This window comes from Parageobacillus caldoxylosilyticus, assembly GCF_019272935.1.
Taxonomy (GTDB): Bacteria; Bacillota; Bacilli; order Bacillales; family Anoxybacillaceae; genus Saccharococcus; species Saccharococcus caldoxylosilyticus.
In genome coordinates, this window is sequence record NZ_CP040553.1 from 2,752,131 (window position 1) to 2,863,485 (window position 111,355).

General features: G+C 43.0%; 145 protein-coding genes and 1 pseudogene (2 of these 146 only partly in view). 120 read left to right on the forward strand and 26 right to left on the reverse strand.

Annotation, left to right across the window (positions count from 1 at the left end):
* The 7 genes from grpE to deoC all read left to right on the forward strand — a co-directional run.
* A protein-coding gene (gene grpE, locus BV455_RS13985) for a nucleotide exchange factor GrpE (protein WP_017435622.1) crosses the window boundary here: on the forward strand, nt 1–370 show its 3' portion. It extends 299 nt beyond the left edge of the window; only the last 370 of its 669 coding nucleotides appear in the window; its start codon lies off the left edge, out of view; the stop codon is at nt 368–370.
* Nucleotides 371–394: 24 nt separating this feature from the next.
* Nucleotides 395–2,221 carry a molecular chaperone DnaK gene (gene dnaK / locus BV455_RS13990; protein WP_017435623.1) on the forward strand — a complete coding sequence of 609 codons (1,827 nt, stop codon included), beginning with the start codon at nt 395–397 and terminating at the stop codon, nt 2,219–2,221.
* 146 nt (nt 2,222–2,367) lie between these two features.
* Nucleotides 2,368–3,510, forward strand: coding sequence for a molecular chaperone DnaJ (gene dnaJ / locus BV455_RS13995; protein ID WP_218687283.1), 1,143 nt, complete (start codon nt 2,368–2,370; stop codon nt 3,508–3,510).
* A gap of 5 nt (nt 3,511–3,515) precedes the next feature.
* Nucleotides 3,516–4,451, forward strand: coding sequence for a 50S ribosomal protein L11 methyltransferase (gene prmA / locus BV455_RS14000; protein ID WP_061579703.1), 936 nt, complete (start codon nt 3,516–3,518; stop codon nt 4,449–4,451).
* A gap of 18 nt (nt 4,452–4,469) precedes the next feature.
* Nucleotides 4,470–5,219, forward strand: a complete 750-nt coding sequence (locus tag BV455_RS14005) for a 16S rRNA (uracil(1498)-N(3))-methyltransferase (protein ID WP_017435626.1) — start codon at nt 4,470–4,472, stop codon at nt 5,217–5,219.
* A gap of 11 nt (nt 5,220–5,230) precedes the next feature.
* Nucleotides 5,231–6,586, forward strand: a complete 1,356-nt coding sequence (gene mtaB / locus BV455_RS14010) for a tRNA (N(6)-L-threonylcarbamoyladenosine(37)-C(2))-methylthiotransferase MtaB (protein ID WP_042406301.1) — start codon at nt 5,231–5,233, stop codon at nt 6,584–6,586.
* A 123-nt stretch (nt 6,587–6,709) separates the two neighbouring features.
* Nucleotides 6,710–7,381, forward strand: a complete 672-nt coding sequence (deoC, locus tag BV455_RS14015) for a deoxyribose-phosphate aldolase (protein WP_017435628.1) — start codon at nt 6,710–6,712, stop codon at nt 7,379–7,381.
* Here the strand turns inward: deoC and BV455_RS14020 are convergent.
* Complete coding sequence (locus BV455_RS14020) at nt 7,378–8,310, reverse strand: Na/Pi symporter (protein ID WP_042406296.1); 933 nt, start codon at nt 8,308–8,310, stop codon at nt 7,378–7,380. The two genes, deoC and BV455_RS14020, sit on opposite strands and share 4 nt — an antisense overlap.
* 153 nt (nt 8,311–8,463) lie before the next feature.
* On the opposite strand from BV455_RS14020, the gene rpsU reads away from it, so the two are divergent.
* The 21 genes from rpsU (at nt 8,464) to BV455_RS14125 (ending at nt 25,608) form a co-directional block, all read left to right on the forward strand.
* Complete coding sequence (rpsU, locus tag BV455_RS14025; protein ID WP_008879912.1) at nt 8,464–8,637, forward strand: 30S ribosomal protein S21; 174 nt, start codon at nt 8,464–8,466, stop codon at nt 8,635–8,637.
* A 14-nt stretch (nt 8,638–8,651) separates the two neighbouring features.
* Complete coding sequence (locus BV455_RS14030; RefSeq protein WP_042406293.1) at nt 8,652–9,107, forward strand: GatB/YqeY domain-containing protein; 456 nt, start codon at nt 8,652–8,654, stop codon at nt 9,105–9,107.
* Between the two features lie 100 nt (nt 9,108–9,207).
* On the forward strand, nt 9,208–9,492 hold the full coding sequence (yqfC, locus tag BV455_RS14035) for a sporulation protein YqfC (RefSeq protein ID WP_017435631.1): 285 nt from the start codon (nt 9,208–9,210) through the stop codon (nt 9,490–9,492).
* A 21-nt stretch (nt 9,493–9,513) separates the two neighbouring features.
* The gene (gene yqfD / locus BV455_RS14040) at nt 9,514–10,701 is read left to right on the forward strand and encodes a sporulation protein YqfD (RefSeq protein WP_061579649.1); all 1,188 of its coding nucleotides are present in this window, start codon (nt 9,514–9,516) and stop codon (nt 10,699–10,701) included.
* 2 nt (nt 10,702–10,703) lie between these two features.
* Nucleotides 10,704–11,666, forward strand: coding sequence for a PhoH family protein (locus BV455_RS14045; RefSeq protein ID WP_017435633.1), 963 nt, complete (start codon nt 10,704–10,706; stop codon nt 11,664–11,666).
* A 55-nt stretch (nt 11,667–11,721) separates the two neighbouring features.
* The gene (locus BV455_RS14050) at nt 11,722–13,827 is read left to right on the forward strand and encodes an HD family phosphohydrolase (RefSeq protein ID WP_061579650.1); all 2,106 of its coding nucleotides are present in this window, start codon (nt 11,722–11,724) and stop codon (nt 13,825–13,827) included.
* Nucleotides 13,824–14,294, forward strand: coding sequence for an rRNA maturation RNase YbeY (gene ybeY / locus BV455_RS14055; protein ID WP_017435635.1), 471 nt, complete (start codon nt 13,824–13,826; stop codon nt 14,292–14,294). Before BV455_RS14050 ends, ybeY begins: the two co-directional genes overlap by 4 nt.
* Before the next feature lie 2 nt (nt 14,295–14,296).
* Nucleotides 14,297–14,656: a diacylglycerol kinase family protein gene (locus tag BV455_RS14060; RefSeq protein WP_017435636.1), complete on the forward strand. Its 360-nt coding sequence runs from the start codon at nt 14,297–14,299 to the stop codon at nt 14,654–14,656.
* Nucleotides 14,657–14,771: 115 nt separating this feature from the next.
* Entirely contained in the window at nt 14,772–15,170 is a 399-nt protein-coding gene (locus tag BV455_RS14065) for a cytidine deaminase (protein WP_017435637.1), read from the forward strand.
* Nucleotides 15,163–16,071, forward strand: coding sequence for a GTPase Era (era, locus tag BV455_RS14070; RefSeq protein WP_017435638.1), 909 nt, complete (start codon nt 15,163–15,165; stop codon nt 16,069–16,071). Before BV455_RS14065 ends, era begins: the two co-directional genes overlap by 8 nt.
* A 97-nt stretch (nt 16,072–16,168) precedes the next feature.
* Complete coding sequence (locus BV455_RS14075; RefSeq protein WP_017435639.1) at nt 16,169–16,312, forward strand: YqzL family protein; 144 nt, start codon at nt 16,169–16,171, stop codon at nt 16,310–16,312.
* A gap of 29 nt (nt 16,313–16,341) precedes the next feature.
* Nucleotides 16,342–17,151: a DNA repair protein RecO gene (gene recO, locus BV455_RS14080; protein WP_017435640.1), complete on the forward strand. Its 810-nt coding sequence runs from the start codon at nt 16,342–16,344 to the stop codon at nt 17,149–17,151.
* A 237-nt stretch (nt 17,152–17,388) separates the two neighbouring features.
* Entirely contained in the window at nt 17,389–17,988 is a 600-nt protein-coding gene (locus tag BV455_RS14085) for a transcriptional regulator CcpN (RefSeq protein WP_042406275.1), read from the forward strand.
* Nucleotides 17,989–18,007: 19 nt separating this feature from the next.
* Nucleotides 18,008–18,808 (forward strand): pyruvate, water dikinase regulatory protein, encoded by an 801-nt coding sequence (locus BV455_RS14090; RefSeq protein ID WP_042406273.1) that lies wholly within the window; start codon nt 18,008–18,010, stop codon nt 18,806–18,808.
* A gap of 308 nt (nt 18,809–19,116) precedes the next feature.
* Nucleotides 19,117–19,566 (forward strand): YaiI/YqxD family protein, encoded by a 450-nt coding sequence (locus BV455_RS14095; protein WP_042406269.1) that lies wholly within the window; start codon nt 19,117–19,119, stop codon nt 19,564–19,566.
* 38 nt (nt 19,567–19,604) lie between these two features.
* Nucleotides 19,605–21,407 carry a DNA primase gene (dnaG, locus tag BV455_RS14100; protein ID WP_042406265.1) on the forward strand — a complete coding sequence of 601 codons (1,803 nt, stop codon included), beginning with the start codon at nt 19,605–19,607 and terminating at the stop codon, nt 21,405–21,407.
* 34 nt (nt 21,408–21,441) lie between these two features.
* Nucleotides 21,442–22,569, forward strand: a complete 1,128-nt coding sequence (gene rpoD, locus BV455_RS14105) for an RNA polymerase sigma factor RpoD (protein ID WP_017435645.1) — start codon at nt 21,442–21,444, stop codon at nt 22,567–22,569.
* 95 nt (nt 22,570–22,664) lie between these two features.
* The gene (locus BV455_RS14110; protein WP_042406262.1) at nt 22,665–23,204 is read left to right on the forward strand and encodes a hypothetical protein; all 540 of its coding nucleotides are present in this window, start codon (nt 22,665–22,667) and stop codon (nt 23,202–23,204) included.
* Nucleotides 23,205–23,340: 136 nt separating this feature from the next.
* Entirely contained in the window at nt 23,341–23,703 is a 363-nt protein-coding gene (gene cccA / locus BV455_RS14115; RefSeq protein ID WP_061579652.1) for a cytochrome c550, read from the forward strand.
* A gap of 82 nt (nt 23,704–23,785) precedes the next feature.
* Entirely contained in the window at nt 23,786–24,490 is a 705-nt protein-coding gene (locus BV455_RS14120) for a tRNA (adenine(22)-N(1))-methyltransferase (RefSeq protein WP_017435648.1), read from the forward strand.
* Nucleotides 24,487–25,608, forward strand: coding sequence for a Nif3-like dinuclear metal center hexameric protein (locus BV455_RS14125; protein WP_061579653.1), 1,122 nt, complete (start codon nt 24,487–24,489; stop codon nt 25,606–25,608). Before BV455_RS14120 ends, BV455_RS14125 begins: the two co-directional genes overlap by 4 nt.
* Before the next feature lie 41 nt (nt 25,609–25,649).
* On the opposite strand, the gene BV455_RS14130 is transcribed toward BV455_RS14125, so the two are convergent.
* Nucleotides 25,650–26,606, reverse strand: a complete 957-nt coding sequence (locus BV455_RS14130; RefSeq protein ID WP_017435650.1) for a 4-hydroxy-3-methylbut-2-enyl diphosphate reductase — start codon at nt 26,604–26,606, stop codon at nt 25,650–25,652.
* 90 nt (nt 26,607–26,696) lie between these two features.
* On the reverse strand, nt 26,697–27,080 hold the full coding sequence (locus tag BV455_RS14135) for a VrrA/YqfQ family protein (RefSeq protein ID WP_223845373.1): 384 nt from the start codon (nt 27,078–27,080) through the stop codon (nt 26,697–26,699).
* On the opposite strand from BV455_RS14135, the gene BV455_RS20975 reads away from it, so the two are divergent.
* The 3 genes from BV455_RS20975 (at nt 27,007) to BV455_RS14145 (ending at nt 29,649) form a co-directional block, all read left to right on the forward strand.
* On the forward strand, nt 27,007–27,228 hold the full coding sequence (locus BV455_RS20975; RefSeq protein WP_017435652.1) for a hypothetical protein: 222 nt from the start codon (nt 27,007–27,009) through the stop codon (nt 27,226–27,228). The genes BV455_RS14135 and BV455_RS20975 overlap by 74 nt on opposite strands.
* Before the next feature lie 190 nt (nt 27,229–27,418).
* Nucleotides 27,419–28,726 (forward strand): DEAD/DEAH box helicase, encoded by a 1,308-nt coding sequence (locus BV455_RS14140; RefSeq protein WP_017435653.1) that lies wholly within the window; start codon nt 27,419–27,421, stop codon nt 28,724–28,726.
* 26 nt (nt 28,727–28,752) lie between these two features.
* Nucleotides 28,753–29,649, forward strand: a complete 897-nt coding sequence (locus BV455_RS14145) for a deoxyribonuclease IV (protein WP_061579654.1) — start codon at nt 28,753–28,755, stop codon at nt 29,647–29,649.
* A gap of 21 nt (nt 29,650–29,670) precedes the next feature.
* Here the strand turns inward: BV455_RS14145 and BV455_RS14150 are convergent, their stop codons facing one another.
* Complete coding sequence (locus BV455_RS14150) at nt 29,671–29,931, reverse strand: DUF2624 domain-containing protein (protein ID WP_026078500.1); 261 nt, start codon at nt 29,929–29,931, stop codon at nt 29,671–29,673.
* A gap of 52 nt (nt 29,932–29,983) precedes the next feature.
* Here BV455_RS14150 and BV455_RS14155 point away from each other — a divergent pair, with 52 nt between their 5' ends.
* The 4 genes from BV455_RS14155 to BV455_RS14170 all read left to right on the forward strand — a co-directional run bounded on the left by BV455_RS14155 (nt 29,984) and on the right by BV455_RS14170 (nt 32,280).
* A complete protein-coding gene (locus BV455_RS14155; RefSeq protein ID WP_155835547.1) occupies nt 29,984–30,160 on the forward strand; it encodes a hypothetical protein in 177 nt (58 codons plus the stop codon).
* Between the two features lie 80 nt (nt 30,161–30,240).
* Entirely contained in the window at nt 30,241–30,999 is a 759-nt protein-coding gene (locus tag BV455_RS14160; protein WP_061579655.1) for a metal ABC transporter ATP-binding protein, read from the forward strand.
* A gap of 15 nt (nt 31,000–31,014) precedes the next feature.
* Nucleotides 31,015–31,848 carry a metal ABC transporter permease gene (locus BV455_RS14165; protein WP_017435069.1) on the forward strand — a complete coding sequence of 278 codons (834 nt, stop codon included), beginning with the start codon at nt 31,015–31,017 and terminating at the stop codon, nt 31,846–31,848.
* A 6-nt stretch (nt 31,849–31,854) separates the two neighbouring features.
* Entirely contained in the window at nt 31,855–32,280 is a 426-nt protein-coding gene (locus tag BV455_RS14170; RefSeq protein ID WP_042406244.1) for a zinc uptake transcriptional repressor Zur, read from the forward strand.
* 18 nt (nt 32,281–32,298) lie between these two features.
* Here the strand turns inward: BV455_RS14170 and BV455_RS14175 are convergent, their stop codons facing one another.
* Complete coding sequence (locus BV455_RS14175; RefSeq protein ID WP_017435071.1) at nt 32,299–32,865, reverse strand: nucleotidase; 567 nt, start codon at nt 32,863–32,865, stop codon at nt 32,299–32,301.
* 203 nt (nt 32,866–33,068) lie between these two features.
* Between BV455_RS14175 and BV455_RS14180 the strand changes: the two genes are divergently transcribed.
* Nucleotides 33,069–33,416 (forward strand): hypothetical protein, encoded by a 348-nt coding sequence (locus BV455_RS14180; protein WP_017435072.1) that lies wholly within the window; start codon nt 33,069–33,071, stop codon nt 33,414–33,416.
* A gap of 24 nt (nt 33,417–33,440) precedes the next feature.
* Here the strand turns inward: BV455_RS14180 and ispG are convergent, their stop codons facing one another.
* Both ispG and BV455_RS14190 read right to left on the reverse strand, forming a co-directional pair.
* Nucleotides 33,441–34,538, reverse strand: coding sequence for a flavodoxin-dependent (E)-4-hydroxy-3-methylbut-2-enyl-diphosphate synthase (gene ispG / locus BV455_RS14185; RefSeq protein ID WP_017435073.1), 1,098 nt, complete (start codon nt 34,536–34,538; stop codon nt 33,441–33,443).
* 210 nt (nt 34,539–34,748) lie between these two features.
* Nucleotides 34,749–35,078: a LysM peptidoglycan-binding domain-containing protein gene (locus tag BV455_RS14190; protein WP_017435074.1), complete on the reverse strand. Its 330-nt coding sequence runs from the start codon at nt 35,076–35,078 to the stop codon at nt 34,749–34,751.
* A 176-nt stretch (nt 35,079–35,254) separates the two neighbouring features.
* On the opposite strand from BV455_RS14190, the gene BV455_RS14195 reads away from it, so the two are divergent.
* From BV455_RS14195 to pstA, 3 genes are read left to right on the forward strand one after another with little or no spacing between them, the layout of a single operon-like run.
* The gene (locus BV455_RS14195; RefSeq protein WP_017435075.1) at nt 35,255–36,151 is read left to right on the forward strand and encodes a phosphate ABC transporter substrate-binding protein PstS family protein; all 897 of its coding nucleotides are present in this window, start codon (nt 35,255–35,257) and stop codon (nt 36,149–36,151) included.
* A gap of 60 nt (nt 36,152–36,211) precedes the next feature.
* Nucleotides 36,212–37,102, forward strand: a complete 891-nt coding sequence (gene pstC, locus BV455_RS14200; RefSeq protein WP_017435076.1) for a phosphate ABC transporter permease subunit PstC — start codon at nt 36,212–36,214, stop codon at nt 37,100–37,102.
* A gap of 1 nt (nt 37,103) precedes the next feature.
* Nucleotides 37,104–38,024: a phosphate ABC transporter permease PstA gene (pstA, locus tag BV455_RS14205; protein WP_042406238.1), complete on the forward strand. Its 921-nt coding sequence runs from the start codon at nt 37,104–37,106 to the stop codon at nt 38,022–38,024.
* Nucleotides 38,025–38,052: 28 nt separating this feature from the next.
* Here pstA and BV455_RS14210 read toward each other — a convergent pair whose 3' ends face one another.
* On the reverse strand, nt 38,053–38,829 hold the full coding sequence (locus BV455_RS14210) for a DUF1189 domain-containing protein (RefSeq protein ID WP_017435078.1): 777 nt from the start codon (nt 38,827–38,829) through the stop codon (nt 38,053–38,055).
* Between the two features lie 106 nt (nt 38,830–38,935).
* Nucleotides 38,936–39,259, reverse strand: coding sequence for a hypothetical protein (locus BV455_RS14215; protein ID WP_061579656.1), 324 nt, complete (start codon nt 39,257–39,259; stop codon nt 38,936–38,938).
* A 233-nt stretch (nt 39,260–39,492) separates the two neighbouring features.
* Here BV455_RS14215 and sodA point away from each other — a divergent pair, with 233 nt between their 5' ends.
* From sodA to pstB, 4 genes are all read left to right on the forward strand, one after another.
* Nucleotides 39,493–40,107 carry a superoxide dismutase SodA gene (gene sodA / locus BV455_RS14220; protein ID WP_017435080.1) on the forward strand — a complete coding sequence of 205 codons (615 nt, stop codon included), beginning with the start codon at nt 39,493–39,495 and terminating at the stop codon, nt 40,105–40,107.
* A 151-nt stretch (nt 40,108–40,258) separates the two neighbouring features.
* Nucleotides 40,259–41,545 (forward strand): MFS transporter, encoded by a 1,287-nt coding sequence (locus tag BV455_RS14225; RefSeq protein ID WP_017435081.1) that lies wholly within the window; start codon nt 40,259–40,261, stop codon nt 41,543–41,545.
* A gap of 94 nt (nt 41,546–41,639) precedes the next feature.
* On the forward strand, nt 41,640–43,775 hold the full coding sequence (locus BV455_RS14230; RefSeq protein WP_017435082.1) for a peptidoglycan D,D-transpeptidase FtsI family protein: 2,136 nt from the start codon (nt 41,640–41,642) through the stop codon (nt 43,773–43,775).
* A 218-nt stretch (nt 43,776–43,993) separates the two neighbouring features.
* Nucleotides 43,994–44,809 (forward strand): phosphate ABC transporter ATP-binding protein PstB, encoded by an 816-nt coding sequence (gene pstB, locus BV455_RS14235; RefSeq protein ID WP_017435083.1) that lies wholly within the window; start codon nt 43,994–43,996, stop codon nt 44,807–44,809.
* Nucleotides 44,810–44,837: 28 nt separating this feature from the next.
* Here pstB and BV455_RS14240 read toward each other — a convergent pair whose 3' ends face one another.
* The gene (locus BV455_RS14240; RefSeq protein WP_174407464.1) at nt 44,838–45,305 is read right to left on the reverse strand and encodes an endolytic transglycosylase MltG; all 468 of its coding nucleotides are present in this window, start codon (nt 45,303–45,305) and stop codon (nt 44,838–44,840) included.
* The gene (locus BV455_RS14245) at nt 45,302–45,658 is read right to left on the reverse strand and encodes a hypothetical protein (RefSeq protein ID WP_017435085.1); all 357 of its coding nucleotides are present in this window, start codon (nt 45,656–45,658) and stop codon (nt 45,302–45,304) included. Before BV455_RS14245 ends, BV455_RS14240 begins: the two co-directional genes overlap by 4 nt.
* A gap of 166 nt (nt 45,659–45,824) precedes the next feature.
* On the opposite strand from BV455_RS14245, the gene rpmG reads away from it, so the two are divergent.
* The 6 genes from rpmG to BV455_RS14275 all read left to right on the forward strand — a co-directional run bounded on the left by rpmG (nt 45,825) and on the right by BV455_RS14275 (nt 49,650).
* Nucleotides 45,825–45,974, forward strand: a complete 150-nt coding sequence (gene rpmG, locus BV455_RS14250; protein ID WP_071532933.1) for a 50S ribosomal protein L33 — start codon at nt 45,825–45,827, stop codon at nt 45,972–45,974.
* Nucleotides 45,975–46,055: 81 nt separating this feature from the next.
* Nucleotides 46,056–46,625 carry a 5-formyltetrahydrofolate cyclo-ligase gene (locus tag BV455_RS14255; protein WP_042406230.1) on the forward strand — a complete coding sequence of 190 codons (570 nt, stop codon included), beginning with the start codon at nt 46,056–46,058 and terminating at the stop codon, nt 46,623–46,625.
* On the forward strand, nt 46,618–47,391 hold the full coding sequence (locus tag BV455_RS14260; RefSeq protein WP_017435087.1) for a DUF92 domain-containing protein: 774 nt from the start codon (nt 46,618–46,620) through the stop codon (nt 47,389–47,391). The genes BV455_RS14255 and BV455_RS14260 overlap by 8 nt, the downstream gene beginning before the upstream one ends.
* A 156-nt stretch (nt 47,392–47,547) precedes the next feature.
* Nucleotides 47,548–47,724 carry a hypothetical protein gene (locus tag BV455_RS14265; protein ID WP_017435088.1) on the forward strand — a complete coding sequence of 59 codons (177 nt, stop codon included), beginning with the start codon at nt 47,548–47,550 and terminating at the stop codon, nt 47,722–47,724.
* Between the two features lie 10 nt (nt 47,725–47,734).
* Entirely contained in the window at nt 47,735–48,478 is a 744-nt protein-coding gene (locus BV455_RS14270; protein ID WP_042406227.1) for an HAD family hydrolase, read from the forward strand.
* Nucleotides 48,475–49,650, forward strand: coding sequence for a rhomboid family intramembrane serine protease (locus BV455_RS14275; RefSeq protein ID WP_042406225.1), 1,176 nt, complete (start codon nt 48,475–48,477; stop codon nt 49,648–49,650). The genes BV455_RS14270 and BV455_RS14275 overlap by 4 nt, the downstream gene beginning before the upstream one ends.
* Here BV455_RS14275 and BV455_RS14280 read toward each other — a convergent pair.
* Nucleotides 49,647–50,519 (reverse strand): hypothetical protein, encoded by an 873-nt coding sequence (locus BV455_RS14280; protein WP_017435091.1) that lies wholly within the window; start codon nt 50,517–50,519, stop codon nt 49,647–49,649. The two genes, BV455_RS14275 and BV455_RS14280, sit on opposite strands and share 4 nt — an antisense overlap.
* Before the next feature lie 129 nt (nt 50,520–50,648).
* On the opposite strand from BV455_RS14280, the gene BV455_RS14285 reads away from it, so the two are divergent.
* From BV455_RS14285 to BV455_RS14300, 4 genes are all read left to right on the forward strand, one after another.
* On the forward strand, nt 50,649–52,112 hold the full coding sequence (locus BV455_RS14285) for a spore germination protein (protein WP_017435092.1): 1,464 nt from the start codon (nt 50,649–50,651) through the stop codon (nt 52,110–52,112).
* 115 nt (nt 52,113–52,227) lie between these two features.
* Complete coding sequence (locus tag BV455_RS14290) at nt 52,228–52,440, forward strand: YqgQ family protein (protein WP_017435093.1); 213 nt, start codon at nt 52,228–52,230, stop codon at nt 52,438–52,440.
* A gap of 7 nt (nt 52,441–52,447) precedes the next feature.
* Nucleotides 52,448–53,404, forward strand: a complete 957-nt coding sequence (locus BV455_RS14295) for an ROK family glucokinase (RefSeq protein ID WP_218687284.1) — start codon at nt 52,448–52,450, stop codon at nt 53,402–53,404.
* A 126-nt stretch (nt 53,405–53,530) separates the two neighbouring features.
* Entirely contained in the window at nt 53,531–54,694 is a 1,164-nt protein-coding gene (locus BV455_RS14300; protein ID WP_218687285.1) for a M14 family metallopeptidase, read from the forward strand.
* A gap of 47 nt (nt 54,695–54,741) precedes the next feature.
* On the opposite strand, the gene BV455_RS14305 is transcribed toward BV455_RS14300, so the two are convergent.
* Nucleotides 54,742–54,918: a DUF2759 domain-containing protein gene (locus BV455_RS14305; RefSeq protein ID WP_017435096.1), complete on the reverse strand. Its 177-nt coding sequence runs from the start codon at nt 54,916–54,918 to the stop codon at nt 54,742–54,744.
* A gap of 446 nt (nt 54,919–55,364) precedes the next feature.
* On the opposite strand from BV455_RS14305, the gene BV455_RS14310 reads away from it, so the two are divergent.
* Together BV455_RS14310 and BV455_RS14315 are read left to right on the forward strand one after the other, a co-directional pair.
* A complete protein-coding gene (locus BV455_RS14310; protein ID WP_017435097.1) occupies nt 55,365–55,997 on the forward strand; it encodes an MBL fold metallo-hydrolase in 633 nt (210 codons plus the stop codon).
* A gap of 224 nt (nt 55,998–56,221) precedes the next feature.
* Nucleotides 56,222–57,358 carry a class I SAM-dependent methyltransferase gene (locus BV455_RS14315; protein ID WP_081160068.1) on the forward strand — a complete coding sequence of 379 codons (1,137 nt, stop codon included), beginning with the start codon at nt 56,222–56,224 and terminating at the stop codon, nt 57,356–57,358.
* A 47-nt stretch (nt 57,359–57,405) separates the two neighbouring features.
* On the opposite strand, the gene BV455_RS14320 is transcribed toward BV455_RS14315, so the two are convergent.
* Complete coding sequence (locus tag BV455_RS14320) at nt 57,406–57,648, reverse strand: DUF2626 domain-containing protein (RefSeq protein WP_017435099.1); 243 nt, start codon at nt 57,646–57,648, stop codon at nt 57,406–57,408.
* Between the two features lie 265 nt (nt 57,649–57,913).
* Nucleotides 57,914–58,609, reverse strand: a complete 696-nt coding sequence (locus BV455_RS14325) for a helix-turn-helix transcriptional regulator (protein WP_042406218.1) — start codon at nt 58,607–58,609, stop codon at nt 57,914–57,916.
* 201 nt (nt 58,610–58,810) lie between these two features.
* Between BV455_RS14325 and comGA the strand changes: the two genes are divergently transcribed.
* On the forward strand, nt 58,811–59,875 hold the full coding sequence (gene comGA, locus BV455_RS14330; RefSeq protein ID WP_017435101.1) for a competence type IV pilus ATPase ComGA: 1,065 nt from the start codon (nt 58,811–58,813) through the stop codon (nt 59,873–59,875).
* Nucleotides 59,872–60,903 (forward strand): competence type IV pilus assembly protein ComGB, encoded by a 1,032-nt coding sequence (gene comGB / locus BV455_RS14335; RefSeq protein WP_218687286.1) that lies wholly within the window; start codon nt 59,872–59,874, stop codon nt 60,901–60,903. The genes comGA and comGB overlap by 4 nt, the downstream gene beginning before the upstream one ends.
* A gap of 68 nt (nt 60,904–60,971) precedes the next feature.
* On the opposite strand, the gene BV455_RS14340 is transcribed toward comGB, so the two are convergent.
* Genes BV455_RS14340 through BV455_RS14350 form a run of 3 tightly spaced genes read right to left on the reverse strand, consistent with a single transcriptional unit; the run spans nt 60,972 to nt 63,433 of the window.
* Nucleotides 60,972–62,501 (reverse strand): recombinase family protein, encoded by a 1,530-nt coding sequence (locus BV455_RS14340; protein WP_218687287.1) that lies wholly within the window; start codon nt 62,499–62,501, stop codon nt 60,972–60,974.
* Between the two features lie 43 nt (nt 62,502–62,544).
* Nucleotides 62,545–62,976: an ImmA/IrrE family metallo-endopeptidase gene (locus tag BV455_RS14345; protein ID WP_218687288.1), complete on the reverse strand. Its 432-nt coding sequence runs from the start codon at nt 62,974–62,976 to the stop codon at nt 62,545–62,547.
* Between the two features lie 22 nt (nt 62,977–62,998).
* Nucleotides 62,999–63,433, reverse strand: coding sequence for a helix-turn-helix domain-containing protein (locus BV455_RS14350; protein WP_218687289.1), 435 nt, complete (start codon nt 63,431–63,433; stop codon nt 62,999–63,001).
* 233 nt (nt 63,434–63,666) lie between these two features.
* Between BV455_RS14350 and BV455_RS14355 the strand changes: the two genes are divergently transcribed.
* The 18 genes from BV455_RS14355 to BV455_RS14440 all read left to right on the forward strand — a co-directional run bounded on the left by BV455_RS14355 (nt 63,667) and on the right by BV455_RS14440 (nt 72,477).
* On the forward strand, nt 63,667–63,915 hold the full coding sequence (locus BV455_RS14355; RefSeq protein ID WP_218687290.1) for a helix-turn-helix domain-containing protein: 249 nt from the start codon (nt 63,667–63,669) through the stop codon (nt 63,913–63,915).
* A gap of 38 nt (nt 63,916–63,953) precedes the next feature.
* Nucleotides 63,954–64,151, forward strand: coding sequence for a hypothetical protein (locus BV455_RS14360; RefSeq protein ID WP_218687291.1), 198 nt, complete (start codon nt 63,954–63,956; stop codon nt 64,149–64,151).
* A 16-nt stretch (nt 64,152–64,167) separates the two neighbouring features.
* Nucleotides 64,168–64,350, forward strand: coding sequence for a hypothetical protein (locus BV455_RS14365; RefSeq protein ID WP_218687292.1), 183 nt, complete (start codon nt 64,168–64,170; stop codon nt 64,348–64,350).
* A 76-nt stretch (nt 64,351–64,426) separates the two neighbouring features.
* The gene (locus tag BV455_RS14370) at nt 64,427–65,173 is read left to right on the forward strand and encodes a Rha family transcriptional regulator (protein WP_218687293.1); all 747 of its coding nucleotides are present in this window, start codon (nt 64,427–64,429) and stop codon (nt 65,171–65,173) included.
* A complete protein-coding gene (locus BV455_RS14375; protein WP_218687294.1) occupies nt 65,170–65,442 on the forward strand; it encodes an AbrB/MazE/SpoVT family DNA-binding domain-containing protein in 273 nt (90 codons plus the stop codon). The genes BV455_RS14370 and BV455_RS14375 overlap by 4 nt, the downstream gene beginning before the upstream one ends.
* The gene (locus BV455_RS14380) at nt 65,439–65,705 is read left to right on the forward strand and encodes a hypothetical protein (RefSeq protein WP_218687295.1); all 267 of its coding nucleotides are present in this window, start codon (nt 65,439–65,441) and stop codon (nt 65,703–65,705) included. Before BV455_RS14375 ends, BV455_RS14380 begins: the two co-directional genes overlap by 4 nt.
* Before the next feature lie 379 nt (nt 65,706–66,084).
* Nucleotides 66,085–66,264: a hypothetical protein gene (locus BV455_RS14385; protein ID WP_218688049.1), complete on the forward strand. Its 180-nt coding sequence runs from the start codon at nt 66,085–66,087 to the stop codon at nt 66,262–66,264.
* 187 nt (nt 66,265–66,451) lie between these two features.
* Nucleotides 66,452–66,835, forward strand: coding sequence for a hypothetical protein (locus BV455_RS14390; protein WP_218687296.1), 384 nt, complete (start codon nt 66,452–66,454; stop codon nt 66,833–66,835).
* Entirely contained in the window at nt 66,825–67,016 is a 192-nt protein-coding gene (locus BV455_RS14395) for a YqaI family protein (protein ID WP_218687297.1), read from the forward strand. The genes BV455_RS14390 and BV455_RS14395 overlap by 11 nt, the downstream gene beginning before the upstream one ends.
* Before the next feature lie 134 nt (nt 67,017–67,150).
* Nucleotides 67,151–68,098, forward strand: coding sequence for a YqaJ viral recombinase family nuclease (locus BV455_RS14400; RefSeq protein ID WP_218687298.1), 948 nt, complete (start codon nt 67,151–67,153; stop codon nt 68,096–68,098).
* 12 nt (nt 68,099–68,110) lie between these two features.
* Nucleotides 68,111–68,944, forward strand: a complete 834-nt coding sequence (locus tag BV455_RS14405; protein ID WP_218687299.1) for a recombinase RecT — start codon at nt 68,111–68,113, stop codon at nt 68,942–68,944.
* Between the two features lie 170 nt (nt 68,945–69,114).
* Entirely contained in the window at nt 69,115–69,975 is an 861-nt protein-coding gene (locus BV455_RS14410; RefSeq protein ID WP_218687300.1) for a replication protein, read from the forward strand.
* A complete protein-coding gene (locus BV455_RS14415) occupies nt 69,917–70,759 on the forward strand; it encodes an ATP-binding protein (protein WP_218688050.1) in 843 nt (280 codons plus the stop codon). Before BV455_RS14410 ends, BV455_RS14415 begins: the two co-directional genes overlap by 59 nt.
* Nucleotides 70,760–70,764: 5 nt before the next feature.
* Nucleotides 70,765–70,953, forward strand: coding sequence for a hypothetical protein (locus tag BV455_RS14420; protein ID WP_218687301.1), 189 nt, complete (start codon nt 70,765–70,767; stop codon nt 70,951–70,953).
* Nucleotides 70,953–71,120, forward strand: a complete 168-nt coding sequence (locus BV455_RS14425; RefSeq protein ID WP_218687302.1) for a hypothetical protein — start codon at nt 70,953–70,955, stop codon at nt 71,118–71,120. Before BV455_RS14420 ends, BV455_RS14425 begins: the two co-directional genes overlap by 1 nt.
* On the forward strand, nt 71,117–71,536 hold the full coding sequence (locus tag BV455_RS14430; protein WP_218687303.1) for a RusA family crossover junction endodeoxyribonuclease: 420 nt from the start codon (nt 71,117–71,119) through the stop codon (nt 71,534–71,536). The genes BV455_RS14425 and BV455_RS14430 overlap by 4 nt, the downstream gene beginning before the upstream one ends.
* A gap of 88 nt (nt 71,537–71,624) precedes the next feature.
* Entirely contained in the window at nt 71,625–71,819 is a 195-nt protein-coding gene (locus tag BV455_RS14435) for an XtrA/YqaO family protein (RefSeq protein WP_218687304.1), read from the forward strand.
* A 70-nt stretch (nt 71,820–71,889) separates the two neighbouring features.
* A complete protein-coding gene (locus tag BV455_RS14440; protein WP_218687305.1) occupies nt 71,890–72,477 on the forward strand; it encodes a sce7726 family protein in 588 nt (195 codons plus the stop codon).
* On the opposite strand, the gene BV455_RS14445 is transcribed toward BV455_RS14440, so the two are convergent.
* Complete coding sequence (locus BV455_RS14445; protein ID WP_218687306.1) at nt 72,422–73,522, reverse strand: beta family protein; 1,101 nt, start codon at nt 73,520–73,522, stop codon at nt 72,422–72,424. The genes BV455_RS14440 and BV455_RS14445 overlap by 56 nt on opposite strands.
* A 176-nt stretch (nt 73,523–73,698) precedes the next feature.
* Between BV455_RS14445 and BV455_RS14450 the strand changes: the two genes are divergently transcribed.
* The 3 genes from BV455_RS14450 (at nt 73,699) to BV455_RS14460 (ending at nt 76,415) form a co-directional block, all read left to right on the forward strand.
* Entirely contained in the window at nt 73,699–74,136 is a 438-nt protein-coding gene (locus BV455_RS14450; RefSeq protein ID WP_218687307.1) for an ArpU family phage packaging/lysis transcriptional regulator, read from the forward strand.
* A gap of 101 nt (nt 74,137–74,237) precedes the next feature.
* The gene (locus BV455_RS14455) at nt 74,238–75,173 is read left to right on the forward strand and encodes a DNA-processing protein DprA (protein WP_218687308.1); all 936 of its coding nucleotides are present in this window, start codon (nt 74,238–74,240) and stop codon (nt 75,171–75,173) included.
* Complete coding sequence (locus BV455_RS14460) at nt 75,174–76,415, forward strand: ComF family protein (protein ID WP_218687309.1); 1,242 nt, start codon at nt 75,174–75,176, stop codon at nt 76,413–76,415.
* A gap of 184 nt (nt 76,416–76,599) precedes the next feature.
* On the opposite strand, the gene BV455_RS14465 is transcribed toward BV455_RS14460, so the two are convergent.
* Entirely contained in the window at nt 76,600–76,800 is a 201-nt protein-coding gene (locus BV455_RS14465) for a KTSC domain-containing protein (RefSeq protein ID WP_245005357.1), read from the reverse strand.
* 372 nt (nt 76,801–77,172) lie between these two features.
* Between BV455_RS14465 and BV455_RS14470 the strand changes: the two genes are divergently transcribed.
* The 38 genes and pseudogenes from BV455_RS14470 to BV455_RS20445 all read left to right on the forward strand — a co-directional run bounded on the left by BV455_RS14470 (nt 77,173) and on the right by BV455_RS20445 (nt 105,465).
* Nucleotides 77,173–77,406, forward strand: a complete 234-nt coding sequence (locus BV455_RS14470; protein ID WP_218687311.1) for a hypothetical protein — start codon at nt 77,173–77,175, stop codon at nt 77,404–77,406.
* Between the two features lie 841 nt (nt 77,407–78,247).
* Nucleotides 78,248–78,493: a hypothetical protein gene (locus tag BV455_RS14475; protein WP_218687312.1), complete on the forward strand. Its 246-nt coding sequence runs from the start codon at nt 78,248–78,250 to the stop codon at nt 78,491–78,493.
* 254 nt (nt 78,494–78,747) lie between these two features.
* A complete protein-coding gene (locus BV455_RS14480; RefSeq protein WP_042411001.1) occupies nt 78,748–79,914 on the forward strand; it encodes an IS256 family transposase in 1,167 nt (388 codons plus the stop codon).
* A gap of 401 nt (nt 79,915–80,315) precedes the next feature.
* Nucleotides 80,316–80,636 carry an ImmA/IrrE family metallo-endopeptidase gene (locus BV455_RS14485; protein ID WP_218687313.1) on the forward strand — a complete coding sequence of 107 codons (321 nt, stop codon included), beginning with the start codon at nt 80,316–80,318 and terminating at the stop codon, nt 80,634–80,636.
* Nucleotides 80,637–80,676: 40 nt separating this feature from the next.
* Nucleotides 80,677–80,874 carry a hypothetical protein gene (locus BV455_RS14490; protein ID WP_218687314.1) on the forward strand — a complete coding sequence of 66 codons (198 nt, stop codon included), beginning with the start codon at nt 80,677–80,679 and terminating at the stop codon, nt 80,872–80,874.
* Nucleotides 80,875–81,007: 133 nt separating this feature from the next.
* Nucleotides 81,008–81,895 (forward strand): terminase small subunit, encoded by an 888-nt coding sequence (locus BV455_RS14495; protein ID WP_218687315.1) that lies wholly within the window; start codon nt 81,008–81,010, stop codon nt 81,893–81,895.
* Nucleotides 81,882–83,165: a PBSX family phage terminase large subunit gene (locus BV455_RS14500; protein WP_218687316.1), complete on the forward strand. Its 1,284-nt coding sequence runs from the start codon at nt 81,882–81,884 to the stop codon at nt 83,163–83,165. The genes BV455_RS14495 and BV455_RS14500 overlap by 14 nt, the downstream gene beginning before the upstream one ends.
* 221 nt (nt 83,166–83,386) lie before the next feature.
* Nucleotides 83,387–83,581, forward strand: a complete 195-nt coding sequence (locus BV455_RS14505; RefSeq protein ID WP_218687317.1) for a hypothetical protein — start codon at nt 83,387–83,389, stop codon at nt 83,579–83,581.
* A gap of 47 nt (nt 83,582–83,628) precedes the next feature.
* Nucleotides 83,629–84,975 carry a phage portal protein gene (locus BV455_RS14510; protein ID WP_218687318.1) on the forward strand — a complete coding sequence of 449 codons (1,347 nt, stop codon included), beginning with the start codon at nt 83,629–83,631 and terminating at the stop codon, nt 84,973–84,975.
* Between the two features lie 82 nt (nt 84,976–85,057).
* Complete coding sequence (locus BV455_RS14515) at nt 85,058–85,234, forward strand: hypothetical protein (protein ID WP_218687319.1); 177 nt, start codon at nt 85,058–85,060, stop codon at nt 85,232–85,234.
* 141 nt (nt 85,235–85,375) lie between these two features.
* The gene (locus BV455_RS14520; protein ID WP_218687320.1) at nt 85,376–86,080 is read left to right on the forward strand and encodes a DUF4355 domain-containing protein; all 705 of its coding nucleotides are present in this window, start codon (nt 85,376–85,378) and stop codon (nt 86,078–86,080) included.
* A 16-nt stretch (nt 86,081–86,096) separates the two neighbouring features.
* Complete coding sequence (locus BV455_RS14525; RefSeq protein WP_218687321.1) at nt 86,097–87,203, forward strand: P22 phage major capsid protein family protein; 1,107 nt, start codon at nt 86,097–86,099, stop codon at nt 87,201–87,203.
* 41 nt (nt 87,204–87,244) lie between these two features.
* A complete protein-coding gene (locus BV455_RS14530) occupies nt 87,245–87,418 on the forward strand; it encodes a hypothetical protein (protein ID WP_218687322.1) in 174 nt (57 codons plus the stop codon).
* Nucleotides 87,415–88,317 (forward strand): phage minor head protein, encoded by a 903-nt coding sequence (locus BV455_RS14535; protein WP_218687323.1) that lies wholly within the window; start codon nt 87,415–87,417, stop codon nt 88,315–88,317. Before BV455_RS14530 ends, BV455_RS14535 begins: the two co-directional genes overlap by 4 nt.
* Nucleotides 88,314–88,535, forward strand: coding sequence for a hypothetical protein (locus tag BV455_RS14540; protein ID WP_218687324.1), 222 nt, complete (start codon nt 88,314–88,316; stop codon nt 88,533–88,535). The genes BV455_RS14535 and BV455_RS14540 overlap by 4 nt, the downstream gene beginning before the upstream one ends.
* Nucleotides 88,535–88,843 (forward strand): phage head-tail connector protein, encoded by a 309-nt coding sequence (locus tag BV455_RS14545; RefSeq protein ID WP_218687325.1) that lies wholly within the window; start codon nt 88,535–88,537, stop codon nt 88,841–88,843. The genes BV455_RS14540 and BV455_RS14545 overlap by 1 nt, the downstream gene beginning before the upstream one ends.
* Entirely contained in the window at nt 88,840–89,346 is a 507-nt protein-coding gene (locus BV455_RS14550; protein WP_218687326.1) for a hypothetical protein, read from the forward strand. The genes BV455_RS14545 and BV455_RS14550 overlap by 4 nt, the downstream gene beginning before the upstream one ends.
* A complete protein-coding gene (locus BV455_RS14555; RefSeq protein WP_218687327.1) occupies nt 89,347–89,691 on the forward strand; it encodes a hypothetical protein in 345 nt (114 codons plus the stop codon).
* A complete protein-coding gene (locus BV455_RS14560) occupies nt 89,688–90,167 on the forward strand; it encodes a phage neck terminator protein (protein WP_218687328.1) in 480 nt (159 codons plus the stop codon). Before BV455_RS14555 ends, BV455_RS14560 begins: the two co-directional genes overlap by 4 nt.
* Before the next feature lie 4 nt (nt 90,168–90,171).
* Nucleotides 90,172–91,185: a DUF3383 family protein gene (locus BV455_RS14565; RefSeq protein ID WP_218687329.1), complete on the forward strand. Its 1,014-nt coding sequence runs from the start codon at nt 90,172–90,174 to the stop codon at nt 91,183–91,185.
* A 13-nt stretch (nt 91,186–91,198) separates the two neighbouring features.
* A complete protein-coding gene (locus BV455_RS14570) occupies nt 91,199–91,594 on the forward strand; it encodes a phage structural protein (RefSeq protein ID WP_218687330.1) in 396 nt (131 codons plus the stop codon).
* 13 nt (nt 91,595–91,607) lie between these two features.
* The gene (locus BV455_RS14575) at nt 91,608–91,871 is read left to right on the forward strand and encodes a hypothetical protein (RefSeq protein ID WP_218687331.1); all 264 of its coding nucleotides are present in this window, start codon (nt 91,608–91,610) and stop codon (nt 91,869–91,871) included.
* A gap of 195 nt (nt 91,872–92,066) precedes the next feature.
* Nucleotides 92,067–95,270, forward strand: a complete 3,204-nt coding sequence (locus BV455_RS14580; RefSeq protein ID WP_218687332.1) for a transglycosylase SLT domain-containing protein — start codon at nt 92,067–92,069, stop codon at nt 95,268–95,270.
* Nucleotides 95,270–95,833 carry a LysM peptidoglycan-binding domain-containing protein gene (locus tag BV455_RS14585; RefSeq protein WP_218687333.1) on the forward strand — a complete coding sequence of 188 codons (564 nt, stop codon included), beginning with the start codon at nt 95,270–95,272 and terminating at the stop codon, nt 95,831–95,833. The genes BV455_RS14580 and BV455_RS14585 overlap by 1 nt, the downstream gene beginning before the upstream one ends.
* Before the next feature lie 15 nt (nt 95,834–95,848).
* Nucleotides 95,849–96,169, forward strand: coding sequence for a phage baseplate plug family protein (locus BV455_RS14590; protein WP_218687334.1), 321 nt, complete (start codon nt 95,849–95,851; stop codon nt 96,167–96,169).
* Entirely contained in the window at nt 96,162–96,980 is an 819-nt protein-coding gene (locus tag BV455_RS14595) for a phage protein (protein WP_245005282.1), read from the forward strand. Before BV455_RS14590 ends, BV455_RS14595 begins: the two co-directional genes overlap by 8 nt.
* Entirely contained in the window at nt 96,980–97,408 is a 429-nt protein-coding gene (locus BV455_RS14600) for a Gp138 family membrane-puncturing spike protein (RefSeq protein WP_218687335.1), read from the forward strand. Before BV455_RS14595 ends, BV455_RS14600 begins: the two co-directional genes overlap by 1 nt.
* Nucleotides 97,405–97,761 (forward strand): DUF2634 domain-containing protein, encoded by a 357-nt coding sequence (locus tag BV455_RS14605; RefSeq protein ID WP_218687336.1) that lies wholly within the window; start codon nt 97,405–97,407, stop codon nt 97,759–97,761. The genes BV455_RS14600 and BV455_RS14605 overlap by 4 nt, the downstream gene beginning before the upstream one ends.
* Entirely contained in the window at nt 97,751–98,926 is a 1,176-nt protein-coding gene (locus tag BV455_RS14610) for a baseplate J/gp47 family protein (protein ID WP_218687337.1), read from the forward strand. The genes BV455_RS14605 and BV455_RS14610 overlap by 11 nt, the downstream gene beginning before the upstream one ends.
* Complete coding sequence (locus BV455_RS14615) at nt 98,923–99,567, forward strand: DUF2612 domain-containing protein (RefSeq protein WP_218687338.1); 645 nt, start codon at nt 98,923–98,925, stop codon at nt 99,565–99,567. The genes BV455_RS14610 and BV455_RS14615 overlap by 4 nt, the downstream gene beginning before the upstream one ends.
* A 14-nt stretch (nt 99,568–99,581) precedes the next feature.
* Nucleotides 99,582–101,687, forward strand: a complete 2,106-nt coding sequence (locus BV455_RS14620) for a phage tail protein (RefSeq protein WP_218687339.1) — start codon at nt 99,582–99,584, stop codon at nt 101,685–101,687.
* Nucleotides 101,688–101,698: 11 nt separating this feature from the next.
* Complete coding sequence (locus tag BV455_RS14625) at nt 101,699–103,576, forward strand: sialidase family protein (RefSeq protein WP_218687340.1); 1,878 nt, start codon at nt 101,699–101,701, stop codon at nt 103,574–103,576.
* 11 nt (nt 103,577–103,587) lie between these two features.
* Nucleotides 103,588–104,031 (forward strand): hypothetical protein, encoded by a 444-nt coding sequence (locus tag BV455_RS14630; protein ID WP_245005283.1) that lies wholly within the window; start codon nt 103,588–103,590, stop codon nt 104,029–104,031.
* Nucleotides 104,032–104,033: 2 nt separating this feature from the next.
* Complete coding sequence (locus BV455_RS14635; protein ID WP_218687341.1) at nt 104,034–104,177, forward strand: XkdX family protein; 144 nt, start codon at nt 104,034–104,036, stop codon at nt 104,175–104,177.
* Nucleotides 104,178–104,260: 83 nt separating this feature from the next.
* Nucleotides 104,261–104,548 (forward strand): hypothetical protein, encoded by a 288-nt coding sequence (locus BV455_RS14640; RefSeq protein ID WP_218687342.1) that lies wholly within the window; start codon nt 104,261–104,263, stop codon nt 104,546–104,548.
* A 6-nt stretch (nt 104,549–104,554) separates the two neighbouring features.
* On the forward strand, nt 104,555–104,815 hold the full coding sequence (locus BV455_RS14645; protein ID WP_218687343.1) for a phage holin family protein: 261 nt from the start codon (nt 104,555–104,557) through the stop codon (nt 104,813–104,815).
* A gap of 5 nt (nt 104,816–104,820) precedes the next feature.
* Nucleotides 104,821–105,201 (forward strand): annotated as a pseudogene (locus BV455_RS20440) (M15 family metallopeptidase); the annotation flags it as partial.
* 69 nt (nt 105,202–105,270) lie between these two features.
* Nucleotides 105,271–105,465 carry a peptidoglycan-binding domain-containing protein gene (locus BV455_RS20445; protein ID WP_245005358.1) on the forward strand — a complete coding sequence of 65 codons (195 nt, stop codon included), beginning with the start codon at nt 105,271–105,273 and terminating at the stop codon, nt 105,463–105,465.
* A gap of 58 nt (nt 105,466–105,523) precedes the next feature.
* Here the strand turns inward: BV455_RS20445 and BV455_RS14655 are convergent, their stop codons facing one another.
* The 3 genes from BV455_RS14655 to BV455_RS14665 all read right to left on the reverse strand — a co-directional run bounded on the left by BV455_RS14655 (nt 105,524) and on the right by BV455_RS14665 (nt 107,117).
* On the reverse strand, nt 105,524–105,892 hold the full coding sequence (locus BV455_RS14655) for a helix-turn-helix domain-containing protein (RefSeq protein WP_218687345.1): 369 nt from the start codon (nt 105,890–105,892) through the stop codon (nt 105,524–105,526).
* Between the two features lie 167 nt (nt 105,893–106,059).
* Nucleotides 106,060–106,272: a DUF3006 domain-containing protein gene (locus BV455_RS14660; RefSeq protein WP_218687346.1), complete on the reverse strand. Its 213-nt coding sequence runs from the start codon at nt 106,270–106,272 to the stop codon at nt 106,060–106,062.
* Nucleotides 106,272–107,117 (reverse strand): ComEC/Rec2 family competence protein, encoded by an 846-nt coding sequence (locus BV455_RS14665; protein ID WP_218687347.1) that lies wholly within the window; start codon nt 107,115–107,117, stop codon nt 106,272–106,274. The genes BV455_RS14660 and BV455_RS14665 overlap by 1 nt, the downstream gene beginning before the upstream one ends.
* A 124-nt stretch (nt 107,118–107,241) precedes the next feature.
* Between BV455_RS14665 and BV455_RS14670 the strand changes: the two genes are divergently transcribed.
* Together BV455_RS14670 and BV455_RS14675 are read left to right on the forward strand one after the other, a co-directional pair.
* A complete protein-coding gene (locus BV455_RS14670) occupies nt 107,242–107,460 on the forward strand; it encodes a hypothetical protein (RefSeq protein ID WP_218687348.1) in 219 nt (72 codons plus the stop codon).
* 126 nt (nt 107,461–107,586) lie between these two features.
* Nucleotides 107,587–107,814: a WYL domain-containing protein gene (locus tag BV455_RS14675; RefSeq protein WP_218687349.1), complete on the forward strand. Its 228-nt coding sequence runs from the start codon at nt 107,587–107,589 to the stop codon at nt 107,812–107,814.
* A 233-nt stretch (nt 107,815–108,047) separates the two neighbouring features.
* On the opposite strand, the gene BV455_RS14680 is transcribed toward BV455_RS14675, so the two are convergent.
* The 3 genes from BV455_RS14680 to BV455_RS14690 form a co-directional block, all read right to left on the reverse strand.
* Nucleotides 108,048–109,253 (reverse strand): S8 family peptidase, encoded by a 1,206-nt coding sequence (locus BV455_RS14680; RefSeq protein WP_218687350.1) that lies wholly within the window; start codon nt 109,251–109,253, stop codon nt 108,048–108,050.
* 496 nt (nt 109,254–109,749) lie between these two features.
* Nucleotides 109,750–110,301: a DUF4352 domain-containing protein gene (locus BV455_RS14685; RefSeq protein WP_218687351.1), complete on the reverse strand. Its 552-nt coding sequence runs from the start codon at nt 110,299–110,301 to the stop codon at nt 109,750–109,752.
* 96 nt (nt 110,302–110,397) lie between these two features.
* Entirely contained in the window at nt 110,398–110,640 is a 243-nt protein-coding gene (locus BV455_RS14690; protein ID WP_245005284.1) for a helix-turn-helix transcriptional regulator, read from the reverse strand.
* Nucleotides 110,641–110,871: 231 nt separating this feature from the next.
* Here BV455_RS14690 and BV455_RS14695 point away from each other — a divergent pair, with 231 nt between their 5' ends.
* Both BV455_RS14695 and BV455_RS14700 read left to right on the forward strand, forming a co-directional pair.
* Nucleotides 110,872–111,249, forward strand: coding sequence for a hypothetical protein (locus tag BV455_RS14695; RefSeq protein ID WP_218687352.1), 378 nt, complete (start codon nt 110,872–110,874; stop codon nt 111,247–111,249).
* Nucleotides 111,246–111,355 carry the 5' portion of a hypothetical protein gene (locus tag BV455_RS14700; protein ID WP_218687353.1) on the forward strand. It continues 61 nt past the right edge of the window, so only the first 110 of its 171 coding nucleotides appear in the window; the start codon lies at nt 111,246–111,248; its stop codon lies beyond the right edge, outside the window. The genes BV455_RS14695 and BV455_RS14700 overlap by 4 nt, the downstream gene beginning before the upstream one ends.

Genomic DNA, 111,355 nt, shown 5'->3' on the forward strand with positions numbered 1-111,355 from the left:
CTTCCGTCGCCGCACGCGACAAGAAATGGAAGCAGCAGAAAAGTACCGCGCCCAAAGTTTGGTGAGCGATCTATTGCCGGCTTTGGACAACTTTGAGCGCGCGTTAAAAATAGAGACAGAAAACGAACAGGCGAAATCTATTTTACAAGGAATGGAAATGGTTTACCGCTCCCTATTAGACGCCTTAAAAAAAGAAGGGGTCGAGGCGATCGAAGCGGTTGGCAAACCGTTCGACCCGCATTTGCATCAGGCGGTGATGCAAGTAGAAGACAGCAACTATGAACCGAACACGGTCGTGGAAGAATTTCAAAAAGGCTATAAACTGAAAGACCGTGTCATTCGTCCAGCAATGGTAAAAGTAAGTCAGTAAATGAGTATTAGGAGGGTGATCGTAATGAGCAAAATTATCGGTATTGACTTAGGAACAACCAACTCCTGTGTTGCCGTATTAGAAGGCGGCGAGCCGAAGGTCATTCCAAATCCGGAAGGAAGCCGCACTACTCCTTCTGTTGTGGCGTTTAAAAACGGAGAACGTTTAGTCGGCGAAGTAGCGAAGCGACAAGCGATTACGAACCCAAATACCGTCATCTCCATTAAACGCCATATGGGAACGGACTATAAAGTAGAAATCGAAGGCAAAAAATATACGCCACAAGAAATTTCGGCAATTATTTTGCAATACTTAAAATCGTATGCAGAAGATTATTTGGGAGAACCGGTGACAAGAGCAGTCATTACCGTTCCGGCTTACTTTAACGATGCACAACGTCAAGCGACGAAAGATGCCGGACGCATTGCGGGTTTGCAAGTAGAACGCATCATTAACGAGCCAACGGCCGCCGCGCTTGCGTACGGTTTGGATAAAGAAGAAGATCAAACGATCCTCGTTTATGACTTGGGGGGCGGTACGTTTGACGTATCGATTCTTGAACTTGGAGACGGCGTGTTTGAAGTAAAAGCGACGGCCGGCGATAACCATCTTGGCGGGGACGACTTTGACCAAGTAATTATCGATTATTTAGTCGACCAATTTAAGCAGGAGCACGGCATCGACTTATCCAAAGATAAAATGGCGCTGCAACGGTTGAAAGACGCTGCCGAAAAAGCGAAAAAAGAACTTTCCGGCGTCATGCAAACGCAAATTTCCTTGCCGTTTATCAGCGCTAATGAAAGCGGCCCACTCCATTTAGAAACAACATTAACAAGAGCAAAATTTGAAGAGTTGTCCGCCCACCTTGTCGAACGTACGATGGGACCGGTTCGCCAAGCGTTGCAAGATGCGGGCTTGACACCGGCGGATATTGATAAAATCATTCTTGTCGGTGGTTCTACGCGTATCCCGGCTGTACAGGAAGCAATTAAACGCGAACTTGGAAAAGAGCCGCATAAAGGGGTCAACCCGGATGAAGTGGTAGCGATCGGCGCAGCGATCCAAGGCGGTGTGATCGCTGGCGAAGTAAAAGACGTCGTTCTTCTTGACGTTACTCCGCTGTCGCTTGGAATTGAAACGATGGGCGGCGTATTTACGAAATTAATTGAACGCAATACGACGATCCCGACAAGCAAATCACAAATTTTCACGACAGCAGCAGATAACCAGACAACGGTCGACATTCACGTGTTGCAAGGGGAGCGCCCAATGGCGGCCGATAACAAAACGCTTGGCCGTTTCCAATTGACGGATATTCCGCCGGCACCGCGTGGCGTACCGCAAATTGAGGTAACGTTTGATATCGATGCCAACGGCATTGTCCATGTCCGAGCCAAAGATTTGGGCACGAACAAAGAGCAATCGATTACCATTAAATCGTCATCCGGTCTTTCCGAAGAAGAAATTCAGCGCATGATTAAAGAGGCGGAAGAAAACGCTGAAGCGGACAGAAAACGGAAAGAAGCGGCCGAACTGCGCAACGAGGCCGACCACTTAATATTTACGACGGAGAAGACGTTAAAAGAAGTGGAAGGAAAAGTAGACGAAGCGGAAATGAAAAAAGCGCGTGAAGCAAAAGATGCGCTGAAAGCGGCGCTTGAGAAAAACGATCTCGATGAAATCCGCAAAAAGAAAGAAGCGCTGCAAGAAGCGGTGCAGCAGCTATCGATTAAGCTATACGAACAAGCAGCAAAGCAAGCGCAAAATCAGCAAACGGGAGCTGACGGCGCGACGAAGAAAGACGATAATGTAGTTGATGCAGAATTCGAAGAAGTAAAAGATGACAAATAATACATTGGTGAAAAAGTCAAAGTCAGGCCTGTCTTGGCTTTGACTTTTTTGCTAATAAGAAGATGACGGCTTAAATCTGTTGCAATCAAAAAGAGAGAAATGCTAAAATTATCTTCATGTGAGTGAATCGGGAGTGGATGATCATCATGGCGAAGCGAGATTATTATGAAATTCTCGGAGTCAGCAAAAATGCGACAAAAGAGGAGATTAAAAAAGCATATCGGAAGCTTTCGAAAAAGTATCATCCAGATGTGAATAAAGAGCCCGATGCGGCGGAAAAATTTAAAGAAATTAAAGAAGCCTACGAAGTGTTAAGCGATGACCAAAAGCGGGCCCATTACGATCAGTTTGGCCACGCCGATCCCAATCAAGGTTTCGGTGGCTTCCGCAGCGATGATTTTGATTTTGGCGGTTTTAGCGGCTTCGGCGGTTTTGAGGATATTTTCAACACCTTTTTTGGCGGCGGTCGCCGGCGTAATCCGAATGCTCCTAGAGCTGGAGCCGATTTGCAATATACGATGACATTGACATTTGAGGAAGCAGCATTTGGCAAAGAAACCGATATTGAAATTCCGCGCGAAGAAACATGCGACACTTGCCATGGCACCGGAGCAAAACCGGGTACAAAGCCGGAAACATGTCCGCATTGTCACGGGGCAGGACAAATCAGCACGGAGCAATACACCCCGTTTGGGCGCATCGTCAATCGCCGCACATGTCCATATTGCGGCGGAACAGGGAAATATATTAAGGAAAAATGTACGACATGCGGCGGCACCGGCCGCGTAAAACGACGGAAAAAAATCCATGTGAAAATCCCGGCCGGAATTGATGACGGACAACAATTGCGCGTTGCCGGCCAAGGAGAGCCGGGGATTAACGGAGGACCGCCGGGAGATTTATATATTATCTTTCATGTGGAACCGCATGAATTTTTTGAACGCGACGGCGATGATATTTATTGCGAAGTGCCGCTTACATTTGCACAGGCAGCGCTTGGGGATGAGATCGAAGTCCCGACTCTGCATGGAAAAGTGAAGTTAAAAATCCCGGCAGGCACGCAAACAGGAACGAGATTCCGCTTAAAAGGAAAAGGAGTGCCAAATGTGCGCGGCTACGGCTATGGCGACCAGCATGTTATCGTCCGCGTTGTGACGCCGACGAAGCTGACAGAAAAGCAAAAGCAATTGCTGCGTGAATTTGACCAATTGGGTGGTGCCAGCATGCACCATGAACCACATGACCGCTTTTTTGATAAGGTAAAAAAAGCGTTTAAAGGAGAATCATGAATTTTATGAAATGGTCAGAAATCAGCATCCATACGACGCACGAGGCAGTCGAGGCGATTTCGAATATTTTGCACGAAGCAGGGGCAGGAGGGGTCGTGATCGAAGACCCGTATGATTTAATAAAAGAAAGAGAAGATTGGTTTGGGGAAGTATATGAGCTGAATCCGGACGATTATCCGGAAGAAGGCGTCATTATTAAAGCGTACTTGCCGGTCAACAGCTTTCTCGGAGAAACGGTGGAAGAAATTAAACAGGCGATTAACAATTTATTATTGTACGATATTGATATTGGAAAAAATAAGATTACCATCAGCGAAGTAAATGAAGAGGAATGGGCAACCGCCTGGAAAAAATATTATAATCCTGTGAAAATATCAGAAAAATTTACGATTGTTCCGACGTGGGAAGTTTATGAGCCAGTGTCGAGCGACGAATTGATTATTGAATTGGACCCGGGCATGGCGTTTGGCACAGGAACCCACCCGACGACAGTCATGTGTATTCAGGCACTGGAGAAATATGTAAAGCCTGGGGATAAGGTCATTGATGTCGGCACTGGTTCCGGCATTTTAAGCATTGCCGCAGCAATGCTAGGCGCCAAATCCGTCCGCGCTCTTGACTTGGATCCAGTGGCCGTCGATAGTGCAAGGTTGAATGTCAAGCTAAATAAGGTGCAGCATATCGTGACTGTTTCGCAAAACAATCTGCTTGACCACATCGATGAACGGGCAAACATTATTGTTGCCAATATTTTGGCGGAAATTATTTTGCGCTTTGTTGATGACGCGTATCGCCTTCTTGAAAAAGACGGATATTTTATTACGTCTGGAATTATTCAGGCGAAGAAGCAGGAAGTAAAAGATGGTTTAACAGCGGCAGGATTTGTCATTGAGGAAACGTTAGTAATGGAAGATTGGGTGGCATTTATCGCCAAAAAATGATGAAAAGAAGGGATTGCGTTGCAGCGATATTTTGTTCCCGACAATCAACAGGCGAATGACCGGATTGCCATTGGCGGCGATGACTACCACCATATTGTCCGCGTGATGCGCATGGGAAAGGGAAGCAAATTGATTTGCGTCCTTTCGAACGGCAAAACGGCTCGGTGCGAAATTGAACAAATTACCAGTGAGAATGTAATAGCTCGTGTTGTAGAATGGATAGAAGAACAAACGGAACTGCCTATTCGCGTCTATATTGCCCATGGACTGCCGAAAGGAGATAAGCTGGAGCTTGTGATTCAGAAAGGAACGGAGCTCGGCGCTTTCGCTTTCCTTCCTTTTTTGGCGGCTCGTTCTGTTGTCAAGTGGGACGCAAAAAAGGCGGATAAAAAAATAGATCGATGGAAAAAAATCGCAAAAGAGGCGGCAGAGCAAGCTCATCGCAGCCAAATTCCCGATATACACGCTCCGCTAACGATCCATGAGCTGATCGAGTTTGCGAAAACGATGGATTGCCGAATGGTTGCCTATGAAGAAGAGGCGAAGCGCGGCAATCATCAAACGCTTGCTGCTATTTTTCAACAAATGAAGCGAGGCCAGTCTCTCCTTGCCGTGTTTGGACCAGAAGGAGGCTTTTCCGATGAAGAAGTTGACCTCCTGAGGCAGCATGGCTTTTTTTCCTGCAGCCTCGGCCCGCGGATTTTGCGGACCGAAACGGCGCCGCTTTATTTGTTAGCGGCTGCTTCGTACCAATTTGAACTACAGTGAGGTGAAAGCAAATGCCAACCGTTGCATTTCATACGCTTGGATGTAAAGTCAACCATTATGAAACGGAAGCGATTTGGCAATTGTTTAAAAAGGCAGGCTATGAACGGAAAGATTTTGAAAGCCGTGCTGACGTGTATGTCATCAATACTTGCACGGTAACGAACACAGGCGATAAAAAAAGCCGCCAAGTCATTCGCCGCGCCATTCGCCGGAATCCGGATGCGGTTGTGTGCGTGACGGGGTGCTACGCGCAAACGTCTCCGGCGGAAGTAATGGCGATTCCGGGGGTGGATATCGTCATCGGCACACAAGACCGCGGAAAAATTTTAGAATATGTGGAACAGTTTCAGCGTGAACGCCAGCCGATTAATGCCGTTCACAACATTATGAAAACACGCGTGTTCGAAGAAATGGACGTTCCGGAGTTTAGCGACCGGACGCGTGCCTCTTTAAAAATTCAAGAAGGATGCAATAACTTTTGCACCTTTTGTATCATTCCATGGGCGCGCGGATTAATGCGTTCCCGCGATCCGAAAGAAATCATCCGCCAGGCGCAGCAGCTAGTTAACGCCGGCTATAAAGAGATTGTTTTAACGGGCATCCATACAGGCGGTTATGGAACGGATATGAAAGACTATAACTTTGCGGCGTTGCTCCGCGATTTGGACGAGCAAGTTGTCGGTCTGAAACGGCTCCGCATCTCATCGATTGAAGCGAGCCAAATTACCGATGAAGTGATCGAAGTGCTGCGGCGTTCCGATAAGATCGTGCGCCATTTGCATATTCCGCTTCAATCGGGCTCCAATACCGTATTAAAACGGATGCGCCGCAAATATACAACCGAATTTTTTGCCGAGCGGCTAGCACGTTTGCGTGAAGTGTTCCCTGAACTGGCGATTACGTCAGACGTGATCGTCGGATTCCCAGGCGAAACGGAAGAAGAGTTTATGGAAACGTACAACTTTGTGCGCGAACAGCGCTTTTCCGAACTCCACGTTTTCCCGTATTCCAAACGGACAGGCACGCCGGCCGCGCGCATGCCAAATCAAGTGGATGAGGATGTGAAACACGATCGCGTCCGCCGTTTAATTGCGCTGTCTGATCAGCTGGCGAAAGAATATGCTTCGCAATTTGAAGGACAAGTGCTGGAAGTAATTCCGGAAGAACGGGACAAAGAAAATCCGGAAAGCGGTCTGTATATCGGCTACACCGATAACTATTTAAAAGTAAAATTCCCTGCTACTGAAGAAATGGTCGGTGAAATCGTTAAAGTAAAAATTAAAAAAGCCGGATATCCGTATAATGAAGGCGAATTTGTCCGCGTCGTGACGGACGACATCCCGCAATCCGTCAAATTAAGCTCATAACCCAGCTAGTACAGAGCTGGGTTTTTGTTTACTATAAAAATATGCTGTAGACTAGTTTTTTTTTGTTCAAAATGGTATGATGATAGAGGTCAGACCTCTATACATGAAAGGAGATTGATGAAGTTGGAAACAAATATTGCCAAAATGATTGACCATACCTTGTTGAAAGCGGATACAACAAAAAACGATATTGTAAAGCTGTGTGAAGAAGCAAAACGGTATGGATTTGCTTCCGTCTGCGTCAATCCGACATGGGTGGCAACCGCCGCCGAACTGTTAAAAGGCACGGATGTGAAAGTATGTACGGTAATCGGCTTTCCGCTCGGAGCCAATACGCCGGAAACAAAGGCGTTCGAAACGAAAAACGCGATTGAAAACGGGGCGGCGGAAGTCGATATGGTGATCAATATCGGCGCGCTGAAAGATGGAAACGATGAGCTTGTGGAACGCGATATTCGCGCCGTTGTCGAAGCGGCGAAGGGAAAAGCGCTTGTCAAAGTAATTATTGAAACATGTCTGCTTTCAGAAGAAGAAAAAGTGCGTGCTTGCCAGCTTGCGGTGAAAGCAGGCGCGGATTATGTCAAAACGTCGACCGGATTTTCTACCGGCGGTGCGACAGTCGAAGATGTGGCATTAATGCGCAAAACGGTCGGCCCGTCCATCGGGGTGAAAGCTTCCGGCGGCGTCCGTGACATACAAAGTGCAAACGCCATGATACAAGCAGGGGCGACGCGCATCGGCACAAGTTCGGGCGTAGCGATTATCGAAGGGAAAACAGCCCGCTCTGATTATTAAAAACGCCGGCCGTGGAAAAATAATATAGCCGCTTCGATCCAGCGGACAAATGGCAGCGCCGCCAACGAACAAATAACGTTAAACAGGACACTGACATGAGCCAGCTGCACATCCGGGGAATTGCTTAGCTTGCCAGCAACGAAAGCGAGCGGGTCAATAAAAAAATAAAAGATGATCACGCCGATGACATTAAACCATAAATGAGTATACGCCGTTAATTTTGCTTCATATGCGGAACCGATGCTGGCAAGGAGGCCGGTTATACATGTGCCGATATTCGCGCCAAGCAAAATGGCGATGCCGGCTGGCAATGTTAATAGATGTTCATTCAAAAACCCCATGGCGATGCCGATCATTGCCGCACTCGAATGAATAATGGCTGTAAAAATAATGCCGATCATGATTCCGGCAAGCGGGGAATTGTTCGTTTTTTTCAGCCACTCGTCAATGATCGGATAAGCGGCCAACGGTTTTGACAATTGGCTAAACCCGTTCATGGCAAAAAATAAAGAAGCGAGCCCGACCATAATCATTCCGATGCTATAGGCAGGACGGTAACGCCCAAAAAAGACGAGAATCGCGCCAACGAAAAGCAATGGAATGACGTTGTCGCCAACATGGAGTGTCATGATTTCTGTCGTGATGGTAGAGCCGATATTGCTTCCTAAAATAATGCCGATCGATTGCCGGAATGTAAGATAGCCGGTGGAGACGAGCCCAACTGTAATTACCATGACGGCAGAGCTGCTTTGCATAAGGGCAGTCGTCACCGTTCCGGTGAGAAATCCTTGCCATGGGGTGCCTGTAAAGCGTAATAGCCAGTGTTTTAGACGGTGTCCAGATAAAGTGTAAAATCCTGCTTTCATCATAAACATGCCAAGAAGAAAAATGCCAGTATAAACCGAAAACCAGATGAGCAATTGCACCACTTGTCCTTCCCCCTTTCATCCTATTTGTATGGGCAAGGAAGGTGAACAATGACAGTTTTTTTATTGACCTTTGGCGCAAGCATGTATTATAATTGACAAGTACACGCATAGTAACAAAATGTAATGGTTGTTGCTCGGAGGGAGGGAAGCAGGATGTCAAAAACCATCGTTCGAAAAAACGAATCTATTGACGACGCTCTTCGTCGCTTCAAACGTGCCGTTTCCAAAACGGGTACACTGCAAGAAGTAAGAAAGCGCGAATTTTATGAAAAGCCAAGCGTCAGACGGAAGAAAAAATCTGAAGCGGCTAGAAAGCGCAAGCATTAAAAGAGGGTGTATATATGAGTCTTCTCGATCGTTTAAATGACGACATGAAGCAGGCGATGAAAAGCAGAGAAAAAGAAAAACTCTCCGTTCTTCGCATGTTGAAAGCGGCGTTGCAAAACGAAGCGATTAAACTAGGGAAAAGCGAATTATCGGAAGACGAAGAGCTAACCGTTCTTTCTCGAGAATTAAAGCAGCGTAAAGACTCCCTCCAGGAATTCGAAAACGCAGGCCGTGCTGACCTTGTCGAAAAAACAAAGGTAGAATTGGAAATTGTTCAATCATATATGCCAAAACCACTCACAGAGGAAGAGCTCTTGGAAATTGTCAAACAGACGATTGCCGAAGTAGGAGCTTCCTCGAAAGCGGATATGGGGAAAGTGATGGGAGCGATCATGCCGAAAGTAAAAGGAAAAGCGGATGGCTCTCTCGTCAATAAACTTGTCCAACAACAACTTTCACAATCACGATGAACAGGGTGCTCCGTGTAGACGGGCGCCCTTTGTTTTTGCAAAACAGGTGCTATAACCCCTTTTCTTCTCATACATATGAGATGAAAGGGGGTTCTTTTTTATGGTGAAAAAGTGGCGCCAGAAGATGAAAAGATGGATTACCGATAAACTGGAGCTTCCCGCTGACATTGTGATGGACCTTCCCCGCATTACGATGGTTGGGCAAATACATATTTATATTGAAAATCACCGAGGGCTGTTGACGTTTAGCGATAAAGAACTGCGCCTTCTTTTGAAGCAAGGGCAGCTGCTTGTTCGCGGCGAAAAGTTTGTCATCAAAACGATTTTGCCAGAAGAAATTTTGTTGGAAGGGAAAATCAACCAAGTGATTTATATAGATGAATAACCATTCACGGGAGGAAATACGATGAAAAATCAATGGATGAACATACTGATTGGCAGCGTAAGGGTGAAAGCACAAGGAAAAGGTGTGGAACGTTTGCTGAACGCGTGTGTGCGCAACGATATTGTCATTTGGAATGTGAAAAAGCATAGCGACCATATTGTGACGTTTTTTATTAAGTTAAGCGATGTGAAGCGGTTGCGCATCGTCGCCCGCAGAAGCGAGTGCAAGCTTTATTTTGTCGGAAAAACAGGGTTTCCTTTTTTCTGCAAAAAAGCGTTGTCGAACACCGGGTTTTTGCTCGGAATATGTTTATTTTTCGTTATTGTTTTTTTACTTTCCAACATGATATGGGGGATTGAAATCAAAGGGGCAAAGCCGGAGACGGAATACCGGATTTGGAAAGAATTAAAAAGAATGGGGATAGAAAAAGGAGCGTTTCAATTTCTCGTTGATGATCCGGAAACGATTCAAAAGAAATTGACAGATCGCATCGATGCGATTACATGGGTTGGTGTAGAATGGGAAGGGACAACGCTTTATTTTCGGGTGGTGGAAAAAGAACAGCCTGAAGAGCCGAAAAAAATAGGGGCGCAGCATTTAGTGGCGAAAAAGAAGGCGATTATTACTGATATGTTTGTTGAAGAAGGACAGCCGCTTGTTTCCGTTCATGACCATGTTACAAAGGGGCAGCTGCTCGTGTCTGGAATTATCGGGAAAGAAGGGCAAACAAAATTAGTGCCGGCAAGGGGAAAAATTTTTGGCGAAACATGGTACAAGTCTACCGTTGTCCTGCCGCTTGATGCCACTTTTCGCGTCTTGACAGGAAAATATATGGAAAAACATTATATAAAAATAGGAAATATTTCTCTTCCAGTTTGGGGATGGGAAAAGCCGAAGTTTACCAATTATGAAATCAATGTACAAAAAAGGCCGTTTCGTTTTTGGAAATGGGACTTGCCCTTATATTATGAGCGCGTCATTTTCCGGGAAACAGAAGAAGTAAAGCGGAGTTATACGTGGGAAGAAGCGTTTGCAAAGGCAAAGGAACTTGCCCGCGAGGAATTAAAAGATAAACTGCCTGATGATGCTTCCATAAAAGGCGAAAAAGTTTTGCATCAGACGAAAGAGAATGGTAAAGTAGTGGTAGAATTGCATTATCAAGTGATTGAAAATATCGCAATACCACAACCTATCGTTCAAGGAGATTGAGAATGTTAGAGGAGTTTGTAACGATCAGTCAGCAATTAGAAAACGCAAACGAAGCCATTGCCTTGTTCGGCATTCATGATGCCCATCTCAAACGATTGGAAGAGGAATTGGGGGTTTCCATTGTAACAAGAGGGGAAACAGTGAGTGTTTCCGGTACCCCCGAGCAAGTACAGCTTGTGGATGACTTGCTGCGCCACTTATTGATCATCATCCGCAAGGGAATTACGATTAGCGAGCGGGACGTGATGTATGCGATACAGTTAGCGAAAAAGGGAGCACTCGACTATTTGGTCAGTTTATATGAGGAAGAAATAACGAAAAATGCAAAAGGAAAACCGATTCGTGTCAAAACGCTAGGACAGCGGCATTATGTAACCGCCATTAAGCAGCATGATCTGGTTTTCGGTATCGGTCCAGCTGGAACCGGGAAAACGTACTTGGCGGTAGTCATGGCTGTTCGGGCGCTAAAAAACGGCCAAGTGAAGCGCATTATTTTGACTCGTCCGGCGGTGGAGGCGGGAGAAAGTTTAGGGTTTTTACCGGGAGATTTAAAAGAAAAAGTAGATCCGTATTTACGCCCGCTTTACGATGCGCTGCACGATGTGTTGGGGGTAGACCATACGCAGCGCCTTATCGAGCGCGGAACGATCGAAATTGCTCCGCTCGCTTACATGCGCGGGAGAACGTTAGAAGATGCTTTTGTCATTTTAGATGAAGCGCAAAACACAACGCCGGCTCAGATGAAAATGTTTCTAACGAGGCTAGGATTTGGTTCAAAAATGGTCATTACCGGCGATATTTCACAAGTGGACTTGCCGAAGGGAGTCAAATCAGGCCTTGCCGTAGCTAAAGAAATATTGGCTACCATCAGCGGTGTTTCATTTGTTTTTCTCGAGCAATCAGATGTAGTGCGCCACCCGCTCGTGGCGAAAATTATTGAAGCGTATAATCAGGCAGGTTTATAGATAAAAAAAGACCCGTTTCCCGCAGGGTCTTTTCTTTAAAGTGAGGGGAAAACCGTTGGAAAGGATTCGCTTTTTTCTAAAGCATACGAGCCGTGTTCGTTTTGTCCGCTATCTTTTGTTTTTGTTTTTAGGGCTAATGCTGTTTTCCGTCCTTTACTGGCATGTAAAGCCGCGCCAATATGAGCTGCGCCTGTTTGACGTCGCGAAAGAAACAATCCGGTCGCCGATTACGATCGAAGATAAGGAGGCGACCGAACGGCTGAAAGAAGAAGCGGCCAATAAAGTGGCTGATATTTATACATTAAAAAAAGAGTATGCGGAAAACCGCGTCGATTTAATTTCGTCCTTATTTACAGCCATTGTGGACATACAGGAACAAGCAAAAAGGGAAAACGAAGTGGAGACGGACATGGTCGGCGCGCTGCAGGAGCGGCTGCCGCCGGAATGGTTTTCTTATTTGTCGGCCAACGAGTGGAAAGCGCTGCTTCATGCGGCTCCAGAAGATATAAAAACTGCGAAAGAAGCAGCGGTAACGGCCGTCCATTTGATTATGAGGGAACGAATTACGCAGGAGGAATTAGATAGGGCAAGAGAGAAAGCAGCAGATGAATTGAAGTATGCGATGCTTTCGCCGTCATTAAAAGAAATCGTTATAAAGCTTACAAAACAGGCTGTCATTCCAAACGTGGTTTATGACCGGGCGGCTACGGAAGAAAAGCGGAGACAGGTAATGGATGAGGTTAAGCCGGTAAAAATTTTGCAGGGACAAGTGATCGTAGAGGAAGGACAGTTTATTACGAATGAAATTTATCACCAGCTGCAGCTTGCCGGCTTATTGCAAAACGACCATTCTTTCCATCCGTTGATCGGCCTTTCCATGCTTGTGCTATTATTGCTTTCTCCGCTTGTTTATTACTTTGGACGCGAACGGACCAACACGGATTTATTTCTATTTACAACGATATTTACCATCACTATGCTGATAATGGAGCTTGTCCGCCTCTTGCCGCAAGGAGATACTGTTTCCACCGGCTATCTGGTGCCGATTGCTTTCGGCACCATGCTGGTGCGCATTTTGCTTGGGGAACGAATAGCGATCATGACGGCAATTCTTTGCGCTGTATGCGGAAGTTTGATGTTTAATGAGGAAATAGGCGCAAACGGCACGGTACAAGTTTCGTTAGCGATTTATTTGCTGACAAGCGGTTTGGCAGGCAGCTTCTTTTTGCATCAACAGCTGCGCAAGGCAAAAATTTGGCAGGCTGGATTATTTGTTGCTTTTATTAATATGGTATTGATACTGGCCATGATCTTGCTAAAAAACGGTCATTATTCGCTTTCGGAAATTGGAATGTTCCTGCTAATGGCGCTTGCTTCCGGCATTTTTTCCGCCATTTTGACGATCGGGCTATTGCCAATGTTGGAGGCGGCATTCGGGATTTTATCATCGATCAGACTAATTGAACTGTCTAACCCGAATCACCCGCTGCTTCGCAAAATTTTAATCGAAGCGCCGGGAACGTACCATCATAGCATTATGGTCGCCAATTTGGCCGAAGCTGCGTGCGAAGCGATTGGTGCGAACGGTCTGCTGGCGCGTGTCGCCTGCTATTACCATGACATCGGAAAAACGAAACGGCCGCGCTATTTTATCGAGAATCAAATCGGCGGGAATCCGCACGATCATTTATCGCCGCAGTTAAGCAAAAATATTATTCTTGCTCATGTAGCAGACGGAGTGGCAATATTAAAAAAACACCGCATGCCAAAGGAAATTATTGACATTGCCGAACAACATCACGGTACAACTTTGTTAAAATATTTTTATCATAAAGCTCTGGAACAAACGGGCTTTGTACTGGAGGAAGAATTCCGCTATCCGGGGCCGAAGCCGCAAACGAAGGAAGCGGCGATTGTTAGCATTGCGGATAGCGTGGAGGCGGCAGTGCGCTCGCTTTCTAGCCCGTCCCAGGAAAAAATCGAAAAAATTGTGCGCGCCATTATTGCTGACCGTTTGCAAGACAACCAATTGAACGAATGTGATATTACGTTAAAAGAATTAGAAATTGTCGCCCGTTCGTTTTGTGAGACGCTAAATGGTGTATTTCATTCGCGCATTGAATATCCAGAGATAAGAAAGGAAAAGGTGAAACACGCATGATTCTTCACATCGATTTTATCGACGAAACGAATGAAGTTACAGAAGAACAAATAACGATGATCGAGCGGTTGCTAAACCATGCGGCGGAAATTGAAGGCGTCCCTCAAGGGGCAGAAGTGAGCGTTTCCTTTGTCGACAATGAACGAATCCGCATCATCAACCGCGACTACCGTGGAAAAGACCAGCCAACCGATGTGATTTCCTTCGCGCTTGAGGAAAAAGGAGAAGGAGAGATTGAAATTATCGGCGCCGATATTCCGCCATTACTTGGCGACATTATTATTTCTATTCCAAAGGCAAAAGAACAGGCCGAAGAATACGGGCATTCGTTCATGCGCGAGCTCGGTTTTTTGGCGGTGCACGGCTTTTTGCATCTGTTAGGTTACGATCACCAAACGGAGGAAGAAGAGAAAACGATGTTTTCTAAGCAAGAAGAGATTTTAAAGCAATTCGGATTAAGGAGATAGCTATGAATTGGCAGAAGGAAAAAAAACGGTTTGCTTGCGCATGGGCAGGAATGAGGACCGCAATTAAAGAAGAGGAGCATCTGCGCGTTCATATCGCCCTAGCTGTTGTTGCCATTGCTGCTGCTGCTGTCGTTCGTATTTCTAAATGGGAATGGCTTATTCTTTTGCTGACCGTCGGGAGCGTGATTACGTTAGAGCTTATCAACACGGCGATCGAGCGTGTTGTCAATTTGGTGACAACCGACTTCCATCCGTTGGCAAAAGCGGCAAAAGATATTGCGGCGGCCGCTGTTTTGTTCGCCGCCATCGTTGCAGTGGCCATTGGAATCATCATCTTTCTGCCATATATGATAGATAAGTAGGAAAATTCTAATTTTTCTGTTACATTTTCATGACGAGAGATGAAATTTATAAAGATTTTTTGTAAAATAAAAGAAGAGGTACATTGCCTTCCAAGCCGAGAAAGGAAGAGAAACGTTGAAAAAGAATGAACTCATCGAAGAAGCAAAAAAAGCACGAGAATATGCCTACGTTCCGTATTCGAAATTTAAAGTTGGCGCCGCTTTATTAACCAAAGACGGAAAAGTGTACCGCGGCTGCAATATTGAAAACGCTGCTTACAGCATGTGCAATTGTGCGGAACGAACGGCGCTTTTTAAGGCGTATTCGGAAGGGGACACGGAATTTGCCGCCCTTGCGGTGATTGCCGATACACCCTGGCCGGTATCCCCTTGTGGCGCCTGTCGTCAAGTTATTTTCGAGCTATGTCCAAGCGATATGAAAGTAATATTGGCAAATTTAAACGGCGATATAATGGAACTAACAGTGGGAGAACTATTACCAAAAGCTTTTTCAGCGGAGGATATCCATGAATAAGGAAGGATATAAATCAGGATTCGTAGCAATTGTCGGTAGACCAAACGTTGGAAAATCTACGTTTTTAAACCGTGTCATTGGCCAAAAAATCGCTATTATGAGCGATAAGCCGCAAACGACGCGAAATAAAATTCAAGGTGTTTACACGACAGAAGATGCACAAATTATTTTTATTGATACGCCAGGAGTGCATAAGCCAAAACATAAGCTTGGCGACTTTATGATGAAGGTGGCGCTGAACGCGTTAAGGGAAGTCGATCTTATTTTGTTTATGGTTAACGTCGAAGAAGGATTTGGACGCGGCGATGCATTTATTATTGAACGGCTGAAAGAGGTAAACACTCCGGTGTTTCTAGTCATGAACAAAATTGATAAAGTCCATCCGGATGATTTGTTGCCGCTTATCGATCAATATAAAGATCTTTATCCATTTGCTGAAATCGTTCCGATTTCCGCATTGCAAGGAAATAATGTGGAAAATTTGATCGAGCAAATTAAAAAATATTTGCCGGAAGGTCCACAATATTATCCGCCTGACCAAATCACCGATCATCCGGAACAGTTTATTATCGCGGAGTTGATTCGTGAGAAAGCGCTTCACTTAACGCGTGAGGAAGTTCCGCATTCTATTGCTGTCGTGGTGGAAAGCATTGAGCGGCGCAAGGATAGTGACACCGTTTATGTCGGTGCCGTCATTATCGTAGAACGCGATTCGCAAAAAGGGATCATTATTGGAAAGCAAGGACGGATGCTAAAAGAAATTGGACAGCGGGCGCGCATGGATATTGAAGCCCTGCTTGGGTCAAAAGTATTTTTGGAGCTATGGGTCAAAGTGCAAAAGGATTGGCGCAATCGCCTTGCCCAGTTGCGCGATTTCGGATTCCGGGAAGAAGAGTATTAATTAGAAAATTTTATGTAACATAAACATTTCTGTTGGAGTCAACCTATTATTAGACGGAAAAACAAGCAATGCTGCAGGCGGAAAGAGGTGTGGTTCCATGCTTGAATTCACTTGGAAATTATTTAGCCAAACAGGCAATATCGACACATATCTTCTTTTTAAAGAGCTGGAAAGAGAGCAACAGCTTAGCGGCGATGAACAAGAAGCGGAACTGGAGGAAGTTGATCAGCCTATTTTTTAATGAGCGTTCGTAAATCGGTGGTGATACGATTGTTTGAAAAATGTGAAGCAGTGGTCATTCGTACCATTGATTATGGCGAAACAAATAAAATCGTTACTTTCTTCACGAGAGAATGGGGAAAGGTGGCTGCAATGGCACGGGGAGCGAAAAAGCCAAGCAGCCGCCTTTCTGCCGTTACACAACCGTTTACATACGGCCATTACTTAATCCGCAGAAGCCGTGGGGTTGGCGTGCTGCATCAGGGAGAAATCATCGATTCGATGCGCACCATCCGCGAGGATATTTTCACTGCAGCATATGCATCCTATATTGTAGAGCTGACAGATAAAATTACCGAGGAGCAAAAACGCAATCCATATTTATTTGAACTGCTTCTGCAGACATTACAATATATGAACGAAGGGCGAGATTTAGAGATTCTTACTTGTATTTATGAGGTAAAAATGTTATCGGTGATGGGGATTCCCCCGACATTAGATCGTTGTGCAATATGCAGTCGAACGGAGGGGAATTTTTCTTTTTCAGTGAAGGAAGCCGGTTTTCTTTGTCATCGCTGCGAGTCTGCCGATCCGCACCGCATTCCCCTTTCCGCAGCCGCTGTCCGACTGTTGCGCTTGTTTTATTACATCGATGTATCAAGGCTAGGAACTATTTCTGTAAAAGAAAAAACGAAGCGAGAACTCCGTACCGCCATTTCTTCCTATTATGATGAATATTCCGGATTATCGCTGAAAACGAAACGTTTTTTAAGTCAAATCGATGAATTAAAAGAGATAAGTTCATCTGGCCAAAACATGGGAAACCACAATAAAAACAACGAAAAAACAAGCGATCATTAGTTATCTTTCCAGATACAAAATTTTCTCCTTAGAAACGGAGTATAGTATAATAAATTATAGAACTTGCCTTTTATCAAAGGATCACGATGTTTTTCGACTGTCACGCTAATGCGTGACAGTCGAAAATCTATGACAAATTTTTTTATCATCAGAGGTCTAATCTTCAAGTTAAACTTATATAGCTTTTAAGCAAGGTGGTGAGCAACGATCGAACTGAATAAACGCCAAGAACAAATTTTGCAAATTGTGAAAGATCATGGCCCGATTACCGGCGAAAGCATTGCCGAGAAGTTGAATTTAACAAGGGCCACATTGCGTCCGGATTTGGCCATTTTAACAATGGCCGGCTATTTGGAAGCGCGGCCTCGGGTAGGCTATTTTTATACAGGAAAAACGGGATCGCAGCTGCTGGCTGATAAAATAAAAAAGATAAAGGTTGCTGATTACCAGTCAATTCCGGTGGTTGTCAATGAAAATGTAAGCGTATATGATGCGATTGTGACGATGTTTCTCGAAGATGTCGGCACCTTGTTTGTCGTTGACGATGAATCGCTGTTAGTCGGTGTACTATCACGGAAAGACTTGCTGCGTGCAAGCATCGGCAAACAGGAGTTAACGGCGATTCCAGTCAATATCATTATGACAAGAATGCCGAATATAGCGGTTTGCTATAAAGATGATCCGCTTATTGAAGTAGCAGAACGGCTGATCGAAAAGCAAATCGATGCCATGCCGGTAGTGCGGAAAACAGAGAAAGGGTACGAAGTCATTGGACGAATAACGAAAACCAATATGACAAAGGCGTTCGTTGCGCTAGCAAAAGACGATTTGTTGTAGGAGAAAAAGGAGGAGAAAGATGAATCAACGCCTTGTTTATGTTGTTTCCGATTCAGGAGGGGAAACAGCGGAACTTGTAGTGAAAGCGGCAGCAAGCCAGTTTTATAGCTCCCATATTCAGATCAAACGCGTACCGTATGTAGAAGATAAAACGACGCTGGCCGAAGTGGTGGCGCTAGCGAAAATGAATCAGGGAATTATCGCCTTTACTCTCGTCGTTCCGGAGATGCGCCAGTTTCTTCTTGAGGAAGCAGCGCGCGAAGGAGTGATAGCGTATGACATTATCGGGCCGCTGATTGAAAAAATGAGCGATCTGTTTCAATTGACGCCAAGGTATGAACCAGGACAAGTGCGTGTATTGGATGAGGATTATTTTAAGAAAATTGAAGCGATTGAATTTGCGGTCAAATATGATGACGGGCGCGACCCGCGGGGAATTTTGCGCGCTGACATCGTTTTAATCGGCGTATCGCGCACTTCGAAAACGCCGCTATCACAATATTTGGCCCATAAGCGGCTAAAAGTGGCCAACGTGCCGATCGTACCGGAAGTAGAGCCGCCGGAGCAGCTGTTTCAGGTGTCGAGCGAAAAATGTTTCGGTTTGAAAATTAGTCCGGAAAAGCTGCTTTCGATTCGCCGCGAGCGTCTAAAGTCGCTTGGATTAAATGACCAGGCTATTTATGCCAATATGGACCGCATTAAAGAAGAGCTTGCTTATTTCGATGAAATTGTCGCGAAAATCGGCTGCGATGTGATCGATGTGACAAATAAAGCAGTCGAAGAAACAGCAAGCATTATTATGAAGAAAAGAAAACTGTAGCACATTCACGTTCATGTGAATTGTGCTTTTATTTTTTGTAGCATATTTTCAATGTTTATATTATAATAAAAAATTGCGAGAAAAATGCACAATATAGGTTTAGAGCGTGTAAAAGACGAGTAAACTATTTATAGTTATTTGTCAAGGGTAAGTGTAAAATTTTTTTCGACAAAATTCGTTCATTATACGGGGGGAAAAAGAAGGATTTTTGAGAATGGTGTAGAATAATAGGAGGTGTAAATCTGGTTGCTTCATTAGCCTATTCTAGACAACGCGCGATGAACGGCGATAGCAGTCAGATATAGACAGTGGGACCGACGGTTTTTGTAGATGCGGATGCTTGCCCGATAAAAATTGAAATTTTCTCCCTTGCCGCGAAATATAATATACCAAGTGTGTTTATTTCGTCGTACAATCACTTTTCACCGTTGCAACAAATGAAGTGGGTATACGTTGATACAGAAAAGGAAGCGGTGGATTTGTACATTTTCAATCATGCGGCACGAGGGGATGTGGTGGTGACCCAGGATGTGGGATTGGCAAGCATGCTGGTGAGCCGCGGCGTGCATGTCATCTCTCCGCGCGGAAAGGTGTATAAAGAGGAAGAGATGGCAAATGCTCTTTACCATCGCTATTTTCATGCGAAACTGCGAAGGCAAGGAGTATATCCGAAAGGAATGAAACAATTTTCTGACCAGGATCGTCGCCGCTTTCGGCAAAATTTCGAAAAAATTTTGTCGAAACTTACAGGAAAATAGACATAGACCCGAGAATAATAAGATATGGAGCTGTTCATATGGGATACCGTATTCCCGAAGAAACGATTGAAGCGATTCGCCGTAGCATCGATATTGTCGATGTGATTAGCGATTACGTCCAGTTGAAAAAACAAGGACGTAACTATTTTGGGTTATGTCCGTTCCATGGGGAAAAGACCCCGTCGTTTTCGGTTTCTCCAGAGAAACAAATTTTTCATTGTTTCGGCTGCGGTGCTGGCGGAAATGTATTCTCGTTTTTAATGGACATAGAAGGTCTATCCTTTATTGAAGCGGTCCAGCGGCTGGCCGTAAAGGCAAACGTGGATTTGTCCGCTTTCAAGTTGGACGACGTTGATAAGCACCGTCGCACCGACGCAGGCGAAACAAAAATGATGATCGAAGCACATGCGCTTTTGAAAAAATTTTACCATCATTTGCTTGTCAATACAAAGGAAGGACAGGAAGCTTTTGATTATTTACAAACGCGTGGATGGACAAGGGAAATGATCGATCAGTTTGAAATCGGCTATGCGCCTGATTCACGCGATTTCGCTGTCAAACTTTTGCTAGGGCGCGGCTTTTCACCCAGCCTGATGGAAAAGGCAGGGTTGATCATTCGCAAAGAAAACGGCGACTATGTCGATCGTTTTCGCCACCGCATCATGTTTCCCATTCATAATCATCACGGAGATGCTGTCGGCTTTTCGGGCCGGCTGCTTGGGGAAGGTCAGCCGAAATACTTAAACAGCCCGGAAACACCGATTTTCCATAAAGGGAGCATTTTATACAATTTTCATCAAGCGCGCCTACATATTCGAAAGCATCAAGAAGCCGTTTTATTGGAAGGATTCGCTGATGTCATTTCTGCCGTACAGGCAGGAGTTGCCCATTCGGTGGCAACGATGGGCACAGCGTTGACGGAAGAGCATGCGCGCATCCTTCGGCGCAATGTCGATACAGTCATTATTTGCTATGATGGCGATGCTTCGGGAATAGAAGCGACATTCCGCGCCGCAAAGCTGTTGGCGGATGCAGGCTGCCATGTGAAAGTCGCCACAATTCCTGATGGTCTCGACCCGGATGAATATATAAAGAAATATGGTGCAGCGCGGTTTCAGCGTGATATTATTGACGCTAGCAGCTCGCTGATGACGTTTAAAATGATGTATTTCCGCAGGGGAAAAAACTTGCAGAACGAGAATGATAAAATCCGTTATATTGAGGAAGTGCTTCGCGAAATCAGCAAGCTGCCGAATCCGATTGAGTGGGATTACTATTTACGGCAGTTGGCCGAGGAGTTTTCCCTTTCACTGTCCGCCTTGCAGGAGCAGTTAAACCGCTATAAAGGCACAGTCAAGCATTCTGATCATATAGACCGGGAAGCAGCACCAAAACCGCTGCTGCAAAAAAAGCTTCTCCCTGCATTTCAAAACGCGGAGCGAATGCTGCTTGCCCATATGCTGCAAAACCGCGATGTAGCGATGGTTGTTCAGGAAAAGATCGCGGGCAGATTCAATCTCGAAGAGCACCGAGCGATTGCCGCTTATATTTATGCTTTTTACGAAGAAGGAAATGAACCGAATGTCAGCTTGCTGATTTCGCGTCTTCCTGATGATTTGAAGCCGCTGGCAACCGAGCTGTCGCTATTATTGATCACGGATGAAATTTCCGATCAGGAACTGAATGATTATATAAGACATGTGTTGAATTATCCAAAATGGTTAATGCTAAAAGAAAAAGAACAAGAAAAGACGGAAGCAGAGCGAAAAAAGGATTTTTTAACTGCTGCGCGCATTGCCAAAGAAATTATTGATATGAAAAAGATGTTATCTTCTTCATAACATGGTGGTATAAGTTTTAAAAGGAGGTAGTGAAATGGCTGAAAAACCAGCCCGTTCTAAACAAGCCGATGCGGATGCAACTCTTGAGCAAGTAAAAGAACAGCTAACAGAGCTCGGCAAAAAGCGCGGTATTTTAACATATGAAGAAATCGCTGAGCGCTTGTCTGGCTTTGATCTAGATTCTGATCAGATGGATGAATATTACGAATATCTGGCTGATCAAGGAATCGAGGTCATTAGCGAATCTGATTTAGAAGCAGATCCTGATATCGATGACTTAGCAAAAGAAGAAGAAGAATTTGATTTAAATGATTTATCCGTTCCTCCTGGCGTTAAAATTAACGACCCTGTACGCATGTATTTAAAAGAAATTGGCCGCGTTCCGCTTTTGTCTGCCGAAGAAGAGATCGAGCTGGCAAAACGGATTGAACAAGGCGACGAGGAAGCAAAGCGCCGCTTGACAGAAGCTAACCTGCGCCTTGTTGTCAGCATCGCCAAACGTTACGTTGGCCGCGGGATGCTGTTTCTCGATTTAATCCAAGAAGGAAACATGGGGCTAATTAAAGCCGTCGAAAAATTTGATTATCGTAAAGGATATAAATTCAGCACTTATGCAACATGGTGGATTCGCCAAGCGATTACGCGCGCCATTGCCGATCAGGCACGGACGATCCGCATCCCGGTGCATATGGTTGAAACGATTAACAAACTGATCCGCGTGCAGCGGCAATTGCTTCAAGATCTTGGTCGTGAACCAACTCCGGAAGAAATTGCTGAGGAAATGGATTTGACTCCGGAAAAAGTACGCGAAATTTTAAAAATTGCCCAAGAACCGGTGTCTCTCGAAACACCGATTGGCGAAGAAGACGATTCGCATTTAGGCGATTTCATTGAGGATCAGGAAGCAACATCTCCATCCGAGCACGCGGCGTATGAGCTGCTAAAAGAACAGCTCGAAGACGTGTTAGATACGCTTACTGACCGCGAGGAGAACGTTTTGCGCTTGCGTTTTGGGCTAGATGACGGCCGAACACGGACTCTGGAAGAAGTTGGAAAAGTATTTGGCGTCACCCGCGAACGCATTCGGCAAATTGAAGCAAAAGCGCTCCGCAAGTTGCGTCATCCAAGCCGCAGCAAACGGCTGAAAGACTTTTTAGAGTAATCTTTTCTACAATAGTTTACTTCTTCATATCCCTTGAGAAGTAAACTATTTTTTCTTTTTTCTTTTTTCTTTTTCTTTTCGAAAGGCGGATGTGCATGGACGAACGAAGACGTGAAATTATTGTGCGGGAAATTGAATATTGGAAGCGCTCTCGCCTCCTTCCAGAGCAATATTGCAATTACTTGCTGGCATTATATACGGAAGGTGATGATAAAAAACGTCCGCATGGTCGGGGTTCAGACCGACGACGAACGGTGTTCACCTTTCTTCTTGCGGGAATGATTTGTCTATTGTTGCCAGCAAGTACTCTTGTCATTTATTTTACTGAATTGTCATTCGTTTTGCAAATGCTCCTTTACGCCCTTTTTTTCTTTCTATGCCTTGTCGCTATACGGCTGTGGAAGGGAAAAGGGAATATTCTTCATATTCCGCTCATCAGCGGCGCGTTTATTTTCCTTATTGCATCCATAAAAATCGGTGAATATTATTTTCCGAAACAAAAAGCGGTTACAGCATTAACCATTTTCATAAATTGTTTATGGTGGATATGGATGGGAAAACGATTTCGCCTACTTTATTTTCTTCTATCGGGTATAATTGGGATGAGCATTTTAATTGCTTTTCTTTTGTTTTAGCCTTTTCCAATGCGGCGATTTTGCCATGGATAATCAGATTAGGGCTTTTCCTCCGCGATAATTTACAGTAAAATAAAATTGTTTGTAGCGGTTCTATTTTTCGAACAATGGTCATACATAAGGGAGGTAAAAAGAGATGAATCGAAACCCGTTAATCCCGTTTTTTATCATTATGGCGTTCGGGATCGCACTTACTCTTGGCCTTTCATTTAAAGGGCTCGGTGATGCGAAAGAGCTCGCAAAAGAGAAAAAAGGCGGCGAGAAAACCGAACAAACCGCAGAGTTCACTCCAGAGAAATTTTATCAACAAACTTGCAGCAGCTGTCATGGGCAAAATTATGAAGGCGGGGTTGGTCCGTCATTAAAAGGAGTAGGTCAACGGCTTTCGCTTGACCAAATTAAAGACGTCATTCAGCATGGTCGCGGCAATATGCCTGCAGGCCTTGTTCCGGCGGATAAAGCGGATGAAATGGCAAAATGGCTTTCTAAGCTGAAATAAACAAAAAATCCCTTTGCCTTAGGTGAAGGGATTTTTTGTTTGTGGTACAATACACAGAAGAAAAGGGATGTGAAAAGCAACGATGAATGAATTTCGTCTGTCGAAACGCCTTGAAACTGTCGCTTCTTTCATTCCAAAAGGGGCGACGCTTGCTGATATCGGCTCCGATCACGCCTACTTGCCGTGCTATGCCTATTTGCATGGATATATTATAAAGGCAGTAGCAGGAGAAGTAGCGGATGGCCCGCTCCGTTCAGCGAAACAGCAAGTGGAAAAAGCGGGGCTTTCGCATGTCATTTCCGTACGGAAAGGTGATGGCTTAGCGGTGATCGCTCCTGGCGAAGTCGATTGCATTACGATTGCCGGAATGGGCGGCACGTTGATTGCGAATATTTTGGAAGCCGGAAAAAATAAGCTTTCCGGTGTAAAAAGGCTTATTTTGCAGCCGAATGTCGGGGCCGATATCGTGCGCAAATGGATGATGAGTAACGACTGGGAGCTGATTGCCGAACGAATCTTAAAAGAAGATGGGAGAATTTATGAAGTGCTCGTGGCTGAAAAAGGCGATGGAAAAAAGCCATATGTCGATATGAAGGCAGAACTATTATTAGGTCCGTTTTTGCTGAAGGAAAAAAATGATGTGTTTTTAGAAAAGTGGCGTCATGAATTGGAACAATGGAAGCGGATCGTCCGTCAACTGGCTGAAAAGGGAGAAACGGAGTCTGCGCTGGCCAAAAAAAGGGAGCTGGAAGAAAAAATCAAGCTTGTAGAGGAGGCATTACAGTGAACAAACTTCCATACGGTTATGAAATCATCGGACTGTTGGAACGGCTCGCTCCGAAACATCTGGCAATGGAAGGCGACAGAATCGGTCTGCAAATCGGAACGTTAAATAAACCGGTGAAAAAAGTGATGGTCGCTTTAGACGTGTTGGAGGAAGTCATCGATGAAGCGATCACCGAAGGAGTCGATTTCATCATCGCCCACCATCCTCCGCTTTACCGGCCATTAAAGCAGCTCGTTACCGATCAGGCGCAAGGTCGCATGATAGAAAAATGCCTAAAACATAATATTGCTATTTATGCTGCCCATACGAATTTAGATATTGCCAACGGAGGAGTCAATGACTGGCTAGCGGAAGCGCTAGGATTGGAGCAAGTAGAGGTGCTCGTTCCAACATATGAAGAATCGCTGAAAAAATTGGTTGTTTATGTTCCAAAGACGCATGCCGATCTTGTTCGGGAGGCGATCGGCAACGCGGGGGCGGGCCATATCGGCAACTACAGCCATTGTACGTTTAATGGCCACGGCATCGGCACGTTTTTGCCTTTAGAAGGAGCCAATCCGTTTATCGGAAAGGCAGGAGAGCTGGAAAAAGTAGAAGAGGTGCGTATCGAGACAATTGTTCCAGCCTCGTTGCAACATAAAGTTATATCAGCGATGCTGCAGGCTCATCCGTATGAAGAAGTGGCATACGACATCTATCCGCTTGAAAACAAAGGAAAAACGTTCGGATTAGGAAGAATTGGCCGTTTGCCATCGGCAATGACGCTTGCCGAGTTTGCCGAGCATGTGAAAAAAACGTTGGACGTTTCAGCTGTCCGCGTTGTCGGCAACCTGCAAGATACAATACAAAAAGTGGCAGTCGTTGGCGGGGACGGAAACAAGTATATTTCGCAGGCTAAGTCGGCTGGCGCGGACGTGTACGTCACCGGAGACGTATATTACCATGTTGCGCATGATGCGATGATGCTGGGGTTAAATATTGTAGATCCAGGCCATAATGTCGAGAAAGTGATGAAACAAGGCGTCGCCCGCTTTTTAGAAGCAGAGTTTGCCAAACGGCAGTTTGCAGCGGATGTTTATATCTCCAAAGTGCATACCGATCCGTTTACCTTTGTGTAAAACAAAGGGCTGGCCCCGCGTTGCTTGGGCCAGCCTTGTTTTCATTGCTTCGTTTCTTTTTTTGCTTTTACTTTCGGCAAAATTTTTTGCAACGGTACGTTTCGTTCCCGTTTCCATGTCGTCGGATCGTTTGGATCAAATTGCTCTAAAAAGTCGATGACTTCCTTTGTAATCGGGGTAGGGGTGGAAGCACCAGCGGTAACAGCGACTTTTTTCGCATCTTTAATCCAGTTAATATCAATTTCCGTTACATCAGCAACGCGATATGCTTTTGTACCGGCAATTTCCTCCGATACTTGGGCGAGGCGGTTGGAGTTATTGCTGCGCGGATCGCCGACAACAATTGTGACATCGGCTTCTTTCGCTTGCTCTGCCACCGCTTCTTGACGGAGCTGGGTGGCGAGGCAAATTTCTTTATGCATTTCGACATGCGGGTATTTTTCTTTTACTTTTTCCATAATATCGGCAACATCCCATTGGCTCATCGTCGTTTGGTTTGTCACCATGATGCGGTCGCTTTTGATCGCCAGACGCTCTACATCTTCGATCGTTTCAACAAGATGAATGCGAGTCGGGTCAATCCCCACCGCTCCTTCTGGTTCGGGATGTCCTTTTTTGCCGATGTAAATAATTTCGTAGCCGTCCGCTAGCTTTTTTTGGATCAAATGATGCGTTTTGGTGACGTCTGGGCAGGTCGCATCAATCGTAACCAGCCCTTTTTCGCGCGCACGTCTTTTCACTTCAGGCGATACGCCGTGTGCGGTAAAGATGACGGTCCCTTTGTCGATTTTTTCTAGAATCTCTAGCCGGTTTTCTCCGTCTAGCGTAATAATTCCTTCCTCGGCAAATGCATCAGTAACATGTTTATTGTGAACGATCATTCCCAAAATATAAATCGGTCTTGGCAGCGTTGGATCTAAGGCGGCATTTCTTGCGATGACCATCGCATCGACAACCCCGTAGCAGTAGCCGCGCGGGGTAATTTTGATCACTTCCATTTTGTTTCCTCCTAAATTCGGCATATAAAACAATTGCTTTCCTTTACATTATATCGGAGAAAAAGGGGGAATACAAAGAATAACTACGTTTCAGATATATAGCTTCGGGGTGGATGGTTTTGGCGTTTTTCCCGATTCTGCCCCCTTGTTTTCATTTGTTTTCTCTGCTTTTGGCACGGTCCGTTTTTTGGTTGAGGGCGCTGTTTTTTTCTTGTTTTTTTCCGTTTTGCTCTCTTCCATACTTTCTTCTTCATCCGCCGGTTTTAATTCTTTCCATATGCGGATCATCGCAGGAAGATTTTTAATTAGCGGGCCGTATTGCTGCACCATTGGCATGACGTTTTGTGCAATGCCAAGCATTTTTTGCACATTCGTCAACATTCCGAGAAATCCTCCGCCTGTGTTTGCGCCGGCGCCAGTGCTAGCGACGGCGTTCTGCATCATTGGCGATATCCACGGGGATGAAGGAGCGATCGGCTGCCCTCTTGAAAATAAGCGCGATAGGAAGCCGCCAAATCCGGGACGGGGAGCGGGTGTTCTCATGGCAGGAAAGGAAGAAGGCGGCATCCTTAAAAAAGAGCGTGGCATCGGGGAAGAAGGAAATATCGGTGGCCGGTTGTAGATCATCTCATTTTCCTCCTTTCTAGGCTAAAATAAGAGAGTATTCTCTTTCATAAAGTATGCGGAAAAACGGGAAATGTTTTTTCTTCTTCTGATCGTCTTAAGTTGCGGTACCGCGCAAAAATTAGATATAATGATAAATCGAGTTATTCGGCTTTCGGCAAAGTCGGAGCAGAAGGGAGTAATGGTGAATGAAGGAAACGCAATTTGAACGTTTTGCCTTTCAGCCGTTTATTATGGAAGCCATTAAAGAGCTTCGTTTTTATAAACCGACGGAAATTCAAGAACGCATTATTCCAAGCATTCTTCGCGGGGAAAGCGTCATCGGCCAGTCGCAGACGGGGACAGGGAAAACCCATGCTTATTTATTGCCTATTATCGAAAAGATTGATCCGGAGCGCGAGGCGGTGCAGGCGGTGATTACGGCGCCGACGCGCGAGCTGGCGACGCAAATTTATCATGAAGTGTTAAAAATCACAAAATTTTGTCCAAGCGACCGGCCAATTACGGCGCGTTGTTTTATTGGCGGAACCGATAAGCAAAAAGCGCTGGAAAAACTAAAAATACAGCCGCATATTGTTGTCGGAACGCCGGGAAGAATTAATGATCTTATTCGCGAGCAAGCCTTAAATGTGCACACGGCGACGATGCTGGTTGTCGATGAGGCCGATTTAATGCTTGATATGGGGTTTATCGTCGATGTGGACCAAATTGCGGCGCGCATGCCGAAAGAATTGCAAATGCTTGTTTTTTCGGCGACGATTCCGGAAAAATTAAAGCCGTTTTTGAAAAAATATATGGAAAACCCGAAATATGTTCATGTTGCGCCAAAACAGGTGACAGCAGAAAAGATTGAACATGTTCTTGTGCCGCTTCGCAGCCGTGACAAAGTGAAGCTGCTGTACGATATGCTCGTTGCCTATAACCCGTACTTAGCAATCGTGTTTACAAATACGAAAAAAATGGCTGACGAATTGGCGGACAGCTTGGTGGAAAAGGGATTAAAGATCGGGGTTTTACATGGCGATCTGTCGCCGCGTGAGCGGAAAAAAATGATGAAACAAATTCGCGATTTAGAATTTCAATATATTGTCGCGACTGACTTAGCGGCGCGCGGCATTGATATTGAGGGAGTGAGCCACGTCATCAACTATGAGCTGCCGCGTGATTTGCAGTTTTATATTCACCGTGTCGGACGCACGGCACGCGCCGGCTACACCGGCATTGCGGCAACCATTTATGAGCCGTCCGATCAAGATGCGATTACCAAATTAGAAAAAATGGGGATTGAGTTTCAACACCGCGATCTTGTGCGCGGCGAATGGGTCGATTTGCCGCCTTGGAACCGGCGGAGCAAGCGGGCTAAGCAAGATGGCGAGATTGCACCGCTTTTGGCGCAGATGAAAAAGCCGAAGCAAGTGAAACCGGGATATAAGAAAAAATTGCTTGCTGAAATAGAAAAACAAAAAAAGCGGTTGCGCCGCTTAAAGAAACGGTAATGATGTAACGGAAAGGGAGAAGGGGAATGTTAAAAATCGGTTCACACGTATCGATGAGCGGGAAAAAAATGCTGCTTGCGGCAAGTGAAGAAGCTGTTTCATACGGAGCAAATACGTTTATGATTTATACCGGGGCGCCGCAAAATACAAAACGCAAAAAAATTGAAGAGCTCAACATTGAAGCAGGCCGTGCTCATATGAAAGCGCATGGCATTGAAGAAATTGTCGTTCATGCTCCGTATATCATTAATATTGGCAATGCGAAAAATCCGGATACGTTTCGACTTGGCGTAGAATTTTTGCGCTCAGAAATTGAACGGACAGAAGCGATTGGCGCCAAACAAATCGTTCTGCATCCGGGAGCGCATGTCGGAGCGGGGCCGGAAGCCGGTATCCGTAAAATTATTGAAGGATTAAACGAAGTATTGACGCGCGGGCAAACGGTGCAAATCGCGCTAGAAACGATGGCGGGAAAAGGTTCGGAATGCGGCCGCAGCTTTGAAGAGCTTGCGCAAATTATCGATGGCGTTACACATAACGAAAAATTGTCTGTCTGCTTTGATACATGCCATACGCATGATGCCGGCTATGACATTGTCGAGGATTTTGACGGCGTATTAGAGGAATTTGATCGCATTATTGGACTTGAGCGGCTCAAAGTGCTGCATATTAATGACAGCAAAAATCCGCGCGGAAGCCGGAAGGACCGTCATGAAAACATCGGCTTTGGACATATCGGCTTTGCTGCGTTAAATTATATCGTTCACCACCCGCAGCTTGACGATATTCCAAAAATTTTGGAGACACCGTATGTCGGCGAGGACAAAAATCGTAAAAAGCCGCCGTACAAACACGAAATTGCCATGCTGCGCGCGCAAGCATTTGATGAAGACATGTTAAGCAAAATTATAGAAGAAAAGTAAAAGGGCAAAAATAGAGCCCTTTTATTTTTTATTGACGAATTTTAAAAATAATTCATTTGCTTTTTTCGCCACTTGCGGCGATGTAATTTTCGCCAGCTCTTTTACCCATTTTTTTCTTTCCTGCGGGTCAAACACATTGATTTTATTCGTTCGGGCGATATGGAGAATTTTTTTTGCCTGTTCGACCGTGAGCGGGATGTTGTAGTCATGGCTATATGACACCAATTCTTCCGGAGTAATCGTTTTGAGCTTTTGTTGAACGAGCTGCTGATAAAAGTTCATTTTTTAACGCCTCCTCTTTTGCTATGCATCATATGAAATGAAGAGACGGAAAGTGTATGGTATACTAAAAGAAAAAAGAAACCGTGGTATTTTGGCACAGAAACAGCATAAAAAAGGACCGTTTAGCTATGTTATTTATCGTCTCAGTTTTATTTTTGTTGGCGCTTTCGCATCCATCGTCAATAAACATAAAGTAAGAGAAGCGCGGTTTAAATCGCTCGTTCATTAATGTTTACAAACGGCGTTCCATCGGCTATACTACGTTCGTAGCTAAATCGTAATTATTATGAATTAGCAGGGGAGAACGCGATGAAAATAGAATATGTCCTGAAAATGGAACATGTATCGTTTCGTTATGAAAAAGAAAATGTATTAGAAGATATTAATTTAGCCGTGCCAAAAGGTGCATTTTTAGGGCTAGTCGGTCCAAACGGTTCAGGAAAATCGACGTTATTAAAATGCGTATTAGGCTTGTTAAAGCCGCAGCAGGGCTATATTTCTTTATTTGGAACGCCGATTGAATCGTTTAAAGAGTGGCATCGGATCGGCTTTGTCTCGCAAAAGGCCAACAGTTTTAACAGTGGATTTCCTGCCACTGTTTATGAAGTGGTGGCGAGCGGGTTGACCGCGAAGCGAGGAATGTTTCGTTTTTTTACGAAAAATGATAAACAAGCGGTGTCGGAAGCGATTGAAGCAGTTGGCATGAGCGCGTTTGCCAAACGGAATATTGGCGAATTATCCGGCGGCCAGCAGCAGCGTGTCTTTATTGCCCGGGCGATTGTCAGCAAACCGGAACTGCTTATTTTAGATGAACCGACGGTTGGTGTCGATGTTCACCACGTGCAAAGTTTTTACAACATGCTTGAAGAGTTGAATGAGCATCTTGGCATTACCCTTATTCTTGTCACACACGATATTGGAACGATTACCGAAAAAGTAACGCACGTTGCTTGTTTGAATAAGCATTTATATTTCCATGGGAAAGCAGAAGAATTTGAAAAGCTCGGGGAAGACGCATTATCGAAATTTTACGGGCATTCGCTTCATGTGCTTTCTCATCAGCACTGATGGAGGAATGACACGATGTTTGAAGCGATATGGCAATATGAATTTTTACGCAACGCATTTATTGCGGGATTATTAATTGGATTTGCTGCTCCGCTTCTTGGCGTGTTTATTGTAGTGCGGCGTCTGTCGCTTATTGCCGATGCGCTCAGCCATGTGACGCTTGCCGGTATTGCTGCTAGTTTACTGCTCGGCAAAAATTTTCCTTACTTTACAAACTGGAATCCGCTCTATATCGGAATGGGATTTTCTGTCCTTGGTTCGCTTTTTATTGAAAAATTGCGGGCCGTCTATAAACATTATCAGGAGCTGGCAATTCCGATCATTCTTTCGGGAGGCATTGGCCTTAGCGTCATTTTTATTTCGCTGGCAGACGGCTTTAATACGGATTTGTTTTCGTATTTGTTCGGCAGTGTTAGTGCTGTTAGCCGCCAGGACGCATGGACAATATTTGCCATCGCTTGCCTCGTAACTGCCATGATTTTATTGTTGTATAAAGAATTGTTTCTTCTTTCATTTGATGAAGAATATGCGGTCATTTCCGGGATTCGCGCCAAGCTGATTCATTTTATATTTATCGTATTGGTGGCGCTGGTGATCGCTGCATCGATGCGGATTGTCGGCGTTTTGCTTATTTCTTCGTTGATGACGCTTCCGGTGGCGGCGAGCATTCGCATTGCCAAAGGCTTTAAGCAGGCGATCGTTTACTCTGTTTTATTTGGAGAAATATCGGTCGTTGTTGGCCTGTTGCTTTCCTATCAGCTCGATTTGGCTCCTGGCGGCACGATTGTGATGCTTGCTGTGTTCATTTTGCTTGCCACACTAATGTGGAACAAGTGGAAAAGGGGATAAGAAAGGATGAATGTCGCACAAGCCATTCGCTTGATAAAGGAAAAAGGATTTAAACATACAGACAAGCGGAAAGATATGCTGCAGCTATTTGCAAACACGGATAAATATCTAACGGCCAAAGATGTGCTGGAGGCGCTGCGCGATGATTATCCGGGATTAAGTTTTGATACGATTTATCGCAATTTATCACTGTTTGTAGAACTTGGTATTTTGGAAATGACGGAGTTGTCAGGGGAGAAACATTTTCGTTTCGCGTGTGATACCCATCATCACCATCATCATTTTATTTGTGTGCAATGCGGCAAAACAAAGGAAATTTCCTCCTGCCCGATGGATGAGCTGGCTGAGCAGCTGCCAGGTTATCAAATATCCGATCATAAATTTGAAATATATGGAAAATGCCCGGAATGTCAAAGGGATATCTCTACATAAAAGAGATATCCCTTTTCTTTATGTTGATAAAAGCCGTTCTACATGCTGTTTTGCTTCCAACCAGTCTTTGACGCGAATGACTTGCTTTGGAAGCGGGCCTTGGTTATATGGCGTATCGAATAAAATAACGGGGATTTGACATGCCTCGGCGATATCGCAGGCGTTATCGTATTTGTCTTCAAAAAAGGCGGAAATGCGATATGTTTTCACTGCTTCAATTTTGTCGTGAGAGCCGATCAATTCGATATGATGATAATGGACGCCGTTTTTTTGAAACCATTGCTCCGTTAAGTCATATAAATGTCTGCCGCGCGCGCTGATATAAAACAGCTCATATTTGTTTTTCCAGCTGTTGATCACTTCCAGCGCATGCTCGGCCAACGGGGCGCGTTCGTAAATCATGGCTTCATATTTCTCCATCCAGCGGTCCATTTCCTCTTCCGTTGTATCGTACAGAGGAGCTAAATTATATTGGGTGATATCTTTTAGCGTTAAATTTTTTTGAAAAGACTTGTTTAAATATGGAATAAATGTGCTCGGACAAGTAACGGTTCCATCGATATCAATTCCAAGCCGTTTTTTCATGTTCGTTTCTGCCTCCCCTAGAAATAAAACCGTAGGAATGTGGATAAAATCAGCAAAAGAGCTTATTTGCCGAAGCAAAGCAAAGGTTTGCCGCCGATAGCCTCAATCATTTTAACATCTATAGAAAATATTCACATCTATAATTTTGCATAAACTTTTCATACTAATAAATGCTCCTTACTTTAGGAAAGCGAGGGAAGCACATGGTGGATGACCGCGAACGCACGTATAACGAAAGCTACGTGCAATCGATTGGAAAAGACGAACCAGAACGCGACTTTATGGAAGAAACGGCGGCAGAAATAGCCGAGCCAGTTCGGCGCAATGATGAACGTGGCGAAGAAGAAGCCGATGGAGCAGGGTTAGGCTGGCTAGCGCTCGCCCTTTCCATTATTTCCTTGTTTATTTGGCCTGTCTTATTAGGAGCAGCAGGCATTATTGTCGGCTTTATTGCACGCCGGCGCGGTGCTGAGACGCTGGGTGCATGGGCCATCGGGATTGGAATTGTAGCGATTATCGTCCGCCTGTTCATCATGCCGTTTTATAGTTAACAAAAAAGCTTGGCGCTTTAAGCGTCAAGCTTTTTGCTGTTGTTTGGCAAAGTATTCTTCCGCCAATTTGTCCACTTCTTTTTTCAGCTCCTCGACCATTTTTTCTTCTGGAACTTTGCGAACAATTTTGCCATGGCGGAATAATAAACCTTCGCCGCGCGCTCCAGCGATGCCAATATCTGCTTCGCGGGCTTCCCCTGGTCCATTGACGGCACAGCCCAGCACTGCTACTTTAATCGGCGCTTTTATTTTCGAAATATATTCTTCAATCTCGTTAGCAATGCTGATCAAGTCGATCTCAATGCGTCCGCATGTCGGGCAGGAAATCAGCGTCGCTGCATTCGATGCCAAACCGAACGCTTTTAATATTTCCCTTGCCACCTTTACTTCTTCAACCGGATCCGCGCTAAGCGAGACGCGGATCGTATTGCCGATTCCTTTGCTTAAAATTGCGCCGAGCCCGACGGCGCTTTTGATCGTTCCGGCAAATAGCGTACCGGATTCGGTAATGCCGATATGGAGCGGATAATCAAACGTGCGCGCCGCTTTTTCATATGCCTCGATCGCCAGCCGCACATCCGACGCTTTTAGCGATACGATAATATCGTGGAAATCGAGCTCTTCTAAGATGCGGATATGGTATAGCGCGCTTTCGACCATGCCGTCTGCCGTAGGATAGCCGTATTTTTCCAAAATTCGTTTTTCCAATGAACCGGCATTGACGCCGATGCGGATCGGTATGCCGCGCTCTTTTGCTGCTTTGACAACGGCTTCCACTTTTTCACGGCGCCCAATATTGCCGGGATTGATTCGGATTTTATCGACTCCGCCTTCAATCGCTTTCAGGGCTAGTTTATAGTCAAAATGAATATCCGCCACCAGCGGAATGTTAATGCGCTTTTTAATTTCCGGAATAGCGTTGGCCGCACGCTCATCCGGGCAGGCGACGCGGACGATTTGGCAGCCCGCTTCCTCCAGCCGCTTGATTTGGGCGACGGTCGCTTCGACGTCGTGCGTTTTCGTCGTCGTCATGCTTTGGATGATAACTTCGTTGTTGCCGCCAATCGTTAAATTGCCAACGCGAACAGGACGAGTTTTTGAACGATGAATAATTTCACCCACGTAAATTCGCTCCTTTAAGAAACAAGTTCATGTCGCTTTCTGAATTATTGTAACAATGTTTATCGTCACTTGACAAGAAATTCGCTATTCATCAGGAAAACTTCCAATGCAGGCATTGATTAGAAGGAGACCGCCTTTTTCTATGCAGAAGCTTCTTCGATGGGGTAGTAAGAAACTCCCGCCTCTTCATGGAATGAAGGTGGGAAAGGTTCATCGTTTATATACCGGTATTTTATATTTTTTCCCAATTCGTAATGCTTGTGCTTTTTCACCTGGATTCAACGTTTCAAAATCGGTGATCGCCTTGTCAATGGGAACAGGGAGCGGTCCGTTTTGCTGCCTTTCCATAATGGACAATAGTGTATCTCCAGGTTTGACGGTCACCGTTTGATACGGGATATGGACGTTTGTTTTTCCGGATGCCGCATATTCAGGCGCTGCTGTTGCTCCCGTGGAGGTGATCAATGTTCCAGTTGTTACATCATGATAAATGATATAGATGGAAAGACACAGGACGAAGGCAATGATTGCTTTTTTCACGCATGATTCCTCCAATGAACGCGTTGTTAGTAACTATGTATGCTTGTCCCAAAAAAAATATGTAAAATATGGTGGCCCGTTTTACGGAAACTTAACATTTGCTTAATAAAGGCATAAAACTCCTCCTTTACAATGAACTTGTACAGGGCAACAGAAACTAATAGGAGGGTCAATCGATGATGTGGAAAAAATCCATGAAATTTGGAATTGCGGCATTGTTAATAACGGGGATGCTTGCGGGGTGTGGAAAAGCGAATAACACAACAGAAGAAAATGCTGGAAATACAGACACGAAGCAAGAAGAATCGTATTCTGGAACGATTACGCTAGCTGGATCCACTGCTCTTCAACCGCTTGCAGAGGAGGCTGCAAATCAATTTATGGAAAAATACCCTGATGTTTCGATTACTGTACAAGGAGGAGGAAGCGGAACAGGCGTTAACCAAGTTGCCGCTGGTGCTGTACAAATCGGAAACTCAGATGTTCCATCTGCAGAAAAATTAGAAGATAAATCGAAAGCAGGAGAGCTCATTGATCATAAAGTAGCAGGAATTGCTTTTGCGCTTGTAGTGAATAAAGATGTCAATGTCGATTCTTTAACAGTAAAACAAATTCAAGATATTTTCTCTGGAAAAATTACAAACTGGAAAGATGTTGGCGGAAAAGACGAAAAAATTAACGTCATTAATCGTCCTGCTTCCTCTGGAACACGTGCTACTTTTGAAAAAACGGTGATGAAAGACGTAAAAATAAACGAAGCGATTGGAACTGTTCAAGATTCCAATGGCGCTGTCGAACAAGCGATTAACTCGACGCCAGGATCGATTAGTTATGTTGCGATGTCGTACTTAATCGGCGAAAATAAAGATTTAAAAACGCTAAAAATCGATGGAGTAGAACCGACGATCGAAAATATTAAAACGGAAAAGTATCCTTTCTGGTCTTATGAATACATGATTACCAAAGGCGAGCCGAAAGATGCCGTGCGTGGATTTATCGATTACGTGAAAAGCGAAGAATTTGCTTCGAAAGTAAAAGAAATGGGTTACATTCCTATGTCCGAATTAGAGTAATTCCATTAAAGGCTGGCTACATCGTTTGGCCAGTCTTATTCTTCATGAGGTGATGGAAGGATGAAAGAGAAAAGAAGGCTGAATTATTGGAAAAACGAATATATCGGAAGGATCCTAGTCACTTTTTGCGGCCTATTGATCGTTATTACTACTCTTTCGATCATTGCGTTTATTTGCGGAAAAGGAATCCAGTCATTTACAGAAAACGGAATTTCTCTAAAGGAAATGCTGTTTTCAACAGAATGGAAGCCGAGTGATTCGCATCCAAAATATGGCGCCGTTATTTTTATCGTCGGGTCAATGCTCGTATCCATTGGAGCGGTGTTGTTAAGCACACCGATTGCGATCGCCCTTGCTATTTTTATGAATTTTATTTCTCCAAAATTCGGTTCAGCCGTACTAAAACCTGTTTTAGAGCTGCTTGTCGGCATTCCGTCCGTCGTTTACGGATGGTTAGGTGTTACTCTTCTTATTCCGCTTCTTCGTGAATGGTTCGGCGGTGTAGGATTTAGTTTGTTAGCTGGAATTATCGTATTAAGCATTATGATTTTACCGACTATAACAAGCATCGCGTCAGATGCGCTTAGTGGCGTTCCGTTTTCTTACTTAGAAGCGTCATACGGACTTGGGTCAACGAGATGGCAGGCGATCAGCCGGGTGATCGTTCCAGCAGCACGAACAGGAATTTTAACAGGTATCGTCCTTGGATTGGCGAGAGCGTTTGGCGAAGCATTGGCGGTGCAAATGGTAATCGGAAACACGGTGAAACTCCCTTCAGGATTATATAGTCCGACAGCGACACTAACAGGAATTTTAACGATGGATATGTCGAATACGATAAACGGTACTGCTTGGAACAATGCATTGTGGACATTGGCGATGATTTTGTTGTTTATTTCCTTTTTCTTTATTGTGCTTATACGAATGATCGGGCAAAGAGGGGAACGATAAGATGACATCGAGAGTGGTTGATAAAGTTTGGACAAGTATATTCTATGTCATTGCTGCATTCGTCATTAGTTTGCTTATCTTCTTTTTTGTGACGGTTTTGTCGAAAGGCTGGGGATTTTGGCAGCCAGATTTTCTGTTTGGAAAACCGAGCAACACGCAAGCAGGGGGAGGAGTTGGCCCGCAACTTATTAACTCGCTTTATATGCTTGTCATTACGTTATTGATTTCTGTTCCGTTGGGATTAGGGGCAGGAATTTATTTAGCGGAATACGCCAAACAAGGAAGAATGCTTAACTTTATTCGGCTGTGCATCGAAACGATGGCGTCTCTCCCATCGATTGTCGTTGGATTGTTTGGATTATTGGCGTTTGTGACGCTAACAGGATGGGGCTACACGTTAATTGGCGGCGCGTTGGCGATTACGATATTAAATTTGCCTGGATTGACGCGTATATGTGAGAACGCGATTTTAGATGTGCCTTCGAGCATAAAAGAAGGCAGTCTTGCGTTAGGAGCGACGCGGTGGCAGACGTTAGTGAAAGTAATTCTTCCGTCCGCTCTCCCGCAAATAATGACAGGGGTTATTTTAGCGGCGGGACGAATTTTTGGCGAGGCAGCTGCGTTAATTTATACAGCAGGATTGACGACGCCGTTATTAAACTTTGCTGCCGATTTATCAAGCAAAGCACACCCATTGAATGTTTTTCGACCAGCAGAAACGTTAACCGTACACATTTGGAAATTAAATTCAGAGGGAATTGTTCCAGATGCCAAAATCATTGCAGCGAAATCCGCAGCGATATTAGTGATAATGGTTCTTTTGTTTAATATTACCGCTCGTTTTGCGTCCGCTGCATTGCAGCGCTATTTTACAGGGAATCGCCGAAGAACAACCAAAAAGAAAATGAGCAATGTTGCATAAAAAAGCCACTATCGGAAGCGATAGTGGCTTATTCGTTTTGCGGTTTTGCTGAAGGAACTTCTTTGATCGCCAACAACAGCACGACAATCGAGACGAACCAATGAATAAATGGGGCATATGGCACAACCGTTTGCAACGCCTCCATAACGGTGAAAAACACCGTTGATAAAGTGACGGCATATGCCGACATAATCCAAGTATGGCGGTATTGCAGTTTTTTATCAAGAGTGCTGCACAAAATTAATCCGAAGAAGGCAAGGATACAGATGCCGATAAATTTACTTGCGCTTGCGAATAAATAAATAATGAGCAACGACAGTGGGATGAAAACAGGCAACAGTGACTGCATGGTTTCGATAAAGGAATGGACATCTTCATCTGTTATTTTCATATCTGGAAACGTTGAATAGCTATAATATTGCACTTGATGATTAGCAACTAATACAGCTTCATGTTTTAAAAGCCCGATGGCGTTGCTAAAACTCTCTACGTCTTCTTTTGTGACTTGGCCGGTGCTGTCAAAAATGATGGTAAAGCCGTGCTGATCAATATGAATGGGCTTTTTTGCAGAAGAATGCAATTGACCGTTTTCAATCGTAAACGAAGGAAGGTCATTTTGTAAAAGAGCGCTTGTATTGCGAATTCCTTCCACAAAAGAAGTAGTTAAGTAATAGAACATCGGCAAGATGGAAAGAAAGGTTAACAAAAATACATATCCAATCGTTTTTCCGATTCCTTGAAAGCGAAAACGTGCGATATCTTTCGGCGAGTATAAACTTTTCCATAGCTGCACAAACATATTCATCCTTGACACACCCTTCCTGTTCTCCATGTTCATTGTATATTGTGCGCGTTGATAATTCAACTAAAGACGCAGGTAATAAAAAAATCTCCTAGGAATGTTTTGGTTCCTAGGACAAACATGGGTCATATTTTAAACGTTTGCAGCAATCCATATTGGTAGTTGAAGACTTTAACATTGAAATTTTTTCAATCATTACTTCAGTGGACAGCTGCATTTGTTGTTCGATGGAGCGGATGACGACTTGTTTGTTTTTTTCATAACCGATATAAGCGATCATCGAGGAGGAGATGCACGTGATAAAAACAATGACGAATACTAAAATGGTCTGTAGGTTCCGGCTGCTGATCAAGGAAAACGGTGTGAAACGCACATTATTTATCGTAGATGGAAGTGAGAAAAACTTCGGCCAGGTCTGTTTATGTCGTTTCATTCTTTATTCGCTCCTTTATCCGTATGAAATCTGGTCATCCCCCAATGTAACGAATTATTTTTAATATTTTGTTAAGAGAATGTGTAAAGTATGTTAAGCAATGGGAGCTATAAGCAAATAAATTGAAACATTGTGGCAATTTTGGTAAGCTAATTTTAAACGAACGCATAATGGGCATAATGGTTATACTATTTTGCGTTCGGGTACATAAAAACAAAAAAGGAGGAGTTAGTATGGCTTTTGAATTACCGCAATTACCTTATGCTTATGATGCGTTAGAGCCGCACATTGACAAAGAAACCATGAACATTCACCACACAAAACACCATAACACTTATGTAACAAACTTAAATGCCGCTTTAGAAGGCCATCCGGATTTACAAAACAAATCGCTTGAAGAATTGCTCAGCAATTTGGAAGCACTTCCAGAAAGCATCCGCACAGCGGTTCGCAATAATGGCGGCGGGCATGCTAACCACTCTTTATTCTGGACCATTCTTTCACCAAACGGCGGCGGTGAGCCAACAGGCGAACTAGCAGAGGCTATTAATAAAAAATTTGGCAGTTTTGCTGCATTTAAAGAAGAATTTACAAAAGCAGCTGCGACTCGCTTCGGTTCTGGTTGGGCTTGGCTTGTAGTGAACAATGGCGAACTTGAAGTAACAAGCACGCCAAACCAAGATTCTCCATTAATGGAAGGGAAAACTCCAATTCTTGGCCTGGACGTTTGGGAACATGCCTACTACTTGAAATATCAAAACCGCCGTCCGGAATACATTGCCGCATTCTGGAACATTGTCAACTGGGACGAAGTAGCAAAACGCTACAGCGAAGCAAAAGCGAAATAATGAACTGATGCAATACAGAGATTGGGCTAAAAGGAAACTTTTAGCCCAATCTTTTTTGCAAAGGATAGTGATTTTTTCCTTTTTCCATCCCCGATGCATAGAACAGCGAAAAATTGCAACACTACCCTTTAGACGAAAAGGGGAGTTTACCATGGCAATCATCAAAAAAATTACTGGTCAAGAACAAATTACGCGGGATTTAGTGTTGCTGCTATGCATCGGCGGATTTTATGCATTGAGTGTTTCTCTTTCCAATACGTTCGTCAATGTGTATTTATGGAAACAGTCTGGAGAGTTTCGTGATTTGGCTCTATACAATTTATCAGTTGTTACGTTACAGCCGATAACGTTTATTTTCGCTGGAAAATTGGCAAAAAAAGTAGACCGCATTATTGTATTGCGGTTAGGTGTATCGTTTTTGGCGGTTTTTTTTATTACTGTTTTGCTTGTCGGCAGTCGTGCTCATTATTACTTGATTTTGCTAGGCGCCCTTTTAGGGATCGGGTATGGATTTTACTGGCTTGCCTTTAACGTATTAACATTTGAAATTACCGAACCGGAAACTCGTGATTTTTTTAACGGGTTTTTCGGCATTCTTACTTCGATGGCCGGAATGATTGGACCAATCGCTGCCGGCTATATTATTTCTTCTTTAGCCAATACGCGGGGATATACGCTGATCTTTTCCATTTCCCTCATCCTGTTTATCATTGCCGTCATTTTAAGCTTTTTTCTACATCGGCGACCGGCAGATGGAAACTATTTGTTTCTTCGCATTTTAAAAGAGCGGAATTATAATCAAAATTGGAGATTAATTACGAACGCTCATTTTTTTCAAGGGTTGCGTGAAGGAACATTTGTCTTTGTCATTTCCGTATTGGTGTATATTACTTCGAAAAGCGAGTTGGCATTGGGGAAATTTGGCTTTGTGAACTCGCTAACCTCATTCATTGCTTATTACGTTGTTTCCCGGCTGATGAAACGGAAATATCGGAAAAAAGCGATTTTATGCGGCGGTTTATTGCTATATGGCGCCATTTTTCTAATCGTTTTTCACGTCTCTTATCCGCGCTTGATTTTGTATGCGGTCACGATCGCCATTGCTTATCCGTTGTTGCTTGTTCCGTATTCTTCGTTAACGTTTGATGTAATAGGGAGAAGCTGGAAATCGGCGGAAATGCGGATTGAGTATATCGTCGTCCGTGAATTGTTTTTAAACGGCGGCCGGATTGTATCCATTCTGTCGTTTTTGGCGACGATCACCTTTTTTGAGGAAAAAACGGGAATTCCGATTTTAATGTTAATACTTGGAGCGGGGCATTTCATTATTTACTTTTTTATCCGCCGCATTCATTTTGATGACCATGAAACAGAGGAAGCAAGGCGGTCGTTTCTGCAGCCAAAGTTCACTAATGAAGAAGGGGGCTCCCCGGCATAGGCAGCCCCCTGTGCCATGTTTTTTTTTCTAGAAAAGTTGGCCTGTTTCTTTTACAATATAAGAAGAAAATGGGCGAGGAAAAGGAGGAAGCGGGTTGAAAAAGAAAAAACGGGCGCAAGTGCCGTTTCGGTTAAATATTCTTTTTTTTGTTGTGTTTTTGCTGTTTTCGGCGCTTATTTTACGGCTCGGTGTCGTACAGATTGTTTATGGAGAAGACTACCGGAAGGAGGCCGAGCGCACGGAAGATGAAATTGTCAGCACGCCGGTGCCGCGTGGAAAAATTTACGATCGCTATCATCAGGTGATCGTAGATAATATCCCGAGAAAAGCGATCACCTATACGCGTTCGAAGACAACGACACCGGAAGATACACTGAAAGCGGCGCGCAAGCTGGCGCAATATATCGACAAACCGGTTGATAAAGTAACGGAACGCGACATGAAAGACTATTGGATTTTGACGCGAAAAGAGAAAGCGGAAAAAAAAGTAAGTAAAGCAGAGCGGAAAAAGCTCGAACAACAAGGATTGTCGCAGAAGGAAATCGATAAAAAAGTGTATGAGCTGACATTAAAACGCATTACGCCAGCTGATTTAGCTGAAATTACAAAAAAAGAATTGGAAATCATTGCTATCAAACATGAAATGGACAGCGGCTATGCACTAACGCCGCAGACGGTGAAAAATGATCATGTAACAGATAAAGAATATGCAGTGGTGAGTGAGCATTTAGAGGAATTGCCAGGAGTAAATACGACCGTCGACTGGGACCGTCACTATGTATATGGAAATACGTTTCGTTCTGTACTCGGCAATGTGACGAAAGATGGTGAAGGAATTCCGCGCGAACGGATCGACTATTTTCTGGCACGTGACTACAGCCGCAATGACCGGGTTGGGAAAAGCTACCTTGAAGCGCAATTCGAGGATGTCTTGCATGGCAAAAAGGCAAAAATCAAAAATGTCGTGGACAAGTCCGGCAATGTGACTTCGATAGAGCAAATATATAATGGAGAGCGCGGGAAGGATCTTGTACTGACGATCGACATCGAACTTCAGAAGCAGGTGGAAAAAATCATCGAAGAAGAAATCATGGCAACAAAGCGGAAGGGACGATCCCCGTTGCTTGATCGGGCGTTTGTGGTGATGATGAACCCGAAAACGGGAGAAGTTTTAACCATGGCTGGAAAACTGCTCACAAAGGATGAACATGGAAAAACACAATTTGTTGATTATGCTATTGGCAACATCACCTCAGCTTATGCCATGGGATCAGCAGTCAAGGGAGCGATGGTGCTGACGGGCTTTCAAACAGGAGTATTGCATCCGAATACTTACATCGTTGACGAACCATTATATATTAAAGGCACGCCCCCTAAAAAGTCATGGCAGACGATGGGGACTATCAATGAGTTGACCGCGCTGCAGCGTTCCTCGAACGTGTATATGTTTAAAACGGCGATCGCCATCGGCGGCGGGAAGTATCGCCCACATCGGTCATTAAGCGTTAATCCGGAAGCGTTCACGACCATTCGCAAGTATTTTAGCCAATTCGGGCTGGGAGTAAAGACGGGAATTGATTTGCCAAACGAGCTCAGCGGCTTTCAAGGAAAAGCAACGGGAGCCGGGCTATTGCTAGACCTTGCCATAGGCCAATACGATATGTACACCCCGATGCAAATGGCGCAATATGTATCAACTATTGCCAACGGCGGCTATCGGATGAAGCCGCAAATTGTCAAAGAGATTCGCAAGGCGACGGATAATGCAAAGGAATTGGGGCCGATTGTCCAGCGATTTGAACCGGTTGTATTGAATCGGATCGATATGAAGACAGAGTATATTAAACGGGTGCAGGAAGGATTCCGCCGGGTGATGCAGATGCCGAAAGGAACAGCGTATGCGTATTTCGCCAATGCGCCATATAAGCCGGCTGGCAAAACGGGAACAGCGGAAGCATTTTATGACGGACCGATCCAAAGCAGACGAAATGATCCAACATATAATTTGACATTAGTTGGATATGCTCCGTATAATAATCCGGAAGTGGCGTTTGCTGTTGTCGTTCCTTGGGCGACGCAAGGAGAGAGCGACGGCATTAACGATAGAATCGGCAGACGAATTTTAGATGCGTATTTTAAGCTGAAAGCCGAGAGAGCAAAAGGAAATATTGCAAACAATACAACAAGCGGAAACACAGAGACAAACACGGAAGAAATGAATAACAACTAATAAATATCGGGAAAAGAAGGCACTTTCCGTACGGTGCCTTCTTTTTTTAATTTATTTTAACAAAAGCTTAACATTTAATTAAAACATCGTTAATAGTTTCGATTTATCCTAAGTTTAGAAGGTTTATTAAGCAAGTGATAGAAACGTTTTTTGTGAAAGCGATAGCGAATCAAAGGTGGGTTTTACCTTTTTATAGAAAAATAAAAGGGGAGACATTTATGGGTGCAACGGTAGCAATGGAACGAACTCATATGAATATATTAAGAGAAACCGCGAAAAAGGAGACGGTATATCATACAAACCAACTAAATGTATGGTACGGAGAGCATCATGCTTTAAAAAATATTCACTTATCTTTTTATGAAAAAGAAATTACAGCGATTATCGGCCCATCTGGCTGCGGAAAATCCACTTATATTAAGACGCTAAACCGAATGATTGAATTATCGCCAAATGTCCGCATTACTGGCGAAGTTACTTATCGCGGCCGTAATATTTTTGATCCTTCTTACCACGTAGAAGAGTTACGGATGCATGTGGGAATGGTTTTCCAAAAACCGAACCCGTTTCCTAAATCCATTTATGATAATGTTGCTTACGGTCCACGCATTCATGGGATACGAAATAAAAGTACGTTAGACGACATTGTCGAGAAAAGTTTACGTGCCGCAGCACTTTGGGATGAAGTAAAAGATCGCCTTCATGAGCATGCACATATGCTTTCAGGGGGACAGCAGCAACGGTTATGCATCGCCCGCTGTTTGGCGGTCGAACCGGATGTTATTTTGATGGATGAACCTACTTCTGCATTGGACCCAGTGTCAACAGCAAAAATTGAAGAACTGATGCAACAGTTGAAGGAACACTATAGCATTATTATCGTTACTCATAATATGCAGCAAGCGGCACGTATTTCGGATAAAACTGCATTTTTTCTAAACGGAGAAGTAATCGAATTTGGAGATACGCGTCAATTGTTTTCCAATCCGAGAGATAAACGAACAGAAGATTATATTACAGGACGATTTGGATAAACATCGTAAATGGGGTTATTCCCTTGTTTTAGGGAATAACCCCATTTTTATCGGATTTGTTCGTGATAAGATTGCCTATTTCTCCATAACTCATACCGCTATGTACCTTGTAAGTACCGGCACGAACGTCGCGGGTTAGCCTATGTGTTTCTAAATAGGTTACAAATGCATCAGCATCGGGAACAATATGGGCATCTTCTAATTTTTGCGCGAAGTCGTTTGGCGCTTCGCCTTTTTGAATCGTAAGCAAGTAAACGTATACGGTTTTGGATGAAGGTGGATTGCTTGAAACAGAAGGAGTCCTATCCTGTTTAGCTGCTTCTTTTAACTTTTTATATTCTGATTCACTTATCGCAATCAGCCCTTCTTTTTTCAGTGACTCATGAAGTTTTGTCGTTGTTAACGTGTCGGATTCCATGTAGTAAGCAGCGCCAATGACGGAAGTAGCAAATAGCATTCCAAGAGCGATGGAGCGTATCGTTTGCTTCGTCATCATCGTGCCAATCCCCTTAAAATCATGCGTACTTCTTCCGTTGTAAGGGCGGTTTCGCGGGCGATTTGTTCATGAGAGAGTCCTTGTTTGTAAAGAAACAGCACGCGCTTTTGGGAAGAAGAAAGCAGCCCATCATGGCGGATAGGCATGGCGTTCGATCCATTCTCATGCGGAATAAGCAATTCTTCTTCCAACACTTGCAGCCGTTTTTTGATTTGATAGGTTTCCTGCGCCAGCGAAATGGTGAGATGGTCGATTTGTTCTTCAAGACGGTTTATTTCATCTTTGCCAAAAAAAGAAACAATAAAGAGAAAAATAGATAGGACGGCCAAAGCGATCATCACATATTCGATCATCATTTATCACCCTACTTCACTATACCATAGCTCGTTTATTCAAGAAATACTTCATTGATCAAGCGAAAAAGATGCAATTTAGATGTGGAAATCGCCATAAAAAAATGCTATCATAGAAAGGTCTGATTATAATAAGTTCAACTAAAGTAGTTTGGAGGGAAGATACATGCGCGTGAACATTACATTGGCTTGTACAGAATGCGGTGAACGTAACTATATTACGTCCAAAAATAAACGCAACAATCCAGATCGTCTTGAATTAAGAAAATATTGCCCAAGATGTAAAAAGACATTACTTCATCGTGAAACGAAGTAAGCAGTAGGAAATAAGTTCCTGCTGCTTTTTGTCTTTTTATGGTGGACTTAGGCGGAATGTGGATAAGGGAGGAAAAGGAAAATGGAGGAAAAAAGGCAAATCCGCAAACGGATGCAAGCAAAGCTGGAGCAATTAACCGATGAGGAAAAACAAGCATATGATAAACAAATCGCAGAAAAGCTATATGAACTGCCGCAGTGGAAAAATGCCCGCGTCATTGGCATCACGATTTCGAAAGGAAAAGAAGTCGACACCATTCCCATCATTGAACGGGCCTGGCAAGAAGGGAAAACGGTGAGCGTGCCAAAATGCGATCCGGCAACAAAGACGATGGTATTCCGGAAGATCGTATCTTTTTCCCAGCTTGAGTCGGTATATTTCGGTCTGCGCGAGCCAATCGAAACGTTGACGAACGAAGTAAAAAAAAGCGATATGAATATCATCATCGTTCCGGGAATATGCTTTTCCAAGAATGGTTATCGAATTGGATATGGCGGAGGATATTATGACCGCTATTTGCGGCATGTATCAGTGCCGACGATTTCATTGGCCTATTCTTTCCAAGTCGTCGACTCTCTGCCTATAGAAGAACATGACGTTCCTGTGCAAATGATTATTACAAACGAAGGGGTTATACAATGTAATGAATGAATGGCAATATATCATCGTTTCCGCTATTGTGGCGCTCGGAGGGTGGTTTATCCGTTCGCTTTCCATTTCCGGAGCAATCGCGACTATCATTGTTGGCACGATCGTTGGAATCGGATTTTCATGGAACGGATTAATACTGTTAGGATTATTTTTTGTCAGTTCCAGCATGTGGAGCAAAATCGGCAAAAACAAGAAAAAAAAGCTAATGGAAAAAGTAGAAAAAGGGGAGTGCCGCGACTATATACAAGTGTTCGCAAACGGGGGGATTCCTGCCTTGATCAGCTTCCTTTCCTTATTCCACCCATCACCGTCCTGGCTCCCTTTGTTTCTTATTTCCGTTGCTGCCGCCAACGCGGATACATGGGCATCGGAAATCGGCAGTTTAAGCAAACAGCCGCCAAGATTATTGACAAATTTCAAAAAAGTGGAAGCAGGAACATCGGGGGCGGTGACATTGCTCGGCACGGCTGCCGCCTTTTTCGGGGCTGCTTTTATCGCTGCTGCAGGCGCTGTTCAATGGGAAAACATTTCTGTTATGACGATCGCCTTTTTCGGGTGGCTTGGCAGCTTGTTTGATACATGGTTTGGTGCGGTCTGGCAGGCGGTGCACCGCTGTCCGATATGCGGGATGCAAACGGAACGAAAGGAACATTGTGGACAAAAAACGGTGCATATGAAAGGGTACCGTTTTGTCAACAATGATGTGGTGAATGTTTTATCTATTGCCTGTTCCACATTGATTTACGTCGTTTTATCCATTTTCTGAAAAAGGCAGATGATATATGAACGACGGAAGTTTTTTGCTAAAAACGGCCCATTTTTGGTCCGTTTTTTCTTTTTTAGCTGTTGCTATTATTTCATAATTTATCAATGAATGGGAAAAAGAATAAAGAGGAATTTGTATAATAGAGGGAGTGGAACGATGAACAAGTTTGTCTATCTGTTATTGGCGATTATAGCCGGCATAGTGATATACCGCTACCGCTATCGAGTGGTAAACGCTTTATTAAGTGTCCGAATTTTGCAGAAGTGGTTTGTCCGCTCATCCATGAGTGTTCCGTTTGTCCGCAATGCAATGATTTCCCAGATATTACGCTAAGTGTGGTACAATGAAACAGTGGGATGCCATTTGGTTTGATCTTGACGATACGCTTATTGACTATGAGCGGACATTCCGCACGGCCATTTACCATTGCTTTACAACGTTTTTCCCAAACCAAGCTGTTTCTTTTTTGCCATGGTTTCGTGTATTTAAAGCATACTGCGATCGCTATTGGCCGGATTATGCGGGAGGGCGCTTGACGAGAAAGGAGTATCGCCGCCTTCGCTTCCTTGAGACGATGCGTGTTTTTCATATAAAGATAAGTGTGAAAACGGCAGATGAGTTTCACGCCTATTTTGATGAAGTAGTCGGCCGTTTTGCAATTGCGCTGCCAGGAATTATTTCGCTGCTCGAACGGTTGCAAAGCCTTTCGCTTCCGCTTGGTATTATAACCAATGGAGAAAGTGCCATTCAGCGTGAGAAAATTGCGTACGCCGGGTTGCGCCGCTTTTTCTCCGACGACGCAGTGGTTATTTCCGAGGAGGTTGGATGTGAAAAGCCTGATGTGGCGATTTTCCGCTGCGCCCAACGTCGATTGCCGTTTGGAAAACAGCCGGTATATATCGGTGATTCTTGGGAGCTGGATGTGATGGGAGCGCTTCATGCTGGATGGCGGGCGATTTATTTCCAGCAGCAACCTGTTTCCGCCGTTTCGGCGCCATCTGCCGTCATCTGCCTTAGTGTGGAACAGTTAGCTTCCATATTGCTGGGGGAGCCTCATGTTATGGAAAAAAGGGGGAGGAGACGTTGAATGGGAAAATGGAATGGCTATTTTGGCAGCTCATTTATTTTTTTATAAAACAGCGTTACCGGATTGTCCAACTATCCCACCGCGTGAATGAAATTTGGCTGGAGTCACTGGAGAATCGGCGTGTTCCGCTCGTCCGCATCGTGCGTGATGATATCGATTGGGGACAACAGCTGAAACGGGATATGGAATATGCTTGGCGTGTTGTCGGGCAACTACCGAGGCGGAAAATTGGTAAAGCGGACCAAGTGGTGAATATTTATATTTCCACCTATCCTCCTGTTGATGATTGGGAATTTTTGATCGCAAAGCCGCTTCCGCTTCCGCAGCGGCGGAACGGCGTATTCCGGACGCTTTTGATCCACTCGGGGAACATCGAGCATTCGCTGCAACAGCTAACAGACACGATCGAAACGCCTATTGTTCTTTCTCCTATCAGTGATGACAGCGATCCATTTTTCGAAGCGGAGCGGCTGAAACACCGTATTTTCCAGGAAGTAAGGGAACAACAGGAACGAGAAAGAAGGTTGTTTGAATACGGCAAGCCTGTTTTTACCTATATTTTTATCGTTTTGCAAGTAGCGTTGTTTCTGTTGATGGAATGGAGCGGCGGCAGCACGAATCCCGAAGTGTTGATTCGATATGGGGCAAAATTTAATCCCCTTATTTGGGAAGGGGAATGGTGGCGCTTTTTTACACCGATTTTTTTGCACATCGGGTTTTTGCATTTATTGATGAATACGTTTGCGCTTTACTATTTAGGCATGATGGTGGAACGTCTTTACGGATCGTGGCGCTTTTTCTGCATCTATATGATTGCCGGTTTTTTTGGGACGCTTGGCAGCTTTTTGTTCACGTCGTCCCTTTCCGCGGGGGCATCTGGCGCCATTTTTGGCTTATTTGGAGCCTTGCTTTACTTTGGGACGGTATATCGGCATCTTTTTTTCCAAACGATCGGGACGAATATTATCAGCCTGATTATTATCAATCTGTTATTTGGAATCGTTGTTCCCGGAATTGATAATGCCGGCCATATTGGCGGGTTGATTGGCGGATTTCTTGCCGCCGGTATCGTCCATTTGCCCAATCATGTTGCTTGGAAGCGGCAAGCTCGTTCCTTATTTGTCACGGTAAGCATTGCTGCTTTAGGTTTATTGATCGGATTCCGCCTTTAGGTTATTTTTTGGATTAACTGAAATTTCTCCCCGTTTTCCGCCTCAATCAGTACAATTAAGTGGGAGTAGTCTTTGCTTATTAAAATAAGCGGTACGGTGCTGCCGATTGGCGAGAGGATGGAACCATCCTCTTTTTTTATGCCGAGGAAATAAGATTTATACATTCCTTCCCAAAGCTTCCCGATGATTTCTTGTGTTTTTTTCATCGAAAGGTCTGGCAGCGGCTGTTCATTATACATAATTAAGTCAGGTAAATATAATGAATAATATTGCTGCGCTTGGATGGAAAAGTGTGATAAAAGCGATTGGGCTTTATGCTGAAGATATCCGTTTGTTGTTTTGTTTAATATTCGTTGCCACTCTTTCTCCTCTTCTGTTGTCGCTCGGCGAAACGACGTGAGCGGGTGGTACGGCGAATCGATGACATATAAATAATCGCTTGTCATCGTCTGGCTGCTCGTAATGGCATTTCCTTCATGGAGTTCGCCATAGTGAAACGAAATCGTTTGAAAAAAACGGCTATCTTTGGCTGTTACTTTTTTTCGCTGTGTTAACGTTTTCCTATGACTCTCCCATTTAGAAAGACGGTCGATAAGGCGGCCATCCGCAAAAAGCAAAGAAATATCCTGACGTAAATAGGCGGTTCTGTCTAAGGAAGAGGACGTTGACCAAAGCAGTGAATATTTTCCCCTCCGTTTTTGCGGCTGCAGCTGCAACGTCGTTTTTGCTTCCTTAAATGTAGCTTGCGGGTGGATCGGGAAAAAGATAATCGTTTCTTTTGTTGAATTATGGGAATAAAGGGAAAATAACGGAATCAAACATAAAAACGCTGCTGCGATCGTCATGATTGGAATGGTCCATTTTCTCATAGAACCCCCCCACGATGGACAAGGTTTTCACCAATATATGCTTACAAAGTCAAATTTATGTATGAATTTGTTTGCGGCTGTCAAAGATGAATGGTATCAAGATTGCAAGGAAATGCAGGTGGGATCACATTGGAAAAAAGCAGAAACAAACGGTTCGTTTCCCGGAACATACAAGACAATATTGCCTATTTGCAGCAAAGGCTTGGCGTCGGGAAGAGTTTTGATGTCATACAGCTTGACGTCGAGTATGCGGGAAGGGCAATGTCGTTTTTTATGATCGATGGGTTTGTCAAAGACGATATTTTACATTATTTAATGAGAAGATTATCGTTTCTCGAAAAAGAAGAATTGCAGATACATCCGCTTGAACAACTATTAAAAACGTATATTCCGTACGTAGAGTTAAGCAAAACCAATGATCTGGAAGAAGCGGTCGGTGCGGTGCTCGCCGGGCCGACTGCGTTGGTGGTAGACGGCGTCGATTATATTATTTTGATTGATGCGCGTACATATCCGGTTCGCGGTCCGCAAGAGCCGGATAATGAACGGGTCGTGCGCGGGGCGCGCGATGGCTTTGTTGAAACGCTTGTATTCAATACGGCGCTGATTCGCCGCCGCGTCCGCGACCCATCTTTGCGCATGGAATATTTGCAAGTGGCACGCCGCTCGAGGACCGATATTTGCATTTGCTATATTGAAGAAATCGCCGATCCGGAATTAGTCGAGCGTGTGAAACAATCGATTGCCAAAATTGATACTGACGGGCTGGTAATGGCGGAGAAAACAGTGGAAGAGTTTATTTCAGGAAGGCATTGGAATCCGTATCCAGTAGTCCGCTATACGGAACGTCCGGATACGGCGGCGGCGCATTTATATGAAGGTCATGTGCTCGTCATTGTCGATGGTTCGCCAAGTGTGTTAATTACGCCTGCGACGTTTTGGCACCATCTCCAGCACGCCGAGGAATACCGCAACAAGCCGATTGTTGGCGCCTATTTGCGGCTTGTGCGCTTTTTAGCGGTTTGGGCTTCTATTTTTCTATTGCCGCTTTGGTATTTAATGATGACAGAACCGCAGTTATTGCCGTCGTCCCTCTCTTTTTTAGCGAAGGCAAAACTGGGTGATATTCCGTTATTTGCGCAAATTATCATGATTGAAATTGGCCTTGATATGCTGAGGATGGCGGCGATCCATACCCCTTCATCTTTAGCGACGGCACTGGGGTTGGTCGCCGCGCTGATGATCGGCGGAATTGCGGTAGAAGTCGGTCTGTTTTCGAACGAAGTAATTTTATATTTTTCGATTGCCGCTATTGGGAGTTTCGCGACACCAAGCTATGAAATGGGGCTTGCCAATCGTCTTGTTAGAATTGGGTTGTTAGTTTTAAGCGGAGTATTGGATCTATACGGCTATGTGGTTGGCATTGCGATGTGGATCATTGGCCTTGCGCGCATGAACTCGTTCGGCGTGCCGTATTTATGGCCGTTTATTCCTTTTTCCTATCGAGCGATGCGCGATGTGCTCATCCGCTCCCCGATGCCGTTGAAAAACCGGAGGCCGACCGTGCTGCATCCGCGCGATCCGGATCGGTGAAACAGGCTATGCGAGCGTTTTGCTCAAGCAGCCTGTTTTTCTTTTTTCCTGCTTGACGAAAGCAGTGGTTTGTTTATACATTTATATTGGGTAAAAAGAGGTGCAGGTGAAAATAATGAAAACGGTCTATGACGTACAGCAGCTTTTAAAACGGTTTGGGACGATCATCTATGTAGGAGACCGTCTAGCCGACTTAGAGTTGATGGAAGAAGAGTTAAAAGAGTTATACCAATCGCAATTGATTGACGTAAAAGATTTTCAAATGGCGCTTTTTATTTTGCGGCATGAGGCGCAGATCGAAAGAGAAAAACGAATGAAAAAGGAATGAAGAGACGATGGCAGAAAAATGGCTTGTTGGCGTCGACTTGGGCGGCACAACGACAAAAATGGCCTTTGTAACGACAGACGGGGATATTGTACATAAATGGGAAATTGATACTGATCTTTCGAATCAAGGAAAAAACATTGTCAAACATATCTCCCGATCACTGCAAGAAACATTGCAGCGTTTAGGGGAAAACAAAGACCGGCTTTTAGCCATTGGCATCGGTGCGCCGGGACCGGTGCATATGGAAACGGGAATGCTTTATGAAGCAGTGAATCTAGGCTGGAAAAATTACCCGTTGAAAGAAGAATTAGAGAGGGAAATGTCTCTTCCTGTCGCGGTAGATAATGATGCGAATATCGCTGCCCTTGGCGAAATGTGGAAGGGGGCTGGCAGTGGAGCGCGCGATTTGATTTGCGTTACGCTTGGCACTGGTGTCGGGGGCGGAGTGATTGCCAACGGCCAAATTGTGCATGGCGTCAATGGCGCCGGCGGCGAAATCGGCCATATGACGATGATTCCAAGCGGCGGGGCACCGTGCAATTGCGGAAAAAGCGGCTGTTTGGAAACCATCGCTTCGGCCACGGGAATTGTAAGGATCGCAAAAGAAAAATTAGCAACATCGGACCGGCAGACGCTGCTTCGCCCTGACGCTGTAACGGCTAAGGCAGTATTTGACGCCGCGAAAGCAGAAGATGCATTGGCTTTAGAAATTGTCGAAGAAGTAACGTTCTATCTTGGCTTAGCGTTAGCGAATGCTGCCAATGTTTCCAATCCGGAGAAAATTGTCATTGGCGGCGGGGTTTCGAAGGCGGGGAATATATTAGTAGAACGTGTCACCACCCATTTCCGCCGCTTTGCGTTTCCGCGCGTTGCTGAAGGCGCAGCGATTGTATTGGCGACGCTTGGCAATGATGCGGGAGTTATCGGCAGCGCATGGCTGGCCAAAACGTCATTGCCAGCATAAAAGGATATCTATGTCTAAAACGGTTCATCGAAAGGCTGATTATTCGATGAATCGTTTTTTATTTTTCATTTTTCGTCGTCCTGTCTCATAAGTTGAAGGTAGAATAAAAGGAAGGAGAGACGGCGTTTGAATATATATGCTTCCTTGGGCGATACGCTGGCCATGTACAGCGAATGGTTTTCTGTGCCTTACGAGTTATTGGTGGACGCCAACCCGCATATCAAAAACGAACATTTGAAGCTGGGAGAGGTTGTTTGCATTCCGGGATATGATGCGGTCCAATCATGGGAAGAGCTGGCCGGCTTTTTTTCCGTACACGAAATGGCATTGCAGCGCATGAAAGGTACAACGAAGATCACAAGCGGGGAAGTGCAGCTGCCCAAGCGGATCGTCTCCCGCGTGGTTCAAGGGCAAAAAGCGTACGATTTTTCCACGCTGCAGCAGGATATCAAGACACTTTGCCGCCATTTTCCGTTTGTGCGAACACGAACGATTGGATATAGTGTGCTCGGATTGCCATTAATCGAGCTGCAGATTGGCCGCGGGCCGATCCGCGTCCATTTCAATGGGTCTTTTCATGCCAATGAATGGATTACAACGGCGGTAATTATGACCTTTTTGAATGAATATTTGCTGGCAGTGACAAACGATCAAACGCTGCGCGGCCATCGAATGCTAGACTATTATAACAAGGTGACGCTTTCCGTTGTGCCGATGGTCAATCCTGATGGAGTGAACCTTGTTTTGCACGGACCGCCGGAACAAGAGCCATATCGGAGCGAAGTGATCTGCATGAACGAAGGATCTTATGATTTTTCACAGTGGAAGGCAAATATCCGCGGCATTGATTTAAATAATCAATTTCCGGCCAAATGGGAGGTGGAGCAGGCCCGCAAAGTTCCAAAAGCGCCGGCGCCTCGCGATTTTCCAGGGTTCGCGCCGCTCACAGAACCGGAAACAAAAGCGATGGCCGCATTGACCGAGGAAAGCGATTTTTCCATGATTTTAGCCTTTCACACACAAGGAAAAGAAATATATTGGGGGTACGAAGGACTGGAACCGCCGGAAGCGGAAGAAACCGTGAATGAGTTTGCCAAAGCAAGCGGCTATCGAGCCGTACGGTATATCGACAGCCATGCTGGGTATCGCGACTGGTTTATTCAAACATGGAGACGAAGAGGATACACGGTGGAACTAGGAGAAGGAGTAAATCCGTTGCCAATTTCCCAATTTACTGAGATTTATGAAGATAGTCTCGGCATTTTTCTGGCGGCGTTGTATATGGCATGAAGCAAAGAAATAAAAACGCAAGAGGCTTTGGAAATGCCTCTTGCGCTTTAATGCGTGCCTGTTGGAAAACCGTGATGCAATATTGTCATAACGGTAAACCAGCCGAATACGGCGAAGGCGCCAAGTCCGAAAAGAAACCCAAGTATATTTTTCTCGCGCAAGGTGCGCACAATTCCGTAAAGCGCCAACAGCGCTACTAATGCAAAAATAATGACTGTTCCCATTGTCTTACCCCCTTGTGAAATAAATCCTTGTGATAAAATTTATGTAAGAAACCGACTAATTCTTTTTCATTGTAATCTTTTTTTATTTATTTGTCGAGGTCAAAAATAGGAATCAACATACGATATGCATCGGCAATTTTTTAGGCGGTTCGAAATAACGGACAGTTCTACCATCATGTTTGGTTATGTGCTTTTCCAGGACGGGAGAAGAGGCGGAAGCGTTCTTGCATTTATCATCATTGTGTCCCACTTTCTTCTATATTATTCTGTTCTTATTTAGAATGGTTTGGTAAAGGACATGAGCGAAATGACAAACTTGGCCATGTTGCGATAAAATAATAGTAATTAGCGGTATAGCGATTTGGAAAGATACGTCTAGGAGATAGTGACGTTTTTGCCGGCATAGTAGAAACGATATAGTGCCAACAAATGGAGGAGGAATAATCATGAAGTGGGAGCGCATTCCAGTCGGACCGATTCAGGCCAACGCCTACATACTATCCCATACGGATGGTACTTGTGTCATCTTTGATCCGGGCGCAGAGGGGGATAAAATTGTCGGGTATATTGAAAAACAGCAGCTCACTCCGCTGGCGATTTTATTAACCCATGCTCATTTCGACCATATCGGCGGCATTCATGAAGTGAGAGCGCGATGGGAGCTTCCAATTTATATCCATGAGAGAGAAAAAGAGTGGCTAACCGATCCTGCTTTAAACGGGTCGGCATATTTCGGCGGAGGTCAAGTCATCGTCCGATGTGAACCGACATGCATAACGGGAGAACAAACGTTGCAAATCGGAGCGTTTGCCTTTGATTTACTGGAAACACCTGGACATTCGCCGGGCAGCATTTCTTACTATTGCAAAGAGATTGAAGCGGTGTTTTCCGGAGATGTACTTTTTGCTGGAAGTATTGGACGCACCGATTTGCCGGGAGGAAACCATGAACAGCTATTGCGCAGCATCCACGATAAGCTGCTTACATTGCCAGAGGAAACAGTAGTATTATCCGGACATGGGCGGGAGACAACAATCGGAGCGGAAATGGATACAAATCCGTTTTTGCATGGATTTTAAAAGGAAACCAATGCCACAAAAAAGCAAACGTGCCGGCCGCGGTTGGCAAATGACACGTTTGCTTTTCCGCAAACAAAAAACCCTTCTTCGATAAAGAAGGGTTTTTTGGGGGATGTTCTATCCATATAATGGGAGGGGATATAGTTAAGCTACTACTATAACAATATAACAGCGTTTTTACTATGTCAATAGTAAAAAAACAAAAAACGGGAAAGGAAATAGATATGGCAAAGGCGATTTATGAAGCGATCTATGCCTCGCCGCTTGGGCGCATCTCGTATGCCGACTACATGAGGCTTGCTTTATATGACGAACGGTGCGGGTATTATATGAGCGAAAGAACGAAAATTGGAAAAGATGGAGACTTTTTTACGAACAGCCATGTTTCCGACCTATTTGGCAAGCTGTTTGCTTCTTTTTTTCTTCGTTTAGTAGAAAAAGGAGGCGTGTTGCCGCATATTTGCGAGTTTGGAGGCGGAGACGGCAAATTTGCGCGTGCGGTCTTAGAGGAATGGAAGAGAAAAAGTCCGCACACATACAAGCAACTATCTTATATCATTGTCGAAACAAGTCCTTTCCAGCGGGCAAAGCAGCTGCAAACGCTTGGCGATGTTGCAGAAAAAGTGATGCAGTATAAAGATCTAAAGGAACTCAAACAACATATGCCTTCGTTTACGGGAATCGTTTTTAGCAACGAATTTTTTGATGCGTTTCCGGTGCACGTAATCGCAAAGGAAAATGGAAAAATATATGAATGTTTTGTCACCGTGAACGACGGCAAGCTGATCGAGGAAAAATACCCGCTAGATAATGAAGATATTTTTCAATATTTACATGAGCGGCAGCTTTATTTAGCGAACGGGCAGCGTTTAGAAGTACCGCTTGCGATAAAACAGTTTCTTTTGCAAACCTCTGCGTTTTTTCAGAATAGTGTAATGATAACGATTGATTACGGCTATACGGACAAGGAGTTGCAATGGCCAGCAAGACAGCAGGGAAGCTTGCGCGGATATTATCGCCACCGTCTCATCACCGATCCGCTTATGTATCCTGGGGAGATGGATATAACAGCGCACGTGCAGTGGGACGCGCTGCGAATGTACGGGGAACAGGCGGGATGGGAGTATGTTGCGCTCGTCAGGCAGGACCGCTTTTTGCTTGCGGCTGGAATATTGGAATATTTAGTAACACACGATGACACCAATCCATTTTCTCCTAAAAACCGACAAAACCGGGCGCTTCGGTCCTTGATCATGGACGAAGGAATAAGCAGCGCCTTTCATGTGATGATCCAACAAAAAGGTATGCAGCTTTGCTGGGATGATATATGGGTGCAGCAAGAGTTTTTGCTGTTTTCCTAATGAAAGGCAAAGAGAGTGAGCAGGAGAAACAGACTCCTGCTCGTTCTTCATTCTCCCATTCCCGGGATCATCATAAATGTTGTCCAATACGTAAAGGCCGCGAAGAAAATGGTTAAGTATGCCCCGAAAATATAAATGTACATTCTTTCTGTTAATTTTAAATAACCGAGAAAGAGGAAAAATACGGTTTGACCAAAGAAAATAAGCGATGTTTGGTGCATATGCCCAAGATAAAACATGACTGCGAAAATTCCCGTCCAAAATGCTAGGACACGGAACATGCGATCCATTATGTATCCCTCCTTTTTAAGTGCAAATCCCCATCTTTACTTATTATAATGTACAATAATGGCAAATGTAAATAACGCTTTCCCTATCTGCCCTCATATTGTGCCGTTGTGTTGCCGGCAGCGGCAAGGCGCAGACTTACATCCGGCAGCCTCATGATTCTGTAAAAGGTACAAAAGGCGAACCATTAGGCTGCAACTATATAGAACATAAAAGCGCTTTTCTGCCGATACTGACAGAAAAGCGGTGCATCATGTCCTTGTTTTATTAGGTCAAACTTGCCCGATACAAGCAATAATCGCAGCCGTTTGTCATGTTCTCCATTTCTACTAGTTCTATGTTTGGGAAAAGCACTTCAAACATTCCTTGCAAAAACGCGCGATGCATTTGGCAAACGGCTTCCGGCGTTTGAAGGGCGATTTCTTTAAACGGACAGTTAAAAATTTGTAAATATATTTTTTCTTCTTTTTCATTATATTCAAACGTCGGGTAAAATCCTGCCGTTTCTGCTGCTTCCTTCACGATGGCTGCTTTTTCGGCAAACGTTAGCTGCTGTGGGGATTGATCATGTGGAATGCGCTGGACGACAAGTTCTTTGCCAAAGTTTTTTCCTGTTTCGTAAAGCGCCTGTTTGCCCGCATCACCAAGCTTCATCATCGCTTGAATCGCGATTTTGGCAAGGAGCTGATAATCGCGAAACGGAAAATGAAGCTGAATGACTTCATCCGATAGACGGTAAAGGCGGCTTGGCCGTCCGCCTTTTCCGGTTTTTTGCGTTTCGGAAACAATCATATGGACATCTTCCAGCTTTGTTAAATGAAGACGGGCGACATTCGGGTGGATGTTAAATACGTCAGCAATTTCTTGAACAGATACTTCCTTATGTTTTTTGGCGATATACTCGTAAATATGATAGCGCGTCGGGTCAGCCAATACGTTTGTAATTTTTAATGTTTGTTCCATAACGGTTCCTCCTAAATAATATTCCTATGGTCATTATAATAAAATGATTTTCGGCAAGGAATGATATTTATCACTACCAACATAAATATCGTAAAAATTTCATAAAATGTTCATGAAATTTTTTTATTTGTAATGCAGGAAAAAGGCGAGAGCAAGTCGAAATATGTAGCAATATAGTGAAAGGAGGAATGGTATGAACGAATGAATGAGATTGAATATTTGGCGGACCGTCTTCTCATGGAAGCAGGGTTGCTTCGCGTCTCGGATATTCATATCGTTCCGCGGAAGAACGATGCGGTAGTGCGTTTTCGCTTAGATGGACTGCTGATGGAAAAAGCAACGCTGACAAAAGAAACATGCGAGCGGCTTATTACCCATTTTAAATTTTTAGCAGGCATGGACATTGGCGAACGCCGTCGGCCGCAAAGCGGAGCAATGGAGACAAACCAGCAAGGGGAAATCATTTCTTTACGCCTTTCCACATTGCCGACATTCTACGATGAAAGCCTCGTCATCCGGCTTCTTCCACAAAGTTTTTTCCTGCCACAGTCACAAATTTCCCTATTTGCCCACTCTACCAACATATTGCTTTCCCTGTTTCAACAGCCGCAAGGATTAATCATTTGTACCGGACCGACCGGATCGGGAAAAACGACGACTTTATATGCCTTGCTGCGGATTTGCCAGGAAAAGTGGCATCGCAATGTCATCACCTTGGAAGATCCGGTCGAAAAGCGGATTGACAATCTATTGCAAGTGCAGATTAACGAAAAAGCGGGAATTACGTATGCGGTTGGCTTGAAAGCCGCGTTGCGCCATGATCCGGATGTTATTATGGTCGGGGAAATCCGCGATGCCGAAACGGCAAAAATTGCGGTGCGCTCTGCCATGACAGGACATTTGATCGTTTCGACGATGCATACGAAAAATGCGGTTGGCGCGATTTACCGTTTGCGCGAATTCGGCATTCCGCTCGAAGATATTGAGCAAACGTTGCTCGCCGTAACGGCGCAGCGGCTTGTTGATTTGCTCTGTCCGTTTTGCGGTGAACATTGCATGCCCGTTTGCCGCCAATATCGAAAAGTACGCCGCGTCGCTGTGCATGAACTGCTGTATGGAAGTGCATTATCCGACGCTATTTGCTCCGTGCAAACAGGGAACAAAGTATGCCGTTACTATACGTTGGAAAATATCATTCGCAAAGGGATGGCGCTTGGGTTTTTGCCGGCGCACACTCTCACGGTCGTTAAGGGAGGGGAAAAATGAAAAAACGAAAATGGCCGCTACATCAGCAAGGAACGTTTTTAGTGCGGCTAGGAAGCCTGTTAGAAAGAGGGTATTCGCTGTCACAAGCGCTCGAATTTTTAGAGATTCAAGAGCCGCTTTCCCGCCGCCATGATTTGCAGCAATGCCTTTCCCGGCTTCGTTCGGGACTGCCTTTTTACCAATCGCTTGCTTCGCTTCCTTTTCATCACGAAGCAATCGGCTATTTGTTTTTCGCAGAGCAGCACGGAGATTTGCCGCGCGGCATTATTGAAGCGGGAAAAATGCTGATACAGAAGGCAGAATATATGCAAAGGCTGCGCAAAACGAGCAGCTACCCGCTCATGCTGCTGTGTTTTATGGTATTAATGTTGACTGCTGTTGGGCATCTGTTGCTGCCGCGGTTTTCCCAAGTTTCTTCCACTTTATCCTCTTCGCCATCTTCTGCATCCATTGCTTTTATGCACATCGTTTCCATTGTCCCTAATGTGTTTGCTGTTGTTTTTGTTTTATGTATCGTTTGTTTTCTTTTTTATATCGGCTCGTTTCGAAAATGGACGGTCGCTGCCAAGATCCACGCTGCGATGAAAATTCCGCTTCTTCGTTCTTTGGTCAAGCTTTATGTCACCCATCTGTTTGCGCTGCAGCTTGGCCATTTACTGCAGGGAGGAATGTCGATATATGAGGCGCTCCAAGCTTTTGAACGACAAGAATCACTGCCGTTTTTACGAGCGGAAGGAAGAAGGATCAAAGACGAGCTGGCGAAAGGGCTTCCGCTAGATGACGTTATCGGTGTCTGCAACTATTACGAACAAGAGCTGGTGCTCGTGATCCGTCATGGCCAGTCTAATGGGGAATTGGGCAAAGAGTTAAATCATTATGGTGAAATATTGTTTCAGGCGTTCGAGGAACGACTGGAAACGTTGTTGAAATTCATTCAGCCGCTGCTGCTATCTTTTGTTGGTTTGCTTGTCATTTGCATGTATTTGGCGATTTTGCTGCCGCTGTTTTCCATGATGAATCATTTATAGGAGGGAAGGACAATGAAGAATGAAAAGGGGTTTACGTTAATCGAAATAAATATTAGGGAATACCCATATTATTTTGTATAGGTATTCCTTTTTTTCGGATGCCATGGGTATGGATCAGGATCAATAGGAATTTCAATATCAACTGGGATCCCTTTTACATCAGCTGTTAGTATCAATTTTTCTCTATATAATGTTGCGGTAGGGAATATTTTACCAACAAGCTGCACTCTTTCCATAGGCGTTAGTTCCTTTTCTAGATCTGTGATTACTTCTAGGTACTCGTACAAATATTCATAATTCCACATGTTACTCTCAACGGTCTTTAGTTTTAACTCGTTCTGGTCGAGTTCTTTTTTATAAATTTCTATTTGTGATTCCAATTGCTTTTGTTTCTCTAAATATTTTTCTTTCTTCAAACCACCTGCTAAATACAAATCCAACAATCTATCCAGTGACTCCTGAAGCTTGGAAATCTTTTTATTTAGCGTTTTTATATTCTTTTTCAATGCATTGAGCTCATTCTGGTCTATGTCCAAGTTTATATATTTTTTTGCCTGTTCCTCGCTCGAAAGGATCTCTTTTAGAGCAGTCATAATATTTTTATCGAAGCGAACAGTATTGATGTTTATGTCGCAAACAGAACCATCGACTATCTCTTTTCGTCCGTGTTTTGCGTAGTAAATAGGCTTTTCTTTTGTTCCGTGTGTTGCTATTTGAATTTTTCTACCACATTCACCGCAAATGATTTTTGTTCTTTTTAATATGTGCTTTGCGCTTCCTTTTCTGCCAGAAACGGAGAATTGTTCGCCTCGCTTTTCTCGTTCCTCTTGAATTTTTCTATATGTTTCTTCTGTTCTCAACGGTTCATATATACCTGGAATTGAAATTGTCTCGCCATTGGCAAACGTTTTTTCCATTACACCGTGAAAAGCCTTGGATACTAGTCTTGTGTGCACAAGATGTTCATTCCAAGACTTTCCGGTTGGTGTCTTGGAAATTTCATTTAATCTATCGCTTATGGCCTTCATTCCAAGTTGTTCATTTAGATATAAATTATCTATAAAAGGAATCACCCACTTCCATTCGGGCTTTGCCTTATATTTACCTGTTTGGTGATCGTATTGATACTCAAAAGGTGGCTGCCCCCATCCTTTCCCTTCGCGCATTCTTTGCCTTTTCCCACGCATCAGACGTCTTACGATAGCCCGTTTTTCCCGTTTTGCGATCAGGTTTTTTATATCAGAGATGAACTCATCGTCTTCATTATTCAGGTCTATGATATTTCCAGGTTCGGCGATTTTGACGTTATTATCTCGAAGCACGGATTTTAGATATTCCCATGCAACTGTATCTAAGCGAGATAGCCTGTCCTGGTCAACGACTAGTACTACGTCAACGCCACCTTCATCCACTAGGTCGAGAAGGGCGGTCAATCCTTTCTTTTCTAATTTTCCTCCACTTTCAACGTCTTTAAATTCACCAACAATATTCCAACCTTGAGATTTCGCGTATTTGGTCAACTCTTCTTTTTGAGCTGCCAAACTATATTTGTCTTCTTGTAATTTAGTTGAAACACGATAATACAGAGCAACTCTCATATTTTCACCACCTCGTTTAGAAAGGGGGAGCTAAATTTTAGCGTTAAAAATTTTTTAAGTACACAAGTTGTCTTGGTATGCTATGCATTTCTGCTACATCATAGATGGTTAGATCGGTGTTTTGATATTGAGTGATAATGTCATCTGGAAGTAATAATTCAACAGCAAATGTATTTGCCTCAACCTCTAACTTTTCAACAGAAAATAATGTATTTGCTCTTAAAAAAGGGGTGTTAGATTTGGGATGCAGTACAGCATGTCCAAGTTCATGAGCACAAACAAAACGCTGCATCATTTCATCCAGTTGATTATTAAGATGGATGAACTGAATTCGTTTGTAAGAACTATAAAATCCCAAGGTGGCTCCAAGCTCCGCGAATAAGATAATGATGTTTTTTTCTTTTGCTATTTGAAAAGGGTCGTTAGATTTATGTGTCTTTATAAGTTGCCTAACCACTTCTTTTATTGCTTTCATTCCCCTGACCCCCGCGTTTTATTTATTTTCTATATTTTTTAGGGGTAAATTTTTTCTTGGCAATTCGCTTAGCAAGCCTCATGGAGTTCTCCAAAGAAATGCGTATAAGTTCCCTTGTTTCCTCATCCATCGGTTCACCGTCATACATTAGCCCTTCACGACTTTCTAAGCTGTCCATGATTCTTTGCAGGTCTTTCGCGATATCCCGTTCGTCCTTTTCGGTTAGTTCTGGGAGTTGCGTATCATGATTTGTGTTTTTAGCATTTTCTTCACCAATCAGACTGTTTACAGACACATTCAATGCAGATGCTATTGCTTTTAAGGTTTCAAGGCTTGGATTATATCTATTGCGTTCCACGTCCGCCAGGTAAGATCTAGATATATTTGCTTTTTCAGCTAATTCAACTTGAGTCATTTTTGCTTTCTTTCTAAAAAATTTAATATTGTCTCCAATCACTTAAATCACCTCTTCTTATTGTCGGAATAACCGACATTCATGTTTTGATTATAGTATGAAAAAGTCGGATATACAATACGTAAAATGACGGAAATACAAGTAATATTAAGAAAATAGACGGAAATACAAGTAAAAATCTAGATTTTGCTTCAAAATGCTTGAATTTTGGCGAAAATGCGCTTTTACAAAACGACGGAAATACAATACATTAATATCAGCAGGAGGTGATAACAATGTTAGACAAAAAAACGTTAGGAACAATTATTAAGAAAAAAAGAAATGAACTCGGGATGACGCAAGATCAACTGGCTTCTACTACTAATTTGTCCAGAAACTATATATCAGACATTGAAAACGGCAGATACACACCAAGCCTTAATGCTCTTTCTAAAATAGCTATTTGCTTAGATATCGATTTAAATGTGTTAAAAATGACGGAAATACAAGATATAGACGTTAAAAATAACCGTTCAAACGCTTAATTAACAACAAGAACACAGAAAAGGGAGAGGTAGAAAAAATGACGCTGCCGATCGATCTTGACTTGCTCCAAAAGAGAAAGGCAATCCCAGTTAAACTTGCCCAGCTATCCTATACAAATCCAGAAAAAGCAATCCAGCTTTTGAGAAAGTGGGGAGAGAAACAAGTCCCTATTACTCCTCTGTATGAGGAGATTATCCAAGCGTTAAATTCTGATGCGCAAAAGAAAGCGATTTAAAGGAGGTGAAAAAAATATGGAACCAATCAAAAAACGTATTGAAGAAGCCCACCAACGCGTCAACGAGTTGAAAGAAAAGCTTGCTGCCAAAACGCCAAACACGCTTGATTACGCATATGTAGAAGGTTTGCTTCATGGTGCTGAACGGGAATTGCGGGTGCTGGAATCTGTTTTGTTCGGGCTTCGGCAAATGAATTGATCGCGAATATGATCCGGCTGCCCTCTAGGGAATCTTTTTGGAAACAAAGTGGACAAGCATGGAGAGGAGAGAAGAGATGAATAAACAGTTAGTGTTCATTGATAACAATCGTGTTGTTACAGATAGTCTAACGGTTGCAGAGTGTTTTGGAAAGCGTCATGACCACGTTTTACGTGATATTGAAGTTCAACTAGAAAAATTAATCGAAGCAGGAGAAGCAGAATGGGGTCTCCTCAACTTTGGGGAAACCCGGTACCAGCACCCACAAAACAAGCAGTGGTACAAAAAATACCTTTTGACCGAAGAAGCGTTTACGTTAGTTGCGTTTGCATATACCACTCCAGAAGCAATGAAGATGAAGGTTCGGTTCATTGAGGAATTCAAACGGATGAAAGAGGAATTGCAAAAGCGACAACAGCCACTACAACCAAAAACCCAAGCAGAAATGTTGCTCCTATACGCACAACAAATGGTGGAACAAGAAAGACGCATGAAACAAATTGAAGAACAAGTAACGGTCGTACAGCATCGGTTAGATAACATTGATCGAATTGATACGATCGGAGACCTTCGCCAACGGCTAAACAAAATGATTCAAAAATACGCACGTCAAAACGGAATCCCGTTTAACTACGCATGGAAAGACTTCGTACAAGCCTTCAATACAGCGTACAGAACGAATTTAGAGTTACGCCGACAAAATTATATCAACAAAACGGGCAAAGATGTTAGTCGTCCGCAGTTTCTCGAAGAAATGGGATTGTTGGAAGATGCCATTCGCGTCGCAGACAAGATGCTAAACAGGGAGGCGATTGCACAATGAAAGCTCTTGGAATCGTCCGCAGAATCGACCATTTAGGTCGTATCACCATTCCAATGGAAATCCGCCGCGTACACGGCTGGAACACCGGGACACCGATCGAAATGTTTGCAACCGATAAAGGATTGCTACTCCAGGAATACGGTGCAGAGCAGAAAAAGCTCGCCGTGATCGAAGGATTGAAATCCCTAGCTGATATGGTCGATGATGACACAGCTTTAGCGATCATTGACGACATCATGGAATACGTGAAGGGAGAGGGGAAATCATGAACGTCCTCCCACAAGATCGACAGTTAGCAGAGAAACTATGGGAATGCGGTTGCATCTATTTGAACCATGCGCGAGCTGCGTGGGTGAGTGCTCATTTTGACGACGCCGAGCGATGGGTAACTGAATTTTTACGCTGCAAACGCGACTTGGACGAGCTGATACGGAAGAAAGAGGAGCACGACAAACTGCTTCAGGTCGTTGAGATGGCGAAAGAACGCGGTGTTGATATTGCGTTTATCGTGCGAAAGAGTGATGGACAATGAAAACTTTACGAAAGCGGCAAATACAAAGGTGCGCAAATGACCCATTTTACTTTTACTATATCGAGCCGAAAGAACGTTGTCCGGTATGTAATCAAGTGGTAACTAGTCACTATTACTCAGAAGAGTATATAGGTTGTGTAGAACGCGGAGTATATTGCGATTGCGGATATGAGGATTATTGGGCTTACGGCAGACAGACATACCGAATTAACGGTGAGTTAGTTGATGAATTTCACCCTCATCTTATGTCTTGGAAGGAACGAGTTAAACGACATAAACGGTTTAAGCGGCTAATCCAGCAAGAAAAGCTACGGAGGAAACGACAAACTCAAAAGTTCTTCAAAAAGAAGAAAAGTCAAAAGAGAAGGGGGAATGAGTGATGAACGTCTGTTTCACTGCAAGCCGGTTAATGAAAGTTTCAGAGGTTCGTAGATTGTGCAAGGAAATGCGTGAAAATCAAGCGCTGTTAATGGCCACGGAGTTAAAAGCAAAAGAGGAGCTTTACAAACGCTTTTTACAAAAAGAAAAACGGCAAGTGCTCCCAACACTAGCCGTCTAAAAATACCCATCATGCCGTAGTCCATTCTAGCATATTCAAGTCTTCGGAACAAGACGGGCTTAGTGCCTGTCGTCAAGCGTAGGAGTGCTGGTGGCTCCATCCCCCGGCTATATCAGCATTCCTACGCTTGACGATGTGCACTAGCACATCTGTCACATTACTAATCTATGCGAAAGGAGGGACAAACGTGACAAGAGAGGAGAAAAAACTCATCCGGTTGCAGATCATCTCGCTGTTGGAACGGTGCCAGGACTGCCAGTTTCGTTCAGTAACTAACGCCAGTATTCGCGTTTGCCCTAGCTGTCCAATTGGACAGCAGATGCAAGAGCTGGGAAAGAAATTGGGTGGGCAGCCGAAAGTGGCAGAGAAAAAGCCAGCACAAAAGCAAAAGCAGAAAAAGAAAACACTTGTGATGCGGCGCTGGACGACGGAGGAAGAGGAATTCATCCTTACGAACCAGCACCAGATGACAAAAATGCAGCTGGCTGAAAAGCTCGGTCGGACCTACTTTTCTGTTCGACAAAAGCTCACAAAACTCAATAGAAAAAGGGGGAGAAACCATGCAAGTTGAAAATCCGATGACTCGTCCGGTTGTGGAACAAAGTCCTCACTGGGGCATCGACGCTTGCGGCGATGAAATCCTATGCGGCGATACCATCTATGAGTTTCCAGACGGGGAGATCGTCCTAGAGGAAAACATTCGTGAGTATCTGATTCAAGCGTTAGGTGCGACACGAAAAATTGCCGAATGAAAAACGCCTCACTGGGCAGAGTGAGACGTTTCAAAAATAGGACATAAGGAGAGTGTTATGCTTTAAAACTGGTACTTTCATCATAATCATATAGGAATCACTTCAAAAATTAAATAGGAAATAGGGGTGAAAAAATGTCCGTTATTCTTGCAAATACAAAAGATATGAGTCATGAGGAGTGGCTACAAACCAGAACTAGAGGAATTGGCGGCAGCGATGCCGCAGTCGTTCTCGGCCTAAACAAATACAAAACACCATTCGAACTGTGGCTCGAAAAAACAGGACAAGTTACTCCGCAATCTTCAACAAGTGAAGCAGCATATTTCGGTACGTTACTCGAAGACCTAGTGGCGAAAGAGTTTGAAAAGCGGTCCGGGAAGAAGGTGCGGAAAAGAAACGCCATGTTTCAACATCCAGAGCATGATTTCATCTTGGCCAGCATTGATCGGTTCATAGTCGGAGAAAAGGCCATTCTGGAGTGTAAAACAGCTTCTGCATTTCTCGCAAAAGAATGGGAAGGCGATGAAATTCCAGAGGCATATATCGTTCAGGTGCAGCATTATCTCGGAGTTCTTGGTCCGGAGTATAAAAAAGGGTATTTCGCAGTTCTTATCGGTGGCCAAAAGTTCATATGGAAGGAAATCGAGCGCGATGATGAACTAATCGAGATGATTTTCCAGGCGGAAATTGACTTTTGGAATAACCATGTATTGAAAGGGGAACCGCCGGCGCTTGACGGATCATCGGCCGCGGAAAAATTTTTGAAGGAACGCTATAAAGAAACGGACTCGAGCAAAATTGCACAGTTAGGCGCTTCTTATAAGTCAAAAATCGAAGAATATCAGTCGCTCAAAGAAACCATCGAGCAGCTCGAACAACAAAAAAAGGCGATCGAGAACCAGCTTAAAAACGAGCTTAAAGACGCGGAAATCGGATATGTCGGTAATTATGAGGTTCAATGGAAGCCACGTGTTTCGAACAGAGTAGATACCAAGTTGCTAAAAGAAAAATTCCCGGACATTTATAAGCAAGTTCTTAAAACAAGTACCGCACGTTATTTCTCCATAAACACTTTGGACTAGGAGGTTTATGCAATGGCCACAACTCAATCATTAAAAAATCAATTGCAAAGCAAAAATAAAGTTTCGCAACAACCAACAACTGTACAGACATTAAAAGGGTTGCTTGCAAGCCCGACACTCAAAAAACGGTTTGAAGAAATTTTGGACAAGCGTGCTCCACAGTTTATGACTTCTATCGTGAACCTATACAGTTCCGATCAAACGTTACAAAAATGCGAACCGATGAGCGTTATTTCAGCTGCTATGATTGCGGCTACGCTCGACTTACCAATAGACAAAAACTTAGGATATGCCTGGATTGTTCCATATGGCAATAAAGCGCAGTTTCAAATCGGTTACAGGGGATATATTCAATTGGCGCTTAGAACGGGACAATACAAATCAATCAACGTTATCGAGGTTTACGAAGGTGAACTGAAAAAATGGAACCGTCTCACAGAAGAACTCGAAATTGACTTCGATGCAAAAACATCCGACGTAGTGGTTGGTTACGCGGCCTATTTTGAACTAGTCAACGGGTTCAGAAAAACCGTGTATTGGACAAAGGAGCAGGTCGAAAAACATCGCCAAAAATACAGCAAATCCGGCCATAGTTGGAAAGAAAATTATGATGCTATGGCGATGAAAACCGTTTTGCGAAACATGCTTGCGAAATGGGGTATCCTCTCGATCGAAATGCAAAATGCGTTCAACGAGGATGAGAAAGAAGTTAGGGAAGTTAAGGATATCACTAACGAGGTGCAAGAAACGGAATACATCGAAGCAGAAGCTTTCGAAGTTACGGAAGAACAACCAGCAGAAGAAAAACCAAGTGCCTTCGAACAGGAGAGCTTTGACATCGAATGATGGAATACCGAATTGTCATCCCGCATTGTTACCGTTGGATGGCTGCCGGCAACAAGAAACTCTACATAGAGTACATCAAGGGATACATCAAAAGCAGCCATCCCGGCTTAAAGCCGGTGAGAGTTGAAGGTCCATATGTTATCTGTATCAAGGAATAGGAGGTGTTGAGCTTGGCAGACGTACAGCTTGAGCATGGATATACCAAAATTGCAAATGAGATTTTAGAACGCCTGGCGCTGACCAAGCTCAGCCCAACTCAGTTTCGATTGATTTTAGTGATATGGCGATATACTTACGGGTTTAACCGTAAAGATCATGCAATGTCCTTATCCTTTCTTGCTGAAGCTACTGGCGTGCATAAACAACGAGTGAAGCAAGAACTCGATAAGCTGATCGAAAGCAACATCATCATCGTTACTGAGGAAGGCACTTTTTCCAAATCCAGAAAACTAGCGTTTAACAAGAATTATGATACATGGCGCTTACAGTCAACGAAAGAAAGTACAGTAAGCGAAATTGCTTACACTACAGTAAGCAAAAACGCTGACACTACAGTAAGCGAAATTGCTGACTCTACAGTAAGCGAATTCGCTTACCAAGAAATAAAAAATATAAATAAAAATTTAAATAAATATAAAGAGGATGATGAATATACAGTGGGCAAAATTTTAGACCTTCTTCAAAAAAGTAAGATTTTGGAGAAAGAAGATATCACGGAATTTCTCCGTGAAGACATACAAGACGTTATCGATAATTTTGGTTTTACTAATCCAGAAGAAATGATTGTAGAAGCCATTAAAGATGCAGCGCGAGGAAACGGGAAGACATGGAAGTTTGTCTACAACAAATTGAACACATGGAGAAAGCAGGGGATTAAAACCATTGAAGATTTGGACAAGGGGGATACTAATGGCACGGTTCACAAGCATCGCCGAGGTGTTGGCCGATCTGCAAAAGAAGGCGGCAAATCATATGAACAAATCCTCCGAGAAGCCGAAGCAGACCGAAAAGCCTGGGGATGGAGAGAATGAATACGAATGTTCCCAATGCAAAGATACGGAATTCATTTTCTATAAAGATGAGCAAGGTTATGAATTCGCAAAACCGTGTGAATGTCGAGAGCGAAAAGCGTGGAAACGGAGATTTAAGCAGGCGCTAATTCCAGACGAGTTTATCCATGCGAATTTTGAAAATTTCAAGCGATCGACGCAGTATCAGCAAGATATGTACGATGCAACCATTAACTACCTAAACGAATTCGCTGTTATTAAACACGAGGACGGCACGACAAAGAAAATCATACCTAACAAAAATTTAGGATTTATCGCTGTCGTGGGCGAGCAAAGGCTTCGAGAGTTACCGGCTGGCGAGCGAGCAGAAGCCAAGAGACAGCATAACAACTTCGGCGTAGGCAAAACTCATTTACAAATCGCACTGGCCAAACGGCTCATTAAGGACGGATTCAATGTACTCGTCGTTTCAGATGTCGCATTCATGGACGAGCTTAGCCAAGCCAAAAGGATGAACGACGAGGGAGAAACGCTCAATCGACTCCTGCAAAGTGCCATTGATGCAGATGTTTTAGTTTGGGATGACATCGGCAAGGCGAAATGGTCGGAAACTAAAGAATCGCTGTACTACCAAATCATCAACGAACGTTATCGAAAACAAAAGCCAATCGTATTCAATTCTAACGAAGATCGCGGAACATTAAGCGAAAAAATCGGATATGCTGCGGCAAGTAGATTGATAGGACAATGCGGTCCATATCTCCACGAAGTTGAGGGGGAAGACTTCAGATTAAAGGGGGCGTAAGAACAATGACATGCGTGAAATGTAACGGGACGGGTCAACTATACACCAAAGTAGCAAACGGCGCGTGCTTGGTGACGGCTTGCGATTGCGAACATGCCAAACTTGCCAGACAAGAATTCGAACAAGAGATGATGGAGTTCAGACGCCGGCTTCGTGAAGCAAAAGAACGGTTGAAAATGGAGGTATGTTGCTGATGGGTATCCTCTATGAAAAGGTTCAACTCACGCAAGAGCTCAAACGCCAAATGATGATTCGGCAGCTGTTAGACATGGGCATCAGGGAGCATCAAGGGCAATCCATCTATGATTTGGACTATTACACGTTGCGTCATGTACTCGTGATGGAGAAGGTGAAGCAATGATACAATTCACTGTCTATGGGGAACCTGTTGCTCAAGGGAGACCGAGAGCAACCGCAATTAATGGTCATATCCGGATGTACGATCCAAAGAAGTCGAGTGATTTCAAAAATTATGTTCGTCTTGTTGCAACAGATCACCGACCGGACAAGCTATTGGAAGGACCTATTCTTGTTACGGTCAAGGTGTATAAGAAAATACCTAAATCATTCAGCAAAAAGAAAAAGGCAGCAGCCGAAGCTGGGCAGTTGCGGCCGACAAGCAAGCCGGATGTAGATAACTATGCGAAATCCATAAAGGATGCGCTCAAAAACGTCATTTGGAAGGATGACAGCCAGGTGGTAGACTTACATATTTCCAAATGGTACAGCGAGACACCACGGGTGGAAATCACCATTGTTCCATTAGAGAGGCAATAGCAAACTATCTGAAGTTTGAAATGGGACTACTCGGTTTCCCGGGTGGTTCCATGCGAAAATTAGAAACACAAGATGAAAGGGGGTTCTTATGAAATTGAAAGAAGTTAAAGTTAACCCAAAGACTATGAAGGTTGAAATTGATGTCCTAGATAACCATAAGATATATATAATAAAAAATGGGAAAGTTGTATCGTTACAGCTTCCTGAATATGGGGAAACGAAAATTATATCATTTGGTGGGCAAGTTGACCGTGTTGAAATGAAAACAAGCATAAAAGTATAAAGGAAAATTTATTTATTCGTCAAAATAAATGTTATTATAGTATCCGGAAAAAAAGATAAGGGTGTTAAGGATGGGAAAGTTAAGAGATAGTGATATACGTAAAGTATTAATGGAGCAACTTCTTGATGAATATGGAGATGATCCTAATACAAGAATTGTAAATGAAATGGGAATTCTTCATGGACAAACACGTGTTGATATTGCTGTAATTAATGGGATATTACATGGATATGAAATAAAAAGTGAGAGCGATACACTAAATAGATTACCGAGTCAGATGGACGATTATAATAAAGTTTTTGACAGAGTAACAATTGTAGTATCATCAAAGTATTTGGATGAAGTTAGAAAAATTATACCGAAATGGTGGGGGATTATAGTTGTTGGTAACAAAAATGGAAGACCTGTACTGAGAAATGTAAGAAAAGGTCGAAAGAACAAAAATGTTGATCCGTATTCAGTTAGTCAATTGTTATGGAAAGATGAGGCGATAGAGATTTTAAAAGAAAAAGGCTTGCATAGAGGGTATCTAAGCAAGCCTAGAGGGGAAATATATAGGCGATTGGTAGAAACAATTTCTTTTGAAGAGCTTAAGTGTAAAATTAACGAATGTTTGAAGGAGCGTGAAGGTTGGAGAGATCATGAATTACTAGGGTAAGGTGATGATTGGCTCCAACCCTTCTCCATATTTCTGCATTACCAGTGCCTTCTTCTCCTAAGGAGCATTTATAAATGTATTCATCGCCATATGAAAAGTTCTGTCCATAATACTCAGGATGTTTTACTACCTGTTGTGATAACTCACGTGTTTGGCTCCATTGATGTTTTTTTACAGAATAGCCACGGAATATAAGAAAACCATCTTTAACTGTATATCTTATGTTTGCGGACATTGTCATGGTTCGTGGATCAAAGTCAATATATTCTGGATTAGAGATGTTGTAATCACCAAAAGCAGGGATACGCTTAAACAGGTTTTTTTCTGATACAATCTTTTTATAAATATTCCACTCAGTTCTAGGAATTTTTTTTATTTCACCAGTTGGTATATCACTTAGGTTTTCTGGAAATGATGTTCCGGAAAATGTAAGAGTGTTCCATTCATTAATATAAGGCAATGTGGCTAAAATACCTTTAAGTGACATAAGCGTTCTGTTTTCATCTTTAGGGTTTATAAAACCAAAATCAATTATTAAATCGATATTTTCGGGATTGAGGGAAAATTCTTCCAACAAGTTGTTAAGTCTAAATTCTAACTCGTCAAAATCGTCATCTTCTATTCTAATACATAGTCTGTTATTGGAATATTTTAGTGATTCTTGAATTGCTTCTTGGTAATCAGGTTCTTTATTAAATCCAGTAACAGGTATTGCTAATGTCCCTTCCGAAACTATTTGTTTGATTATATATAAAACAAGATGTTCATCATTTACATAGGGGTGCTCTTCTTCTTTCCAAAGAGGAGATGGATCTACAAAGATTGGAGAATCATGATTCCAAGCTTTTTTAACATCTGAACCAATGTTTTCTAAATACTTATCAATGGTTTTTTGAGGTATGTCGTTGTTATAATCCCATGGAATTGGTGGAATTTCAATCAATGGAGTAATATTGTTTTTCAACGAAGGTTCTAGATATTCTAAGGCTTTTTGCTCACCCCTTTTCCATTTCAAAACAGGAACATAGTGGTTAAAACTGAACATTTTATTACCTCCCTTGTGATTATTTGCTAATATATTTTTAGGTGATTCGACTTAATTTTCCAAAATCCTCTTTATTATGAAAGATAAATATTGCCTAACCGAAAACCGGAGGGCACTAATCATTGCAGCACTGCTGTGTGATTAGTGTCCTTTTATTTTTCAAAGGAGGAGTTCGTATGGTACAACTCTCATTCCAGCTTCCAGAGATTGATCGTGAGGAGACAAAAAAACGAGTTGAAGCTGCATTGGAGAAATATCGGTTTTATCTTCTTACGGTTCCAGAGGAGCGATTACCAAAGGTGACAGCAACATATTCACTTGTTCCTCCTGCTCACACCAATGCTTTTCATTCATCTACAGAATCAGCAGTGATTGACAAAGTGGATTTTGAGCGCGAACGTGATGAATACATGGAATGGATTAGACGAGGCGTGAATCGGCTAAGTCCGAGGGAACGAGAACTGATTATTAAGCGTTATTTAAGCAATGAAGAGATGTATGATTACGAGCTCTACAATGAGATGGGAATGAGTGAAAGCAAGTATTATCGATTGAAAGCGCGGGCTTTTTATAAGCTGGCGTTTATCTTGAGGATAGAGGTTTATAAAGAATAAAATCAGTTTAAGATGTATTTGAATTGATTTCTAATCAATGCGATAATAAATAAAGCTTATATATTGAGTAGCTTATTGTTTGGAAACTAGGAGGAAAAGAAATGGCTTTTTTCTTTTCAGAAAAGGAAAGAAACGCTTACATTTGCTATTTTACATTGTATGAGATATTAAATAGATCATTTACAAAAACAAACGCACTTTATCAGGAAATAAAAGATGAGGATGACTGGGAATATATAATTCCACAGCTAATGATTATTGATCCAAAAGATGTTTCGCTTGCAAGAGAAAAAGTTGAAAAAAATATAGATCTTTTGAATAAATTTGATATTATAGCCAAAAAAGGGTCTAAGTTTTATCCAAAACGTTTGGAAAAATTAGATGGCTCACCTGAATTCTTATTTATGCGAGGCGAACCTTCATTAGCGGATCTGCCAGTGATTTCTATTGTTGGTTCACGGAAAGCCAGTAAGGAAGGACAAAACAAGGCAAGATTATTATCAAGGCTTCTATCTGAACGTAATATTATTGTAGCTTCTGGACTTGCGAGGGGAATCGACTACGCTGCGCATTTAGGAACATATGATGCGGGAAAGCCTACAATTGCTGTGATTGGAACTCCTTTAAATAAAGTGTATCCAAAGGAACATAAAAACCTTCAGGAATATATAGGTTCTACTGGATTGGTTATTTCACAATTCCCTCCTGGCGCTCCGGTTCAAAGATGGAATTTTCCGATGCGGAATGCAACTATGAGTGGTATTTCGATTGCAACAATTGTTATGGAAGCTGGAGAAACAAGTGGAGCTTTAATACAGGCGAGAGAGGCTTTAAAGCAAGGAAGGAAAGTGTTTATTCCTCAGAGTGCGATAGATAACGAAAATTTAAAATGGCCTAGAAAATTAGTTGCTGAAAAAGGGGCACATAAGTTTAGGACACTAGGAGAGTTAATGGAACTTCTTAATAACCAAAACTTATTGACATCCTATGTAGATAAAGATAAAAGCGAAATTATTACTTACGGGGAGATGGAGTAGGTGTTTCTCCAATGTAACGATATACGACTTTTTATTATTGATCTAGAGAATATTGAGCCAAGATATGACTCGATTTTAACAGAGGCTCCTAAAGAAATAAGTTTTTATATTAATTGCGAAGATAACGATCGTTGCGAATATTTTAGAAAAAGGCGTTCAAATGTACAGTTTTGGCAGAGTAATCATACCGATGAAAAATTTGTCCCGATGATGGATTTCCCTATTGTTTTGCATGATACAATTTTCGAACCATATGAAACGGTTTTTTTAACAGGGAATCTAAATGATGTACAATATGCTACCAAGGAATGTATTTCAACAATACTGCTTAATACAGTTAATGGAGAAGTTGACCGTAACAAATTACCAGATTTCGAAGTTCAAACTCCTGAGCAATTAAAAGAGATTTTTACAAATAAGAGAAAAGGTTTCTTTCATGAAATGGTGATCAACAATGAATCTGGGATAGGGAACTTCAAACTTTTGACCCTTAGACATCAATTATTCTTAAACTATACTGCTAAACTAGTGGTTGGCGGTCGATTTTTTGTCGACGGAGACCATCGTTGTTATTCTCACCCGTTAACTCAAATGATTCGACTATTTAAATATGGAAATAAAAATACTTTTGGTAAATTAGCCAGAGTGATTAAGAGCAGCTTAGATATTATACAAAGTAATATAAAAGAAATTGATATCATAACTCATGTACCAGCAAAACCGTCAAAGGTCGATTATTTAGAAGCGCTTCTGAAAGAACAGACATTCAAAGATTATAGTACAAAAATACGAAGTGATATTTTAAAAGCAAAACGAGATTATGCCCCTCAGAAAAATGCTGGTAGTTGGATGAGTCGAGCATATAATGTACATGACGAATTTGATGTGATTAGTAGGGTTACTGGTCATGTAGTATTAATTGACGATATAGTAACAAGTGGTTCGACGACAATGGAATGTGCGAGGATGCTCTATAATCATGGAGCAGAAGAAGTAACGATCGTGTGTATGGGGGCCATGCAATCTAATTCAGATGCAGGTTTCAAAAATCCAATTATATGTAGCAATTGCGGTGGATTTCTTAAACTAAAATTCAATAAACATGATGGCAGCGTATTTTGGGGATGTGAAAATTTCTATTCAAGAGGGTGTAAAAGTACTTTAAATTATGATGATGGGAGAAAAAAGTATAATCTTCAAAATGTTAAACAATATCATGAAGAAGACAACTTACCTTTTTAATTACACAAAAGTGACAGAAAAATGAAGGAAAAATGACAGAAAGACGACAGAATATTTCTGTTTAGACGTGCTATGATGGTATCGTGGATATTTTTTGAAGCAGGGCGTCACCCGATTGGGTGGCGTTTTTGTTTTATGATTATGAAAGAACTGGTCTCCTCGACCAGTTCCTGTAGTTAACAAGTTATAATCGTTTGTATTGGTAAACATCCTTGATGAAATAAGCATGAAATCTCCCTTTTGAAGGAGCTGACATAAGATTTCGGTAAACATGTTCTGGCACGTTGTAATACTCATAAGTGCCGTTATGGAATTCAATTCTTAATGTTTGTGATACTGGATCGTATCCAACAGCTCTTAAATTTGATGAAACTACAGGATGCATAATCAAGACATTTCACCTCCTTTATTTTTACAAATTTATTCAAAAAGGAAGTAAATTCCTTCTTTTGAGTCGAAAGGAATAGTAAAAAAGAAGTAATTGCGCCGTTTATGATTGAACCATTTGGTAAAGCGCTCATTAATTCGAGCGCTTTTTTATTTTGCTCTTTGGAGTGATGAACATGAGGAAACGGAAGAAAAAACGAAAAGAGAAGCTGAGATGGAGAGAACTGCTCGATTTGATGGGTGTCAATCGTGATACGTACAAGCGAGTACGTGGGGCGATTAGGCGTAAATAATGTCGAGATTTGGCGAACGAATGGTGTAGGAAAATTCCTCCTTTTGTCGTATTGAGTAGGCGGAAGGAGGAAATGAGATGAAAGAATTTAGAGTAATGTTTCATTTTGTGAATAATAATGATGATAGTATCGCTGTTTTCCTTAAAGGTGAAACAGAAGAACAAGTGCTTGAGGAAGTCTATTCAAAGGGCAAATATTATCATTTTAAAAAAGAAAACGTATTGTACAGAGTAAATATGGAGTTAGTGAAATACATTACTGTTAATGAATATAATCCGCCCACACCTAGAACAGTTAAAAGTTATCGGTAGAACACTAAGCATCCTTCGGGGTGCTTTTTTATTTGGAGTGATTTTATGCCGAGCAGACCGAAGAAGCCTTGTTCCTTACTCTCTGCGACAGTCACCACAGCAGAAAGACAGCGAAAAAGGATGGAGGATTTGGGAATACAAACAAATTATAAAAATAACCGAGAAGTTAGTGCTTACATCATCACAAACACTATGGAAAAAGCATGGTAAAAGTAAAAAGACCTTACAAGGAACTATGTAAGGTCTTTTTATTATAATTTATTTGACTGCGAAGCCCAATCTAATTTTGTCTATTTCTAAAAAGATTGAGCTTCGCTAGGTATTCCAAAATATAAAACCAACTTAGCTATTTCTTGAATTTGTCTGAATAATATTTTTCAAACCAATATAAAATCCGATATAAAATTAATCCACCGACTACTGTGCTAACAACGCCCGATGTTATATCAAGCAAAATATCCATCGTGGTGATTCCCTCCTAAAGGGGAATACCCAGCGAGGCATATTATATGATATGCAGAAAAATTGGAAAGTATTCCATCCCCCTAAAATTTTGTATAATCAAAACGTGGTGATGATGAAAGAATGCAATTGTGGGAAACGCTTTTGCGGGCTGTAAAAGATATAGGGGACGGAGCGGATAAAGCAGGGATATTTTTGGATTCCACTGCGAGTTGATCGGAAAGTAGAAAAATGGGAAGTTGTAATTTTTGACGACATTAGCATCCGAATAAATCGGGTGCTTTTTTATTTGGAGGGAAAACAACGTAATTTAGGAGAAAAGTAGCAGGAAAATGTCTCCTTTTGTCGAAGTGAGTAGGTGAAAGGAGGGGGGATAATATTGTCCAAAAAGATCACTGGAAAATATAAATGTAAGGACTGTAATACAGTATTTGAATGGCAACATATAATTCCCAATAAAGTAACTGATAGTAATTACGAAGTACACATTATTTCCGAAGGTATCCCGGGTTTAAGAGTTATTGAAACTGATGAAAATAGATACCCTACTGTAGCAACCGTTTATTGTCCTAAATGTGGTTTTCTAAATAAATTGGATTCTGATGATTTGAAAACAACTAAGTAATTAGCAGGGATTTTGGCCTTTTACACGAATTGTTGTAAAGAAGGGATGATAACTTGTTAATTTTTACATTATTAATACATACAGACTCGATAAATAAACCTGCTTCGGAATTAAAATGTGTTACTTTAGATATGGATAGAGTAATTGGATGATGTATAAAATTTTGTGTAAAGCATTTTACTAGATCAAAAGAAAAAAGGTAGGGTATTCTCTGATTTGGACCAAAACATTCCAGAGAAAGGAGAACCCTACCTATGTCTAAAAGTATACCGAATGTAGACTGGGCAAATCAACTGGAAAGTGTCATTCGTCAGTTTGTAAAGGAAAAATTAGAACTGATCATGCGGGAAGAAATCAAGAATTTCCTCGAAATAGAGCAGGCCGGAACATCGAATATGAGAAACGGCTACTATCAACGAAATCTAGATACGCAATATGGCCGGATTGAAGGTCTTTTGGTCCCTAGAGACCGAAACGGAGAATTTCAAACCCAATTGTTCGCTCCTTACCAGCGCCACACCGGCTGGCTCGAGGAAGCCATCATCAGGATGTATCAAAGTGGCATGAGTACGCGTGAAATTGGCAAGTTTATTGAACGAATTCTAGGCAATGCCTATTCTCCTGCAACGATCAGTCGTATTACCGATGTCGTGAAGGAAGACATCGAGAAATGGCACACTCGTCCACTGCACAAGCGTTATTCCGTCTTATATTTGGATGGTTTATACGTAAAACTTCGTCGCGAAACCGTGGAGAAAGAAGTCATTTATGTGGTGTTGGGGGTCAACGAAGAAGGGTATCGTGAAATTCTTGATTTTTTCATAGGAGGACAGGAAAGTGCCTATGGATGGCAGGAGATTCTTCAACAGCTCTACCAAAGAGGCGTCAAGGAAGTGCTTCTGGGCGTATTCGATGGTCTTCCGGGGCTGGAGGAAGCCTTTAAGGCCGTTTATCCGAAAGCTGATGTACAGCGTTGTGTCGTTCACAAAGTCCGTAACACGCTCCATCGTGTTCGGAAAAAAGACCAATTCGAAATGGCGGAAGATTTGAAACTCATTTATCGATCTCCGAATAAAAAAATTGCACTGGAGATGTTTGAACAGTTTGAGTCAAAATGGTCGAGCAAGTATCCAAGAGAAGTCCAATCTTGGGCCAATGAGTTGGATGTCCTCCTTACATTTATGGATTATCCAAGCAGTATTCGAAGTGTGATTTATACGACCAATGCCATCGAACGAACGATCAAGGAGATTCGGAAACGTCTAAAGCCGATGAACAGTTTGAATAGTTTAGAAGCCGCTGAAAAAGTCGTATATTTGACCATTCAAGATTTTAATGAGAAATGGGCAGGACGAAAGTTACGAGGATTTGCCGAAGCACAGGAAGCCCTCGAGCGAATGTTTGAAGAACGTTATCATTAACCAAATACTGTAAATAAACAAAATAAGGGAATTCTCCCTTTCCACACAGGAGACTGAATATTCAGTCTCCTGTGTGAAGGAAACCGGTTCCCTATCCATTTCAAATCCATTTCAGAGATACCCTATCTATCTTACATTACACAAAATTCTTGACGGTACCAGTAATTGATGCTGCAAAGGTTTTTATGAAAACAAAGTTCGTACAAGAGTTATCGGTTTGGGAAGATGAGTGTAAAGTATTAAATTTTATGTTTGATAGATCTAAAGTTGAATGGACAAGGCAGTTTAAATGTTCAATGTCAGATGAAACTAGGGCAATTGCGGAACAAATTGAACAAAGATTAAATGATCTAATTAAAGCATCCGAATAATCGGGTGCTTTTTTATTTGGAGGGAAAACAATGATTCCGAACAAAGTCAAAGTGGCCGGCATTGATTACGAAGTCCATGAAGTGGACGGGATTTTAGAGCGGTTTAATACGCTAGGACAAATCAACTACCATAAAGGAATCATCGAACTTGATTCGAGCCTTTGCCAAACGAGAAAAGAGCAAACATTCGTTCATGAACTGCTGCACGCCTGTTTTAAAGAAGCAGGATACGATGAACAAGACGAGGAAATGATTGATCGGGTGTCTTCAGTGTTGTATCAAGTGTTAAAGGATAACAAATTCGATTTTTCATCATCAGAAATCGAACAAGTGTTAAGAAAGTTATATTAGTCGCCTAGAGTGGTTTTTTTATTTTGGAGGGATAACAATAATGAATGAGCCGTATATCTTTGTATTCTATGCTGGAAGTATCATTAGGATTTTGGGAGTTATCGGACTAGCTTTATCGATAGCATATTTTGTGTATTCATTTAAGACGGAACGGATGAGAAGAAAAGAAATCGAACGATTAAAACGCATTAACGGTTATATTGAAAAGTTGTTGGAGAAAGAAGTAAACAAGAGGTAGTCAGAGTGGTACTGATGATGACGATTGGCTCGAAGAAAAAGGCAAACAAAATCATGCGAACATATAGCGAAAGTCACTCTTAAAGGAGTGGCTTTTTATTTTGGCATGAAAGGGAGGATGGTGTCATGTAACTATGCCAAGACAAAGAGACCCAAGACGAGATGAAGCCTTTGAGATATGGAAGGCAAGCGGCGGAGAAATGAAATTGAAGGACATTGCCGCTCAATTAGGTGTATCCGATACACAGATTAGAAAGTGGAAAAACCTAGACCAATGGGAACAAAAATTGAAAGGTAACGTTACCATTGAGAAAAGGAACGTTACCAATACAAAAGATACACCTGAAAATGATGATAAACCAATTGAAATTGAGATAGATGAAAACAATGGATTAACCGAAAAACAGCGGCTTTTCTGTCTTTATTATGTAAAAAGTTTTAATGCTACTCAAGCGGCGATTAAAGCGGGATACGCTCCGGAAAGTGCTCATGTTGAGGGTAGCAGGTTGCTAAGAAATGCTAAGGTTGCAGCGGAAATCAAACGTATCAAGCAAGAAATGACAAGTGGGCTATTTATCGAAGCGATGGATGTGCTACAAAAATACATTGAAATTGCTTTTGCTGACATCACGGATTATGTAACATTCGGTCAAAAGGAAGTTCCGGTTATCGGTATGTTTGGTCCGATTAAAGACGAACATGGCAGGCCGCTGAAAGAAAAGGTTAATTATGTGGAATTAAAGGATTCAAGCGTGGTAGACGGAACCATCATTACGGAAGTGAAACAAGGAAAAGATGGGGTATCCATCAAGTTAGCCGACAAGATGAAGGCGCTTGAAAAACTGTCGCTATATTTCGATTTGTTCCCGGATAATTTCAAACGGAAGATCGAAGAAGAAAAACTCAAAATTGCCCACTATAAAGCGTTTGGACCAGATGAACATGAAGAATATGAAGATGATGGCTTCCTAGAGGCTTTAGACGGCAAGGCAAAAGAGGTGTGGGACGATGAAGAAGCTTAAGCCCGCGCCTTTTAAATTCCAGCCATTTTCAAAGAAACAGTTAAAAGTATTAACTTGGTGGCGCCCAGCCTCACCGGTTAGTGACAAAGACGGCATCATCTGTGACGGTTCCATTCGTGCTGGCAAAACCGTTGTGATGTCTCTTTCCTATGTCATGTGGGCGATGGATACTTTCAATGAACAAAACTTCGGCATGGCAGGAAAGACGATTGGGGCATTACGCCGGAACGTCATTACGCCGCTCAAACGGATGCTTAAATCGAGAGGATACAAAGTCAAAGATCATCGAGCAGATAACTACTTAACGATTACGTTCAAAGGGAAAACAAACTACTTTTATTTATTCGGTGGAAAAGACGAATCATCCCAAGACTTGATTCAAGGGATTACGCTTGCCGGAATGTTTTTTGATGAAGTAGCGCTCATGCCGGAATCGTTTGTTAACCAAGCAACCGCTCGTTGTTCGGTTGACGGGGCGAAATTGTGGTTCAACTGCAACCCAGCTGGGCCGTATCATTGGTTCAAGGTTGAATACTTGGATAAACTCGACGAAAAGAACTTGCTCCATTTGCATTTTACGATGGACGACAATTTATCGTTGTCTGAGCGGGTAAAAGAGCGCTACAAGCGGATGTATAAGGGTGTATTCTATCAACGATACATCCTTGGCTTATGGGTGCTGGCGGAAGGCATTATTTACGATATGTTCAGCAAAGACGAGCATGTCGTTCCAACGATGCCGCGGCCATACGAAAAATACTATGTATCATGTGACTATGGGACGCAAAACCCGACGACATTTGGATTATGGGGTCTTTACAACGGCGTATGGTACAAGGTGAAAGAGTACCACTATGATGGCCGAAAAGAAAACAAACAGAAGACAGACCAAGAGTATTACGAGGACTTGATGAAGTTCATTGAAGATATTGAAAAACACAAATTCAAAGGCGTGATTGTGGACCCGTCAGCCGCTTCATTTATCGCATTATTGCGGCAGAAAGGAATCAAAGTCATCAAAGCAAAGAATGATGTGCTGGATGGAATCCGAAATGTAGCAACCGCTTTAAACAAAAAGATGATTCTTTACAATGATTGCTGCAAAGAAACATTTCGGGAATACAGCTCTTATGTATGGGATGAAAAAGCGGCGGAGAGGGGCGAGGATAAGCCAGTCAAACAAAACGATCACCAGTTGGACGCCGATCGATATTTTGTTAATACAATTTTATTCGGCAACAAGCTTCGTGCGGTTCCATCGTTGTACTAGTGTATATGATATGCATTATCAGTTAACATAATTTTTCCTATGGGAAGTTAGGCGGTTATAGAAGTATTGAGAAATCAACGTTTTTAAAGGCGTTGATTTTTTTATTGTTTTTGCATGTTTATGAATCGTTGATTTTACGGCATTTTTCGGGTGTGTCCATAAATTATTTCCCGACGTTTTTTGTATAAAATCTGCATAAAGTTGAGGGGGAATTATGAAAAATGAGGAGTTACCAAGTTTTATTAAAAGGTGATAGAAGCGTATTTTTATCGAATGTCTATGGTGTTGAAATAAAAGGAGATCACATTAAGTTTTTGGGGCAACAAAATGACATTATAGCTTACTTTGATCGCAATGTTATTGAGGTATTTTTCTGCGATGGTGTTGAGGTATTTCCGTATGTGAGTAAGGAATAGCAAGGGGTAAGGTGGTGTTTTAGAAGCAACATAAAGGAGGTGAAACTGTGCGTTCGACGATACAGTTATCCGTTTCCGAAGTTACGTCTGACATCATCAAGAAAATCCTTGATTGGCACAAGCCACATCGAGATAAGATGTTAGGTCTATATAACCGCTATAAAGGTGAAGATTTGCCGATTCAAAAGCGTGTCCTACCGGATACGCAGAAGCCAAACAATAAGCTAGAAAATGATTATCGAGGATATATTATCGACCAAGTTATTGGGTATTTGTTTGGAAAACCTATTTCATACAGTATCGACAAGCGCAAATATGAAGAATCAAAAGCAAAAGAATACCAAGATCGTATCACTCATTTTAACACGCTCAATACCATTGAAGATTCCGACGCCGAACTTGGAACAATTATGAGCATATGCGGTTACGCCGCTCGTCTTATGTATATCGACAAAAACGGGGAAGAACGCGCAATGAACATTTTTCCGTGGGAAGCGGTGTTCGTGGAAGATGGCGGCGAGATTACACATGCTCTCCGCTATTACACCGTGAAAGACATCATCAATGACAATGAATACACAAGAGTAGAGTGGTACGATAACAAAAACGTCACGTTCTTTATCGAGGACGATGGCGTTTTTATTATGGATTCAGAGGGCAGCCAACCTCACTTATTCGATTATGTGCCGCTCATTCGTTTTCAAAACAACGACCTAGAAAAAGGCGATTTTGAGAAAGTGGAAACTCTTATCGATGCATATGACAAAATTGTCAGCGATGCGGTAAACGAATTAGAACAATTTGCGCACGCTTATATGAAGTTTAAAGGTGTATCGGTGGATAAAGAAACGATTGATAAAGCAAAGCAAACAGGTGCATTTGCAATTGACAGCGAAACCGGTGATGTGGATTTTATCACGAAAGATATCAATGACACATTCGTTGAAAACAACAAGAAAACACTCAATGAAAACATCCATAAATTTTCTGCCAGCGTTGACATGTCTGACGAAAAGTTTTCTGGCGCAACTCAAACAGGGGAAAGCCGAAAGTGGAAACTTCTCGCGCTAGAAAACAAGGCCGGAAAGAAAGCACGGAAATTCAGCAAGGGATTGCGTGAACAGTTCAAGGTGCTGTGTAGCGCCTGGAAGAAGAAAGGTATCGATGTTGACTACCTCGATATTTTTTGGGAGTTTAAACGAAACATTCCGATTGATCTTTTGTATATAGCAGAATATGCGCCAAAAATGAAAGGGATTCACAGCGATCATACGCTACTTTCGCAGATTCCATATATCGATGACGTGGACTACGAGCTAGAGCTTATGAGACAGGAACAAGAGAATATGATTAACCTTGATTTGTTTACGAATGACACCGAAACACAAGAATAAGAGGAGGTAAATCAATGAACTTTGGGCAGGCGTTAGAAGTATTGAAACAAGGCGAATGTAGAATAAATGGAGGTTGAATAACTTGAAAAGAGTTATTGAAGAGAAAGATTTAAGTAAACACTTACCGAAAATTGTTTTCAATGAAAAACTAAAAAACTTAACAGCGGAACAAATTGAGGATGTAGCTTTTCTGATGGAGTTTGCATATCAAAAAGGGAAAGAGGATAGTCAAAAAGCAGACATTCGTTTTAAAGTTTAATAAAACACATAAGCCACTCATTGCGAGGGGCTTTTTTTCTTGCCTTTTTCCGTGCTTGTAGGCGTAAAAGAACAACACGGGAATACAAAAGGACTTTGCAGGGGCTTATGCAACTGCGAAGGACGAAGGAGGAAATGAACAATGGAAATCAACAAACAACCATTCTATAAATCTTTAACAATGCCGCTACGTCTCGACCTTCAATATTTCGCAGGAGACGGTGGAAATAGCGGCGATGGCGGTGACGGTGGAGCCGGTAATCCACCAGCAGGGCAACAAGGCGGAGGACAGCAAGATAACGGACAACAAGGCGGACAAGGCAACACACAAGGGTTACAACTAACACTTGATGTGGTGCAAAAGTTCGTCAGCGAGAATGAAGAAGGGAAAAAGTGGTTGCAATCACTCACCGATTCACGTGTGACGGAAGCAATCAAGACATACGAGAAAAAGACGCTTCCGAAGAAGGTGGAAGAAGAGATTGCGAAACGCTTCCCGCCTGAAACAGAGGAACAAAAACAACTGCGTGAGTTGAGACAAAAGCTCGAGCAGATCGAGCAGGAAAAAATCCGCGAGACATTGCGCAACAAAGCGCTATCCGTTGCAACGGAAAAACAGCTGCCGACGAAGTTAATTGATTTCTTTGTTGGTCCAGATGAGGAATCAACTCTAAAAAATCTTTCTGTCTTGGAAGAAGTATTCTCCGCCGCTGTTCAGCAAGCGGTAGAGATGAAATTTAAAGAAGGCGGTCGTACACCACAAACACCATCGACACCGCCTAAAGACCCGAAAGACATGACAATGGAAGAGTATGCGGAATACCGCAAGAAAAAATTATATCGTTAAGGAAAGGTGAGGTAGAATGAGCAACTCTTTTTTAACAGTACAAGAAATCGCACGTGAAGCTTTAGTACGTTTGGAAAACAACTTAGTAATGCGTCAATTGGTGCATACCGACTTTTCCAATGAATTTGCGAAAAAAGGCGATACAGTCAAAGTGAAAATTCCTGCAACATTTGAAGCGAACGACTTTGAAGATGAGATCACTACACAAGACATCAATGAAGGCGAAGTGCCAGTCACGTTGGATAAAATCGCTGACGTTTCCGTAGCGGTAACATCGAAAGAATTGACGTTGAGTATCGATGACTTTGGGTTCCAAGTGGTCGAAGGCGCGATGCAAGCATTAGCACAAAAAATTGACCACTCGCTGACAGGGCTTTACGTTGATATTCCATATTTCTATGGAACAGCGGGAACAACTCCAAACTCGTTAAGAGACATTTCCGGTGTTCGTAAAGTCTTGAACAACAACAAAGTACCGAATGTTAATCGTCGTTTAGTGTTTGACCCAGAAGCGGAAGCAGAACTCATCGTATTAGATGCGATTGTAAATGCTGAAAAATCCGGTACGACAGCCGCTTTGCGTGAAGCAAGCATGGGCCGTATTTTAGGCTTTGACACCTTCATGGACCAAAATATCCGCACTCACATTACCGGTGATTATGCGGCTCTTACAGACGTAACAGCAAGCGGTACAGCTGGTAGCAATACGGTGACTTTAACAAGTGCCGCTGGAGCATCTACTGGTCGATTAAACAAAGGTGACTTGTTGGTTATCAACGGCCAACAATATGTAGTAACAGAGAACACCGCTCCGGCTGTATCAGGAACATTGACTGCAAAAGTGTATCCGAACTTGAAATTCTCGTATAGCGATGCGCCTGTTACATTCATCGGCGACCATGTTGCAAACCTTGCTTTCCATCGCAACGCATTTGCGTTCGTTAACCGTCCAATGGCACTTCCTTCGGGCGGCGCGGACGGATACGTCGAAACATACAACGGTTTATCTATCCGCGTGACAAGAGGATACGATATGAAGACGAAACAAGAAACGATTTCGTTTGATATTCTTTATGGATTAAAAACTATTCATCCAGAATTAGCAGCACGTTTACTTGGATAAGGGGCTTTCCCCTTATCCTTTCTTTTTTGTGAGGTGATAACATGAAGTGTCCAAACTGTCAAAAAGAATTCACTAGCGAAAAGATTTACGCCATTCATACCCAAAAATGTGTCGTGGTGAAGCAAGACAAACAAGTGGATGATACCAAAGCGAAAAAACCAAAAGAAGAAAAGACAACTCGAAGAAAACAAACAAACCAACGTGATGGAAAATGAACAACCTCAATAAAACTCCCGAAATGATTGAAAAACTCGTCAGCAGGCGAGTGAAAAAAGGAGAACGTGACATCGTTAAGCGGTACGCTCTCCTTTTGAATGAATTGCGAAAAGAGCTGGCGAAGCTATACGAAAAATACGAGGTAAACGGCAAATTGACCTATGCCGAGATGGCGAAATACGACCGCTTACGCAAGTTCATCGAGTATATCGACTATTTACTAAAGACCGTTTATAAAGACGTCAGAAAGACCATTTATGACGTTCTAGGCGAATCGTATCTTGATGGCTACTACTTAACCGCATGGGCGGTGGAAACCGACACGTTGAGCCGCTTGAGTTATTCTGCTGTACGACCGGAAGTGATTACAGCTGCTATCGAAAATCCAATTACAGGGCTTACTTTGTCGCGACGATTAGAAAAGAATCGAGCGGCAATCATCTATACGATCCAACAAGAGATCACGCAAGGATTGGTGCAAGGCGAGAGTTACAGACAAATGGCGACACGAATTAAAGGTGTGCTTGAAAATGACGTTGTTAAGGCAAATAGGATAGTACGCACAGAGGCGCATCGTGCGGTTGAGACAGGGAAGTTACAGGCCGCTGAACATGCACACCGTAATGGGGTCATCATGGTAAAAGAATGGAACACCATGCATGACCAGCGGGTGAGGGACCGGCATAAGCATTTGGACGGCACGAAAATTCCGGTGGATGAAGATTTCAAAATTGGTACAGATCGAGCGAAAGCGCCAGGATTGTTCCTGCGACCTGAAAACAGTATTAATTGCCGCTGTTTTCTTACTTATTCGGTGGAACGAGTGGAAAAGGTTGATGCGAAAGAGTTGGATGGCATGACCTTTGAACAATGGAAAAAGGAGCGGTTGCGTTCATGAAAAAGACTGTAATTGTAGGCAGTTGTCAAGTTATTTTAGAGGGAACTCCAGAGGAAATCATTGCTTTAGAACGCTTACAGGAGCAAAAACAAACGATTTACAACATTTGCGTTCATGTGAATGGTGAAGACGTAAATAAAAAAGAGCTAGAAGACCGAATCAGAAAAGCCATTGCAGAAACAGACAAACGATTATGGGAGAAGGAGCGGTTGAGATAATGACATTGGATGAACTCAAAATCCGCTTAAAAATCCCGCTCAACGACACATCACAAGACGCTTACTTACAAGTCGCGTTAGAAGATGCTATTTCATTCGTCAAACGATATTGCAGAGATGATTTTGTCGATGGACTGCCGGGTGACGTTAAACAAGCGGTAGCAAAACTCGTCAAAGCCTTCCAAGAGGATGGGCGCGTCGCTTCTCAATCGCTTGGTGATATGGAGAAATCATTTTTTGAAGGCGGCACGATGAATGAAGTAGAGCGGCTGCTAAAGCCATACGCGCGAAAGGTGCGATTCGTATGAGCGTGGTCATCAAAGACACAAACAACATCGACAAGGTGATGCGTAATTTACGGCAACTTGGCGGCAAGCAAATTAAAGTGGGACTATTCGGCTCCGATGATTCCGAACTTGTCATGATCGGAGCGGTGCATGAGTATGGGGCAGAAATTCCGGTCACACCGAAAATGAGAGCATGGTTTGCGACAAATGGGTATCCGCTCAAAAAAGAAACAACCGTCATCAAGATTCCGGAACGGTCGTGGTTACGGAGCGGCTATGATGAAAACATTGATAAGATCGCCAAAAAGATTGAGGAAATGGTGCCGAATGTGATCGAAGGAAACGTCAATCCAAAACTATTCATGGACGCTATTGGCATGGAATTCGCCGGACTCATCCAAAAGAAAATGCGTGACCTAAAGAATCCGCCAAACAGTCAAATGACCATTGAGCGGAAAGGTTCCGATAATCCGCTGATTGATACCGGTCGCCTAGTCGGTGCTATAAGACATGAGGTGGAATAGATGAGTAAGCCATTTGCATTTGCTGATTTTGTGGACGAATTTAAAGTACCGTTCACGTACTATCAAAAAACTGATGGATATTGGACAGATTCGGGCGACTGGGTAGAAGGCGGAGAAACACCTGTGCAAATGTATGGAATTGTGTTGCCGCTATCAGAAGATGACCTTCAATACGCCGAAGCGGGAGCGTATCAAGCGAAAGACAAAAAGGTATACACGACACAGCCGCTTCAATTAAACGCTGAAATCGAGTACAAAAGCGACCGCTACACGATTCAAAACTTCAAAGATTACAGCGAATATGCCGATGTGTACATTTATTACGCAAGGTGGCGGGAGAAATGATCGAAGCGATTAAAAATATGATTGCCAAAGCCTATCAAGATACCGGATTACGCATTATCCAAGCGAATACAACCGCTCCAACGCCACCATTACCATATGCGGTGTACAATATCACGTCACCGTATATCAAAGAAGCAGGGCAGCCAAATATCGCAACGCGAGAAGAAGGCGAGGAACTGTATCTTCAATACGAAGAACAGTATCTCACAACGATTTCATTCAATGTATATGCAGACAAAAACGAATCAACCATTGATTGGGCTATGAAGCTCCATCAGTGGTTTTTATTTTTTGGTCAAGATTTTCTGCAAGAAAACGGGATAGCGGTTGTCAATGTCGGCAACATCGAGAACCGCACAACGTTTCTTGTGGATTCTTATGAATACAAACATGGCTTTGACGTTCAACTGCGTATGGCACAAACAGCAGAAATGCCAACAGAATGGTTCAATACAGTAACTTTCAAAGGAGAGTGAAAACATGGGCAATCGTTATGTTGATGTGACAATTACACGGCAAACAAAAGCGGTATCCGAAAAAGGATTTGGTACACCGCTGGTATTAGCAACATCAAAAGACCTTGCCTACAAAGTGTACACCGATATTGAACAGGTGCCAGCGGATTTTGATGAATCAACTGAAGAATACAAACTTCTTTCTCGTATGTTTGGGCAAAATCCGCGGCCAGCGGAAATTGCGGTATATGGCGTTCAATATGATAGCGCAACTGGGGACCCGTCTGAATTGACAGCAGCATTAAACACGCTTGTAACGATGGGAAAAAACGATTTTTATTACCTTGTTTCCGTTGAACAAGGTGACGATGAGATTACTGAACTAGCGGAATGGATTAGCACACGGGATAAAATTTATGCCGCTTCTACATCAAGTGAAACCTTGTATCAAACATTAAGCGGCTTATACGACAATGTGTTCTTGCTTGTTCACGATCAACCACGTCAATATCCAGCAGAAGGGTTAGTCGCTCAATTAGCTCCGTTGCCAATCGGAAGCTACACTTGGACTTTCAAAACGATTCAGGGGGTTACCCCAGCCGCTTACGACGACGCAAAAATCAATGATATTCACGATCATAACGCTTGCACATACATTCGTGAAAGCGGTGTGGATATTACTTCACATGGTGTTGTAACCAGCGGCGAATACGTGGACATTGTGCAATCAACGCATTTCTTGAAAGCTCGTCTAGCTGAAGCAGTATTTCGTTTGCTAGCAACCAATAAAAAGGTTTCATACACCGATGCTGGTATCGCAATGGTCGTCGCAGAAATAGACAAGGTGCTAAAACAAGCGTTCCGACAAGGTATTATCGCGGATGAAAACGGTGAGCCGCTCTATTCCATCACTGTCCCAAAACGTGCGGATATTCCAGCGAACACAAGAGCACAACGTGTTTTACCGGACATCGAATGGACTGCTACTATTGCCGGTGCAATCGAAAAAGTAGAAATCCGCGGTACGCTCATGATTTAAGGAGGGATTATAGATGGCACAAACATACGATTTTAAGAAAGTTAGTGTCATTGCCGATGGTGTTTTTATTACGGGTTATCATGATGGGTCTGTCATTAAAGTTGAGAAAAACGAAGATGATGTCACTCCTCACGTTGGAGCGGATGGAGAGGTGACTTATGCGGAAAGTGCTGACCAAACAGGTACGATCACATTAACACTGAAGCAGACATCCGCTTCTTTGCCATTTTTACAGCAATTGCGAAAGTCGAAGAAGATTTTCCCAATTCAAATCGTGGACAATAACACAAATGCCTATCGAGTAGGCGGTAGTGAAGCACGCATTTTGAAAATGCCAGATCGTGAATGGGGAAATGAAGTGCAGCCTGTTGAAGTACAAATTCACGTTTCAGACTTAACAGAAGCATAAGGAGGAATAGATAATGGCGTTCAAACCAAAGCAAAAAGAGTTTAAAAGCAGTAACGGAAATAAATATACCTTTCAAACTGTACCAAACTCAAAATACCTAGAAATCATGGATGAAACAACGACAGCGGAAGGAAAACCGCTTCTTTCCAAACTTTATGCCGCGGCTTTAGAGCATATTGTCGTACAACCGAGCGGATTGACGGTTGACGATTTTGACAGCTTTAAAGAGCTACAAGAAGTTTGCGAAGCGGCTTTAACGTTTCAACAGAGCGAATAAGGAGTTGGCGACGCTTGGGGGGTTAGAGGCCATCCCCAAGCGTTATTTTTTACATGCTAATCAGTTTTGGTGGGCGTATGTGATTGCGGAAAAATTCCATATCAGCCCGCTAGAGGTCAAAGAATGGCCAGCGGAGGAAGTGTTAGAAGCGCTTGCCTATCTGCAATTGACCAAGCCGAAAGGCGGTGAGACAGAATGAACAGCTTGCGTGAACTTGTTGTTAGTGTTGTGCTAAATGACAAGGCTTCTCGTCCGTTGCGAGAAATCCAACAGTCAACCAATCGGGTACGAGATATTTTTACTCAATTCGGCAAACAATCGTCAAAAACCAATGAACAAGTTAGCCGATCCGTGCAACGGATGGGAAAAGCATACAGTGGAGCAAGCAACCTGATAAGAAATGCGTTAAACAATTTATCTTCCCGAATGCGACACGCAAGTAGTGAAGCTCGATCCTTTCAATCGTCCATTGAAAGTACAAGAAATTCGTTAAGTCGTTTTTCTAATGGTGCAGATAATGCGATTTCTTCATTAAAACGCATGGCGGCAGGTGCATTGGGTGCCGTATCCGCTTATCAAGCGTTAAGCAAAGCAATTGGTGAAGCGGCACGATTCGAACAATCCAAAGTGCTAATTGAAGCGATGTTCGATGATAAAAAAGCATCTGACGCTTATATGAAAATGCTTGAACGTGTCGCGGTGAATTCGCCTGTTTTGAACTCGCAAGATATGTTTGCGAATTCCAAGTCGTTTATCTCGCTTTCTAAAAACGTCAAAGTATTAGAGCAAGCATGGAAAGTCGTTGAAAAACTCAATGTTATGGACCCGGCACAAGGGGTAGAAGGTGCAGTTCTAGCGTTACGCGAATTGGCAAGCGGCGATGTGGTATCTCTCGTCGAACGATTCGAATTGCCGCGTTCAGCAGTGAAGGCGATTAAGGACTTGCCGTTTGAACAGCAAGTCAAAGCAATGGATAAATTGTTAACCAAAATGAACATTACTGATAAAGTCGTGCAAAAAATGGGAAACACGACGATTTCACAATGGGGCCGATTTAAGGAAATGACATCAATCGCCTTCCGTAACGCTGGGAAATCCGCTAACAGCGAATTAGGAACGGCGTTGCAACGTGTCAACAACATCCTTGAAAAAGGTGCACTTAACAACTTTGTACAATCTGCCGACAAGTTTTTAGGCAAATCTGTCAATGCGATTGTGAATTTCGGTATAGCAGCAAAACAGTTTATTCAGCCAGCCGCTCAATTCTTTAGAGAGAACGCAAGCAGTATCAAAGCGGTAGCGGCGGCATTAGGTTCATTATTTGTCATACGGAAAGTCACAAGCCTTGTACAAGGGTTGTTTATGGTACTTCGGGCGAATCCGCTGGCATTAGCCATCACTGGAATAGTGGTCGCGGTAGATAAACTAGTCGGCATTGAAACGGTGTTTAACAAAATCAAGCTGGCATATCAAGGGCTAAAAGCGGCGTTTGGCGGCGATCAGCAGAAAAGCGTGAGTTTCCTTCAAAAACTAGGATTGTCGCCGGAACAAGCGCAACAGGTTATTGGCATAGTACAAAAAATTAAAAGTATGTTCGATACAGTCGGAAAAGCGGTTGGAAAATTCGTGAACGAAGTAGTTATCCCGCTTCTTCCGCAGGCGAAGCAATTTATTGTATCGTCGTTCGAAGCGGTGAGACCGTCACTCCGGTTTGTGGTAGGTTTATTCCATACAGTAATCGATGTTATCAAAACGTTGGTTCAGAAAGTGGTTGTACCGCTATTTCCAACGATTAAAGACGTCATATCGACCGCATTTAGAGTGGTAACGCCGATCATTAAAATTGCTAACCGCGCATTTCAAGCGGTAGCGTCTATTGTCATGTTCCTTGTGAACAACGTGGTTATTCCGCTAATCCCAAAAATCGTGCCAGCCATCCAATCCATGTGGAAAATCGTTGGTCCGATTCTAAAAGGAATAGCGAAAATGTTCGATTTAATCTCCGATGCCATCGAATGGACGATTACGAAATTCGGGCAATTTATCAAAGCCGCTAAAGATTTGCCGGGCAAAATTGGATCCGGGATAAAAAGTATGGCAGGAAAAGCAATGAGCGGTGTGACTCATCTCATCAATTCATTACTTGGCGGATTGGCCAAAGGTATAAATGGCGTCACTGGCGGTATCAACTGGGTTTTAGGCAAAATCGGTGTGAAAACAAGAATTCCGAAATGGGAACCGCCAAAATACGCAAGAGGAACGGATTATCACCCGGGCGGTCTCGCTATCGTTGGGGATGGCGGCGGTCCGGAATTGATTCGAACGCCATCCGGTCAAATCGGACTATCGCCAGCAAGAAGCACGCTCACTTATTTGCCGCGAGGAACAGAAGTTTTGCCGCATCGAGAAACCCAAGCCTTGTTAGAATCCGGGTTGTTCCCTGCTTATAAAGATGGGGCTGGCAACGGTCTTTTGCATCGGGCGTCAGCCATTCTTAACAAAGCGAAAGATATTGCTCTCGATGTTTGGTCTTATATCACCAAACCTAGCGAACTAATGAAAAAGGTTTGGGAAAAGCTCGGTGTCAGTGCGCCGAACATCAGCGGAGCGTTCGGGGAAATTGGGAAACGTGCTCTTTCTCTTATCAAGGATAAAGCACTTGGCTTTGTGAAAAAGAAACTAGAAGGTTTCCTATCGTTCGGTAGCGGCGGAAAAGTATCTGGCAACGTCGCGCAATGGGTTCGGGCGGCGATGGCTATTACGGGTGTTCCTGCATCGTGGTTTCATCCTCTTGTGGCTATTGCTATGAAAGAATCAGGCGGGAATCCACGAGCAATTAACTTGTGGGACATAAATGCCAAACGCGGAACGCCGTCGAAAGGGTTGTTCCAGACAATTGACCCGACATTCAATCGCTATAAATTGCCGGGATTGAACGACATCTGGAATCCGGTACACAACGCAGTAGCGGCGATTCGGTATATGATCGACCGGTACGGTTCGGTGTTTAATGTGCCTGGTATCCGCAATATGATGCGAGGAAGAGGTTATGTCGGGTATAGACAAGGCGGAATTGCAACAAAACCGCAAATAGCGGCATTGGCGGAAAGCGGTTGGAAAGAGTTCATCATTCCGACCGAGCCAAGAATGAGAAACCGCGCACTTGCTCTTCTTGCACAAGCCAATGCGGAACTTGGTTACAATCCAAGTGGCGGTAAAACTTTGAACAGAAGCAATGCTGGCGGTAATATTTCAATTGAATTCTCGCCGAAGGTGGATATACATGTATATGGCACGGACATGAAAGAAGCAGGAAGTTTGGAAGCGGCTGTTAACCGTAAATTAGAAGAAATGTGGCAAATGTTTCTCGATATTTATCCAGTGGAGGTGGTTCGTTAATGGCGAAGCTAGGGAATTATAACTTGTTTGTCATCAGCGAATCACCTCAATATAGTGTGCAGACCACATCGTATCCGGTCGAAAAAGGGATTGCATTTACCGACCATGTGAAACCGGAGCCGGAATCGTTGCAAATCGAAGTATTTTTGAGCGGTTCCAACTATCAAAAGACGCTTGACCAGTTAAAAAACAGCATGTATCGCGGCGATATCATGACGTATTCCGGTCGTTTTATTATGCGGAATGTGATTATTGAAAGCATCTCACCGAATGCAGATAAAAGCGCCAAAAACGGCATACAAGCAAGTATTACGCTAAAACAAATCCGCGTAGCAACTACGCCGTATGTGAAACCCAATCCGCAGACAAAACCGACAACCAACGCAGGGAAGAAGCAGCCAACACCGAAGACAGCGAGTACCGCTGTCTATCATGTCACGAAACGCGGCGACACCTATTGGGGATTGTCGAAGAAATACGGCACGCCTATTAGCCAGCTACGGGCGTGGAACAAATACCCGGATACCAAAATTCCTGTCGGCGTAAAGTTACGTGTGAAATAGAAGGAAGGTGAAACCGTGAGAGTCATTGAGATTAACAAAGAGAACCTTCCGGAACGCTTCGACATCGAGTTAGGAGTAGAACTATTCACGATGGAAATCAACTACAATCAAACAGGCGATTTTTTTACCGTCGACCTGTATCAATACGACAATCCAGAGCCGCTCGTGTTGGGAGAAAAATTGATGTTAAATCAGCCGCTCTTTCGTGACATTGAGGACAGCCGCTTTCCTGCGCCGACACTAATCCCTATTGATCCCTCGGGGAAGGAAAGCCGCATTACGTGGGACAATTTCGGTGTGACCGTATTCTTGGTGGTGGATGATGGCGATGAGTAATCAGCTTTTCGGTCGTATCATCAAAGTGAAAACGAGCGGACTCACATTTACAAACGACAATTTAGAAATCCGGTTTACTGTTCCGTTTGACGACGATCCGAAACCGAACATATCACAAATTGAGATTTTCAATCTATCCAATGACACCATCAATCGTATCAAACGCGGCGAAACCTGCACGATTGAGGCAGGTTATCGTGGAGATTATGGAGTGATTTCGAATGGAAAGGTTACAAGTGTTTTAACCAGACGCGAAGGAGTCGATAAAATCACCACCATCACCGTTATGGAAGGTGATGATTATTCGCGGATAAAAGTCGATAAGAAAAACTCGACCGACAAAAAGAGCTTAAAAATCTCATTCAAAAAGGGAACGAGAGCTTCTGTGATTATCAAGCATTTATGCCGCGTTTTAGGAATCAAACTCGCTTACATGAAACTTCCTAAAGACGTTGTATACAAGAATGGTTACACGGTAACAGGGCTTATTCTTAACAATCTTGAAGAAGTCGTCAGAGATTGCGGCGCGTCGATGTATTATCGGCGAGGCCAAATGGTGATTCGGAGCATCAAAGAAGGCACAGACGAGCAGTTTATTTTACGTGAAGATACAGGGCTGATTGAAAGCCCGGAACCATTCGAGGAAGAAGGAGTCAAAGGCTTCAAGGTGAAATGTTTGTTGCAACATCGTATCACTACCGCTTCTATTATTGAAATCAAAAGCAAAACAGCGAACGGGAAATACCGCGCTCGAAAAGGCGAACACCGAGCGGACGGGAACGATTTTATCACCGAGTTTGAGGTGATTTGATGGCAAAGGATACAAAGTTTTTAGACGCATTTGCGCGTCAAATCAAATTGTCTATTCATACGATTGCGCCAGCAAAAGTCGTTCGGTTTCATGAAAACGAATGTAAAGCGGACATTCAATTGCTTTTTATGACGGTCTACAAAGACGGAACAAAAGAGCCGTATGGATTGCTGGAAGATGTGCCTGTCATGTTCCAGCGGTTTAAATTGAACAAAGGACAATCCTTCTCGGCTAAAATCAACGGCGTTACACAAACGGTCCAAGTAGAACAAGACCTTGTGTACACGCCTTTTTTGCGGCCTGGTGACATCGTAGTTATTGGATTTGCAGAGAGAGCGCTAGACAATTTGACAAATCGCCCATTCGATCCCGAATTCCACCGCACCCATAGCGTACAAGATGCCATTGTATTGGGGGTATTGCAATGAGAGCACCTAAAATCGTAGATGGCGATTTAGTCATCGAAAACGGCGATGTCGTGATGGTAGAAGGCGACGAGGAATTGGCCCAATCGCTCCAAAGCGTTTTTCAGACGAGAAAAGGTGAGTGGTTTTTAAACGAGAATCACGGTTTAGACCGCTCGCCTTTTCTTGTGAAGAAATTCGATGAAGCGCTGGCAACTGACGCGATCGCCGAGGCGTCGGCGCAAGAAGAACGCATACAGCAAGTCGAAAATGTCTCCTTCAAACGCGAAGGTCGTTCCTTAAAAGTCGATGCCACGTTTATAAAGGATGACGGCCAGCCGCTCCAATTGGAAGGGGTGGATGTGATTGCTGGATAAAAACGGATTTAAGCGCAAGCGATACAGTGATCTCATCGATGATATGACTTTGAAAGCAAAAGAACTATTCGGTGAGGATATCAACGTAAGTGAGAAATCATTCCTTGGTATCCTCATTCGTCTTTTTGCGTGGTTTCTAGCGATTATATGGGAAGTAGCGGAGAAGGTCTATAACAGCAGGTACATGCACAAAGCGGAAGGAATTCAATTAGACCGCAAAGCCTGGCAGTTTGGAATTACTCGTTTGCAGGAGCAACACGCACAAGGAACGATTGAAATTCGCGGCACACCCGGTTTTGTCGTGGAGGAAGGAACACTGTTTGAAACGGAAAATGGAATTTTGTTTGAATTGGCCGGTTCGGTGACGCTTGATGAAAATGGCGTGGGAACCGGTACAGTTGTTTGTACGGAAGTTGGGAGTCAAGGTAATGTTGCCGCAAATACGATCACGATTGTAAGCAATCCCAACGAAAATATCATCAGCGTGACCAATCCAGAACCGGTTACGGGTGGCCGAGAACGCGAAACAGACGCCGAATTTGTGGAGCGATACCAGCAAACTTTAGCTGGATTGGGATCCACTACCGTCGATTCTATTCGAGGGGAATTGTTGAAAATCAACGGCGTTCGCGCCGCTGTCGTGATCGAAAACGACGAATCCACTCCCGATGAAGCAGGGCGGCCGCCGCATAGCCTATCAACGTATGTTTTGGGAGGCGACCCACAAGAAATTGCACAAGCCATTTTCAAGAAAAAAGCAGGCGGCATCAAAACACACGGAACAGAGCAGGTCGAAGTGCTAGATATGGCAGGAAATCCTCATACGATCCGATTTAGCTGGGTGACAGAAGTACCTATCGCGATTCAAGCGACCATTCACAAAAATGATAGTTTTCCTGCCGATGGCGTACAACAAATCAAAACGCAATTTATCAAATACATCGGTGGCGAAGATGCTGACGGAACGTTTTATACCGGATTGAACGCCGGGGAAACAGTGGTTGTTTTTAAATTACTGAAACAGCTTGATGAAATCGAAGGAATTGACGATGTGGAATTGCTCGTCGGGATAAAAGGGCAGCCATTAGGAACAGAAAATATCCCAATCGACGTTACCCAAGTGGCTCAAATCTCGCACACGGACATCGAGGTGCAAGTTGTATGAGTTTTTTTACGGATATGTTAGAACGGCTGACGGATAGGTATCGAAAAGACCCTGACAGCAACATTGGCAAAATCATCAAAATTCTTACTGATGAACTTGACCTAATTAAAGAAACTTTTGACCGCATGGAAGAATGGGAAGATGTCGAAAAGGCAGAAGGGGTCGTTTTGGACGATATAGGAAAAGACATTGGGCAGCCGCGCGGTGCGGCAACGGATGAAATCTATCGTATATTGTTGCGTTCCAAAGTGGCTCGTAACCTTTCAGACGGTACGATTGACACCATTATCCGCGTTCTTTCCATTGCATTGAACGCTGATCCAAAGGAAATTCGCATCCAAGAACTTTGCGAAGATCCGGTCCATCCTGAACCGGCCGCCATTTCACTCATTCAAATTCCTTTACGGAGACTAAATGAAGTCGGAATGTCACCGAAACAATTCGCACAGATTGTGAAAAAGACGGTGGCGGCTGGTATTCGAGTGGCGAGCATCGAATTAACGGGAACATTCAGCTTTTCTTCTCAATCAGCTACATCAGAATACAGCGATACAGAAGGATTTTCTGATATTAATCAAGTGATTGGCGGTTATTTAGGAGCCGCGTTCGCGGATTCTGACGACAGCAATTTACCGGTATAAGAGGGGTGAAAAATATGCCATTCGATCAAAATAACTTGCCAGAATGGAATGCGACAGGCGTTGAACCGCCGCAAAGCAAGAAAGATAACGGATGGGGGGCGACTGAAAAACCGCCAGCCGATTGGTTTAACTGGTTCTTTAACAAAACATATAACGCTTTGAAATCTCTTTTCACCAATGCACAGCATAAGGAAGAAAAAGGCCAGCCGAATGGTTACGCCAGCCTGGATGAAAATGCGAAAGTTCCGGCATCGCAATTGCCGATTGCTACAACCACATCACCAGGAGCGATTTCCGCAGCAGACAAGGCTAAATTGGACAGCATCGCAACAGGCGCGGAAGTGAACCAAAACGCATTCTCTACAATCAGAGTCGGAAACACAAATATTGATGCAGACAGCGAAACTGACACATTGGAGCTAGTCGCAGGGAACGCCGTAACCATCACACCGGATGCGGCGAATGACAGGGTAACTATTGCAGTACCAAACGCAACATCAAGCACTCCTGGTGCTATGAGTGCAACAGATAAAGCAAAATTAGATGGCATTCAGTCCGGTGCAGAACCAAACCAAAACGCATTTTCCAATGTGAAAGTAGGAACAACCACTATCGCGGCGGATTCGAAAACAGACACGTTGGAATTAGTAGCCGGACAAAACATTGTTCTCACACCGGATGCGGCGAATGACAAAGTAACGATTGATGTGACAGGTGTTGCGCCATCGAGCCACACACATCCTTTTTCAGATATCACTAATAAGCCAACGACCGTGGATGGATACGGCATCACTGACGCGGTCAAAACATCCGATGTTGTAACATCTCCAGCTCCAAACAAAATATTGAAACTTGACGCTAACGGAAAACTACCGACATCTATAACAGGAAATGCCGATGGGAACGCCGCAACAGCGTCAAAATTGCAAACAGCTAGAACGATTTCGCTAACTGGCGATGCAACCGGCTCAACATCTTTTGACGGATCAGCAAATGCATCCATCGCCGTAACGCTTGCAAACAGCGGAGTAACGCCAGGGACATATCCAAAGGTCACAGTTGACGCAAAAGGTCGCGTGACAGACGGACAATCATTGTCGCCGTCTGATATTCCAAATCTAGACTGGAGTAAGATCACAAGCGGAAAACCGACAACGTTGTCGGGATATGGAATCACCGATGGTGTTCAAAACGCCGGAGGCGCTCCTTCTATACAAGCTGGAGCAGACGCATCTAAACCATCTGCTGGTGTAGCTGGAAGATTATATGTCGCGACAGATACGAAGAAAATTTATAGAGATAACGGAACATCCTGGGACGTAATCGGAACAATAAACTGGGCGGACATTGCCGGGAAACCTACTACTCTATCAGGCTATGGCATTACTGATGGAGTACCAATCGGAAGAAAAATTAACGTCGGAGCAGGATTAACGGGCGGTGGAGATCTATCGGCCGATCGTACAATTTCGGTTTCATTCGGTGGAAATGGTAGCGCCACAACCGTTGCCCGTTCAGACCACAACCATGATGGAACATATGTGAAAAAAGCCGGCGACACGATGACAGGAGCTTTAACTATAAGCAGTGCGTCAAATCCGGGGCTTGAATTAAGAAGTACAGGCGGCGGAACGCCTTTCATTGATTTTTCAAACGATGGATCAACCGATTATGATGCTCGCATTATTTTAAACGGCGATGATGTTTTAGATATACAAGGGGTAGGATCATCCGGTTTAAAAGTAAACGGTCAAACTGTTTGGAACGCCGGCAACGATGGTCCAGGAAGCGGTTTAGACGCGGATACAGTGGACGGAAAACATTTTTCTGACATTCAAGCAGACGCGCAAGCAAAAGCCAACCAGGCGGAAACAAACGCGAAAAACTATTTAGACAACCAAAAAGGACAACCGAACGGCGTTGCTACACTTGATGCAAACGGAAAAGTGCCAGCTTCACAATTGAACATTAGCACATCGGCGGACGCAATCAGCATTACCGACAGCGGCGGCTATTACACATCATCAGAAGTGGAAGGCGCTTTGCAAGAAATCGGACAAGTATTAAACGCCATGCGCGGCGATTTAATTACGTCAGTCAATAACGTTTTGAATATGTGAGGTGATTCGTAATGCCAACAAGAACGGATGTAACAGTCGTCAACCAAGCATATGACACATCGGGCAACGGCGGGCGTAAGTTGGTGCGGTTGTCGAATGGTTGGTTGGTTGCACTTGTAAAAAGACCTAACACTTCTCCTTATTCATATGCTTATATTTCAAAAGATAATGGCGCTACTTTTCCTACATCAGTTGCTTTGACAGGAAGTGTGGGTGCTACCGATTGTGCAGTTGTAAACAAAGGCACTATGGTTTACACACTAACTACTGACAGTCCTTTTGGAAAAGTAACTTTCGTTTCGTTTGATGCAACCAATTCTGCAAATAAAGTATATCAAGATATAGATACAGGACAAAGTGCAGTCGGCAACGTTTCCCTCGCCATCAACAGCGCAGGAACGGAACTCCACGCGGCATGGGCATCGAAAAACTCCACGTATCCGAACTCGTTCAATATCCGTTATGCGAAAGGTACGATTAACGCTGACGGAAGTGTTACGTGGGGAAGTGTGGAGCAGGTTACGACCTATAACACTTCTGGGTGGGATTTTAGAAACCCATCTATTGTAGTCAGAACCACTAATAATCCGTCTATTCTTGCAGAAAGTTCAACGAATAACTCTATTGTGATACTTACAAAAGAATATACAACCAAAAATTACAATTCTTCCTATGTTTCTTCTGCATGGGGGAGTAATGCGGTATATACAGGCAACGCATACTCCCAATCCTCCCCATCCGCATGTGTCGCGCCAAACGGGCGGATATGGGTGGCGTGGCATGGTGCGGATAATACAACAGGGTGGGCTAATATTCGTGTGGCTTACAGCGATGATGGTGGTGCAAGTTGGTCTCCGATGGTTAAACTAACCGATGACACCACTGACAATAACCGATACCCTACGATTACAGCTAACAAGAATAATGAGGTATTTATATTATGGTGGGATAGTGTAAATGAAGGAATTAGTCAGATAAAATACGATGGAGTTTCATGGGGGGTGCGTTCATTAATTGCTTCAAATGGAACAGGGGTAAAACGTTATCCTTCATCTTTATTTGACAACACATTTTCATTGAATTTTAGTAGTCCGTTATTTATATACGAAGAAGCAACGGTAAAAGTCGGCTTCTACGGTACATGGACAGTCACAACCATTTCCGTCATACCGGGCTACATCGGTCAAAAATCCGATAAAAGCAATATTTTATCGTATTCCATCACGACAGACGGAACGATGTCCACCATCACCGAAAAAATCAACGGAATAACCATCGCAACACGAACGAATCCAACAAGCGGACAACAATTTACGGTTAGCTTAACACAGGAACAATGGGATGCGATTAAATACGGAAACGCCCACACACTCACAATCGAAATGAATGACGATGTTTGGACATATACGTTTGACAAGCGTTTGAACGCAAACGATGACATATTAAGTGCAGTAAAAGGCGTACAGGATTTGCAAGACCATTTAAACGCAATTAAAGCACAGTTAGCAGAGGCGATTCGTGCGAAGGGCGGAACGGTGAATGATACGGACGCGTGGAGTGCGTTTGTGAGTGCGATTAGTGGGATGCAAAATAAAAAATGGGCAACAGGCTCTATTACGTTAAATTCAGGTACAACCGCGACGATAAGTGGGTTAGGCTTCAATCCAACATATATTCTTTTAACGAATATGACGAGTTCTTCTACAAGTGGAGGTATAATAGAAATTCGCGCGGAATTTAATGCAGTTATTTATGCTTGGGTGACATCTTCCTATTCTTCGCAAGCTACACAAATAGATAAGTCAGCAAATTTATCAATAAGTAACGGGACTGTAACATGGTCGCAAAAAAACTTTAACGGAACATATTCTTGGATAGCATTTGAATAAGGAGGGATAACATGATAAATCAAATTGGGCGAAAAATCTATTACGACAAAACCACAGGCAACGTTATTCTCGACACAGGCGAAATGATGGGCGCAGTTGTCGAAACAACCATCGAACAAGATTTTGAAACATATCAAGCGTTAAAAGAGCGCGTCCGCGATACAGTCGGCGTTATTCAGCTAGAGTTCGGTCAATACGCGGCGGATTTCGCACAATGCAACGGATACCGCGTTAATCCGCAAACGCTAGAATTAGAGTTTTCGTATCCCGACCCGAACGCAACCGAGCCGCAAGAGCCGGTTTATGTGAAGCCGTTGACGGAGCAAGTGATGGAATTGGAGCAACAAAACGCGGAAATGCTTTTAGAGCTTGTTGATAAGGAAGCACGGCTTACAGAGTTAGAAGAAGTACAAGCTCAATTATTATTAGATTTATCTGCGAAGGGGGTCGTTTAATCATGGCGCTTGATTGGTACGCTGTTGTTAAACGTTATTATGAACGCGGTTACTACACTAACGATGACGTAAAAGTGTTTGTGCAAGCCGGAAAAATCACGGCGGAACAATATCAAGAAATCACTGGTGAACCATACGCAGCGTAAGGTTCTTTTTTATTGCACAAAAAAACCAACGCCAAAACGAAGGCGTATTTTTTATGCCTTTCTAAAGATTGGAGGTTTCGACATTGGAGCAAAAAGACTACGAACGCATCGCCACACTCGAGACCCAACTTGCAGCACTATCCAAAAGCCTGGAACGCATCGAAAACAAATTGGACGCATACAGCGCAAATTTTTTGACACGAAATGAAGCTGAATTGCGTTTTGGGCAAATGGAGACACGACTTAAACAAATTGAAACACGTCTAGATAAGCAAGAAAGGAACAAAAAAGATACCATTTCGTTACTAGTGAGTGCCGCAGCTGTGGCAGTCACTTTTATTTTTTCGTTACTAAATTACCTGAAAGGATGATGGTAAATGGAAGCTATTCTTTCGATTGAATTCACCGCATATGTGGCATTGGCAGTATTGTTGTATGCCATTCGTGAGGCAACAAACATTCCTAATCGTTATATCCCAATTGTTGCGGTTGTGTTAGGCGTTGCTTTCTCCATATTCGAAAGCAGCGCTTTTTCTTTTGAAGTGTTAGTCCAAGGGCTTCAATATGCGCTGTATGGCGTTGGCTCGGTGGCGACAGTGAAATATGCACTCGAAAAAGCAGAGGGAGATGGTCAATAATGTGCATGACCTATCATGAACGGAACATCGCTAACCTTGAAAAGCTGGCTCCACGCACGAAAAAGGCAGCGATGGAGTGGTACAACTGGTGCGTTGACAACCATATCGATATTTTGATTTACGAAACCATCCGCACTGAAGAACAGCAACGGGAAAACGTGAAAAAAGGCGTCTCACAAACGACGCGCTCTTATCATCTTGTCGGACAAGCCCTTGATTTCGTCCCGATCGTGAACGGAAAAACAGATTGGAATGGCTATAATCGACCGGAGATTAAAAAAGCCATTGCAAAAGCAAAACAGTTAGGATTCGAATGGGGCGGTGATTGGAAAACATTCAAGGATAAACCTCATTTGCAATACAATTACAAAGGGTATGGCACAGATAAAGAATTAGAGTACAAAACAGCTGTTACTCAAAAACAGGTAAAACAACAGTCTTCGTCAGAGGCAATCGTGCCTTATCCAGGAAAACCTTTAAAAATTGGTTCGAAGGGAAAAGACGTCGAACGCATCCAACGGGCACTGAAAGTCAAAGTCGACGGTGTTTTCGGCAAACAGACAGAAGCAGCAGTAAAAGCATATCAAAAGCGAAAAGGTCTTACGGCGGATGGAATTGTTGGACCGAAAACGTGGAATATGCTGTTTTAAAATCACGATCCCTGCCACAAACGGCAGGGACTGTTGTTCCCATTAGGCATGCTAGCTTTTATTTTTCTTTTTCTTCCTGTATCGCTTTTGGGAGCCGATGTCGAACAATTAATTCTAATATATCACGCAGAGGTTTTAGTTCCTCATCTGTTAGTGGTACTCCATCCCAATGAAGATCATTTTCTTTTAATAGTTCTTTTATGTTTCGTGTCGGCTCCTTCGGATACGGATTGTTCGTTAATCCTAATAGATAATCGGTGCTAGTTTTTAGTATTTCAGATATTTGAACTAATATCTCTAATGGTGGTTGTCGATAGTTACTTTCGTATCCAGCATATGTACTTCTGGCAACACCTAATTTGTCGGCTATTTCTTGAAGCGTAAGACCACGTTGTTTCCGTATTTTACGCAGTCTTTCCCCGATCAATGTAGTCACCACCTTCTTGTTTCTGAAGGAACTCTGTATGATGTGAAGACTCGTATAAGTTTGGTTTAGCGATAATTTCAAATGTTTATGAAGAAGTTCTATATGCTTTGGGGGTGCAAATGTGTATAGAAGAATATGTGAAAAGCCCTTCTCATCGAGAGGGGCTTTTAATCTTCCCATACTTCGTTCATCAATTCCTCAATTTCTCTTCTTAACTTTTCGGTTGCTTTTTTATCAACTGTCACCTCAATGATAACAACATCTCCTACATCAGCCTCTTTTGGAAAAATGGACTTCGGAAAGTCGTGAGTTTTTCCGTTGATCTCAACTACAGCAATATCATCTTCGAAACGATCAATAATTCCTTTCACCTTTTTCATTAGCGCTTCTCCGTCTTTACTGAAAGTTTAGAACCGTTGCTTGTGAAAACAATCGTTCCTTTTTGATCTGTTCTATAGACAGTAACTTTTGCAGCTTTGAGGCGATTAAGTACCTCTTTTGTTGGATGGCCGTATGAGTTTTTCCCAACAGAGATTACTGCATATTTTGGTTTAACAGCGTTCAGGAAAGCAGTACTTGTAGAAGTTTTAGCTCCATGATGTCCAACTTTTAATACATCAGCGCGCAAATCTTTCTTCGCCTTAATCATATCTGCTTCAGCTTTTGCCTCTGCATCACCAGTGAAAAGGAATGAATTTTTACCATAGGTGATCTTTAAGACTGCACTCCAGTCATTTGTATCACTTGTACTATATGTTTTGACAGGACCAACAAATTTTGCGGTTACACCTTTGATGGAAAGAGTTACGTCAGCTTTGGCAGTTTTGATCATTAATTTTTTGTTTTTGACTGCAGTAAGAAAATCTTTATACGCTTGGGAAGTATGGCTAACTTTTGGAGCATACACACTTTTCACTGGAAAGGCCTTTAAAACTTCGTCGAGTCCACCAATATGATCGGCATCGGGATGAGTAGCAATCATAAATTCAATGTCTTTCACTTTTTGTTTTTTAAGGTATGCAACTACATCGCTGCCATCCTTGTTGCCGCCATCAATCAGAATGTCCTCACCATTAGGAGCTTTAATGTAAATACTATCTCCTTGTCCAACATTGATAAAGTGGACGTACATATTTTTTGTCGCAGCATTAGTTGTTGCGCTCATTGGAATAAACATAAAAGTCAAAGCGACAACAACAGAAACCAATGTTTTTAAGTGCTTCATAAAATTCCTCCCCCTTTTTTTAGTACAAGAAAAATTATACAGTTATTTACATGGGAACAAAAGCAGGAAGTTACAATTCAATGTGGTATTTATCGAATGAATGCTGTTTTAGGAGGAAGTAGGTATGTTCGAAATCGTAGGCAGATTGCGTTGTCCTGTTTGTTCTGAACCGGTTCAGATGGACGAAAAAGTGTTCCTCGACATTATCAACACTGTCATTCATCAGAAATGTTACTACAAATCTCCGCGACGTAAACTCCCAATCAAAGATGAAGGTCCATTTCAGAAAATGCTCCTGAAATATCCATTTTTCAACGAAGATGACGAGAATGATTCCATATGAAAAGCCCTTCTCATTCGAGAGGAGTTTTTTATTTTAAATTAAACATCGCACATTTGTTCCTATTTTTATTGAAAAACGAACATAAGTTCTTTTATAATTGTAATTAAAGAGGAGGAGGGAGTAGCCGTGAGGGGATTGCTTCTGAACGCTTTGGAGAATCGAGAACCGGTCGAAATAATTTATCTAAGCGATCGTGGCGAATTGAGTCAAAGGGTTATTATCCTAGAGGCTGTAGGAGATGCACATATCAACGCCTTTTGCACCTTAAGAAAACAACGGCGAATCTTTAAATTGAGTAACATTTTATCGATTCGTCTTACAAAAGAAAGAAGAAAGAAAAAAAGAGTTAGTTAGAGTTAGTTATTTGTCTGCCATTTGGCAGGTTTTTTATTTTTGCTGAGATAAAAAAGAATGCTATTGATTTTCCTCTTCAATTCCTATGGCAGAGCAAGCTTTCTTACATAATCTGTATGTCTTGATTTTTCCAAAAGATTGAATGAAGACACCGTGCCCTTGGTATTGGGAACGGTGTCGTTATTTAATAATGAAATTTTTTAAATATATGTTTTCGTTTAGTCAACTAATATTTAATATGTTACAGCATTATAAGAATTGATTCTTCCATATTTGAAGTATGTTCCAGTTCCGGAGATTTTATCTGCTGTTTGCTCGATGGCTTGGCGAATTTCTACGTTATTCCGTCCTTGACTTGCTAATAAGGCTGCAAGACCAGCTACATGAGGGGATGCCATGGAAGTTCCCGACATATAGGCATATCGGTTACCAGTAATAGTTGAGGCAATGTCTACCCCTGGAGCTACGACATCTACCCATGTTCCATAGTTCGAGAATGATGCTAACCGATCATATTGATCTACTGCACCAACTGCAATTACATTTTCATAAGAAGCCGGTTCAAATGTTGTAGAGGATCCATCATTTCCGGCTGCGGCAACTACTACAGATCCCTTATTCCATGCATAGTTTACAGCATTCTCTAATGTCGTTGTACTACAATCACAACCAAGTGAAAGGTTAATGACTTCAGCGCCTGAATCAGCAGCATAAACGATTGCATCGGCAATATCACTTAGAGTACCACTGCCATTTCGATCTAAAGCGCGCACAGCCAAAATTTTTGTGTTTGGGGCCATGCCGGCAATACCTGTAGCATTATTTGTTTCCGCAGCTGCTATTCCAGCTACATGCGTACCATGATTATTCAAATCCATTGGATCGTAATCATTATCTACGAAATCGTATCCTTTAATGACTTTTCCATCTAAATCAGGATGTTTATAATCTACACCCGTATCAATAACAGCAATCTCTTGACCGCTACTACCTTTTGTAACATCCCAAGCATAATCGGTATACGTATTTTGTGGACCATATTGATAACCCTGATAGTACGTATCATTTGGAGTCCAAGTTGCTTTAAATAAGTAGTTTGGCTCCGCGTATTCTACTAACGGGTTATTATTTAATGCTTTCACAACAGCTTCCACATTTCCTACTTTTAGCACATTAAATTTAGATTTAACTCGATCATTATCTGGAACGGCCGTTGCCCCAACTCCTTTTAATACCTTTGCTTTTTCTTCAGCATTTACTCGATCTTTAAATTGGACAATGACTTCTCCCTGGACATATGCTCCTTTTCCATGAGACACGTTAATTTCGGAAACGGTTTTTGGGGGTTCTACCTCATCATTAGGGGCTGCTTCTACAAGGAATGGAAAAAATAACATAGACACAGCAAAGGATAAACTAACAATTTTTTTAAACTTCATGGAAATATTCCCCCTTTAAATCAAATTATGGTATTAAATTTACGTTGAAGAAGGGGGAGAAATGAAAATTTTTTTCTCAAAAATCCCGACATTTATATACTAATATAACATAAAATTTTGTAAAATAATGGTATTTTATTAAGGATTCTTAGCTATTTTATTCGTAAGTAATATGCTAAAACATTGCTGATGCCTTTGTTGTTATTTTTCCTGATACTTAAGGTGGACTCAATGTACGACGAAAAAGTATTAATAAAAAGCGATTACATAAGCTGATTAGTAAATTCGGCAAAGCATATTGGAGTGTGTATAGGGTGTATAGTTGTATCAACATAAACACCGTCATGCATCAGAAATGCTACTACCAATCTCCACGTCGACTCCCAATCAAGGATGAAGGTTCATTCCAGAAAATGCTCCTGAAATATCCATTTTTCCATGAGGACGATGAAGATGATTCCATGTGAAAAGCCCCTCTCGATGAGAAGGGCCTTTTTTATTGCAAGTTTACTTTGATAGTTTTATCGCTCCAGAAGCTTGGTGTATATTGTAATTGTAATTTAGTATCTCCTTTTGGAGCTTCGAATGTGATCGTACCTTCCGCTTTTCCTCCTGGCGTTAATTGCCCAGCTTGCAATGCTGTATCGCTTCCGATGCTTGTGATTGCCGTATCCACTAATTGACCGTTACTGTTTTGTAATTTAAAATCAAGTGGGTTATAGTCGATTTTGTCTTTCCCTTTGTTTTCGATACGTACATGCACAATCACGAATTCATTTCCTTGCTTTGGTTTATCGAATTCATTTCCTGCTGATTTATCCACCTTTGTTACGGTTAGCACATTGTCACCAAGCTGTACGGTATCCCCTATTTTAAATTCCTTCTCCTTTTTTGGCGTAGTGTTGGCTTCGGTGGCTTTATTGCTTGCTACCTTTTTTGGTTCTTCCTCACCACCGGAACCACCCGCAGCAATCGCGCCCACTACAATGATCGCGATCACCCAGAACCACCAGCGCTTGAAAATGGATTTCTTTGGTTTGTCCGACATAAAAATCCCCCTTTTTTAGCTTTTCAACATTTCCAATTTTACCATCTTCTTGCCTATACGCAAGACAAAATTTTACATAAAAGCAAGCAATTCAGCCTACTCGCTTTGAGTAGGCTCTTTTTTTGTTTCTTCGTAGACCATCTCACACAAATCTTCTAATGATACCCCGATTAAACGCGAAAGTATGTATGCTTCCTCTAAATCCGGTTGGGTGACATTATTACACCATTTCGAAAAAGTTTGTTCAGTTTTCCCCATTTTTTTAGCAATTGCTCTTTGGATTAGTCCTTTTTCCTTTATCCAAAAAGATATTCTGTTTCGAAAGATTCCGTTGGCCACGAAAGTCCCACCGTCCTTTTAAAATTACATTCTCCATTTAGTTCCGTAACGTCTTTTAAATTTTTATTTAAAAATCTTTAAATAAAAATTTAAGGACAAGATATATTGGACAATCCTTCCCGAATACCCTTTACCATACCAAACAAAATTCCACGTAACATACCCGATTTCCTTCAAAGTCGGTAATCATGCAATCTTCCAGAAAACAGGGAATGAAGGGAGGAAGGTAGGTTGGAACATGAAGGGGTATTGCAGAGCATCTTCCAGGCATATGCCGAACATCGAAGACGGCATCGGAAAACGAACGAATTCGAGTATCTTGATCAAACTCCTTATCTACACAGTTCGGATTATTTGAAAGAGCTTTATTACGGCGCAGACACAAAGGAGAAGAAGCAGAAGCTGTTTGACTATATCCAGCGTTTTGAAGTGAACGACAAAGAGTTCAGAGGATATTATTCGCTTTATGAACAGATCGGCAAGGAGTTGGGACACATCGAGGATGAGGAGTACATTCAGATTCCAAAATCGTTGATCGCGGAGTACGCAAGACAAATTATGGATGACGAGGATTTTGTGAAATACAACATGAGGGGGCAGCGAAAATGATCGAAGTGATCGGTGGAGGGCTTGTTTTGATTGGAATTGCCTATGCGGAGAACAAAGGATGGGTAGACAAGGAAAGCGTGTCCTTTGTCTTGAATGTGGGAATGCA

Coding starts and splice junctions, on each gene's coding strand:
- yqfD (WP_061579649.1), top strand. CDS start 9,514: ATGAAAAATCAATGGATGAACATACTGATTGGCAGCGTAAGGGTGAAA.
- BV455_RS14310 (WP_017435097.1), top strand. CDS start 55,365: ATGAAGTGGGAGCGCATTCCAGTCGGACCGATTCAGGCCAACGCCTAC.
- era (WP_017435638.1), top strand. CDS start 15,163: ATGAATAAGGAAGGATATAAATCAGGATTCGTAGCAATTGTCGGTAGA.
- BV455_RS14430 (WP_218687303.1), top strand. CDS start 71,117: ATGATACAATTCACTGTCTATGGGGAACCTGTTGCTCAAGGGAGACCG.
- BV455_RS14240 (WP_174407464.1), bottom strand. CDS start 45,305: ATGATGACGAAGCAAACGATACGCTCCATCGCTCTTGGAATGCTATTT.
- BV455_RS14465 (WP_245005357.1), bottom strand. CDS start 76,800: ATGCATCCTGTAGTTTCATCAAATTTAAGAGCTGTTGGATACGATCCA.
- sodA (WP_017435080.1), top strand. CDS start 39,493: ATGGCTTTTGAATTACCGCAATTACCTTATGCTTATGATGCGTTAGAG.
- BV455_RS14500 (WP_218687316.1), top strand. CDS start 81,882: ATGAAGAAGCTTAAGCCCGCGCCTTTTAAATTCCAGCCATTTTCAAAG.
- BV455_RS14435 (WP_218687304.1), top strand. CDS start 71,625: ATGAAATTGAAAGAAGTTAAAGTTAACCCAAAGACTATGAAGGTTGAA.
- BV455_RS14540 (WP_218687324.1), top strand. CDS start 88,314: ATGAAAAAGACTGTAATTGTAGGCAGTTGTCAAGTTATTTTAGAGGGA.
- BV455_RS14075 (WP_017435639.1), top strand. CDS start 16,169: ATGCTTGAATTCACTTGGAAATTATTTAGCCAAACAGGCAATATCGAC.
- BV455_RS14570 (WP_218687330.1), top strand. CDS start 91,199: ATGGCACAAACATACGATTTTAAGAAAGTTAGTGTCATTGCCGATGGT.
- BV455_RS14315 (WP_081160068.1), top strand. CDS start 56,222: ATGGCAAAGGCGATTTATGAAGCGATCTATGCCTCGCCGCTTGGGCGC.
- BV455_RS14385 (WP_218688049.1), top strand. CDS start 66,085: ATGAACGTCTGTTTCACTGCAAGCCGGTTAATGAAAGTTTCAGAGGTT.
- BV455_RS14030 (WP_042406293.1), top strand. CDS start 8,652: ATGAGTCTTCTCGATCGTTTAAATGACGACATGAAGCAGGCGATGAAA.
- comGB (WP_218687286.1), top strand. CDS start 59,872: ATGAAAAAACGAAAATGGCCGCTACATCAGCAAGGAACGTTTTTAGTG.
- BV455_RS14325 (WP_042406218.1), bottom strand. CDS start 58,609: ATGGAACAAACATTAAAAATTACAAACGTATTGGCTGACCCGACGCGC.
- BV455_RS14360 (WP_218687291.1), top strand. CDS start 63,954: ATGACGCTGCCGATCGATCTTGACTTGCTCCAAAAGAGAAAGGCAATC.
- BV455_RS14405 (WP_218687299.1), top strand. CDS start 68,111: ATGGCCACAACTCAATCATTAAAAAATCAATTGCAAAGCAAAAATAAA.
- BV455_RS14565 (WP_218687329.1), top strand. CDS start 90,172: ATGGGCAATCGTTATGTTGATGTGACAATTACACGGCAAACAAAAGCG.
- BV455_RS14120 (WP_017435648.1), top strand. CDS start 23,786: ATGAATGAATTTCGTCTGTCGAAACGCCTTGAAACTGTCGCTTCTTTC.
- BV455_RS14660 (WP_218687346.1), bottom strand. CDS start 106,272: ATGAAAAAGGTGAAAGGAATTATTGATCGTTTCGAAGATGATATTGCT.
- BV455_RS14670 (WP_218687348.1), top strand. CDS start 107,242: ATGTTCGAAATCGTAGGCAGATTGCGTTGTCCTGTTTGTTCTGAACCG.
- BV455_RS14145 (WP_061579654.1), top strand. CDS start 28,753: ATGTTAAAAATCGGTTCACACGTATCGATGAGCGGGAAAAAAATGCTG.
- BV455_RS14245 (WP_017435085.1), bottom strand. CDS start 45,658: ATGATCGAATATGTGATGATCGCTTTGGCCGTCCTATCTATTTTTCTC.
- rpmG (WP_071532933.1), top strand. CDS start 45,825: ATGCGCGTGAACATTACATTGGCTTGTACAGAATGCGGTGAACGTAAC.
- BV455_RS14130 (WP_017435650.1), bottom strand. CDS start 26,606: ATGGAAGTGATCAAAATTACCCCGCGCGGCTACTGCTACGGGGTTGTC.
- pstC (WP_017435076.1), top strand. CDS start 36,212: ATGAAAGAGAAAAGAAGGCTGAATTATTGGAAAAACGAATATATCGGA.
- BV455_RS14110 (WP_042406262.1), top strand. CDS start 22,665: ATGGACGAACGAAGACGTGAAATTATTGTGCGGGAAATTGAATATTGG.
- cccA (WP_061579652.1), top strand. CDS start 23,341: ATGAATCGAAACCCGTTAATCCCGTTTTTTATCATTATGGCGTTCGGG.
- BV455_RS14320 (WP_017435099.1), bottom strand. CDS start 57,648: ATGGATCGCATGTTCCGTGTCCTAGCATTTTGGACGGGAATTTTCGCA.
- BV455_RS14225 (WP_017435081.1), top strand. CDS start 40,259: ATGGCAATCATCAAAAAAATTACTGGTCAAGAACAAATTACGCGGGAT.
- rpsU (WP_008879912.1), top strand. CDS start 8,464: ATGTCAAAAACCATCGTTCGAAAAAACGAATCTATTGACGACGCTCTT.
- BV455_RS14480 (WP_042411001.1), top strand. CDS start 78,748: ATGTCTAAAAGTATACCGAATGTAGACTGGGCAAATCAACTGGAAAGT.
- BV455_RS14045 (WP_017435633.1), top strand. CDS start 10,704: ATGTTAGAGGAGTTTGTAACGATCAGTCAGCAATTAGAAAACGCAAAC.
- BV455_RS14485 (WP_218687313.1), top strand. CDS start 80,316: ATGATTCCGAACAAAGTCAAAGTGGCCGGCATTGATTACGAAGTCCAT.
- BV455_RS14685 (WP_218687351.1), bottom strand. CDS start 110,301: ATGTCGGACAAACCAAAGAAATCCATTTTCAAGCGCTGGTGGTTCTGG.
- BV455_RS14090 (WP_042406273.1), top strand. CDS start 18,008: ATGAATCAACGCCTTGTTTATGTTGTTTCCGATTCAGGAGGGGAAACA.
- BV455_RS14395 (WP_218687297.1), top strand. CDS start 66,825: ATGCAAGTTGAAAATCCGATGACTCGTCCGGTTGTGGAACAAAGTCCT.
- BV455_RS14150 (WP_026078500.1), bottom strand. CDS start 29,931: ATGAACTTTTATCAGCAGCTCGTTCAACAAAAGCTCAAAACGATTACT.
- BV455_RS14530 (WP_218687322.1), top strand. CDS start 87,245: ATGAAGTGTCCAAACTGTCAAAAAGAATTCACTAGCGAAAAGATTTAC.
- BV455_RS14175 (WP_017435071.1), bottom strand. CDS start 32,865: ATGAAAAAACGGCTTGGAATTGATATCGATGGAACCGTTACTTGTCCG.
- BV455_RS14380 (WP_218687295.1), top strand. CDS start 65,439: ATGAACGTCCTCCCACAAGATCGACAGTTAGCAGAGAAACTATGGGAA.
- pstA (WP_042406238.1), top strand. CDS start 37,104: ATGACATCGAGAGTGGTTGATAAAGTTTGGACAAGTATATTCTATGTC.
- BV455_RS14595 (WP_245005282.1), top strand. CDS start 96,162: ATGAGTAATCAGCTTTTCGGTCGTATCATCAAAGTGAAAACGAGCGGA.
- rpoD (WP_017435645.1), top strand. CDS start 21,442: ATGGCTGAAAAACCAGCCCGTTCTAAACAAGCCGATGCGGATGCAACT.
- BV455_RS14440 (WP_218687305.1), top strand. CDS start 71,890: ATGGGAAAGTTAAGAGATAGTGATATACGTAAAGTATTAATGGAGCAA.
- BV455_RS14550 (WP_218687326.1), top strand. CDS start 88,840: ATGAGCGTGGTCATCAAAGACACAAACAACATCGACAAGGTGATGCGT.
- BV455_RS14280 (WP_017435091.1), bottom strand. CDS start 50,519: ATGAGAAAATGGACCATTCCAATCATGACGATCGCAGCAGCGTTTTTA.
- BV455_RS14555 (WP_218687327.1), top strand. CDS start 89,347: ATGAGTAAGCCATTTGCATTTGCTGATTTTGTGGACGAATTTAAAGTA.
- BV455_RS14265 (WP_017435088.1), top strand. CDS start 47,548: ATGAACAAGTTTGTCTATCTGTTATTGGCGATTATAGCCGGCATAGTG.
- BV455_RS14170 (WP_042406244.1), top strand. CDS start 31,855: ATGAATGTCGCACAAGCCATTCGCTTGATAAAGGAAAAAGGATTTAAA.
- dnaK (WP_017435623.1), top strand. CDS start 395: ATGAGCAAAATTATCGGTATTGACTTAGGAACAACCAACTCCTGTGTT.
- BV455_RS14535 (WP_218687323.1), top strand. CDS start 87,415: ATGAACAACCTCAATAAAACTCCCGAAATGATTGAAAAACTCGTCAGC.
- BV455_RS14445 (WP_218687306.1), bottom strand. CDS start 73,522: ATGTTCAGTTTTAACCACTATGTTCCTGTTTTGAAATGGAAAAGGGGT.
- BV455_RS14580 (WP_218687332.1), top strand. CDS start 92,067: ATGAACAGCTTGCGTGAACTTGTTGTTAGTGTTGTGCTAAATGACAAG.
- BV455_RS14260 (WP_017435087.1), top strand. CDS start 46,618: ATGAATGAATGGCAATATATCATCGTTTCCGCTATTGTGGCGCTCGGA.
- BV455_RS14615 (WP_218687338.1), top strand. CDS start 98,923: ATGAGTTTTTTTACGGATATGTTAGAACGGCTGACGGATAGGTATCGA.
- comGA (WP_017435101.1), top strand. CDS start 58,811: ATGAATGAGATTGAATATTTGGCGGACCGTCTTCTCATGGAAGCAGGG.
- BV455_RS14210 (WP_017435078.1), bottom strand. CDS start 38,829: ATGAATATGTTTGTGCAGCTATGGAAAAGTTTATACTCGCCGAAAGAT.
- BV455_RS14375 (WP_218687294.1), top strand. CDS start 65,170: ATGAAAGCTCTTGGAATCGTCCGCAGAATCGACCATTTAGGTCGTATC.
- BV455_RS14365 (WP_218687292.1), top strand. CDS start 64,168: ATGGAACCAATCAAAAAACGTATTGAAGAAGCCCACCAACGCGTCAAC.
- BV455_RS14165 (WP_017435069.1), top strand. CDS start 31,015: ATGTTTGAAGCGATATGGCAATATGAATTTTTACGCAACGCATTTATT.
- BV455_RS14450 (WP_218687307.1), top strand. CDS start 73,699: ATGGTACAACTCTCATTCCAGCTTCCAGAGATTGATCGTGAGGAGACA.
- BV455_RS14180 (WP_017435072.1), top strand. CDS start 33,069: ATGGTGGATGACCGCGAACGCACGTATAACGAAAGCTACGTGCAATCG.
- BV455_RS14160 (WP_061579655.1), top strand. CDS start 30,241: ATGAAAATAGAATATGTCCTGAAAATGGAACATGTATCGTTTCGTTAT.
- BV455_RS14355 (WP_218687290.1), top strand. CDS start 63,667: ATGTTAGACAAAAAAACGTTAGGAACAATTATTAAGAAAAAAAGAAAT.
- BV455_RS14600 (WP_218687335.1), top strand. CDS start 96,980: ATGGCAAAGGATACAAAGTTTTTAGACGCATTTGCGCGTCAAATCAAA.
- BV455_RS14215 (WP_061579656.1), bottom strand. CDS start 39,259: ATGAAACGACATAAACAGACCTGGCCGAAGTTTTTCTCACTTCCATCT.
- yqfC (WP_017435631.1), top strand. CDS start 9,208: ATGGTGAAAAAGTGGCGCCAGAAGATGAAAAGATGGATTACCGATAAA.
- BV455_RS14060 (WP_017435636.1), top strand. CDS start 14,297: ATGAATTGGCAGAAGGAAAAAAAACGGTTTGCTTGCGCATGGGCAGGA.
- BV455_RS14495 (WP_218687315.1), top strand. CDS start 81,008: ATGCCAAGACAAAGAGACCCAAGACGAGATGAAGCCTTTGAGATATGG.
- BV455_RS14490 (WP_218687314.1), top strand. CDS start 80,677: ATGAATGAGCCGTATATCTTTGTATTCTATGCTGGAAGTATCATTAGG.
- BV455_RS14195 (WP_017435075.1), top strand. CDS start 35,255: ATGATGTGGAAAAAATCCATGAAATTTGGAATTGCGGCATTGTTAATA.
- BV455_RS14455 (WP_218687308.1), top strand. CDS start 74,238: ATGGCTTTTTTCTTTTCAGAAAAGGAAAGAAACGCTTACATTTGCTAT.
- ybeY (WP_017435635.1), top strand. CDS start 13,824: ATGATTCTTCACATCGATTTTATCGACGAAACGAATGAAGTTACAGAA.
- BV455_RS14255 (WP_042406230.1), top strand. CDS start 46,056: ATGGAGGAAAAAAGGCAAATCCGCAAACGGATGCAAGCAAAGCTGGAG.
- pstB (WP_017435083.1), top strand. CDS start 43,994: ATGGGTGCAACGGTAGCAATGGAACGAACTCATATGAATATATTAAGA.
- BV455_RS14420 (WP_218687301.1), top strand. CDS start 70,765: ATGACATGCGTGAAATGTAACGGGACGGGTCAACTATACACCAAAGTA.
- BV455_RS14305 (WP_017435096.1), bottom strand. CDS start 54,918: ATGGGAACAGTCATTATTTTTGCATTAGTAGCGCTGTTGGCGCTTTAC.
- BV455_RS14665 (WP_218687347.1), bottom strand. CDS start 107,117: ATGAAGCACTTAAAAACATTGGTTTCTGTTGTTGTCGCTTTGACTTTT.
- BV455_RS14370 (WP_218687293.1), top strand. CDS start 64,427: ATGAATAAACAGTTAGTGTTCATTGATAACAATCGTGTTGTTACAGAT.
- BV455_RS14415 (WP_218688050.1), top strand. CDS start 69,917: ATGAACAAATCCTCCGAGAAGCCGAAGCAGACCGAAAAGCCTGGGGAT.
- BV455_RS14605 (WP_218687336.1), top strand. CDS start 97,405: ATGAGAGCACCTAAAATCGTAGATGGCGATTTAGTCATCGAAAACGGC.
- BV455_RS14140 (WP_017435653.1), top strand. CDS start 27,419: ATGAAGGAAACGCAATTTGAACGTTTTGCCTTTCAGCCGTTTATTATG.
- BV455_RS14295 (WP_218687284.1), top strand. CDS start 52,448: ATGGCAGAAAAATGGCTTGTTGGCGTCGACTTGGGCGGCACAACGACA.
- BV455_RS14520 (WP_218687320.1), top strand. CDS start 85,376: ATGGAAATCAACAAACAACCATTCTATAAATCTTTAACAATGCCGCTA.
- prmA (WP_061579703.1), top strand. CDS start 3,516: ATGAAATGGTCAGAAATCAGCATCCATACGACGCACGAGGCAGTCGAG.
- BV455_RS14290 (WP_017435093.1), top strand. CDS start 52,228: ATGAAAACGGTCTATGACGTACAGCAGCTTTTAAAACGGTTTGGGACG.
- BV455_RS14505 (WP_218687317.1), top strand. CDS start 83,387: ATGAGGAGTTACCAAGTTTTATTAAAAGGTGATAGAAGCGTATTTTTA.
- dnaG (WP_042406265.1), top strand. CDS start 19,605: ATGGGATACCGTATTCCCGAAGAAACGATTGAAGCGATTCGCCGTAGC.
- BV455_RS14680 (WP_218687350.1), bottom strand. CDS start 109,253: ATGAAGTTTAAAAAAATTGTTAGTTTATCCTTTGCTGTGTCTATGTTA.
- dnaJ (WP_218687283.1), top strand. CDS start 2,368: ATGGCGAAGCGAGATTATTATGAAATTCTCGGAGTCAGCAAAAATGCG.
- BV455_RS14620 (WP_218687339.1), top strand. CDS start 99,582: ATGCCATTCGATCAAAATAACTTGCCAGAATGGAATGCGACAGGCGTT.
- BV455_RS14425 (WP_218687302.1), top strand. CDS start 70,953: ATGGGTATCCTCTATGAAAAGGTTCAACTCACGCAAGAGCTCAAACGC.
- BV455_RS14470 (WP_218687311.1), top strand. CDS start 77,173: ATGAAAGAATTTAGAGTAATGTTTCATTTTGTGAATAATAATGATGAT.
- mtaB (WP_042406301.1), top strand. CDS start 5,231: ATGCCAACCGTTGCATTTCATACGCTTGGATGTAAAGTCAACCATTAT.
- BV455_RS14635 (WP_218687341.1), top strand. CDS start 104,034: ATGGCGCTTGATTGGTACGCTGTTGTTAAACGTTATTATGAACGCGGT.
- BV455_RS14345 (WP_218687288.1), bottom strand. CDS start 62,976: ATGAAAGCAATAAAAGAAGTGGTTAGGCAACTTATAAAGACACATAAA.
- BV455_RS14575 (WP_218687331.1), top strand. CDS start 91,608: ATGGCGTTCAAACCAAAGCAAAAAGAGTTTAAAAGCAGTAACGGAAAT.
- BV455_RS14340 (WP_218687287.1), bottom strand. CDS start 62,501: ATGAGAGTTGCTCTGTATTATCGTGTTTCAACTAAATTACAAGAAGAC.
- BV455_RS14545 (WP_218687325.1), top strand. CDS start 88,535: ATGACATTGGATGAACTCAAAATCCGCTTAAAAATCCCGCTCAACGAC.
- BV455_RS14400 (WP_218687298.1), top strand. CDS start 67,151: ATGTCCGTTATTCTTGCAAATACAAAAGATATGAGTCATGAGGAGTGG.
- BV455_RS14560 (WP_218687328.1), top strand. CDS start 89,688: ATGATCGAAGCGATTAAAAATATGATTGCCAAAGCCTATCAAGATACC.
- BV455_RS14270 (WP_042406227.1), top strand. CDS start 47,735: ATGAAACAGTGGGATGCCATTTGGTTTGATCTTGACGATACGCTTATT.
- BV455_RS14525 (WP_218687321.1), top strand. CDS start 86,097: ATGAGCAACTCTTTTTTAACAGTACAAGAAATCGCACGTGAAGCTTTA.
- BV455_RS14625 (WP_218687340.1), top strand. CDS start 101,699: ATGCCAACAAGAACGGATGTAACAGTCGTCAACCAAGCATATGACACA.
- BV455_RS14585 (WP_218687333.1), top strand. CDS start 95,270: ATGGCGAAGCTAGGGAATTATAACTTGTTTGTCATCAGCGAATCACCT.
- BV455_RS14645 (WP_218687343.1), top strand. CDS start 104,555: ATGGAAGCTATTCTTTCGATTGAATTCACCGCATATGTGGCATTGGCA.
- BV455_RS14630 (WP_245005283.1), top strand. CDS start 103,588: ATGATAAATCAAATTGGGCGAAAAATCTATTACGACAAAACCACAGGC.